The sequence below is a fragment of the Williamsia herbipolensis genome (assembly GCF_000964005.1).
GTDB classification, from domain to species: Bacteria; Actinomycetota; Actinomycetes; order Mycobacteriales; family Mycobacteriaceae; genus Williamsia_A; species Williamsia_A herbipolensis.
Genome location: NZ_JXYP01000021.1, coordinates 346,029 through 428,335 on the forward strand (window position 1 = coordinate 346,029; position 82,307 = coordinate 428,335).

Below are 82,307 nucleotides of genomic sequence, written 5' to 3' on the forward strand. Positions count from 1 at the left end.
TCGGTCACCGAGGCGGGGATCGAGCGTTCCGACTCCCGCACGGCGAGCGTATTGGTCGCGGCGACGTCCACCGTCACCAACGGCGCCGGCGCCGACAACGAACCCCGCGTATGGCGTCTGCGACTCACGCTCGCCCACGACGGCGACCGCATCCTCACATCGAAGGTGGATTTCGCGGTATGACCACACACGACGATCTCGACGCGCCGACCATCGACACGACCGACGAGCCCGACACCGACATGACCATCGACACCGACAGCGCTCCGGACGGAGCAGAGGAAGCGGTGGCCATCGAACGCCCCGAGGCAACCGAGAGAACTCCGCGGCGCACACGACGGCGTACGGTCGTCCTCACCGGTGGGGCCGGCGCGGTGGTGGTCGCACTGGGCGCCACCTCGCTGTACTTCCATCTCGAACACCGTGACTCGGCCGCGGTCGCCGCCTCCCGCGCCGACGTGATGACCGCGGCGACCGACGGCACCCGCGCAGTCCTGACCTACCGCGCGGGCAGCGTGGATGCCGATCTCGCGCGCGCGGCAACGTTTCTCACCGGTGATTTCCGCGACTACTACACCAAGCTGGGGACCGATGCCATTGCCCCGAACGCACGCTCACGCGGGTTGTCGTCGGAGGCCGCGGTCGCGGGTACCTCGACCATCCGCGTCGACCAGGGCTCGGCCGGGGCCCTCGTGTTCGTCAACCAGTCGGTGACCCCGGCATCGGGCGCGGCGTCGGTGACGTCGACCGCGATCCGGGTGCATCTCACCGAGGTCGACGGGCGGTGGCTGATCGATCGCTTCGAACCGATCTGACGCGGCCGCCACCGGCCACGTCAGGCCGGCGGGACCAACAGATCGCGGAGCGGGATCGGCCCGTGCGCGCTCACACCGGTCACCCGGGTCACGCGGGCGTCGTCGGCGACGAACTCGCCGCGGCGCGGATCGTATTGGCGCGCGGCGACAACCGGCCGGGGTGCCGACACCGGATCGGACGCAGGCCCCACGACGGGGGCCGTCGGCAGTCGTGGAGCACGCCCGCCCGCGAGTTGCCGACACAGTGTCACCGTCGCGGCCCGGTATCCGGGGTACTCGAGGCAGGGGAGGTTACGGGCACCGCGTAGCGACCGCGGATCGCTCGGGTCGACCTTGCAGTACAGGTTCTTGGGGGCCGGTGCCGGTGACAGGTCCGCCGGCGACCGTCGCTGGGACGGGTCGAGGAAGCCGGTGATGCAGGGCGGCGGGTCGTTGAGTCCGGCCGCGGCGAAGAACGTGTTCTGACCGGGATCGTCGGCGTTGACCAACCCGGTTCCCTGGGTGGCGGCGATCAGCGGCGGATAGAGGACGAGCACCTGCTCCAACGCCGGGTTGTAGACGGCGAGAACCTGTTCGACGGTGGTCAGGTTGGCCAGGAGGATGCCCACGGTGGGGGCGACGTCGTCGAAGAGTGCGGTGGCCTCCGACGCCGCTCCCGGCGCCCTGGCCAGCACACCGCGCAGTGCTGCGTCCGAACCGGCGAGCGACCCGGTCACCCGGGCCAGCGATGCCGCCCAGGCACCGATGGCGTCGGCGCTGTCGACCTGACTGTCGAGAACCGGACCCAACCGGTCGATCACCGTGGCGGTCGGGGTGATCGTGTCCGCCGCCTCGGCCATGATGTCGCTGACGGAATCGACCAACGACCGCAGAGCTGGCCCCTGTCCGTTCAGGGCCGTGAAACTCTCGTCGATGACGACACGGAGATTCGTCGCATCGACCGACGCGAGCAGCGACTGCACCTGCGCCACCGCGTCGGAGACCGGTGTCGGCAGGCGCACCCGGTCGGCGCCGATCACCGCACCGTCGGTCAGGTCGCGGTGCGGATCCGCCCCGCTGCGCGGATCGAGGGCCACGTACATCTCCCCCACCGCCGACATCGGCGCGATCGTCGCGTCGAGGTCGGCGGCGATGTGGGCGTCGGACGAGATCGACAGCCGAGCACGGGCACCGGTGTCGGTGGCCTCCACGGCGGTGACCCGTCCGACGACGCTGCCGCGGTAGGTGACGTTGGCGTTGGGATAGAGACCGCCCGCCGAGGTCATGTCGACGGTCACCGCGTAGCGGCCGATCCCCGCCTGCTGCGGCAGTTGCGCGTAGAGAACGCCGACGACCGCGACGGCGATCACCGAGATCACCGCGAAGACGACGAGCTTCCACCGGATCGTCCGGGTCAGGTTCACGGTGTGCCTCCCGGCGACGGACCGACCGCCGGTCGGGGTGTCAGCAGATCGGTCAGACCGGGCGCCGGGCGCGACGAGGAGGCCGGCGCCGCACGCCCGACGATGCCCTCGACCCCGGAGAGCATCCCCTGCAGCGGGGTACCGAGCAGCAGCGCGTTGTCGAGCGTCTTGAGTCGGAGATCGAGGGTGACCTCGCCGTTGGCATAGTCACCGCGGACGGCGTTGGCGTAGGTGTCGATGGGGAACGGATAGGTCAGCAGGTACCGCGTCGACTCGGTCAACGACTTCCCCGAGTCGGCGAGAGAACCGAGAATCGGTGGCAGCGCGGCGAGATCGGCACGCAACGCCGAACCCGACGCCGTGACGATCGACGTCGCCGTGCGGGAGAGGGCACCGAGCGAGTCCAGGGCACGGGTCAGATCGACGCGTCGCGTGGCCAGCACCGACAGCGCCGGTCGCAGCGACTCGATCGCGTCGGCGAGCGTCTCCCGCTGGGCGGCGACCCGGGTCGTCAGGTCGTCGAGACCCTCGATGGCCCGGGTGATCTGGGCGCGTTGTCCGTCGAGATCGCCGAGGAGGGTGTCGAGACGACCGATCACCGACCGCGCCGCCGATTCCCGCCCGCCGAGCGCGGCGTTCACCTCGCGGGTGATGTCCTGGATCTGGTCGATCCCGCCCCCGCCGAGCACCATCGACACCGTCGCGAGGGTCTGTTCGGTGGTCGGGTACGCACCCGCGTGGGCGAGGTCGATGGTGTCGCCGGCTCGCAACGACCCGTGCGCCGCCTGCCCGGACGGCACGCCGAGTTCGATGTGCGCCGACCCGAGCAGGGTGGTCTGTCCGATGGTCGCGGTCGCATTGGCCGGCACCCGGGTGTGCGCGTCGAGCGACACCGTCACCAGCGCGTGCGAACCCTGCACCTGGAGATCGGCGACGCGTCCGACCTCGACGTCGTCGACGAGGACCTGCGAGTTCCGTTGCAGCGTCACCACGTCGGGCATCTGGATCCGTACCTCCCAGGCGCCGTCACCGCGGCCGTGTGTGCCCGGTAGCGCGATCGAGTTGATCCCCTGCCATCCACACGCCGACGCGGTGCACGCCAGGACCAGCGCGAGGGCGGCGACGACGGGCGACCGACGCCGGAGTCCGCGGGCCGCCATCATCGACCACCCTGTGGCACCAGCATCGACGGCAGGTCGGGTGTGGACGGCGTGGCACCCTTTCTCGCCGAGGGGGTTCCGGGCCGCAGCGACGGTTCGCTGTAGACGAGTTGGTCGGGTAGCGCGCCGACGCCACGGGTGGGATTGAACGCGATCGGCGGGTAGTCCGCGGTGAGCAGCGACAGCAGTGGACCGAGATACCGGACGCACAGCGAGGCACCGCGTTCGGCGCTGCTCTGTTGGGCGGCCGCGATCGCCGAACACACGAACTGCACCGGGTTGGCGAAGTTGCTCAGCGCCAACGCCGAGGTGATCGAGTTGTGCGCGGGTTGGTAGATGTTGTTCAGGTTCGCCAGTGCGGTGGGCGTGACGTGCAGCACCTGGGCGAGATCGTCACGGTGTGAGGCCAGTTCGCCGGCCACCAGGTTCAGGTTCTTCAGCGCGTCGGACAGGCCGGGCCGGTTGTCCTTCACGAAGGAGCGCACCTCACCCAGTGACACGTCGAGATCGCCCAGTGCCGAACCGATGTCGTCACGGTTGCGGTCGAGGACCGCGGTGACCGACGCCATCCGTCGGTTGAAGGAGACGATCTGCTGGTCGCTGTCGGACAGTGCCTCGACGAACACCGCGAGGTTCCGGACGACACCGAACAGGTCGGTGCGGCCGTCGGAGATCGTGCGCAGCGCGGCGGAGAGGGATCCGAGGGTCGAGTTCAGCGCGCCGCCCTGTCCGCGCAGGTTGGCGGCGGCGGAGTCGACGAGTGCACCGACGGCACCCCTGGTCTCGCCGTTGCGGGGTGCCAGTGCTTTCGACACGCGTTCGAGTTGCGCGGTCACCTCGTTCCACTCGACCGGGACCGCGGTGCGTGCGATGGGGACGACCGCGCCGTCGGTCATCCGCGCCCCACTCGTCCATGCCGGGGTGAACTGGACGAACCGACCGGACACCAGCGACTGGTTGAGCACCACGGCGGTCGCCTCGGCGGGGACGGGTCGTGCGCGGTCGAGCCGCAGCACCACCTCGGCGTGGTCGACCCGCGGGTGCACCTCCGACACCTCACCGATCCGAACACCCACCACGCGGACGTCGTCGCCGACGTAGAGCCCGGTGGCCGAAGCGAGTTCGACTCGCACCGAGTAGGTCGTCAGTCGTGGGACCACGGCATAGGACACCACCGCCGCGAGCGCGACGATCGCGGCGAGAATCGCCCATGTGCGACGAGCTGTCATCGTCCGCCCTGTCGTCCGGGGGTCGGGAGACCCTGCCGTGCCATCGCATCGCGGATGAACGGCTCGATGATCTGGCCCGGGATCAGGTTGGTGATGTACGAGCTGAAGAACGGCCCGCTCGCCACCGCCTCACCGAGTTCGGTGACGTAGGGGCCGAGGTCGGCCAGCGCCTTGCCGATGTTGTCGCGGTTGTCCCGCAACACCCCCAGCACGGAATTGACCCGGGTCAGGGTCGGGGTGAGCTGGGCTCGGTTGTCCCGCACGAGATCGGTGAGGCTGCGCGCGAGCGCGGAGACGTTCGCGAACAGGGTCTCCACCGTCTGGCGCCGGCGATCGAGCTCGCCGAGTATCTCGTCGGCGGCCAGGACGAGTGTGTTGATCTGCTCGCTCCGCAGGGCCAGGACCCCGGTCACCCGCCGGGCCCGGTCGAGCAGGGACCGGAGATCGGCGTCGCGGGCGGCGACGGTCTGCGACAGGCGTCCGACACCGTCGACCGCCGAACGCAGGTCGTCCGGGGTCTGCGACAACGTGAGGTCCAGGGCGCGGAAGGAGTCGGCGAGCTGATCGGTGTCAGTCGCGGCGGTGCTGCGCGCGAGGTCACCGAGGATGGTCGACAGGTCGTACGGCGACGTCGTCCGCGCCAACGGGATCTCGCTCCCCGCCCGCAACGCGCCGCCACCCTCGCTGGTCAGCCGCAGGTTGCGGGTGCCCAGGACGGTCGCCGTCGCGATGGAGGCGCGGGTGGACTCACCCAGGCTCGGGTTGCCGGAGACGGTGAACGCGATCTCGACGTGGGCGCCGTCGAGATCGATCGACCGCACCCGTCCGCTGGCGACACCCGCGACCTCCACCTCGGCGCCCACCTGCAGGCCGCCCGCATCGGCGAACTGTGCGGTGTACTCGCGTTCCGACGACAGGAACGGCAGGGTGGCGACGTTGCCTGCGGCGACGGCGACCAGGACGGTGACGATCAGTCCGACCGCACCGGTGCGTACGGTGTCGACGCGGTCGTATCGGTTCATCATCGCGGCGCGCACCTCCCGTGGTCCTGGCCGATGAGCGGTGTCGTGAGGTCGTTGCCGTCGGGTCCGGTGAGCTTCAGTCGGATGCCGCACAGGTAGTAGTTGAAGAAGTTCCCGTAGGCGCCGAGTCGGGTGAGTGCGGTGTAGGTGTCGGGCAGTCGTCCCAGCACGCTGTTCACCGTGTCGCGTCCGGCGTCGAGTTGGGTTGCGGTGCGCCGTAGTTCGCCGATGGTGTCCCGGACGGGGTCGCGGGTGTCTCCCAGGAGGTCGGCGAGTGAGCCCGCAGCCGTGTCGATGCGGGTCAGTGCCGTCCCCACGGTCGCGGAGTCCGCGGCGAGGCCGGCGGCGAGCTGCGAGGCCGACGACAAGGCCTGCGAGAAGTCGTCACGGTGATCGTCGAGGGTCCCCAACACCGCGTTGAGGTTGGTGATGAGACCACCGATCACCTGATCGCGGTCGGCGAGGGACGAGGTGAGCGACGCGGTGCGCGCGAGCAGTGAGGCGACGGTGCCGCCCTGGCCCTGCAGGACCGCCAACACCTCCGAGGACAGTTGGTTGACCTGGTCGGGGGCGACCGCACGCAACAGCGGACGGAAGCTGCCGAGGAGCAGGTCGAGATCGAGGGCGGGCGTCGTCTGCCGCAGCGGGATCGTGCCGCCCGCCGGCAGGGGTGTGGGAGCACCCGGACCGTCGAGCAGCTCGAGATACCGGTCGCCGGTGAGATTGAGGTAGCGGACCATGGCGCGGGTCCCACGAGTCGGTCGGTAGGAGTCGTCGACCCCGAGATCGACACGCACACGGTTCTTCCCGGTGATCCGAACACCCGAGACCGAGCCGACCTCGACCCCGGCGACGGTGACCCGGTCGCCCGATCGCAGCCCGGACACGTCGGAGAACTCGGCGTGGATTCCGCGGGTGCTGGTGAACCGTACGTCACCGAACACCACGAACAGACCGCCGAGGACAAGGGTCGTGACCGTCACGAACACACCGAGCCGCAGCCACCGCCACCGCGTCATCATCGCCGACCCGCCCAGTCACTGCCCAGGAGCAGCTGCAGGATCGGACCGTTGACCAGGCGCGGGGACGTCGGCCGGTCGGCGTACGGGTTCGCGCCGGTGTCGGCCACGACGTACGGCGCCGGGATGTCGCCGGCACCGAGCCGCGGCAGGGCCCCGCAGCGTGGTCCTCCCCCGGCCGAGACCTTCGGCAGGTTGCCGGGGTAGGTGTACGGCGCGGCACCCAGGACGATGGTCGAGTTGAGCAACATGGTCGAACCGTTTCCGCCACTGACCTTCTCGGCGTTCTCCGAGGCGAGGTCGGCGCCCTTGAGGAAGCAGCTGAACTCCGGCGAGTATCGCGCCAGGAGTTCCGCGGTGGGTTGCAGCAACTGGATGGCCGAGACCAGCGCACCCGAGTTCGGTGAGAGCACGCGGTTGCCGCTGTCGCCGAGGCCGATCGCCGACATCAGCACCGCGTCGAGATCGCCGGATCGTTCGTCGAGGGTGCGGGCGGTCGGCGTGAGGTTGCGCAGCGACGCCATGAGGTCGTCGGCCGAGCCGGCGTAGATCTCCGCGGTCGTCGCCCCCGACCGCAGGTCCCGGTTCAGCGCGGGCAGTCGTGCGTTCACCGACCGGACCACCGCGTCGGTGTCGTCGATCGCGGCACCGAGCCGTGCGCCGTTGCCCCGCAACGCCCCGGCCAGCGCGCCGAGCACGGAGTTCAGCTTGGCGGGCTCCACGGCGCCGAGAACCCGCGTGAGCGACTCGAAGACGGTGTCGACCTCGACGCTCACGGAATCGGCGTCGATCGTCTGGCCACGGGTCAGTCCCCGGGCCCGGGTGACGGGAGGATCGGTCAGCGCAACGGCTTTCGCGCCGAAGACCGTCGGTGAGGAGATGTCGACCCCGGTGTCGACGGGGACCGAGCGCGCGGCGTCGGCGGCCACCGCGATCCTCACGACGGCGCCGTCACCGGTGTCGGCGACGGAGGTGACGCGACCGACGGCCACCCCGTGGCGCGTGACGAGCGAGCCGGGACTCATGGCGAGTCCCGCGCGAGGGGTGTGGACCGACACGGTGACGGTGTCGGCGAGATCGCCGCGGAACGAGGCGACGGTGACGTAGCCGACGGCGACGAGGAGACATGCCGCGGCGAGGGCGCATGCCCTAGTGATCAGGGTGTCGGAGACCCTGGTTCTCGAGGTCGTGGCGGTGGTCATGGCGTCATCAGGCGAGACGCAGTTGACGTGCACTGCCGTACAGGGCGAGCGCGATGACGAGGGTGACCGTGACGACCGCGAGCAGCGACAGCCGCACCGCACGCCCGGTGGCCATGCCGACCCCCTCGGGTCCGCCGGTGGCGTGGAACCCGTAGTAGGTGTGGATGATCATGACGATCGCGGCCATCACCAGTGCCTGCAGGAACGACCACATCACGTCGGTCGGGATGAGGAACGTCGCGAAGTAGTGGTCGTAGACGCCGGGCGACTGGCCCATCACGACGACGGTCACCACCCGGCTGGCGAGGAACGACGTGATGAGGCCCAATGCGTAGAGCGGGATGATCGTCACCATCCCGGCGACGATGCGGGTGCCCACGAGGTAGGGCACCGACGAGATGGCCATCACCTCCAGGGCGTCGATCTCTTCGCTGATCCGCATCGCACCGAGTTGGGCGGTGGTGCCGGCGCCGATGGTCGCGGCGAGACCCACGCCCGCGGTGACCGGGACGACGACACGGACGTTGACGTAGGCGGCGAGGAACCCGGTGAGCGCGTCGACGCCGACGTCGCCGAGTGTGCTGAACCCCTGTACGGCGACCGTCGCGCCGGCGAAGAGGGTGAGGAACCCGATGATGACGACGGTGCCGCCGATCATCGCGAGAACCCCTGTCCCGAGGCTCAGTTCGGAGATGATGCGCAGGGTCTCGACGCGGTGGCGGCGGACGGCGCGCCCGGTCGAGGCGACCGACACCACGGTGAACCGCGCGAGCGCGCCGAACCGGTCGATCGAATCCCCCACGCGTCGTAGCTGTGTGGTCATCATGCGTGCGGACGGCCGCTGTGCGAGCGTCACAGCACCGTCCCGCCGAGGGCGACGCCGATCGCGGTGAGGACGAGATTGAGGACGAACAGGGCGGCGAAGGCGAACACCACGGTCTCGTTGACCGCGTTGCCGACGCCCTTGGGGCCACCCGACACCGAGAGTCCGCGGTAGCAGGCGATGAGCGCCGCCACCAGACCGAACAGAGCGGCCTTCACCTCCGACAGCACCAGCTCGGGGAGCCCGACCAGCAGCGTGACCCCCGACGCATAAGCACCGGCCCCCACGTGTTGGACGTAGACGGAGAAGACGAACCCGCCGACGATGCCGATCGCGCAGACGGTTCCGTTGAGCAGCACCGCGACCACCGTCGAGGCGAGCACGCGAGGCACCACGAGGCGGGCGACGGGATCGATGCCGAGCACCTCCATCGCGTCGATCTCCTCGCAAATGGTCCGTGACCCGAGATCGGCGGTCATCGCGGTCGCCCCGGCACCGGCGACGACGAGAACGGTGACGAGCGGGCCGATCTGGGTGATCGCGCCGAACCCGGCTCCCGCACCGGCGAGGTCCTTCGCACCGATCTCGCCCAGCAGCGAGTTGAGGGTGAACACCACGAGGACTGTGAACGGGATGGACATGAGGATGGTGGGGATCAGCGACACCCGCACGAGGAACAGCGCCTGCGCACCGAACTCGTCGACCTGCACCGGTCGCCGGAAGATCGCCCTCGCGGTGTCGGCCGACAGGGCGTAGAACTCTCCGATCGCACCGAAGGCGCCCCGTGTCGCCGCCACGACCGACGTCGAGGATGCGGCCATCAGGCCCTCACGCGGTAGCGCAGCATCATGTCGTGGTCCTCGTGGTCGAGGATGTGGCAGTGCCACACGTAGCCCTGCAAGGTGGACGGGTGCATGTGCGGTCCGGAGGCGGGATGCATGCCGTCATGCATCGAGTGGTCGGATGGTGGGGTCACCGATGGTGCCGGCGCGGAGGGCATCTCGGCCGGCGTGGTGCCGGGAGCCATGGGGGCCGGCGGCGCGGACACGGGTGCCGCGGGCGAACGCCCGCCCGTGGTGTCGAGGGTGCCCGCGGGGGGGTCGGCGGCGAAGGTGGCGTCGGGGTCGAAGCCGAGTTCGTCGGCGGTCGGGAAGCGGACCACCACCTGGGTGACCGTCCCGCCGTCGGTGCGCACGGTGTCCTTCCAGCCGGCCTCCCACGGTGCGGGGCCCTGACTCGGCCCTGCGTGGAACCTGTCGGGGGCCGGCGCCCAACGGGTACCGATCGCCGGTTGTGGATGGGCGGCCTGGTATTCCACGGTGCGCAGGGGTCGCCGCCCGAGGATGCGGAAGGTGACGAGATGTATGTGGATGGGGTGCGGATCCGGGGTGACGTTGATGATGTTCCAGATCTCGGTGGCCCCTGTCTCGGCATCTCCATCTGCGGGTCCGAGTAGCGGAGATTGTTGAGCGACATGATCGCCGGCGGCAGTCGCAGCGCGTAGGGCTGGCTGACCGTCACGTTGCGCACCGACGTGGCGGTGGCGAGGGGCGGCAACACATCCGGCAGCCCGGGACGGCCACGGAGTCGGCTCGGCACCCGCCCACGGAAACCCGTGCGGGGCGACGCCACGAACCGTCCGAAGACCGGCATCCGGACCTCACCGAGCATCGCCGCCTGGAACGGCGGGTCCTCGCGGTTGCAGAGGTCGACGGTGGCGCCGGGGCGGAGACCGGAGAAGTCGACGAGGACGTCGTACCGCTCCCCCGGCGCGATGCGGAACGAGCGCACGCGGACCGGCGCGTCGAGCACCCCGCCCTCGTTGCCGATGACCCACATCGGCGTGGCGTCCGAGAGGTGCAGGGTCCACACGCTGTACGACCCGGCGTTGAGGATCCGGAACCGGTACAGCCCGCGGTCGACGGTGATCTTCGGCCACACGGTCCCGTTGATCATGCCGACGTCGCCGACGGCCCCGCCCTCCCAACGGCCCTGTGGCACCACCGGTGTCGAGCGCAGGCTCATGTGGCCGTCGGCGGTGAAGATCTTCTCCTGCAGGATCAGCGGGAGCTCGTACTCGCCGGACGGGAGCCCGAGCCGGTTCGAGGCGTCGCCGGTGTCGTGGTCGTCGCGCAGGAGGAAGTTGCCCGCGAGTCCGGCGTAGACGTTCGTGCGGGTGATGCCCATCGAATGGTCGTGATACCAGAGGTGTCCGGCCTCCTGCCGGTTCGGATAGTGGTGCACGGCGGTTCCGACCCGCGGCATCAGCAGCCGTTCGGGGTTGCCGTCGCTGTCGGGTGCGGTGACCGCGCCGTGCAGATGCAGGCTGTTCGGCGGGCGGTCCCGGTAGCTCTCGCTGACGCCGTGCAGCGTGGTGTCGATGTCGGCGGCGAACGGGTGGCGCAGGAGTTCGTTGCGGTACCTGAAGGTGGTCGGCTCGCCGACCCTGCCGTCGATGGTGGCGCCGAGATAGGGCATGTCGGAGTAGCCGAACGACGGCACCGACGGCAGGTCACGGTGCATGCGCGCCCTCCCGGATCGAGCGGTCACCGACAGGTCGCCGACCCCGGATCGCACCGGCGGCGGGACCATCTCGTCGACGAACTTCGCCAGCGGCGGTGAGTGGAAGATCGTGGGCAGCGGGAACGGGTACGCCGGCGGATAGTCGGGACGGGCAGCTGCTCGTGGCGCGAGTCCTCCGACGGCGGCGAGGCCACCGATGGCCGCGGTCGTCCGAAACAGCTTCCGCCGACTGATCTCCTGTGACACCGAACCCTCATCTCGTCGATCCGAACTCGATTGACAGTACCATTCGGTATGGTCTGGTTCGTGACGTATCGAGAACTCTTCCGTGACCTTCGACGATCCCGCCGACGTGCCCGCCGGTGGCTGGTGTTGCTCCCGATCGCGGTCGTCGTCGTCGTGTCGAGCCCGTCGGGGTACGGTCCGGCGGCCGCCCGCCCGTCGTCGTGCGACCGCCCGGTGGTCCTCGTCGGCGAGGTCGCCTCCGACACCGCATCCCTGGCGGGCCTGCGCCGTGATCTCGACCGAGCCGGTATGTGCGCGACCGTCCTCGACTACGGGAGAACGCCTCTCGCAACAGATCTCGCACGCGCCGGCGGGCTGCGGTTGAACGGCCTGACGTCACTGGAGGACTCGGGCCGCGAGCTGGTGGGCCTCCTGCGGTCGGCGAGTCCCGACCGACCACTGACCGTCGTCGCGCACGGCGGTGGCGCGCTCGCCGTGCAGTACGCGCTGACCCACGGCGTCCCCACCGGACGCGTGGCCCGGCTCATCACCCTCGGACCCCTCTGGAACGGCACCGGGGTCGCCGGGCTGGCCGACATCGAACAGATCAGTCGCCGCCTCGGAACCTACGACACCGTCCTGCGACTCGAACGACCCATCGTCGACCCGATCTGTGCGAGCTGCCGACAACTCGTCACCGGATCGGACTTCCTCGTCGCGATGCGACGCGCCGCGTTCCCCACCCCCGGCGTGTCCTACGTCGACATCGTCTCCCGCTCCGACGGTCTCGCCGGCGACCCCCGCACCTCCACCGCACCGGGGTCGCGGGTCGTCGTGCTGCAGTCGATCGACCCGCGGGCGAACGTCGATCATTTCCGTCTCCCGGCCGATACGCTGGTGCGATCGCTCGTCGTCGACAACACGCGCGGGTGAACCACCGACGTGACCGCGACCGAAAGCGAGAGACGTGACCACCGCTCCGTCGACAGGGCGCAAGAGCCCGCGGCTCAGCGCCGACGACTGGATCGCGGCCGCTTTCGACCTGCTGACCGAAGAAGGTGTCGCGGCGGTCAAGGTCGTCACCCTCTGTAAGCGGTTGCGGGTGACCAAGGGCAGCTTCTACTGGCATTTCGCCGACATCAACGGATTGTTCGAGGCCATGTCGGCGGCCTGGACCGCCGAGTCCGACGCCTATCTGCGCGGTCTCACCGAACTCGGCGCCGCACCGCCCGCCGAACGCATCGAACAGATGACGCGACGCCTCGTCGACCACCAGACCTGGGCGCGGGAATCGGCCGTACGCGAATGGGCCCGCACCCACCCGGTCGTCGCCGACGCGGTCGCGCAACTCGACAACCGGATCTTCGAGGTCGTGCAGCAGACCCTCACCGAACTCGGACTGACCCCCGAGGACGCCCGTATCCGCGCGGGACTCCTCGTCTACGCCGGCATCGGCTTCGTCGAGAGCAGGGGAAGTCTTCCCACCCCCACCCCCGAGGACATCCACAAGATGATCGAGGTCATCTTCACCTGACCCGCGCCACCCTCTCCCTACGTCAGACGGGTGATCTCCACTGTGACAACCCTTTCGGTGGCGATCACGCCCGTACCCCGGCCCCTACGCCAGACGGGTGATCTCCACCACGACATCGAGGTCGGTGGCACCTCCACCGGTGTAGATCCCCTTGAGCGGCGGCACATCCGAGTAGTCGCGACCGATTCCCACCGACACGTGCTGCTCGTTGATCGGGACGTCGTTGGTCGGGTCGTACCCCCACCACGCGCCGGTCCATGCCTCGATCCACGCGTGGCTCTGCCCCTCCACGACGTCGTCGATCTCCGCGTCACGGTTCGGGTGCAGGTACCCCGAGACGTAGCGGGCGGGGATGCCCAGGCTGCGCAACATCAGCAGCGTCAGGTGCGCGTAGTCCTGGCACACACCCTTGCGCTCACTCCAGGCGTCGACCGCGCTGGTGTGCACGCCGGTTGTGCCGGGTACGTACTGCATCTCGGCGTTCACCCAGCTGCAGATCGCGACCACCGCCGCCTCGGGATCGAGTCCCTTGGCGAGCTTGCGGGCCGTCGTGGCGAGCGGACGGTTGCGCGGGACGTAGTCGGTCTTGCCCAACACCTCGTCGAAGCGGTCGATCACGTACTCCGACTTGAGGTCGTCCCAGTCGGTCTGCTCGGACTCGTTCGGGCGCTGACCGGCCTCGGTCTCGACCACCGACGACCCCGACACCTCCAGCTCCTCGTGCGGCGCATGGAGATCGAACGCCGTCACCGCGGTACCCCAGTAGTCGGTGTAGCGGTAGGAACGGGTGGCCGGGACGGTCTCGACGCGGTTGACGATGACGTTCTGTCGGTTGTCGCTGCGCGGGGTCAACCGCGCCTCGTTGTACGACGACGTCACCGGCGCGTTGTAGGCGAATCCGGTGGAATGGACGACCCGCAGACGCCAGCTCACAGTTCACTCTCCTCGATGAAGTGCTCCTCGGCGGAGCTCGCGCGCACGTCGGCCCACGCCACATAGGGCGAGACGTGGAAATACTGCAGCGTGACAGCCTCGTTCAGGTCGCGGCACGCCTCCTGCAGGGCCAGCAGTCGATCCTGGAGGTCGTCGAGCAACAGGCCCGGCTGCATGAACTCCAGTGAGCTGCGGGCACGTCCGAGGACGCGCTGGGCCTCCGCGCGCGCACCCACACGACTGTTCGGCCGGTTGTCGAGTTCCATCAACGACTGCTCGGCGAGCGTGATCGCATGGAACACCGACCGCGGGAAAAGCCGGTCCAGCAACATGAACTCGACCACGCGACTCGCGTCGAGAGCGCCGCGATAGGTGCGCAGATACGTGTCGTGTGCCCCGGCGGACCGCAGGACCGTGACCCACGCCGGCGAACCCGACCGGTCCCCCGCTCGCGACAGCAGCATCCGGACGGTCATGTCGACCCGCTCCACGGAGCGACCGAGGAGCAGGTAGCGGTACCCGTCGTCGCGGCTGAGCGTCGCGTCCGCGAGCCCGGCGAACATCGCCGCACGGTTCTTCACGTACGAGAGGAACTCGTACGGACCGAGTTTGCGTGCCGAGCGCTCGGCCTCCGACAGCCCGTTGTAGGTGGTGTTGAGGCACTCCCACATCTCGCTGGAGGTGACCTCGCGTGCGCCGCGGGCGTTCTCGCGTCCGGCGGCGATGCAGTCGACGATCGAGCCGTGGCCCTTCTTGTCGTAGGCCACCCGCTCGGTCAGCGACCACACGTCGAGCTCGACGTCGTCGTCAGGAGCCTCCATGCCCAACACCTGCAGCACCAGCCGACAGGTGCGGTCGGGGTTGACCGTGGCGTCCTCGAGCAGCTGGTGCACGGCCACGTCGAGGATGCGCGCGGTGTCGTCGGCACGCTCCACGTATCGGCCGATCCAGTACAGCGACTCGGCATTGCGCGCCAACATCATTCGGTGACCCCCTGCGAACGGAAACGGGTCTGCGACCGGCCCTGTTGCTGTTGCTGTTGTTGCTGTTCCATCGGATTGGCCGTGGCCTCGGGACCCTGCTCGGTCTGCTGTGCGGGCGGGAGGTCCTTGCCGCTCACCAGTTCGTCGCCGCCGAGTTCACGTTCGGACTCCGACGCACGCGACGCGAGCACCCAGGTGTCCTTCGATCCACCACCCTGGCTCGAGTTCACCACCAGCGACCCCTCCGGCAGCGCGACACGCGTCAACCCGCCGGGCAGGACCCACACCGACTCACCGTCGTTGACCGCGAACGGCCGCAGGTCCACGTGGCGCGGCTGCAGCCGGTCACCGATCTTGGTCGGCACGGTCGACAACTGCACCACCGGCTGCGCGATCCAGCCGCGCGGATCGGCCCGCACCTTGCGGGCCAGCACGTCGAGTTCATCGCGGGTGGCGTCGGGTCCGAACACGATGCCGTAACCACCCGAACCCTCAACGGGTTTCACGACGAGTTCGTCGATGCGGTCGAGGACCTCCTCGCGCTCGTCGTCGAGCCAGCACCGCAGCGTGTCGACGTTGCCGAGGCTGGGCTTCTCGCCCAGGTAGTACTCGATGATCTCCGGGACGTAGGTGTAGACCAGCTTGTCGTCGCCGACGCCGTTGCCCACCGCGCTCGAGATCACCACGTTGCCCGCGCGTGCGGCGTTGAGCAGTCCCGCCACCCCCAGCATGGAGTCGGGCCGGAACTGCATGGGGTCGAGGAAATCGTCGTCGATGCGTCGGTAGATGACGTCGACGCGCTGCTCGCCCTGGGTCGTGCGCATGTAGACGACGTTGTCGCGGCAGAACAGGTCGCGACCCTCGACGAGTTCGACACCCATCTGCCGGGCGAGCAGCGAGTGTTCGAAATAGGCCGAGTTCGCGACACCGGGTGTCAGCACCACCACGTTGGGATCGGCCTCGTTGAACGCCGCCGAGGCACGCAGCGCCTTGAGCAACTGGCTCGAGTAGTCCGCGACGGCCCGCACCCGATGACTCGAGAACAGGTCGGGGAACACGCGTGCCATGGTGCGGCGGTTCTCCATCACATAGGAGACGCCCGACGGCGACCGCAGATTGTCCTCGAGCACACGGAAATCGCCCTGCTCGTCGCGGATCAGGTCGATCCCGGCGACGTGGATCCGGACACCGTTGGGGGGCTTGATGCCGACGGCCTGCCGGTGGAAGTGCTCACACGAGGTGACCAGGCGCTTGGGGACGACACCGTCGCGCAGGATCTCCTGCTCGCCGTAGATGTCGTCGAGGAACATCTCCAACGCCTTCACGCGCTGGGTGATACCCCGCTCCAGCTTCGCCCACTCGGCGGCCGAGATGACCCGTGGCACAACGTCCAACGGGAACGGCCGCTCCTGGCCCGAGAGCGAGAACGTGATGCCCTGATCGACGAACGCACGCCCGAGGGCGTCGACACGGTTGTTCAGGTCGGCGCGGTCCGACGGCGCGAGCGCCTTGTGGATCCCCTTGTAGGGCGTGCGCACTTCGCTGTTCGCGTCGAACATCTCGTCGAAGGCGTTCTCGTAGGGGCCCTTGGCGTAGCCCGAGAAGATGCCCGTCGCACCGCCTGCGGTCTTCGCACCCGACTTCTCGATGCGACCGTTCTTCGGGCCGACCGATCGACGCGCCGCCGGGGCGCTGCTCGGCTTGCGGTCGGGGGCGGCGATCTTGCCGGCCTTGGCGGGCGACGCCTTCCTCGCGCCGCCGGACGCCGATGCCTTGGTGGGACGCTGTCGTCCGTCCGAGGACCGTGTGTCGGTGTTCTCGGAGGAGGTTCCGGGGCTCATAACCAACCATGTTGCCCCACATGGGCCGACTCGGCAGGAGGTTGCCGTGCGCGCAGGGTCGCGTCGCAGGTGAACACGCTGTTCGCGGCGCCGTCACCGGGCGCGGCGGCGCAGCGCGAGGGCCGCGGCCCGTCGCCGACCACCGCGGACCACCGATCCCACGCGGGAGCGCATCCGACGCCGCTGCGCGGGCATCGGCATCGTCGCGAGGATCCGTGCCAGCGCTGCGGCCGCCACCTCGAGGGTCTCCTCCGGTGTCGGTTCACCCGTCGCGCCGGTGTCGGTGGTGGGGACGACCCGGAGATCGCCGGTGTCACCGACGATGTCGAATCCGGCATCGTCGACGGCCGCGATCATCGCCTCGGATCGTTCCGCCGCCCATCGCGACTGGTCGGCGGTGAGGGTCCGGCCGTGGCGGTCGACACTGTCGAACAGGATGTCGCCGATGAGGTGTCGTTTGACGGCCCACTCGTACCGGTCCCATGCGACGGTGTCGGGTTGCAGGTGGGCGTTGAGTCGGCGCAGCAGTTCCACCTGCGCCGGGGTGAGGGCGGCATTGCTCGGCGGCACCGGGACGTCGAGGTCCGCGCCGTCCACCCCGAGAACCGAGGTGAACCGGTCCCACAGCGACGGCGTCGGGCCGGACCCGGATCGCGGCACCGTGACGAGATGGACCCGTTCGGCCGGCAGTCCGTCACCCCATGTGCGCAGGATGCGCACGAAATCCTGGAACTCCCAGAACGGTTCCTGCTCGTCGATCGGGTCGTGGCGCAGCGATCCGATGAACTCGTCGAGAGTGCTGGTGTGCTGGTTCTTGACGTTCTCCTGCCACACCGACGGCAGCTGTCGGGCGAGATCACGCACGGTCGCGACGACGTGGACGTCGGCGAAGTCGAGATCGGCGAGAAGCCTCCGCACCTGCTCGGACGTGGCCGTCGAGAACAGCTCGTGCGATACCAGCGACGTCCCCGGCCAGGCCCGCATCTGGGCGACCATGCGGCCCCAGGCGTCGGCGTGCGCCGGGTCGACCCAGTCAAGGTAGCGCTCCGGCTGCAGGTGCACCGCGGCGTGGAAGTGATCGCTCATCTCCACCCCGGGGTAGAGCAGACCACCGACCCGCAGGGCGGTGTCGCGGTTGCGCCACAGTCGGTCCTGCAGATAGGTCGTGCCCGTCTTGGGCAGACCCACATGGATGACGACGGTGGGACGGCTCATCGGGGCGCGACCCACAGGGTCCGCACGGCGTGGTCACCCGACACGGCGAAAGCGGTCGAACCCCGGGAAAAGGACATTGCCCTCGACTGTATCGGACACTCCGGGCCCCTCCCGGGGGCTGCGCGGACGCCTCGCGGATTTGGGTGGTCACGCAGCGTGCGGTAAAGTCCATCGCTGGTGCTCACGACGTGTCCGGCTGGTCCGGAGAGGTCGGCGAGAGCAGGTGAGGGATCACCACATTCTTCGCAGTACGACACAGAGTTTTCCGTAACTGATGCGCATCCCGTGGGGCGCCGCATCGAAGATCAAGAGGTAGTGACGCGTGGCAAACATCAAGTCGCAGGTGAAGCGCAACAAGACCAACGAGGTCGCCCGTCGGCGTAACCAGTCGGTCCGGTCGGCGCTGCGTACCGCGCTCCGGAACTTCCGCGCGGCCGTCGACGCCGGCGAGAAGGACAAGGCGACCGAGCTGCTCGCCGCCACCGGCCGCCAGCTCGACAAGGCCGCCAGCAAGGGCGTCATCCACGCCAACCAGGCCGCCAACAAGAAGTCGGCCATGGCGCTCTCGCTCAACAAGCTCTGACGCGCCGCGGCGCACCCTCGTCGGGTGCGTCGTCGGTGGGTACGACCCCGGATGGTGCAGTCCGACCGTCCGGGGTTTTTCGTGTCCGGACGGCGGGGTGACACCTAGCGGCGGGCTCCCGACGGCTTGAGCTCGGCCACCTCGACGACCGCGCGCTGCAACGCATAGTCGGCGTTGGCGGCCTGACCCTTCACGTCGCCGTTGAGGGTCGCCACCACCGACATCGCCCTCGCGATCGACGGCGCGTCCCAGGCCTGGGCCTGCGACTGCACCTTCCGCACCCGCCACGGGGGCATGCCGAGCTCGGCTGCGGCGGAGTTCGCGTCGCGACCGCCCACGCTCTTCACCCGGGCGATGCCGTGCACGGCCTCCGCCAGTGCATCGGCGAGCAACACATGCGGGACACCGTGATGGCCGGCCCACGCCAACGCCTCCAGGGCGCCGGCACGATCGCCGGTGACCGCGCAGTCCGCGATCTCGAACCCCGTGACCTCCGGACGACCCGAGTAATAAGTGGCGACGGCGGCGGCGTCGACCTTGCCGCCGGTGTCGGACACCAGCTGACTGCAGGCGGCGGCGAGCTCACGGAGATCGGCGCGAACGGCCTCGACGACCTGAGTGACTACGTCGCCCGAGACCCGCACCCCGTGGGAGGCGAACTCCTTCTTCACGAAGTCGATGCGGTCGCCGACGCGGGTCGAGCCCACGCAGTCATGGGTGCGAGCTCCGGCCTTGCGCAGCGCCGCGACCATCGACTTCGCCCGGCCACCACCGGAGTGCACCACCACCAGGGTGATGCCGTCGGGGAGCTCTTCGGCCGCCGAGGTGACCGCCGCGGCGGGTTCCTTGCCGGCGTCGCCGGCCGCCTCGACCACCACCATCCGCTCATCGGCGAACAACGACGGGCTCAGCAGCTCGGCCAGTTCGTGTTCGCTGACGTCACCCGCGCGCACGCGGGTCACCGGGAGGTCGGCACCCCCGGCCGCGGCGATCGCCTCGGCGCGGACGGCGGCCGTCGCGCGTTCGACCAGGAAGTCGTCGTCGCCCAGCAGCAGGTGCAGTCGGTCGCTCACGCCGGTCATGCTGCCAGACCGCTGCGACACGAGACGAACAGCGGACAGGAGACCATCGACGCTCTCCCGGCGGCGACCCCCGTGCCGACCGCGAGACCGCGCGGGCGACGGACCGCACCGCCAGCACGACGACCAGGACGACCACGGCCGCCAGGGCGGCTCCCCCGACACCGTCGGGCACTGCGATCGTCGCACCGGGGACGTGCGCGGCGACGTCGGCGACCCGGACCATCCACCACAGCGACGGCTCGCACAGACGGATCAGTACCGCCGCGGCGACGGTCGACACCCCGGCCACCGCCGCGGCGAGGGACCCCAGGACGGTGATGAGCGGAACCGCCGGGGCGACAGCGATGTTGGCGAGCACGCCGACCGGCCCGATCGAGCCGGCGATCATCACCACCAGCGGGATGGTGACGATCTGCGCGGCCACGGCGACCGCGAGGGATTCGGCCACCACGCGGGGACATCCGCGGTCGCACAACCAGGTTCGTATCGGCGGTGCGAGCGCGATCAGGCCCGCGGTGGCCGCCACCGACAGCGCGAAGCCGGGATCGACGGCCATCGCGGGCCAGATGATCAGAACGCCCAGGACCGCCACGGCGAGGGCGGGCACCGCGGCGGTCCGTCGCTCGGCGACGAGCGCGATCAGGCCGACGAGCCCCATCAACGCCGCACGCACCACACTCGGCGACGGACGCACCACCACGACGAAGCATCCGAGCACCGCCATCGTGAGGAACGCCGCCGGAATCCGCGGCGTGCCGCACACTCGCAACACGAGCAACACCGCACCGGCGATGATCGCGAAGTTCGCACCCGACACGGCGAGAAGGTGAGTCAGGCCCGCGGTCCGGAACTCGTCGGCTACCTCGTCGGGCATGCCCTCGGTGTCCCCCACCGCGAGACCGGGCAGCAGTCCCGATTCGGCGGCGGGCAGCTGCCGTCGGGCGAGGCTCGCCAGTCGCGTGCGGACCCCGGTGGCCCAGATCTGATGTCGTGGAGGCGGGGCCACGGCCTTCGGTGGCGTCGTGGTGCGCAACGCAGCGGCGGTGAGGTCGGACCGGAACGGACGGTCGACCGCGACGACGGCAACCGCCCGCTGGCCCGGGACCAGATCGGCCCATCCGTCCTGCGGTGCGGTCAGCGTCGCGGCGACCGGGGCGTCGCCCGAACGCACCGGCGCCGCCCGCACCGCGATCCTCACCCGGGGTGGCCCCGGGCCACGCAGGGTGCGGGCATCGTCGACGACGGTCATCACGGCGGTCACTTTGTGGCCGAGGAGTTCTGGTGCGGCCAGGGGACTCGCCGCGACATACGCCGCGCGGATCGCGATCGCCGTCCCGAATCCGGCGGTGATGCCCGCGGTGGCGACGAGGACCAGCACCACCTCCGCCACCGCCGGTCGCAGACCGCCGCGGCGGACCGCCATCGCGCCCACCCCCGCGACGATCCCACAGACTGCGGCGACCGACCCGGTCACGACGGGTGCGGCGACGACGCCGATCACCGTGACGGCCCAGCACCCAACCGCCGGGGCGATCAACCGGAGGTCGGTGACCGAGGGTGCGGCCTCCGGCGACGACGAGCGGTCGGAGTCGGTCGTCACCCCGCGCCGACGGTGACACGGTCGCGCAGCTTGGCCAGACGCCCCGGCCCGATGCCGTCGACCTCGGCGAGCTGGTCGACGGAGGTGAATCGCCCGTTGCGCGTACGCCATTCGATGATCGCGGCCGCGGTGACCGGCCCGACGCCGGGCAGGGTGTCCAGGGCCGCCTCGTCGGCGGTGTTGAGGTCCACGGTTCCCGCCGACCCCGATGCGCCCGACCCGGCCGCGCCCACGGACGGCGCCGTTCCCGCCGTGGCCGTCGGCGGCCGATCACCGGGCGTCGCGGGTGACGACGCACCACCGCCCGACACCACCGCACTGCGCAGCCGCGTGCCGCCCGACGGGTCGGCGAACCCGACGAGGATCTGGTCTCCGTCGCGTACCGGTTGCGCCATGTTCAGGCTCAGGAGGTCGGCTCCCGGGCGACCACCACCGGCCGCGGCGATGGCGTCGGCGATCCGCGCGGTCGTCGACAGGTGGACCAGGCCCGGTGTCCGCACGAGACCGACGACACTCACCACCATGGCCGCACCCCCGCCGGCGGGTGCCTCCGACGACGGGGGTCCCGTTGCGCGCGAGGGGTTCGCAGCGGTGACTCCCGCGGTGGCGCGATCGGACGGTGCCGCCGCACCCGCACTCGACGGGAACGCGACGACCGTCGGGACGTCGTCCGACGACCCCGACACGACGGTGTAGACGGTGACCACGCACGCGAGCACGCCGACCACCACGAGCGCGACCGCCGCCGGCGGTGCCATCAGCAGCCCCCGGCGACGCCGACCTCGAGGACGGGATCGTGGTGTGGCAAGCGATGTGTCGGCGTCGGGGTCCGCGGCCGGGTCGAGCCACCGCGGCGTCGCCGGCTGATCCCAGCGGGGTGACGGCGCGCGATCGGGCGTGTCGAACTCGCCATCGGGCTGCCGCGTCAGGTCGTCGGGTCCGAGCGGCCAGTCGGTGACGCGATCGGGGTCGTCGAGGTCGAGATCGGGGCCCGACACCACGTCGTCACCCAACCTCGCCCACGGCGCGGCGGGAGACTGCAGGCGCGCGAGACCATCGCCGCCACGCGGAGACCGGGAGCTGAGTGCCATGGCACGACGCTAGGACCACCGCGTCGACCCGGAGCCGTTCATGACCCGACGCGACCGCCGCAGCTGTGGATGACCACGCAGCTGTGGACGGATCGGTCAGGCCGGGGTCTCGTACCCCTCGACCGGATCGAGCTCGGTGCTGATCACAACACCCACCGCGCCGCTGCCGACGTGGCTGCTGAGCACCGGCCCCATGTCGGAGGTGATGACCGAGACGGTGCGCACCCGCTCACTGATCCGGGCCACGATGTCGGCGGCGGCCTCGGGTGCCTCACAGTGCAGTACGCCGATCGTGGCGGGGCGACGGTGGGTCGCGGCGACGGCGGCGTCGACGAGTTTGGTGACCGCCTTGCTCAGGGTGCGTTGCCGTTCGGCGACCACGAGCGTGCCGTCGACCACACGCAGCACCGGCTTGATCGACAGCGCCGACCCGAAGAGCTTCGTCGCCGCGCCGATCCGACCGCTCGCGCGCAGGTTGTCGAGTTGCGCGACGCAGAGCAGGGTCTCGCTGGTGGAGCCGGCGCGGATGGCTGCCTCGTAGACGCGATCGAGGTCCGCGCCCGCCACGGCGGCCTGCGCCGCGGCGATGGCCGCGAACCCCACTGCGAGACCCACCGACCGCGAGTCGACCACACGAACCCGGCCCGGGAACTTCTCCGCGGCCACCCGCGCCGAACCCCACGTACCGCTCAGTCGTCTGCTCATCAGCACCGCCACGACACCGTCGTCACCGCTGTCGGCGACCGCCTGGTCGAACGCGGCGGCCAGATCGGCGGGCACGGCACCGGAGGTGGTGGTGGTCGGATCGTTGTAGATCTCGGGACCGATGTCGTCGACGTCCTCGGACAGATCGAGGTCGCCGTTCATCACGTGCAGCGGGACCTGACGGATGTCGTAGTGCTGACGGATCGGCGCGGGCAACCGCGCCGAGGAATCGGTCACCACCACCACGGTCACGCCGCCCAGCGTAGGGGGCGGGGATCAGCGAGGTGTCGGCGGTGCCGAGACGGTTCGATCGTCACCCGTCGCATCGCGCACGGCGTCGGTCATGAGGGCACCGATCGCGGTGTGGCACGCGAAGCCCCAGTGGATGCCGTCGGGGTTGTGGTCGGCGGCGATCATCGCCACCGGTCCGGCGGCGCGGTCCTCGGCGGCGAAATGCGCCGCCGTCACCGGATAGAAGTCGACCGTCGGCATCGCATGGTCGGCCGCCCACCGTCGCATCGCGCTGGTGTGACGGGCGCGGGCGCTGTGCACGAACCCGTAGTACGGGCTGCTGTGCGTCGAGGGCAGACACAGGATGACCGGCAGGTCGGGACGCACCATCGCCAACGCCGACCGGATCTTCTCGAGGTACTCCACGGTCACCGGCGCCGGCAACGCCACGGGCCAGCCGAGCGGCGACAACAGCGGCTGCAGCCGGCCGTACGCGGCACGTACCGCCTGTCGCAGCCACGACGGTCGCAGGTAGCGGATCTGCTCGCGCACCGCGGTCGGCAGCGGCGAGGGCAACGTGTCCATCCCGCCGATCGCGATCACCACCACACGAGCTGTCGGGATCGCCGCCCAGATCCGCGGATCCTGGGTGATCGCCCACCACACGTCACGGGTGGTCCACCCGATCCGACCGAAGAGTTCCGACCGCAGCCCGACACCCTCGGCGGCGATGGTCGGCCAGATGCGCGGATCATCGGCGGGCAATCCGCCCTCGGGTCCGTAGTAGGCGAGGGAGTCCGACAGCACCAGCATGCTGTCGCCGCCTCTGGCCTGTGCCGTCATCGCACGGCCGTCACTGCACGGCGGCGTCGGCGATCTCCGCCGAGGCGTTCCACACGTCCAGACGCCAGGTCGGTGCGTCACCGTGGCCGCTGAGCTGCACCCAGCTGGTGTTGGCGAGGCCACCGAAGACCGGCCACGACCGCTGCGGGAGGCCCAGGAGGCCGGCCGTCATGGCGGCGATGACCCCACCGTGTGCAACGAGCACCACAGGGTTGTCCGCGTCGGGACCACTGCCCCAGTCGGGGAGGTCCGCGACGAGTTCGGTCACCACCGGGATGGAGCGCTCGGCGACGTCGACCCGGCTCTCGCCCTGCGGCGGACGCCACGTCGAGTCGTCACGCCAGTCGCGTCGGGCGCCGGGCATCGCGTCGTCGACCTCGTGATGGGTCAGGCCCTGCCAGTCGCCCAGGTGCGTCTCCCGCAGCCGCTGGTCGGTGGTGATCGGGAGGCCGACGACGTCGGCCAGGGCTTTCGCGGTGTCGTGGGCGCGCCTCAGGTCCGAGGAGATGATCTGACGCGGGGATCGCTTGGCGAGCACCCGGGCCGCCGCACGCGCCTGGGCGACGCCCACCTCGGACAGGTCGGTGTCGAGCTGACCCTGCATCCGGCTCGCGGCGTTGTAGTCGGTCTGCCCGTGGCGCAACAGGATCAGGCGACGGACCACGGGGGTCATCCGCTCGACAGAACTGTCCCCGGTGTCGGGTCCGCTCACGCGAGGGTCTCGGGGTCGACCACCGGGCAGTCCTTCCACAGGCTGTCGAGGGCGTAGAACTCGCGCTCCTCGCTGTGCTGGATGTGGACGACGATCTCGGAGTAGTCGAGCAGCGTCCAACGGCCCTCGCGGGCACCCTCGCGACGCAGCGGCTTGTGTCCGACCTCGCGGAGCTTCTCCTCGACCGCGTCGACGATGGCGCCCACCTGACGTTCGTTGCCCGCCGAGGCGATCACGAACAGGTCGGTGATGACGAGCTGCTCGGAGACGTCGATGATCGTGACGTTCTCGGCGAGCTTGTCGGAGGCGGCGTCGGCGGCGACCTTCGCCATCGCGAGCGCCTCGGGTGTGGCTGTCACAGGTGTCCTCTCGAAGACGTTTGTTCGGTGGCGGGGAACGTGTCCCCGACCCGGGGTGCATCGGTGGGGTCGGCCGTCGCGGGGTGCACGGCCGAGGGGTGGACGGCACCGTCGGGATCGGCCGACGGGCCCGACACCCCGCGCGACTCGGGGCGCGGCACGCGGTAGAGACGCCGCTTGGTGATGTACTGCACGACACCGTCGGGTACGAGGTACCAGACGGGCCGCCCCTGCGCCGCGCGGTCGCGACAGTCGGTGGACGAGATCGCCAACGCCGGCACCTCGATGAGGTGCAGAGCGTCCGGCGACAACGTCTCGAGGTGCGTGCCCAGATGCGCGGCACCGAGTTCGTACCCCGGGCGGCTGACGCCGACGAATCGCGCCAGCGCGAAGAGTTCCTCCCAGTCGTGCCAGGTCAGGATCGAGCTGAGCGCGTCGGCGCCGGTGATGAAGTAGAGGTCGGAATCGGGGTGCAGTCGACTGAGGTCGCGCAGAGTGTCGACGGTGTAGGTGTCGCCCTGGCGTTCGATGTCGACCCGGCTCACCGAGAACCGCGGATTGGCCGCGGTCGCGATGACGGTCATCAGATAGCGATCCTCGGCCGGGCTGACCACGGGGACCACCGTGCTCTCGCCCTGGCGCACCGCCTGCTCGTCGGACAACTTCTGCCACGGACGTCCGGTGGGGACGAAGATGACCTCGTCGAGATCGAACCGGTCGGCGACCTCGTTCGCGGCGACGAGGTGCCCGTTGTGGATGGGGTCGAAGGTGCCGCCCATCACGCCGACCCGTCGTCGTCGGAGTGCGCCGACCGGTGCGGTCGACTCGACCGGTGCGGTCGGACGGATCTCGGGCATGTCTGCGGAGTCTACGTGCCCGCCAACCGGGGGAACCGACACGCTCAGACCGGCAGCAGGTCGGCGATGACCTGCGCCAACTGGCGCGCGTTGCGGCATTCGTGCATCTCGATGATGGTCGAGTAATCCTGGGCGACCGAATCACCGGTGTCCCACAGCGACTCGGACTCGGGGTTGAGCCAGTAGGCGTGGCGGGCACGGTCGACCAGCGTGCGCAACGCCTCGAACCGTGGGTCGTGATAGTTGTTGCGGCCGTCACCGAGGACGAGCAACGCGCCGCGGTGGGTGAGCGACTCGATGTGGTCGTCGACGAACCCGGCCAGGGCGTGGCCGTAGTCGGAGTGACCGTCGCGGGTGATCAGCCGGGCGTTGTGCAGCATCTCGGTGACGGCGGTGGAGATGTCGATGTCGTCGGGACGCCTGCTGAAGTAGTCGGTCACCTCGTCGACGGTGTCGACGAACGCGAACACGCGCACCGCGGAGAAATGCTGACGCAACGCGTGGACGAGCTGCAGCGTGAACTGCGAGAACCCCGACACCGAGCCCGACACGTCGCACAGGATGACCAGCTCGGGTCGGCCCGGACGGGGGCGGCGGTAGGTGAGGTCGATGGGGACACCGCCCGTCGACATCGAGGCCCGCAGGGTCTTGCGGATGTCGACGACTCCACGCCGTGCCCGGCGGCGCCGCACCTCGAGCTTCGCGGCGAGCAGCCGGGCGAGCGGGTCGACGGTGCGGCGCAGTTCGATCATCTCCGCGCGACCGGCCGAGAGGAACGCGATGTTCTCCGGCAGGGTCGGTACGGCGTACTCCCCCACCCGCTCCCGGCCCGACCGCTCGGTCATGCGGCGTCGGGTCTCCTCGGACACCAGGTCGCCGAAGCGCCCCACCCGGTCGGCCGCCGAACGCCGATAGCGTGGTCCGACACCGCCGTCGTCGTCGTCACCGGACGCCGCCGCCATGGCCGCCGCGATACGCGCGATGAGGGTCTGCGGCCGGATCGACGACATCGCCTGATAGGTCGAGAACGCGTCGCCCCGCGTGGATCGGTAGCCGCCGATCTGATCGACGATCAGCGAGATCAACTGCGCCAGACGACCATCGTTCTGCGCGTCGCCGTCGGCGAGCATCTCGGCGACCATCTCGCGCACCGCGTCGATGTCGACCGCGCCGGTGTCGTCGGTGGGGAGTTCGAGATCGGTGGTGCGGGTACCGGTCCCGAGGGGGAACCAGAGGTCGAACACCGCGTCGAAGACCGGCCGTTGGGTGTGATCGGTGACGAGCGTGCACGCCAGTCCCTCGCGGAACCCGGTGCGGTCGAGCAGGTCGAGCACCTCGGTGGCACACGCGGCGTCGATCAGCGACGCCGGACCCACCACGATCCCCCGGTCGCGCAGGTCGTCGACGAACCCGGTCAGGTGGTCGACGAGGTGGGCCCCCGCGTCACCGCGACGCGGTCCACCGCGGCGGCGACCGACGAGGGGGGACGTCATCGGTCGAGCTTCAACTCCGCCGCCGCGGCCTTGAGGTCGGGGCGGTGCTTGAGGACGACCCCCAGGGTGCGACTGAGGATCTCGTCGTCGAGCCGCCCGCGCGGCTTCTCCCCGATCCCCAACGCCAACAACGTGTTGCCCCAGTCGATGGTCTCTGCCACCGACGGCTTCTTGCGGAGATCGAGTGACCGCAGGACACCGATCACGCGGATCATCTCCCGCGCGATCGAGTCCGACAGGGCCGGCACCCGCGAGGCGAGGATCTCCCGCTCACGCGCGGGGTCCGGGAAGTCGATGTAGAGGTACAGACACCGACGCTTGAGCGCCTCGGAGAGTTCGCGGGTCGCGTTCGAGGTCAGCAGCACGATCGGACGGCGCACCGCGGCAACGGTTCCCATCTCGGGGATCGTCACCGCGAAGTCGCTGAGCACCTCGAGGAGCAGGCCCTCGACGTCGACGTCGGCCTTGTCGACCTCGTCGATCAACAGCACAGTGGGGTCGGTGCGGGAGATGGCACGCAACAACGGTCGCGGCAGCAGGAACTCCGCGGAGAAGATGTCGGCTTTGGTCTCGTCCCAGCCTCGTTGCCCCGTCGACTGGATGTGCAGGATCTGCTTGGCGTGGTTCCACTCGTAGAGCGCGCGCGCCTCGTCGATGCCCTCGTAGCACTGCAGCCGGACGAGCTCGGCCGCCGACGTCTGCGAGATCGCCCGCGCCAGTTCGGTCTTGCCGACGCCGGCCGGGCCCTCCACGAGCAACGGCTTGCCGAGACGGTCGGCGAGGAACACCGCGGTCGCCGTGGCGGTGCCGGCGAGATATCCCGTCGCGGCGAGTCGGGTGCGGACGTCGTCGGTGTCGGTGAAGACCGGCGAGACGGCCGGACCGCCGAGCCCGGGCGGGGTCGTGGGGGCTGATGTGTCGGTCACGGGCGCGTCTGTCCCTGGCCCCACACGATCCACTTGGTGGAGGTGAGTTCGGGCAGACCCATCGGGCCCCGTGCGTGCAGTTTCTGTGTGGAGATGCCGATCTCGGCGCCGAATCCGAACTGCTCGCCGTCGGTGAACGCCGTCGACGCGTTCACCATCACCGCCGCGGCGTCGACCCGCTCGGTGAACTCGGAGGCCACGGCGAGATCGGTGGTGACCACGGCCTCGGTGTGGCCGGTGCCGTAGCGATCGATGTGCGCGATCGCCTCGTCGATCCCGGCGACGACCTTGACGGCGATGTCGAGGGAAAGGTACTCGTCGGACCAGTCGGCGTCGCCGGCCGGTTCCATGCCCGGTTCGTCGCCGTGGATCACCACACCGTGCGCCTGCAGCGCCGAGACGAGCCGCGGCAGTGCGACATCGGCGACGGCGGCGTCGATCAGCACGGTCTCGGCCGTGTTGCAGACGCTGGGCCGCCGGGTCTTGGAGTTCACGACGATGCTCTCGGCGACGTCGAGATCGGCCGACGCCGCGACGTAGACGTGGCAGTTGCCGGTCCCGGTCTCGATGGTGGGGACGGTCGCGTCGCGGACGACGGCCTCGATGAGACCTGCTCCGCCACGGGGGATCACGACGTCGACGAGCCCGCGGGCCCGGATGAGGGCGGTCACGCTGGCGCGGTCGTCGGACGACAGGAGCGACACGACGTCGGCGGGAAGGCCTGCGCGGGTGAGCACCTCGCGCAGGATGCCCACCAGGGCGGCGTTGGACCGCGCGGCCGACGACGATCCGCGCAGCACCACGGCGTTCCCCGATTTCAGGGCGATGCCGAAGGCGTCGACGGTCACGTTCGGGCGCGCCTCGTAGACCATGCCGATGACCCCGAGCGGCACCCGGACCTGTCGCAGCATCAGCCCGTTCGGGAGCGTCTTGCCCGTCACGACGTCGCCGACGGGGTCGGGCAGTGTCGCGACCTGACGCAGACCGTCGGCGATGGCCCCCACCCGCGCCTCGGTCAGTCGGAGTCGGTCGAGCAGGCTGTCGGCGGTACCGCTCGCGCGGGCGCGGTCGATGTCCTCGGCGTTCGCGGCGAGGATCTCCGCGGTCCGCGCGAGCAGTTCGTCGGCCGCGGCGAGCAGCACGCCGTTCTTCGTGGTGGTGGTCTGGCGGGCGAGCACCCGCGCGGCCGCCTTCGCCGCCCCGGCCGCGGCGTGGACCGCGGCAATGATCGGATCCCCGGCCGCCGACGGGGTCGTCGCGGACGGACTCGTCGGGCGGGCGACCGCGGCGTCGGCGGTGGGTGCGCTCATCGGACCAGCCTAACGCGGGGCCATCACCCCCGGTCAGCAGCGGTCGAGTGACCGACGCAGCACCGGGACCGACCCCGCGTCGACCGACAGCCGGTAAGTCGCGAGGACGGTGACGAACTGCACCGCGTACTGGCAGGCGAACGACGTCCGCCGCGGCATCCACGCGGACGGCGGCGAGTCGCTCTTGTCCTGGTTCGAGTCCCCGTCGACCGCGACGAGGTTGGCGGGGTCGTTGGCGAACCGCAGGCGGGTCGACGCGTCCCAGCCTGCGGCGCCCATGTCCCAGGCGTAGGACAGCGGGACGATGTGGTCGATCTGGACGTCGGCACCGCTGCCGCGTCCGCGCCGGAAGTCGATCCACTCGCCGGTGTACGGGCTGCGCAGTTCACCGCTGCCGACCGCCCGGGGACACGACGCGACCTCGACGTAGGTCTTGTCGCGGAGATCGCGGTCGAGGATGTCGTTGCGGGTGTCGCAGCCGTTGCCGGCGTCCTGGGCATCGGATCCGTCGGCCCAGGCCGTCCCGAACGCGGCGCGGTCGTAGTGCTCCGGGCGGGCCCGGTGTGCGACCACCGGAACCGCGGCCAGGGCGGTCCGCACCGCGGCGACGTCGCGGTGCGGCATCGGTGGCCGCGTGGGCCACACCGCGATGACGGCGACGGTCACCGTGATGGCCACCCACGCGATCAGGGTCGTCCATGCCCGCACCGACAGCGCCATCGGGCCGATCACCGCATCGCCTGCGCACGCCGGGACCGGATGTGCCGGGAAGCGCCGTCAGGGTTTGGCGAGGAACGCCGCGCGTGACGGTCCGAGGACCGACTCGACGAGCAGGGCCAGCGGACGGTGGCGGGCCAACGTGATGTCGCCGGGCACGATCTCCGCGGCCAACACCCGCGCATCGGCGATGACGTCGACGTCGTCGATGAGCGAGAGGAACCGCAGCGAGGACGACTCTCCGGACTGCAGGGCACCGAGGACGTCTCCTTCCCTGCGTGCGATCAGATCGATCCGAGCGAGTTCGAATCCGTCATTGGACGCCTCGACGGCCCTCAACCGTTCCATCGCCGGCGAACCCGCTTTCGTGGCGGTCCGCAGGAAGCATCGACCTGGCAGCCCGCCGCGGCCCACGCGACCGCGGAGCTGGTGGAGCTGGCTCACCCCGAACCGCTCGGCGTCGACGATCACCATCGTGGTCGCGTTCGCCACGTCGACACCGACCTCGACGACCGTGGTCGAGACGAGGATGTCGATCTCGCCACGGGTGAACGCGTCCATCACCGCGGTCTTCTCGTCGGCGGGGAGTCGACCGTGCAGGAGTTCGACGCGGTGGCGGCCCAGGGGTCCGGAGGTGATCTCGGCGAACATCTCCACCGCCGAGCGGGTGGGCATCCCCTGTCCCCGCTGTTCGCGTTCCTCCGACTTCGCGCCCGCCGCGGTGCCGTCGTCGCCGATCCGCGAACAGACGACGTAGACCTGTCGGCCCGCGGTGACCTCCTCGTCGACGACCTCCCAGAGTCGGCTCTCGAACTTCGGCAGGTACTGCGGCACCACGTTGGTGGTGATCGCACGGCGCCCCGCCGGCAGTTCGCGCAGTGTCGAGGTGTCGAGATCGCCGTAGACCGTCATGGCGACCGTCCGGGGGATCGGGGTCGCGGTCATCACCAGCATGTGCGGGACGAGGTCGTCGCGGCGGCGCGAGCGCAGGGTGTCGCGCTGCTCCACGCCGAAGCGATGCTGCTCGTCGACGACGACGAGGCCGAGGTTGAAGAAGTCCACCCGGTCCTCGAGCAGTGCGTGGGTGCCGATGACGATGCCGGCGGTGCCCGTGACCGCCTCGAGCAACGCCGCGCGTTTGCCGGCGGTCTTCATCGAGCCGGTCAGCAGGGTCACACGCGTCGCGGGATCCTCGGCGTCGAGTTCGCCGGCCCGCGCGAGACCGCCCAGCATCGTCGTCAGCGTCCGATGATGTTGGGCGGCAAGGACTTCGGTCGGCGCCAGCAGCGCGCACTGGTAGCCGTTGTCGATCATGCGGAGCATGCAGAGCAGCGCGACCAGGGTCTTGCCCGACCCCACCTCGCCCTGCAGCAGCCGACTCATCGGCTCCCCCGACCCGAGTTGATCGCAGATCTCACCGATGACGGTCTGCTGGCCGTCGGTGAGGGTGAACGGCAGCCGCGCCCGCAGCGCGTCCTCGAGCCCGTGTTCGACGTGGTCGCAGGTGGGACCGGTACGTCCGGAGTCGGCGAAACGCCGCCGCGCCAACGCCACCTGTAGGGCCAGCGCCTCGTCGAACGTCAGACGTGTTCGCGCGGCGTCGATCTCGTCGGAGGTCTCGGGTAGGTGGATGGCCCGTAACGCCGCGTCGGCGGCGATGAGGCCGCGCGCGTCGCGTTCGGCGTCCGACAGCGGGTCCTCGACGGTGTCGACGGCGTCGAGCGCGGTGCGGACCGCCCGCCAGATATCCCACGTCTGCAGGGCTTTCGTGGCCGGATAGACCGGGATGAACGGGCGGTCGAACTCACCGAGGTCGGCGGGGTCGGTGGCGTCGGTCGGCGAGGACGTCGCGGCGTCGCCCGCCATCGACAGCATCATCGCCGATCCGACCGAGTCGATACCGCCGGCCTCGTCGGGCAGCACCATCCAGTTCGGGTGGGTCAGCTGCATGGTGTTGTTGAAGTAACCGACCGTGCCGGCCACCATCATCCGCACTCCGGGCGTCAGCGCGCGGGCGATCGCGTAGGGATTGAAGAAGGTGACGCTGAACGACTGTGATCCGTCGGTCGCCTTGACCACCAGCATCTTTCCCTTGCGGGACTTCATCGACCGCATGTCCGCCTTCTCCACGCGTGCCACCAAGGTGACCCATTCGCCCGCCTCGGGTCGCGACTGCGCGGAGAGCTGACCCTGTTTGACGTAGCGGTGCGGGATGTAGCGGATCAGCTCACCGACGGTGTGCACGCCGATCTCCTCGGCGAAGGTCGTGGCCTTCGCATCCCCGAGCAGGCCGCCCAGCGGATCGTCGGTACGCGCGCTCATTCGACCCCCACCTGCAGCACCTCACCGGCCTGTCCCGAGGCGTAGGAGACGAACTCGACACCCGGATGTGCGGTGGCGACATGGCGTTCGAGGCCGTCGAGCACATCGGTGCCGATGTCGGCGCCGGCCAGCACGGTGACGAGTTCACCACCGGTACCGAGCATGAGGTCGACCAGGGCGGTGGCGGCGGCGAGCTGGTCGGGCCCGATCACGAGCACGTCGACCCCGATGAGTCCCAACAGATCTCCGGGTTCACACGTTCCCGCGAGCGTCAGCGCCGATTCGGTGGCCGTGGTCACCGAGCCGCGTCGGGTCGAGGCCGCCGCCTCGGCCATCGCGTAGGCGTCGGCGTCGGCGTCGGCCGACAGGTCGTGCACGGCCAGCGCCGAGAGACACTGCACCATCGACAGCGTCGGCAGGAACACCACCGCCCGATGCGCCGATCGCGCGTCGGCGGCGACGGTCACGAGGTCCTGTGCCGGGATCGCGCCGTTGGCCATCACGACCACATGGGCGGCGTCGAGATCGACGATCGCGCGGGCGAGCGTCGCGGCGTCGAGGCCGTCGTCGGCGCGCACCACGCGCGCTCCCGCGTCGGCGAACAGTTCCGCGGCACCGTCGCCGGTGACCACCGCGACGACCCCGCGATGGCGGCTCGGCAGTCGGTCGTCGGGACCGGTGGCCGCCCGGTGGGCGTCGAGCACGAAGCAGCTGATCCGGATGTCGGCGACGTCACCGGCGTCGAGACCGGCCTCCACGGCGGCGCCGGGGTCGTCGGTGTGGACGTGCACCGAGAACCGTTCGCCGGTCGACTGTGAGCTGTCGCCGACGATGACGACCGCGTCGCCGAGCGTCTCCAACGTCGACCGCAGCACGGGGATTCGGTCGGCGGTGGCGCGGGCGAGGATGTACATGACCTCGTAGTCCATGTCGGACCCGACGGCGTCGCACCCGTCGCCCGCCGGCGCGTGGCCGATCGGATCGCCGCCGCCGGCGAGCACCCCCTGGTACCGCCGGCGCTGCGCCGAGACCCCCGTGAGCACCTTCACCATCGCGTCGAAGAGCACCAGCAGACCGCGGCCGCCCGCGTCGACGACACCGGCGCGGGCCAGCTCGGGCAGTTGTTCGGTGGTCCGTTCCAGGTCGTCGGCGCAGGTGTCGGCGACGGCGCGGGCCAGATCGGCGGGTGTCGAGTCGGCCACCGCGACCGCGGCCGCCGCGGCCGTCCGCAGCAGCGTCAGGACGGTGCCCTCGCGGGGTTCGCTCACCGCGCGGGTCGCGGCCAGCGCGGCGAGACCGAGCCCCGAGGTCCACAGCCGGTTGAAGGACACGTGACCGTCGACGGCGTCGATGCCGGCCGCGTCGGCGAGACCCAGCAGCACCTGCGACAGGATGATCCCGGAGTTGCCGCGGGCCTGCCCGACGGCGCCGTCGGCGGCCCGACGCAGGACCTCCGGCGCGTCGGCGTCGGCCGGGGCGTCCGCGCAGGCCGCCGCGGCCGCGGTCATGGTGTGCAGCATGTTGCTGCCGGTGTCGGAATCGGGGATCGGGAACACGTTGAGGTCGTTGATCTCACCGCGCACCGCGGTGAGGCCCCGCACGCATTCGTCGGTCCAGTCGCGCAGCAGCCGCGGGTCCATCGGGGTCGACCGGCCACCGGACGCGCCGGCCGCCGAGTCGGCGGGGGCGTCGGTCGGCGCCGCACCGCGCGGTGCGCGTGCCTCGGCGTCATTTGGCCCGATCGCGTTCATGCGGCTATCCTTGCAGGGTTGTCGTGAGGCCGTTTCGACGCATGTCGCCGCGCACCGACACCACCCTTTGTTCCCACACTTGAGGAGTTCGACGATGGCTGCCGTCTGTGACGTCTGCGCCAAGGGCCCCGGCTTCGGCAAGTCGGTCTCCCACTCGCACCGCCGTACCAACCGACGCTGGAATCCCAACATCCAGACCGTGCGCGCACAGGTCGCCCCGGGTAACCGGAAGCGTCTGAACGTGTGCACCTCGTGCCTGAAGGCCGGCAAGGTCGTGCGCGGCTGACCGAGGTCATCCCATGACCTCCCCGGACAGCGACCCCGTCGACCGCGACCTCGTGCGCGTCGTCGACGGGGTTCTGCATGTCCGGATCTCGACGGAACGCGGCGGCAACGCCCTCGACCCCGACGGACTCGACCAGGGCACCACCGCACTGCGGCAGGTGGCCGCCGGGTCGCTCGACGTCGGCGCCGTCCTCCTGTACGGACCGGGCGCCAACTTCTGTGCCGGCGGTGACGTGCGGTCGTTCGCCGCGGCACCCGACCGGTCCACGTTCATCGCGGCGCTCGCCGATCGATTCCACGGTCTCCTCCTCGCACTCGCCGACGCCGACACCCCGGTCGTCGCCGCCGTGCGCGGCTGGGCAGCCGGTGCGGGCATGAGCATCGTCTGCCACTCCGACATCGCCATCGGCGGTCCCGGGACCTCGCTGCGCGCGGCCTACCCCGGTATCGGTCTGTCGCCCGACGGCGGCATGACGTGGGCGCTGCCCCGCATCGTCGGCGCGGCCCGTGCGCGTCACCTGATCCTCACCGACGCCGTCATCACCGCGCCCGACGCGCTCGAGATGGGCCTCCTGTCGCAGGTCGTCGGCTCCGACGACGACGTCGTGCCGACCGCTGTCGAGGTCGCCACCCGCCTCGCCGCCGGTCCCCGATCGGCTCTGCGCGCCGCGCGACGACTGCTCGCCGACGGCGCCACCGCGCAGCTCGTCGATCAGCTCGCGGCCGAGGCCGCGTCGATCTCCGCCCTCGCCGGCGGTCGTGAGGGCATCGAAGGGGTGGACGCGTTCGTGCAGAAGCGCCGCCCCGATTTCACCGCACGCTGAGCGACACCGCACACCGTCTCAGGGCAGTCGCCAGTCCACCGGGTCGGCCCCCAGTTCGGCCAGCGCGGCGTTCGCCCGGGAGAACGGTTTCGACCCGAAGAACCCTCGGCTCGCCGACATCGGCGACGGGTGCGCCGATGTGATCGCGGGCACTCCGGGCATCCACTGCTGCAGCGATGCCGCGTCTTTGCCCCACAGGATCGCGACGAGCGGTGCATCCCGCTCGACCAGTGCGGTGATCGCGCGTTCGGTGACCGTCTCCCACCCCTTCCCACGATGCGAGGCCGGTGAGCCGGGCGCCACGGTGAGCACGCGGTTGAGCAGCAACACCCCGGAGCGACTCCAGGGCGACAGATCGCCGGAGGTGGGACGCGGGAACCCGAGGTCGTCGCAGTACTCGGTGAAGATGTTGTTCAACGAGCGCGGAACGGGTTTCGTCTCGGGCGACACCGAGAAGCTCAGTCCCACAGCATGTCCCGGGGTCGGGTACGGGTCCTGACCCACGATCAACACGCGGATGTCGTCCATCGGGGCGGTGAACGCGCGCAACACCTGATCGCCCGGCGGGAGATAGCGGCGTCCAGCGGCGAGCTCGTCGCGCAGGAACCGCCCCATGTCGGTGATGGTGTCGGCCACCGGCGCGAGTGCCTGCGCCCATCCGGGGTCGACGAGCTCAGCCAGGGGCCGACCCGACGACGACTCCGGCGCCATCAGTCGATCCGCCGAAGATGCTCGCGGAAGTGTTGCGCGTTGTGGTGATACATCTCCACGTTGAGATCGACGTGATTCTCGGCGACCTCGAATCCGGCGCGGATCTTCGCCGGGACACCGAGCGCCATCGCCCGCGACGGCACCGCGAAGTCGAACGGCACCACCGCACCGGCGCCGACGATCGCACCGTCGCCGACCGTGGCGCCGTTGAGGACCACCGATCCCGAGGCGATCAGGCAGTTGTCGCCCACCGTCGCGCCTTCGACGTGCGCGTTGTGCCCCACGACGCAGCGCTCGCCGATCACCGTCGGATGGATGGGTGTGCAGTGGATGACGGTGCCGTCCTGGATGTTCGTCATCGCGCCGATGGTGATGGTGCCGTAGTCGCCGCGCAACACCGCTCCCGGCCACACCGACACCCCGGGTCCGAGCGTCACCGCACCGATCACGGTCGCGTCGGGATGGACGTAGGCGTCGTCGGCGAGTTCGGGTACTCGGTCGTCGAGTGCGTAGATGGCCACCGGGCCAATCTATCCGGCCCGTCGCGGGGACCGGTCAGAAGCTCTGCCATCCGCGGACCCCTGAGGGTGCGCCGTCGACCCGGACACGGGGTCCGTCGCCGGGGGCGACCACCGCACCGATCGCCGTCCATCCGGCCGGGGGTGGGCCGTCGAAGGTGGCGAGCAGCTGATGGTCCTCTCCCCCGCCGAGCTGCCATCCGATCGGATCGGCCCCGACCGCATCGGCGGCGGCGCGCAGCAGCGGGTGCGAGGGGATGGTGGCCGTGTCGATCTCGACGGCGACACCGCTCGCCGCCGCCATCGTCTCCAGCTCGTCGACGAGGCCGTCGGACACATCGGTCATCGCCCGCGCACCGGCGTCCGCGGCGACCGGACCCTGCCGGAGGTCGACGACCGGTATACGGTGCGCGGCAACCAGTTCCGCGAAATCGGTGATGCCGGCGTCGAGGAGCGCCAGCCCTGCCGCCGACGATCCCAGGGGGCCGCTGACCGCGACGGTCTGCCCCACCGCGGCACCGGCGAGTCGCACGGGCGCACGTCCGTCGGTCGTACCGAAGACGGTGACGGTCACCACCATCTCCGCGGCGGCCACGAGGTCGCCGCCGACGACACGTGCGCCGAACTCCGCGGCGATGTCGTTCATCCCCTGATCGATACCGAGGACCACGGCGGCGGGGGTCGTCGGCGGACATGCGATGGACACGACGATGCCCACGCTGCGCGCACCCATGGCGGCGATGTCGGCGCAGCTCTGGACCGCCGCACGGGCCCCGATCTGCTCGGGCGTCGACCATTCGAGCCGAAAATGCCTGTCCTGCACCAGGCTGTCGGTACTGACGACCAGGGAGCCGGCGAGGTCGAGCACCGCCGCGTCGTCACCCGGCCCCACGACGACCACGTCACCGTGGCCGGGATGGGAGGGCACGGCCCGCCGGGCGACCGCGGTCAACCGGTCGATGAGTGCGCGTTCGCCGAGGTCGGCCACGGTCGGCCCGACACCGCCGTCGGCGCCGGCGACAGCCCGTTGCGCAGCGGTTTCACCCGATCCCACCACCGCGTGCCCTCCGGTCTGCGATTCGCGCACCGGCCGGGTTGTCGGTGACAATGGGCCAGTCTATTCAGCGCCCGCGAGGGTGGGTGACCCGCGACCGCGGTTCGATCCACCCCACGCGGGGTGGTCGATCGGCCGCCGAGCGGGCATCGACACCGACGAAGGGAAGGTCATGGTCGCGGCGTTCATCCTGATCCAGACCGAGGTGGGCCGGGCCGCCCAGGCCGCCAAGGCCATCGCCGAGATCGACGGTGTCGCATCCTCGGAGGAGGTGTCGGGTCCCTACGACGTGATCGTCCGCGTCGACACCGACGACGCCGCACACCTCGCGACCGCGGTGATCCCGCAGATCCAACAGGTCGACGGCATCACCCGCACCCTGACCTGCCCGGTGGTCACCGACGCGCGGCCCTCGTGAGCGACGCCACCGGTCGCCGTAGCCCCGCCCTCATCGCGACCCTCGTCACCATCCCGGTGATGGTGATCGTGCTGTTCATCGCCATCGCGGCATTCCGTACCGATTCCTCGGGCGATTCGCTGCCGTTGGCGTCGGCCGCCGCGCCGCAGTCCGCCGATGCGAACTGCACGAAGCTCATCGCCGCCCTGCCGGCGACCTTCGCCGGCTTCGACGACCGCTCCGAATCCGGCGGGCTCGTGCAGTGGCAGCCGACCGGCGACGCCGCCGGTCCCGTGCAGCTGCGGTGCGGGGTCGACCGCCCGGCCGATCTCGCGCCGACCTCGGCCCTGCAGGTCGTCGACCCGGTCCAGTGGTTCGCCACCGGCAGCGGCGACCCCGACGCGACGGGGACGCTGTGGGTGGCCGTCGACCACCGCCCGTATGTGGCGCTGTGGCTTCCCAGCAACTCCGGCAACGGCCCGATCGCCGACACGTCGCGGATCCTCGACCGGATCCTGCCCCGCGCGTCGATCGACCTCGGGTCCTGACCCGACTCGGGGGCGGACCCGCGTCGAGGACGGGCGGACGCCCGTCGACTATTCGGGCTTGGTCGATCGACTGAGCAGCGCGACGATCGCGTCGCGGACACCGAGACCGTCGTGGCACACGCGATGCACCGCATCGGTGAGCGGCATCTCCACGTCGTGGGCCGCGGCGAGCGCGCGCACCGACGAGCACGACTTCACGCCCTCGGCGACCTGACCGTTCGTCGCCTCCTGCGCTTCGACGAGGCTGCGACCCTCACCGAGTCGGGAACCGAACGATCGGTTGCGCGACAGCGGTGAGGAGCAGGTGGCGACGAGATCGCCGACACCGGCGAGACCGGCGAAGGTCTCGGCGCGTGCACCGAGCGCCTCACCGAGTCGGATGGTCTCGGCCAGCCCGCGCGTGATGATCGAGGCGAGGGTGTTCTCACCCAGTCCGGCTCCCGACGCCATCCCGCAGGCGAGGGCGATCACGTTCTTGACCGCGCCACCGATCTCGCAGCCGATGACGTCGGTGTTGGTGTACGGCCGGAAGTAGGCGGTGCTGCAGGCGTCCTGAACCCGCTGCGCCCGCTGCTCGTCGGTGCACGCGATCACCGTCGCGGCGGGTTGACGTTGGGCGACCTCGCGCGCCAGGTTCGGGCCGCTCAGCACCGCGACGCGATCGTCGCCGGCGCCGGTCACCTCGGCGATCACCTCGGTCATCCGCTTGAGCGTGTCGCTCTCCACGCCCTTGGCCAGCGACAGCAGGGTGGCGTCGGGGCCGATCTGGTCCCGCCACCCGGCCAGGTTGGCGCGCAACGACTGTGACGGGACGGCGCACACCACCAGATCGGCGCCGTCGAGCGCGTCGCCGGCCGAGCTGACCGCGGACAGCGATGCGGGTAGATCTATCCCGGGCAGGTAGTCGGGGTTGATGTGGTCGTCGGTGATCCTCGCGGCCAACTCGGGGCGGCGTGCCCACAGCACGGTCGGTGTGCCCGCGTCGCACAGCACCGCGGCCATCGCCGTGCCCCACGACCCCGAACCCATCACCGCTGCACGCACGTCGCGACCTCCTCGTCTGCCGACCCCGCGCCCGCGGTGCCGCGCCACTCGCGCACCACCCTAGTGCTCGCCGCACACGGCCGACGTCGCATCATGGGCGGATGCAGGATCGGCGCTCGGCCATACGGCCCGACCCGCTCGGCTCGTCAGCCGGTGCGGGCGCGGGCGGTCGCGGCCTGGCCGCGGTACTGGCGGTGAAGGACCTCACCGATGCGAAGTCGCGGTTGTCGCCGGTGCTGTCGGCGGGGGCGCGACGCGACCTCGTGCTCGCGATGATGGCCGACACCGTGGTCGCGGCGCGCGCGGCCGGTGTCGACGACGTCGTCGTGGTGACGCCGGATGTGGCCGTGGCCGCCGCCGCCGCCGAACTCGGGGCCCGCGCCGTCGCCGACGACGACGAGCACCCCTCGACACATGATTCGTGGGCGCGCGACGGGGGCCCGCTGAATCGTGCGTACGCCCGCGGTGTCGCCGCCGCATCGGACCGTTCGCCCGGCACTCGGGTCATCGTCCTGCAGGCCGACCTGCCGACGGCGCGCCACGATCATCTCCGTGAGGTGCTGACGATGTCGGCCGCACACTCCCGTTCGTTCGTCCCCGACCGGTCGGGGGCGGGCACCGCCATGCTGATCCTGTCCGACACCGCCGACGTGGCGACGCGATTCGGTCTCGACTCCGCGGCCGCCCACCGCGCCGGGGGTGCGGTCGACCTGACCGACGGCGACCCGGATCGGTGGCCGGACCTCCGCGCCGACGTCGACACCGTCGACGACCTCCGTGTGGCCCGCACCCTGGGCGTCGGGACGGCCACCGCACGAGTGCTCGACGACGGATCGCTGTCGTCCCTGGGCGCGACACCGACCCCGCATGCGTCATGATGGTCGCGTGAGTTCCCCGGAAAGCATGCACACCGCCAGCACGCACACCGACAGCACGCACACTGACGGGGCGCCGGGCGCCGACGTCTCGCCCCCACCCCCCGCACCGACCGACGAGGTCACCGAGGAGTCGATCGAGGCGTCGACACTTCCCGCGGCGCCGCCGGCGGCGACCCTGCTGCCCGACGAGGCGGCCGACCTCCCCGACGACCGCTACCTCAACCGCGAACTGAGTTGGCTCGACTTCAACTCGCGTGTCCTGGCCCTGGCCGAGGACACCTCGCTGCCCCTGCTCGACCGGGCGAAGTTCCTAGCGATCTTCGCCTCGAATCTCGACGAGTTCTTCATGGTGCGCGTCGCCGGGCTCAAACGACGTGACGAGACTGGACTGTCGGTCCGGTCGGCCGACGGGTTGTCGCCGCGCGAACAGCTGTCGAAGATCGCCCGGCGTACCCAGACCATCGCCGAGCGCCACGCGCGTGTGTTCCTCGATTCGGTACGTCCGGCGTTGGCGGACAACAACATCCACGTCATGTCGTGGGACGAGCTGACCGCCGACGAGCGGGCGCGGATGTCGGAGTACTTCCACGAGGAGGTGTTCCCGGTCCTGACCCCGCTCGCGGTCGACCCCGCGCACCCCTTCCCGTACATCAGCGGCCTGAGCCTGAACCTCGCCGTGACCGTCAAAGACGTCACCGAGGGCGGCGAACACTTCGCCCGTGTGAAGGTTCCCGACAACGTGAGTCGCTTCGTCGAGGTCGGCAAACTGATGCCGCCGCAGGACGACAACGGCACTCCGCGCACCATCCTGCTGCCGATGGAGACGCTCATCGCGGCGAACCTCGAGCACCTGTTCCCCGGGATGGAGATCGTCGAGCACCACGTCTTCCGCATCACCCGCAACGCTGATTTCGAGGTCGAGGAGGACCGCGACGAGGACCTGCTGCAGGCCCTCGAACGTGAACTGGCCCGGCGCCGCTTCGGGTCCCCGGTGCGTCTCGAGGTCGCCGACGACATGAGCGAGCACATGCTCGACCTGTTGCTGCGTGAGCTCGACGTCGACCCCGCCGACGTCATCGAGGTGCCCGGCCTGCTGGATCTGTCGTGTCTGTTCCAGGTGTTCGGCCTCGACCGTCCCGCGCTCAAGGACCGCCCGTTCGTCCCCGCGACGCACCCGGCCTTCGGCGAGCGCGAGACGCCCAAGAGCGTGTTCTCCACGCTGCGCGAGGGGGATGTCCTCGTGCACCACCCGTACGACTCGTTCTCGACCAGCGTGCAGCGGTTCATCGAGCAGGCGGCGTCGGATCCGCAGGTGCTGGCCATCAAGCAGACCCTCTACCGCACGTCGGGTGATTCCCCGATCGTCAATGCCCTCATCGACGCGGCCGAGGCGGGCAAGCAGGTCGTGGCGCTCGTGGAGATCAAGGCGCGCTTCGACGAACAGGCCAACATCAAGTGGGCCCGACAGCTCGAGCAGGCCGGTGTGCACGTCGTGTACGGACTCGTGGGTCTCAAGACCCACTGCAAGACATGCCTCGTGGTCCGGCGGGAGGGATCGACGATCCGCCGCTACTGCCACATCGGAACGGGCAACTACAACCCCAAGACCGCGCGGCTGTACGAGGACGTGGGCCTGTTCACCGCCGCCCCCGACATCGGCGCCGATCTCACCGACCTGTTCAACACGTTGACCGGCTACTCACGCAAGCACGAGTACCGCAACCTGTTGGTGGCCCCGCACGGCGTGCGGCGCGGCATCATCGCGCGCATCAACCTCGAGATCGAGCGTCATCTCGCGGGCGACGAGCGGGCGCGGATCCAGTTGAAGGCCAACGCCCTCGTCGACGAGCAGGTCATCGACGCGCTCTACCGGGCGTCGCAGGCGGGTGTGCCCGTCGATGTCGTGGTGCGCGGGATCTGCGCGCTGCGACCGGGAATGCCCGGTGTCAGCGAGACGATCACCGTGCGGTCGATCCTCGGGCAGTTCCTCGAACACTCCCGGATCCTGCATTTCGGGGCTCTCGAGGAGTACTGGATCGGCAGCGCCGACATGATGCACCGCAACCTCGACCGTCGCATCGAGGTGATGGCCCAGGTCCGCGATCAGCGCCTGACCCGCGAACTCGGCGAGATCTTCTCCTCCGCACTGGATCCGACCACCCGATGCTGGGTGCTGGAGTCCAACGGGCGGTGGACGGCCTCGCCGGCGGCCGGGGAGGACGTGCGCGATCATCAGCAGCAGCTGACGCGTCGTCACCACAATCGGGCCGACACCGCGTCCTAGCACCGTCGCCCACGCGAGCCACGAGCGGACAACCGAGACGATGACATCGCAGAAGAAGTTGGTCTACGCCGCCGGAGGGGTGGTGTGGCGACACACCGGATCCGGCAACGGGAAAACCGGGAACGACGCCGGACTCGAGGTGGCGGTCATCCACCGCCCCCGTTACGACGACTGGACCCTGCCCAAGGGCAAGCTCGAACCAGGTGAGACGTTCGTCGCCGCGGCGGTCCGCGAGATCGCCGAGGAGACCGGGTACACCGTCACCCTCGGGCGACGGTTGGCGAAGGTCGACTACGACCTCACGTCGTCGTCGGGACGCAAGCATGTCCACTACTGGTCGGCGAGATGCGTCGCAGGCGAATTCGCCGTCAACGACGAGGTCGACGCCGTCGAGTGGTTGTCGGTCCCGCGCGCCCGCGACCGGTGCAGTTTCCGGGCCGACCGAAAGGTGCTGTCGGAGTTCAGTCGCCTCCCCGCCGATCTGCACACCGTGCTCGTCGTGCGCCACGCGAAGGCCGGCCGCTCGGCCCGCTACCGGGGCGACGACCGGTTGCGCCCGCTCGAACCCGTGGGGCGCACGCAGGCGCAACGCCTCGTCGACCAGTTCCTGATGTTCGGCGCCGACGACATCCACGCCGCCGACCGCACCCGGTGCCTGCAGACGGTCGAGCCGTTGGCCCGTCGTCTCGACGCCCCGATCCGCCTGGAGCCGACGCTGTCGGAGGAGGCCTACCGCGACGACCCCGACGCGGCGCTGACGCGCCTTCGGGAGATCGCGACGGACCGTTCGACGGTGCCGGTGATCTGTAGCCAGGGCAAGGTGATTCCGCCTCTGCTCGCGGCATGGACCGACGGCCACGACGTCTCGCTCCCCCGCACACGCAACCGCAAGGCGAGCATGTGGGCCATCTCGATGTCGGGTGACGCCATCGTCGCGGTCGACCACGTGGACAGCCCTCTGCGCTGAACCGAACCCCCACACAGACGACACGACCCCCGACGGTGGGAAGTCCGTCGGGGGTCGTGTGCGTCGTGCGTCGCGCAGCGAGAGATCAGCGTGCGCGGGCCTTGCGGGCCGGAGCCTTCTTCGCGGCGGCCTTCTTGACCGGAGCGGTCTTCTTCGCGACGGCCTTCTTCACCGGAGCGGTCTTCTTCGCGACCGTCTTCTTCACCGGAGCGGTCTTCTTCGCGACGGCCTTCTTGACCGGAGCGGTCTTCTTCGCGACGGCCTTCTTCACCGGAGCGGTCTTCTTCGCGACCGTCTTCTTCGCGGGGGCAGCCTTCTTCGCGGGCGCGGCCTTCTTGGCCGGGGCCTTCTTCGCGGCGGTCTTGGTCGCGGTGGTGGTCGCACCACTGCCGCGCTTGACCGCGGGACCGGTCGCGCTCAGCTTCTGCTTGCCGGCGACGACGGCCTTGAACTGGGCTCCGGGACGGAACGCCGGCACCGAGGTGGGACGCACCTTCACGGTCTCTCCGGTGCGCGGGTTGCGGGCGACGCGAGCGGCGCGCTTGCGCTTCTCGAAGACACCGAAACCGGTGATCGTCACGCTCTCACCCTTGTTCACCGCACGAACGATGGTGTCGACCACGTGCTCGACGGCGTCGGTGGCCGTCTTCCGATCGGTGCCCAACTTGTCCGTCAGCACCTCGATGAGTTCTGCCTTGTTCATTGAATCAACCTCCGCAAGCTGGATGGCTCACGTTGAGCCAGCTACAGCACACGGTAAACGTCGAGAACGAAAAGTTCCACGTCCTGGCCACAATGAATTTCGGCGTGGCGAGGCGCAATGTCGTTAGACGACATACGATACGCGGTCCTGCGACCCTGTCAGAGGGTCGCAGGTTTCCAATGGGGCCTTACCTTTTCGTACTCGGAAATGGCCTCTACCTGGCGTAATGTCAATCCGATGTCGTCGAGACCCTCCATCAGACGCCACCGCGTGTAGTCGTCAATCCCGAAGCGCACCACCAGGTCACCAACGGCCACGGTTCGATCCTCAAGGCTGACCGTGATTTCCGTCCCGGGCGTTTCTTCGAGCCTTTTCCAGATCAATTCGACATCGGATTGCTCGACCTGGGCGGCGAGAAGACCCGCTTTTCCGGCGTTCCCCCGGAAGATGTCGGCGAATCGCGACGAGATGACGACTCGGAATCCGAAGTCCGAGAGTGCCCACACGGCATGCTCACGGGACGAGCCGGTACCGAAATCCGGACCCGCCACGAGGACCGAGCCGTGCGACCACGGCTCGTTGTTCAGGATGAAATCCGGATCGTTGCGCCAGGCGGCGAACAGGCCGTCCTCGAAACCTGTTCGGGTCACGCGCTTGAGGTAGACCGCCGGGATGATCTGGTCGGTGTCGACATTGCTGCGGCGCAGCGGCACACCGATTCCGGTGTGGGTGGTGAAGGCGTCCATCTGTTACCTCGCTTCTGGGGGCGTGCGCGGTGCGCAGCGCGGGAGTTGGTCAGGCGTTCAGATCGGCAGGGGCCGAGAGGCGCCCGCGGATCGCGGTCGCGGCGGCGACGGCCGGCGACACCAGGTGGGTGCGACCGCCCTTGCCCTGCCTGCCCTCGAAGTTGCGGTTGGAGGTCGATGCGCACCTCTCACCCGGGGCCAGCTGGTCGGGGTTCATGCCCAGACACATCGAGCAGCCGGCCTGCCGCCACTCGGCGCCGGCGGCGGTGAAGATGTCACCGAGGCCCTCGGATTCGGCCTGCGCCCGCACCTGCATCGAGCCCGGCACCACCAGCATCCGCATGCCCTCGGCGATGGTGTGACCCTCGAGGATCCCGGCGACCTCGCGGAGGTCCTCGATGCGGCCGTTCGTGCACGACCCCACGAAGACGGTGTCGATGGCGATGTCACGCAACGGTGTCCCGGGCGTGAGGTCCATGTAGGCCAGGGCCTTCTCCGCCGACGACGCCGCGGACTCGTCGGCGATCTCGGCCGGGTCGGGCACCGATGCCCCCAGGGGCAGACCCTGTCCGGGGTTGGTCCCCCAGGTGACGAAGGGGGTCAGCGTGGACGCATCGATGTGTACCTCGGCGTCGTACGTCGCGCCCGGATCGGTCCGCAGCGAATCCCAGTGCGCGACTGCGGCGTCCCAGTCGTCGCCCTGCGGGGCGTGCGGACGGCCCTTCAGGTACTCGTAGGTGGTCTCGTCGGGCGCGATCATCCCCGCCCGCGCACCGGCCTCGATCGACATGTTGCAGATGGTCATCCGCGCCTCCATCGACAGTTTCTCGATGGCGGGACCGCGGTACTCCAGGACGTGCCCCTGCCCGCCGCCGGTACCGATGGTCGCGATGATGGCGAGGATCAGGTCCTTGCTCGTCACCCCGACCGGCAGCTCACCGTCGACGGTGATGGCCATGGTCTTGAAGGGGCGCAACGACAGGGTCTGCGTGGCGAGCACGTGCTCGACCTCGGAGGTGCCGATGCCCATGGCCAGCGCGCCGAACGCGCCGTGGGTCGAGGTGTGGCTGTCACCGCACACCACGGTCATGCCCGGCTGGGTCAACCCGAGCTGCGGGCCGATGATGTGGACGATCCCCTGGGAGGCATCGCCCATGGGGTGCAGCCGGATACCGAACTCCTCGCAGTTGCTGCGCAGCGTGTCGACCTGGGTGCGCGAGACGAGATCGGCGATGGGCTTGTCGATGTCGAGGGTCGGGACGTTGTGGTCCTCGGTGGCGATGGTCAGGTCGGGACGACGCACCGGCCGGCCCGCGAGGCGCAGACCCTCGAACGCCTGGGGGCTCGTCACCTCGTGGACGAGATGGAGGTCGATGTAGATGAGGTCGGGGTCGCGCTGCCCGCTCTCGTCGGCCTCGCCGGCCTTCACCACGTGTTCGGCCCATACCTTCTCGGCCAGGGTGCGCGGTCCGCTCGTCTGCGTCTCGGTGCTCATCGGGTGATCTCCACGTTCTGTGCCGTACACATATTCGCCATACCAATATTCGGGAGTCTAGTATCGACCTGTGAGACATCCTAGCCCATCCGACGAGGCCGTAGAAGCGGGTCCCGCCATGGTCGTCAGCGGGGTCGGCGTACTCGACAAATCGGTCGCCGTGCTCCGCACCTGCGCCGAGAGTCCCTGCAACCTCAACGAGCTCTGTGCGCGCACCGCGCTCCCCCGGGCCACCGCGCACCGACTGGCGATGGGACTCGAGACCCATCGTCTGCTCGTCCGCGATCCCTCGGGACGGTGGTGTCCCGGGCCGGCGCTCGCCGAACTCGCCGCCGATGCCGGCGATGCGGTGCGCGAGGCCGCGCTGATGGTGCTGCCGCGGCTCCGCGAGATCACCGGCGAATCGGTGCAGCTCTACCGTCGGGAGGGCACGCAGAGGGTGTGCGTCGCCGCGATGGAGCCGCCCACCGGTCTGCGCGACACCGTCCCGGTCGGTGCCCACCTGCCCATGACCGCGGGGTCGGGGGCGAAGGTCTTGCTCGCGTGGGCGGATCCGGCCACCCAGCGGGCGCTCGTGCCCGACAGCGCCTTCAGCGAGCGGGGCCTGCTCGAGATCCGCCGACGCGGATGGGCGCAGAGTGCCGGCGAACGCGAGGCCGGGGTCGCGAGTGTCTCGGCACCGGTACGCGACGCGACCGGCGAGGTGGTCGCCGCGATCTCGGTGTCGGGACCCATCGACCGGATGGGGCGCCGCCCGGGATCGCGCTGGGCCGCCGACCTGCTCGCCGCCGCCGAGGCCATCCACAAACGCCTCACCCACGCCTGACCGAACAGTCGCTCGGCTTGACGGTTTAGGGTCGGGACACCGACCGCGACGGGCCACGAGGGCACGCCGACCGACGAGCAGGAGTCATCACGTGGGAAGCAATCAGCGCGGACAGATCGTGATGGGAGACGACGAGGTCGCCGACTTCCTGAGCCGTAGTCGTACCGCCACCCTGGCGACCCGCTCCGCGTCGGGATCGATCCATCTCGTCGCGATGTGGTACGCGTTGCTCGACGGTGAGATCTGGTTCGAGACCAAGGCCAAGTCGCAGAAGACGGTCAACATCCGGCGTGACCCCGCGGTGTCGGTGATGGTGGAGGCCGGCGACACCTACGACACCCTGCGGGGCGTGGCCATCGAGGGGCACGCCGAGATCGTCGACGATCCCGACACCCTGCTGCGCGTGGGGATCAGCGTGTGGGAGCGCTACACCGGTGAGTACACCGATGAGATGCGGCCGTTCGTCGATCAGATGATGAACAAGCGCGTCGCGGTCCGCGTCGTCGGCACCCGCACCCGCAGCTGGGATCACCGCAAACTCGGCATCCCCGAGATGCCGGTCGGCGGCAGCACCGCCCAGTTCCTCTGAGCCGCACGACCGACCGTCACGCCGCGTGCGCGACCCCGGGCATCACGCCGCGTGCGCGATGACCGTGAAGTTGTCGGCGGAGCAGTCCTGGGCCCCCATGTCCACAGGCCGGCCGCGTTCGTCGAACACCGCCTCCGGCACCAAACCGGCCTCGGCGAGGGTGTCGCGCAGATCGGGCACCGAGGTGAAGTGCACCACCGGGGCGAAGTCGTGTGCGGCGAGCGGTCCCACCGCCCACCGGCCGTGATCGATCGTGAGTCCACGGTGCGCGCGGAAGTTCCGTACCGACCGGACGGCGCTACGCGGGTCGATCAACCACCGCAGGGTGCGAACGGCCAACGCGCGCAGCGACACCGACTGCTGCGTCGGGCGGCGTAGCTGGAACGGCGTCTCCCCGAACGACGGACCGGATTTGTTGAGCGTGGAGAACACGATCACGCCGTCGGCCGCCACGACACGACGGAACTCTTCGAGCACCCCCACCCGATCCTCGTGGGCCAGTGCGTCGATGCCGTTGTTGCTGAACAGGATCAGGCCGTGCCGCCCGGCGTCGACATCGACGAGGTCGCGGGCGTCGGCCACCCGGCAGTCCAGACCCGGGTGGTGGCGGCGGAACGCCGCCACCATGCGCGGCGAGTAGTCGATCGCCTGATAGTCGTCACTGATCAGCTGGAGCAACGCCGTGGTGCGACCCGCCCCGACGCCGACATCGAGGACCGAGGTGCCTCGGCATCGCGGTGCGACGGTCACCAGCGCCCGCTGTTCCCCGGCATCGAGGAATCGCGTGGCACCGGCATTGAGCCGTTCGTAGCCCGCCGCGATGCGTTCGTCGTCGAACACGGCGTGATTGTGTCGGTATGTGTCCACCCCGGTACCCCAGCCTTGCTGCGAGTGCAGCTCGTCGAACTCCCCCACCCACTGTACAAATCTCGACGCCGACACGAACCCGTCGACCGCGATCACCAGCAGGTTCACAGGTCCGGCACAGACGGTGCCTACCATCGGCGGCAGTCATGACCGACACACTCTTCGCCGACGTCTCCTACTTCCAGGTCCCGGTCGACGACAGCTACCCGTATCCGATCCTGTCGATCCGATCGAACGACGGCACGTTCCGCGATCCCCATTTCGCACAGAACCACGCGTGGGTGCGCCGTTCCCTCGACAGCGGTCGTCTCCGGGTCGGCATCGTCTACTGCTACGTACGCCCGAACTGGCTCGAGACCGCGAACACCCTGCGCGACATGATCGATTCCTCCGGCGGGCTGCATCCGCGGGTGGTGTTGATGCTCGACGTCGAGTCGGGCGGCAACCCGCCCGGCGACGGATCCGACTGGATCAACCGGACATACGCCAATCTCGTCGAGTACGCCGGCGGCAACGCCCGCCGCGTCATCGGTTACGCCAATGCCGCCGACTTCTTCGGCCTGTGGCGGACCCGGCCGCCGGGGCTGCAGGTGATCGGCGCGGGGTATGGCCGCAATCCGAACCTGCCGGGCCAGATCGCCCATCAGTACACCGACGGCAGCGGATACGGCGGCGGGCTACCCGAGGGCGCTCCCCCGTTCGGCAACTGCGACATGAACTCCGCCGACGGTCTGTCGGCCGATCAGTTCGCGGCGCGGTGCGGCATAGCGCCGGCGGTCGTCAACGAGATCGACGCGGCGGCGCGGATCGCCGCGAACTGGCTCGGGCGGCGGATCACCGTCGGTGAACGCACCACCCCCGACGGTCGGGGCCGGTTCGCGGAATTCGAGCACGCGCACATCTACTGGTCGCCGACGATGCCGAGGTCTGCCGACGGCCGCATCCACGCGATCCCGATCCCGCACGGCGGACTCTTCGAGTCGTGGGCCGGTGACTACGACTTCGAACGCGGTCCGCTCGGGTATCCCGTGTGGCCGCACCTCGTGCTCCCCGGCGGCGGCGTGCAGGCGTTCGCCGGTGGCGTCCTGTTCCGCCGGAACGGGTCGCCGCACGGCTACTACGTCCACGGGCTCATCGGCGATCACTATGCGGCGGCCGGCTGGCAGGACAGCGCCCTGGGCTACCCGACGTCGAACGAGTACCCGCGGGCCGGCGGTCGCCGCCAGGACTTCGAACACGGGTCACTGCTGTGGACCGCCCCGACCGGCGTGACGCGCATCGACACCCCGACAACAAGATGACCCCCTCACCCGGATGCGGGTGAGGGGGTCATCTCTATGTAGCCCCGATGGGATTCGAACCCACGCTACCGCCGTGCGAGGGCGAACCACGCCCGACACCGCCAGCCACGCCGCGGTACGCCGCAACTCGTGCGGCGTGAACGTCCACCTCAGTACTTCCAGCAGACGGTCGAGCGCGATCACTCGGCGTGCTGCGATGCGCTCAACTGTCAGCTCCTCGCGTGCCCGCAGTACCGGGTTCTGAGGGAAGGACGCGGCGCTGCCGAGCATCAGCTCGTGGGCCAGCGTTGACCGCCGTTCATCCTGCAGCTGGTGGCGCTGGATCTCGATGTCGTCGCGGTCGATGCGGCTACGGACGCCAGGCGGTAGGTGGTCAACGAGCCTGATCGCGAGGTGTCCGCGATCACGCGCATCCCGCCACGAGTGGTAAGTCGTCATGCCCAGAACGTATGAGCAGGGTGTGACAGAATCGCGTTGACCAGGGATGACACCGTTGTGATTCAACACCCGCAGACACAGACGTAGCCCCAGCCGCTGAGGCTGGGGCTACGGTGTTGGTTTCGATTCGTGCCGAACATCAGACAGATGTCAGTAACCCATCGTTGCCATCCCTCTCGGTTTTCCGATCTCTGATCACACGAACTTACACTTTTCAGGATACAACGCCACATATTTCCGCAGTGAATCCAGCAGCGGCCAGGTGTGCCAGTCCTCGATCATCAGCTCGTTGCGAGCTACTAGATCGTTCGCGAGATCGATCGCAGCGTCATACTCGTCGAGCAGAACACGACGAGCCAGCTCGAACCGGCGCGGCAGTCGAGTCACATCCCACTCGGTAACTTCGTCACGGAAAACCTTCTTACCAGCACGTTTGAGCGCAACCCACCGGTTGACCATCATGACACGACGGTAGTCCTGGTCGCTGCACACGGCCTCGACGCAGCGCACGTACTCATCAACCGCGCTGTCATGCGATCGCTCGAGCAAGCGGTAGCTGTGGTTCGCGATCAAGCCGTCGACGTCCGCTGGCTCCTCCTGATTCCCCTCGTAGTACGTCACGAAGTGCGCGAAAGCTGCGTAACCCACGGCAAGGATTAGCTCACATGCCCCCTGCAGGTACTTCCTATTCACCCTTAATCGGTCATTCAACTTCGGCCGGTGCACGATGCCCTCCGGCAACCGTGTCAAGTAGGTCTCATTGACCAGACCACCAGCATGGACGATGTTGTTCCGCCGAAGGAACACCTCCTGGAACGTCAGCGGGTGATCGGTGACTTTGCTCAACGGGATGTCTACAGCTTTATTTAGCCACTCGAACCACTCAGTCACCCCCTCGTAGGCCTTGTCGCGCACGAACTTCTCTGCGTGACTGAGAATCAGATCGTCGAGTGATGCAAATTTCGCGATGTCGCAGAGCTTGTAGGGCTTCTTGGACTCGTACATTGCGGACGGCTTGACGCAAGCGGCGGCCAACATGATTTCAGACATAAGGACGTCAAATGCGCCAACGGCACTGGTCAGCAACGCTTCACGCATCTTGGCTTGACGCGATCGCTGCGTCAGCGCAGCAGTCACATCCCTGTAGTACAGGGTTCCATAGCCGGGAGCGTCCACCGACAACTCCTCAAGCTTGCTGCGCACCCGGTTGCGGACTTCCTGAAAGACATTGCCAGGCGCGCTCGCGGAAACTGCCTGGTCCGCAGCGTCGAAAATTGCGTCAATCGTTTCGTCCGAGTCGCTGGGGTTCCATTGCCGTACAACCTTTTTGAAGTAGTCCCGCCGAGAGTCGCGAGGAAGATTGTCGTGGTGGAAGCTCATCAGATCGAACACCGCATCCATGGCGCCTTCGAACTCAGTGATTGCCTGGATGACCGGCAATCGCACGTCCGACAGGGACCGTCGAGTCTCACTCACTGCTCTTATTCCCTCGTCTCATCCTGCGACTCTTCGCGGCGCCGGCGTGGCGATCGTACTCAATCTCACCGTGCGACTTGCCCTGCCCACGGCGGTTCGCCAGCTCGAAGTCGGTCTGCTTCAGCAGCTCCGGCCGCCGCGCCTGCACCCACTGCGCGGGGTAGCGAGCCGGGTCATTCTCGTGCGAGACCACCAGCTCGGTGTCGGTCATGCGGGCTTCCCTCCCACTCCAGCGAGACGATACCGACGAGGCCCGACAGCGTCAGTCGGGCGACTGGTCCATCGCGGACAACGCCTTCTTCATCAATGACTCCAGGTCCCACCCGATGGCCACCGTCCCCGACCCGAGCGTCAAGTCGACAGATTTGCCGTCGGTCAGAGCAATTCGCAGCGTTGTCGCTGGATCGCGATCATTGTCCAGGTAGTGAAAGATGCCCTCGAGTAGCCCTGCAGTGAACGTCTTTCGAGAGTGCGCCGCTGAGAACGCGCCGACGAGCATGCCGACGTGATCAAACTTCAACTCGTCGGCGTGGATGAGCGCGGGTTGGTTGTCTTCGGTCATGTCAGCGGTCCGATCCCGTGACCTCGATGACGTACGCCGTTACCTCGGGCACCGTCGTCGAGCCACCCATGGTGGTGTCGTAGGACTTCGAGCCGTCCACCTTTACATACAGCGTCACCAGATCGTCCTCGACAACGTCATCGAAGCCACCCGACATGCCCTCGTTTACTACGGTGTTGACGTTGTACTCGAAGCCATACTCCTGCGGCACACCCTCGGTGTCGGCCCGGAACGTCGTCGTGCCGGTCGCCGAATCGAACTGGGTCACCTTGCCGTAGATCCGCACCTTCTCGCCGATGTGGCCGTCCGGGTCCTTCGCGATCAACGCCCACCCGCGATCGCCGACCTCGGTGTAGCTCGCCGGATCACGCAACGCAGCCTGCTCACGCTCACGGGCCGCAGCTGCCGCAGCCGACGCCGACGCGGCGGCGGCCGACTCCGCGACCCGTGACGACTCCGCTGCCGCGACCGCGGCGGGGTCCACCGACGGCGTCACTGTCACGTAGGTCGTCGGTGTCGATTCCTTCGCCGCGGTGCTGGTGTCGCCGTCGTCGCCACCACTGACGGCGGCGCCGATGATGATGATCACCACGAGCGCCACGCCGGCGCCGATCCAGATCCCGCGGCGGTTCTTCTTCGGCGGCTGGGACGCAACGTAGGACGGCGGTCCGCCGGCGTTGCGTGTGTCGCTGGTCCACGTGTTGTTCTTGCCGTCCCACCAGCGTTCGCGGGACGAGTCTTCAGGGTCCGGGTGCCATCCGGTCGGCGTCGTCATGAATCGGACGATAAGTCACGAATCAGACAGCGCGCAGAGAGTTGTCGTACGTTCGGACGACCAGACGACACAGCCCGCTCATCTGATGTAGTCAAAATGTAGTCACGCGGCCGACTGGCCCAGAAACGAGAATGTCCCCCTCACCCAACCTTGCAGGTGAGAGGGACATTCTCTGTGTAGCCCCGATGGGATTCGAACCCACGCTACCGCCGTGAGAGGGCGGCGTCCTAGGCCGCTAAACGACGGGGCCAAGATCTTCATTTGTTGCACCGACATCTGCCGTTCCCGACAGCGTCGCCGCCATTTTACCGAAGCGACCGTCGAGAACCAAAATCGATTCTCGCCGATCTGCTCGACGCTGGGGTACCAGGACTCGAACCTAGAATGGCGGTACCAGAAACCGCTGTGTTGCCAATTACACCATACCCCAAGGTAGGGCCACTCGAAGCTGCCGCCGAACTCTGCGGTGGCCGCGAAAAGCGCCGAGAAGGAGGGTATCAAAGGCGGGCACCCGAACCACAAACCGGCTGCTCAGGCCCCACTGCAGAAGGTGTCACGGGCCGAACGCAGGCGCACGAGTGTGCTCTCGCGACCCAGCAGCTCGATCGACTCGAACAGCGGCGGGCTGATGTGCGATCCGGAGATCGCGACCCGCACCGGACCGAAGGCCTTGCGGGGCTTCAACTCCAGACCCTCCACCAGTGCCGCCTTGAGGGCCTCCTCGATGGCCGACGTCGACCACTCCGACACGCCCTCGACGGCGGCGATCGACGCGTCGAGAACCGGCGCGGCGTCGGGTCCGAGGTTCTTCGCCGCCGACCCCTCGTCGATGGTGAGGTCGGCGTCGGTGGTGAAGAGGAACGACATCAGCGGCCAGGCATCCCCCAGCACCTGGATGCGCGTCTGCACCAGCTCGGCGATGACGGGGAACGACGAGGTGTCGGCGGTGGCCGACAGCAACCCCCGGTCGACGAGGTAGCCGAGCAGCCGTGCGGCGAAGTCCTCGGGCGTGAGTCGACGGATGTGCTCGGCGTTGATCGCCTCGGCCTTCTTGAGATCGAAGCGGGCCGGGTTCGAGTTCACCTGTCGCACATCGAATGCGGCGATCATCTCGTCGAGGGAGAACAGGTCGTGGTCGTCGGCGATGCCCCAGCCGAGCAGCGCCAGATAGTTCAGCAGGCCTTCGGGGATGAACCCACGATCACGATGATGGAACAGGCTCGACTGCGGATCACGCTTGGAGAGCTTCTTGTTGCCGTCGCCCATCACGAACGGCAGGTGCCCGAACTGCGGAACCGCCTCCGCGACACCGATGCGGATGAGCGCCTCGTACAGCGCGATCTGCCGCGGCGTCGACGACAACAGGTCCTCGCCGCGCAGGACATGGGTGATCTTCATCGCGGCGTCGTCGACCGGGTTCACCAGGGTGTACAGCGGGTCACCCGAGGCGCGGGTGAGCGCGAAGTCCGGTACCGACCCGGCGCGAGCGGTGATGGTGCCGCGCACGAGGTCGTCGAACACGATGTCGTGGTCGGGCATCCGCAGCCGCACCACCGAGGGGCGTCCGTCGGCCCGGTACGCCTCGCGCTGCTCGTCGGTCAGATCGCGATCGTGGTTGTCGTACCCGAGCTTCGGGTCACGACCGGCGGCCCGGTGCCGCGCCTCGACCTCGTCGGCGGTGGAGAACGCCTCGTACGCCTCACCCGCGTCGAGCAGGCGCGCGACGACGTCGCGATGGAGGCCGGCGCGCAACGACTGCCGGTAGGGCTCGTAGGGTCCACCGACCTCCGGGCCCTCGTCCCAGTTCAGGCCGAGCCACCGCAGCGCGTCGAGCAGCGCCGCGTAGGACTCCTCGGAGTCGCGGGCGGCATCGGTGTCCTCGATGCGGAACACGAAGGCGCCGTCGGTGTGTCGGGCGTGGGCGTAGTTGAACAGAGCCGTGCGGATCAGTCCGACGTGCGGGGTCCCGGTGGGCGACGGACAGAAGCGGACGCGGACCGAACTCGGAGTCGACATGCTCGCTAGGCTAGCGCCCGCCCCAGGAAGTCGATCAGCAGCCGGTTCACCTCGTCGGGCTGCTCGAGATATCCGTAGTGGCCCGCCCGGGCGACCTCCCGGTACTCCGCCCCGTCGATCGCGTCGGCGACCTCGCGGGCGAGATGCGGCGGCAGGGTGCGATCGTCGGCGAACCCGATGACCAACACCGGACAACGGACAGCGCGGTAGGCCTCGAGACGGTCGGCCTCGCCGTCGTGGAGCTGCAGCTGCGCCCGCACCCCGGGACTGCGCGCCTGCCCGGAGAACTCGATGATGTCGAGCCAGTCGCGGGCCTGCGCGTCGTCGACGAGGGTGTGCGGCGAGAGGTTCAGATGCGCGGTGATCGCGGCGTGGTAGGCGTCGGGCAGGGTGATGTCGCGGTCGATCAGTTCGCGCTCACCGGCGGAGATCGCGGTCTGCATCGTCCCGCTGCGTCCGTAGGTCGCAATCATGGCCGCGCATCGCACGAGATCGGGCCGCGCGAGGGCGAGTTCCTGCACGATGCGCGCGCCCAGCGACGTGCCGATCACCGCGACGGGCCCGACGCCGAGGTAGTCGATGAGCGCGGCGGTGTCGGCGACCATGTCGTCGAGGGTGAATCCCTCGGCGCACTCACTCGAGGGCGCTATGCCGCGGTTGTCGAAGGTGATGACCCGATGGCCGGCCCGGATGAGCGCGGGTTGCTGGTGGGCCTTCCACACGCGCCCCGGGCTTCCGGTCCCCATCACCATCACGACCACGGGTCCGGTGCCGGCGTCCTCGTAGGAGATCGAGATCCCGTTCACGCGAGCGGTTCTCGGCGGTGTCGGTGGCACGCTCAGCCCCGATCGGTGACGGGGTTGGTGAGCGTCCCGATCCCCTCGACGCTGACCGAGACCTCCTGGCCGGCGACCATCGGACCGATGCCCTCCGGGGTGCCGGTGAGGATCACGTCGCCCGGCAGGAGCGTCATGATCGCCGAGATCCACTCCACGATGGCACCGATGTCGTGCACCATCAGGCTCGTACGGCTGCGCTGCACGACCTTCCCGTCGAGCTCGGTGCGGATCTCGAGGTCGGCGGGGTCGAGTTCGGTCTCGATCCAGGGTCCGAGCGGACAGAAGGTGTCGTATCCCTTGCCGCGGGTCCACTGCCCGTCGGCCTGCTGCTGATCGCGCGCGGTGACGTCGTTGGCCACGGTGTAGCCGAGGATGGCCCCCGCGGCGTCGCGGGCCGCCACGTCCCGACACGGGCGTCCGATGACGATCGCGAGCTCGCCCTCGTAGTCGACGCGCTGCGAGCTCGCCGGACGTGCGATCGCCACACGCGGACCGATGATGGAGGTGTTCGGTTTGATGAAGATCACCGGGTCCTCCGGCGCGGTCCCACCCATCTCGGCGGCGTGCGCGGCGTAGTTCTTGCCGATGCAGACCACCTTGCTGGCGAGGATCGGTGCGAGCAGACGCACATCGGACAGGGGCCACGATCGTCCGGTGAAGGTGGGGACACCGAACGGGTGTTCGGCGATCTCTCGGCACCGGGCGTCCCCGCCCTCGACGTCACCCTCCACGGAGACGAATGCCACACCATCGGGACTCGCGATTCGACCTAGACGCATGACGCCCAGGCTATCCCACCGCCCGCGTCCGACCGGCCCGCGGGCGACGCGTCGCCTGTATTAGAATGTGGGCAATACTTCCCAGAATATGAGAACCACGACGATTGCCGCAGGACAGGAGGCCGATCACGATGGACACCGAACCGTCGACCACCCGCAGGTGGGCCATGCTCGTCGCGTCGATCCTCGGCGCGATGGCCACGACCTGCACCGTGAGCGGTGTCGGATTCCTCATCCCGGAACTGCACACCGGCGAGGGGATGTCGATCGCCGCGGCGTCGACGCTGGCCACCGTGCCCACGATCGGTCTGATGCTCACGATCATCCCGTGGGGTGCGGCTCTCGATCGGTTCGGTGAACGCAGGATCCTGCTGATCTCGTTGGGCCTCACCGTCGTCGCGACCACCGGCGCGGCGGTGTCGTCGGCCACCGATCTCGGACGCGGGGTACTCGCGGCGTGGCTCCTGATCGGCGGCATGGCCTCGGCCGCGACGAACGGTGCGAGTGGTCGGATCGTCGTCGGCTGGTTCCCCCCGCGCGGCCGCGGTACGGCCATGGGGGTGCGTCAGACCGCGCAGCCACTCGGGATCGGACTGTGCGCGTTGACCATCCCGGTGCTCTCGGCGGCTCATGGCGTGACCGCAGGCCTGTGGGTCCCGGTGGGGATGTCACTGGCGGGGTTGGTCGCGGTGGCGGTCACGATCGTCGATCCGCCCCGGACCAGTACGGCGACCGACGTCGGTGCGGGCGTGAACCCGTATCGCGCCTCGTCGTTCCTGCCGCGCGTGCACGCGGTGAGCGTGCTGCTCGTGATCCCGCAATCGACACTGTGGACCTTCGTCCCCGCGTGGCTGATCGTCGCCCATCACTGGGCTCCCGGTACGGCGGGCGTGCTGGTGACCGTGAGCCAGGTGCTCGGCGCGGCCGGCCGGATCGCCGCGGGTCGGTGGTCGGATGTGTGGGGATCGCGGATGAAACCGATCCGCGTCATCGCCCTGGGCGCCGCGGTGTCGAGTGCCGTTCTGGCCCTCACCGACTGGGTGTCGAGTCCCGTCGCCGCCGCGGTCATGGTGGTGGCGACGGTGATCACCGTCGCCGACAACGGTCTCGCCTTCACCGGTATCGCCGAATACGCCGGACCGTCGTGGAGCGGTCGCGCGTTGGCGGTACAGAACACCGGTCAGTTCCTCGCGACCTCGGCCACCACACCGGTGTTCGGCGCTCTCATCGGTGCGGCGGGGTTCCCGCTCGCGTTCGCCGTGATGTCGCTCGCCCCGCTGGTCGCCCTGCCGCTGGTGCCGCGTGATCCCGCACCGCGACCGAAAGAGGCCGGCGTCACGGTCGTTTCGCGCTGACCTCGCCGGTGCGGGCCGAGATGATGTGGCCACCACCGGATCCGCCGAGCGGTTCTAGCCCGAGGATGCGGCGACGGATCGCCGGTCGGTCGAGATCGTCGATCACCGTGAACCCTGCGGTGCGCAACACCCTGTGGAGCTCGGCCGGGGCGACCGGGTCCGACAGCGGCTCACCCACACGCGCGGTGCGTGCGCGCAGATCGGACGCGGCGGCGAGCGCCGCGGCATCGGGATCGGTGATGGGCGCGCTGTAGTCGAAGACGATCTCGCAGTCGGCCATGGCACCGAACGCCCCGAGTGTCGTCGCAACCGCAGGGGGCGTGAGATAGGGCATGACACCGAGCCACATGACCACGGCCGCATCATCGGGTGCGAATCCACCCACGGTCATCGCCGCGATCAGGTCGTCGCGCTCGAAGTCCACCCCGATCGTGCGCACCGATGCCGGGATCGCGATCCCCGCCTGCCGCAGTCGTTCTCGCTTCCACTTCCCCGTCGCCGGGTGGTCGACCTCGAACACCGTGACCGCCGGGTCCGGTTGCCGGTAGGCGAACGTGTCGAGGCCGGCGCCCAGGACCGCGACCTGTCGGACGCCGCGGGTCGTCGCGATGCGCGCCCGATCCTCGGCGAATCGATGGCGCGCGGCGATGAACCATCGCAGGCCGTGTCGCGACCCAGCCCGTGCGGACTCGACGATCCGCGCACGGTCGTCGACACCCAGGATCGCCCACGCGAGCGGATCGCTGAACACGACACCGCCGTCGAGATCCTGGTGCACCGCGCGGTGTCGCGCGGCGCCGAAGGCCGTCGCGCTCGGTTGCCCGTCCCGCATCGCCCCGGCGCCTGGAGATGTCGAGAGTTCTTGCGCTAGAGGCGGGCACGGATGCGGGCGGCGGTCTCCGACGTCGACGACACGGCGTCCCCGCGGGTGGCGAGGTCCGCGGCGACCGCCTGCTCGACCCGGTCGGCGGCGGCGGTGTCGCCGAGGTGGCGCAACAGGAGCGCGACCGACAGGATGGCCGCGGTCGGATCGGCTTTGCCCTGCCCTGCGATGTCGGGCGCGCTGCCGTGCACCGGCTCGAACATCGACGGGTTGGAGCGCGTGGCGTCGATGTTGCCCGACGCCGCCAGACCGATTCCACCGCTGACCGCCGCGGCGATGTCGGTGATGATGTCGCCGAACAGGTTGTCGGTGACGATGACGTCGAATCGCGCCGGGTTGGTGACCATGTAGATGGTCGCGGCGTCGACGTGACAGTAATCGGTGGTCACATCGGGGTATTCGGCGCCGACCTCGTCGACGGTGCGCTGCCACATCGACCCGGCGAACGACAGCACGTTGGTCTTGTGGACCAGCGTCAGATGGTTGCGGCGGGTACGTGCGAGGTCGAACGCGTGGCGGACCACGCGTTCGATCCCGAAGCGGGTGTTGACGCTGACCTCGGTGGCCACCTCGTGCGGCGTTCCCACGCGGATGGCGCCACCGTTGCCGGTGTACGGGCCCTCGGTGCCCTCGCGCACCACCACGAAGTCGATGTCGGGATCGCCTGCGAGCGGCGAGGTGACACCGTCGTAGCGGTGACTCGGGCGCAGGTTGACGTGGTGGTCGAGTGCGAAACGCATCGTCAGCAGCAGCCCCCGCTCGAGGATGCCCGGCGGCACCGACGGATCGCCGATGGCACCCAACAGGATCGCGTCGTGGGAGCGGATCGAGGCGAGGTCGTCGTCGGTGAGCAGTTCACCGGTGCGGTGGTAGCGGCGGGCGCCGAGGTCGTACTCGGTCGTCGACACCCCGTCGACGACGGCCTCGAGGACGGTCAACGCCTCGCCGACGACCTCGGGGCCGATACCGTCGCCGGCGATGACGGCGAGCTTCACGACAGGTCCACCTGCTCGATGAGGGTGGCCGACACCGATTCACCGATGGCGGAGACGACATCGGACGGGATCTCACGGTCGACGCGCAGGAGCACGGTCGCGCCCTTGCCGTCGGCGTCCTGCGACAGGCCCGCGGCGGCGATGTCGATGCCGGCGTTGCCGAGCAGCGTGCCGATCTTGCCCAGCGAGCCGGGCTGGTCGCCGTAGCTCACGACGAGGTTGCGGCCTTCGGCACGCAGATCGAAGTTGCGTCCGTTGATGTTGACGATCTTCTCGACCTCGCTGGGCCCGCTGAGCGTGCCGGCGACGTTGACCGTGGAACCGTCACCGAACACGGCCTTGAGGTCGACGAGGCTGCGGTGGTTGGGGCTCTCGGTCGCGGTGGTGACCTCGCTGGTCACGCCGCGGTCGGCGGCGACACCGGGAGCGTTGACGAAGGTGATCGGGTCCTCGAGCACCGCCGAGAACAATCCGCGCAGCGCCGACAGGCCGAGGATGTCGACCGAGCTCGCGGCCAACTCACCGCGGACGTCGACGGTGATGGCCGTGGGCACCTGGCCCGAGATGGCGCCGACGAGCACGCCGAGCTTGCGGGAGAGCTCCAGCCACGGCGCGACGACCTCGTCGACGGCGCCGCCGGTGATGTTGACCGCGTCGGGGACGAAGTGACCCGCGAGCGCCAGACGCACGCTCTTGGCGACGTCGGTGCCGGCGCGATCCTGGGCCTCGGAGGTGGAGGCACCCAGGTGCGGGGTCACGACGACCTCGGGGAGCTCGAACAGCGGGCTGTCGGTGCACGGCTCGGTGGCGAACACGTCGAGCCCGGCGCCGCGTACGTGGCCGGACTTGATGGCCTCGGCCAGTGCGGCCTCGTCGATCAGACCGCCGCGGGCGGCGTTGACGACGATGACACCGGGCTTGGTGCGGGCCAGTTCGGCGGTGCCGATCATGCCCAGCGTCTCGGGCGTCTTGGGCAGGTGGACGGTGAACAGATCGGCTCGGGAGAGCAAATCGTCCAGCGACACCAATTCGATACCCAATTGTGCTGCGCGCGCGGGGGACACGTAGGGGTCGTAGGCGATGATCTCGGTCTCGAATGCCGCGAGTCGGGCGGCGACCAGCTGGCCGATACGGCCCAGGCCGACCACACCGATGGTCTTGCCGAAGATCTCGACGCCGTTGAAGCTCGACCGCTTCCACTGGTGCTCGCGCAGCGTCGCGTCGGCCGCGGGGATCTGACGGGCGACGGCGAACATGAGGCTGATCGCGTGCTCGGCGGCGGTGTGGATGTTGGAGGTGGGCGCGTTGACCACCATCACCCCGCGCTCCGTTGCCGCAGGTACATCGACGTTGTCGAGGCCGACACCGGCGCGGGCGATGATCTTCACCTTCGGGGCCGCGGCGAGCACCTCGGCGTCGATGGTGGTGGCCGAGCGCACCAGGATGGCGTCGGCGTCGGTCACCGCCTCGAGCAGCTTCGGACGGTCCGGGCCGTCGACCCACCGCACCTCCACGTCATCCCCGAGTGCCTCGACGGTGGACGGTGCGAGCTTGTCGGCGATCACGACGATCGGACGACCGGTTGTACTCACGCGAGATATCTCCTGTGTGGTCGGGAACGACTTCAGCGATCAGCTTAGAGGGCTCTGCAACCGGCAAAACACCGGAGTCCACGCCCTGTACGGGTGTCACGGAGTGGCGGTGTGACAGGCGTTACGGATACATTGCGCTTGGCTCGGGATTACTCGAGTGCATCGGTGGGTCTGGTCGGCGACGGCCACGGATCGGCGTCGGTCCGGCGGACCGGGCGAACTGAGGAACTGGAGTACCAATGGTGAAGAAACTGGCGGCCCTGCTCGCGGTCGCGGCAGCAGCGACGATGTTGATGGTCGCCGGTGCCGGCACCGCCTCGGCCAAGCCGGACATCTTCCTCGGCGGCGGCTCGGGCATCGTCATCCTCAAGGGCGGCAACGACGGTTCCGCGTGCACGCTGACCACCATCGGACGCGACTCCGCCGGACGCCTCGTCGGTCTCACCGCCGGCCACTGCGGCACCGTCGGACAGCCCGTCTACTCCGAGGCCTTCCCGAGTCGCGGACAGGCCGGCCGGATCATCGTCTCGAACACCCCGCTCGACTTCGACGTCATCCAGTTCGACGCCAACCGCGTCGTCCCCCTGCGCTCGGTCGGCGGTGTCACCATCCGGTCGATCTCGACCGCGGCCCCCCAGTTCCCGTCGGTGCTGTGCAAGACCGGTCGCACCACCGGCCGCACCTGCGGTGTGACGTTCTTCTCCGACAACCAGTCGCACTTCAGCGCCGTGTGCGTCGCCGAGGGTGACTCGGGCAGCCCCGTCGTCGTCGGTGACCGCCTCATCGGCATGGTCAACGCCTACTACTTCACCGCCTGCATCGGACCCGAGACCGGCTCGAACATCGGCCCCATCCTCAACGCCATGGCGCGGTCGGGCGTGAACAACTACCGACCGATCTGACCTGACCCGCCCCGCGAGGGGTACAGACCGACCGAGGCCTCCGACGGACATCCGTTGGGGGCCTTCGTCGTCTCCGCCGGTTGGGCACGTGAGGCCGCCAGTTGGGCACGTAAAGCCGCCAGTTGGGCACGCCCCGTCGGGCCCGAGCCGGACTGGTGCCCAACTGCGGTCGTTACGTGCCCAACTGCGGTCGTTACGTGCCCAACTGCGGTCGTTAGGTGCCCAACTGCGGTCGTTATGTGCCCAACTGCGGGAACGGCGAAGGCCCCCACTCCCGTTCGGGAATGGGGGCCTTCGTGGAGCAGGTGGATCAGGCGGTCTCGGTGATCGGCCGGTCGACCCAGCTCATGAGGTCGCGCAGCTTCTTGCCGGTGACCTCGATGGGGTGCTCGGCGTTGCGCTGGCGCAGGTTCTCGAGCTCCGAGTTGCCGTTCTCGACGTTGGCGACGAGGCGCTTGACGAACGTGCCGTCCTGGATGTCCTTGAGGATCCCGCGCATACGGTCCTTGGTGCCGTCGTCGATGACGCGCGGGCCCGAGAGGTACCCACCGAACTCCGCGGTGTCCGACACCGAGTAGTTCATGCGGGCGATGCCGCCCTCGTACATGAGGTCGACGATGAGCTTCAGCTCGTGGAGCACCTCGAAGTAGGCCATCTCGGGGGCGTATCCGGCCTCCACCATGACCTCGAAGCCGGTCTTGACGAGCTCCTCGGTGCCGCCGCAGAGCACGGCCTGCTCACCGAAGAGGTCGGTCTCGGTCTCCTCCTTGAAGGTGGTCTTGATGACGCCGGCGCGCGCGCCACCGATGGCCGCGGCGTAGCTCAGCGCCAGCGCCTCGCCCTCGCCCTTCGGGTCCTGGTCGACCGCGATGAGGCACGGCACGCCCTTGCCGTCGACGAACTGACGACGCACGAGGTGACCGGGGCCCTTCGGCGCCACCATCGCCACGGTGATCGAGGCATCCGGCTTGATCAGGTCGAAGTGGATGTTGAGTCCGTGCCCGAAGAACAGCGCGTTGCCGTCGACGAGGTTCGGGGCGATGTCGTCGGTGAAGATCTTCGCCTGCGAGGTGTCGGGCGCCAGCAGCATGATGACGTCGGCCCACTTGGCCGCCTCGGCCGCGGTCATCACCTTGAGACCCTGCTCGGAGGCCTTGTCGCGGGACTTGCTGTCCTCGCGGAGACCGATCGCCACGTCGACGCCCGAGTCACGCAGGCTCAGCGAGTGCGCGTGTCCCTGGCTGCCGTATCCGATCACAGCGACCTTGCGGCCCTGGATGATCGACAGGTCGGCGTCATCGTCGTAGAACATCTCGACTGCCACTGAAAACTTCCCTTCGGTTTCGATCGGCATCGCCTACCGATGCTCGTTCGGTTGTGCCGTGCGGTGTCACCGCACGGTCGAGAAACTCAGCGCGTGGCCGAGATGCTCTTGGGTCCTCGGCCGAGCGCGACCGCGCCCGACTGGGCGATCTCGCGGATACCGTACGGGTCGAGCATCCGCAGCAGCGCCTCGAGCTTGTCCGACGTGCCGGTGGCCTCGATGGTCACCGATTCGGTCGACACGTCGATCACCTTGGCGCGGAACAGGTCCACGACGCCGATGACGTCGGCACGGCTCGAGGAGTCGGCGCGCACCTTGATCATCATCAGCTCCCGCGACACCGACGTGTCGGGATCCTGCTCGACGATCTTGATGACGTTGATCAGCTTGTTGAGCTGCTTGGTCACCTGCTCGAGCGGGAAGTCCTCGACGGAGACCAGGATGGTCATCCGCGAGATCCCCTTGAGCTCGGTCGGTCCGACGGCGAGCGACTCGATGTTGAACCCGCGACGCGAGAACAGCGACGAGACGCGTGCGAGAACACCGGGACGGTCCTCGACGAGCACGCTCAGGGTGTGGGTGGTCCTCACAGCGACTCTCCTCCGGACTTCGTGCGGGCTCCCCCGGTGGTCGGGGTGGCCGGGTCGGCGACGGCGTTGACGTCGATCGACTCGGAGGCGGACTCGTCGTCGTCGAACAGCGGGCGAATTCCCTTGGCCGCCATGATCTCGTCGTTGCCGGTGCCGGCGGCGACCATCGGCCACACCTGCGCGTCGGCACCGACGATGAAGTCGATGACCACGGGACGGTCGTTGATGGCCCGCGCCTGGGCGATGATGTCGTCGACGTCGGCCTCGTTCTCGCACCGGAATGCCGCGCAGCCCAACGCCTCCGCCAACTTCACGAAGTCGGGGATGCGACGGGAGTGGGTGGCGAGGTCGGTGCTCGAGTAGCGCTGGTCGTAGAACAGGGTCTGCCACTGACGGACCATGCCCAGGTTGCCGTTGTTGATCAGCGCGACCTTGATGGGGATCCCCTCGATCGCGCAGGTCGCCAACTCCTGGTTGGTCATCTGGAAGCACCCGTCACCGTCGACCGCCCACACCTCTTTCTCCGGTGCGGCCATCTTGGCGCCCATCGCGGCGGGCACCGCGTAACCCATGGTGCCCAGCCCGCCGGAGTTGAGCCAGGTGCGCGGCTTCTCGTAGGAGATGAACTGCGCGGCCCACATCTGGTGCTGGCCGACGCCGGCGCAGTAGACCGCGTCGGGTCCGGCGGCCTTGCCGACCGAGGAGATGACGAACTCCGGCGACATCGATCCGTCGGCCGGCCGGTCGTAGCTCAGCGGATAGGTCCGACGGATGCCGTCGAGGTAGCTCCACCACTCGGTGAGGTCGGCGGCGCCGTTGCTGGTGACCTGCTCGTCGCGGATCGCCTCGATCAGTTCACTGATGACCGCGCGGCAGTCACCGACGATCGGCACGTCGGCGAACCGGTTCTTGCCGATCTCGGCGGGATCGATGTCGGCGTGGATGACCTTCGCGTCGGGCGCGAACGAGTCGAGCTGACCGGTGACGCGGTCGTCGAACCGCGCGCCGAGGGTGATCAACAGGTCGCTGCGCTGCAGACCGGCCACCGCCGCGACGGTGCCGTGCATGCCGGGCATGCCCAGGTGCAGGTTGTGGCTGTCGGGGAACGCGCCCCGGGCCATCAGCGTGGTGACGACCGGGATGCCCGTCATCTCCGCGAGCGTCAGGAGTTCCTCCGACGCGTCGGCCTTGATCACGCCACCGCCGACATAGAGGACCGGGTGCTTGGCCGCCGCGATCATGCGGGCGGCCTCACGGACCTGCTTGCCGTGCGGCTTGGTGACCGGCCGGTATCCGGGCAGGTCGATCTGCGGCGGCCACGAGAAGGTGGTCTGCGCCTGCAGGACGTCCTTGGGGATGTCGACGAGGACCGCACCGGGACGACCGCTCTCGGCGAGGTAGAACGCCTCGGCCATGGTCTTGGCGATGTCGGCGCCGGAGGTGACGAGGAAGTTGTGCTTGGTGACCGGCATCGTGATGCCGGTGATGTCGGCCTCCTGGAAGGCGTCGGTCCCGATCAGCGAGCGACCCACCTGACCGGTGATCGCGACGACGGGCACCGAGTCCATCTGGGCGTCGGCGAGCGGCGTGATGAGGTTGGTGGCACCGGGACCCGACGTCGCGATGCAGACGCCGGCACGGCCGGTGACCTGCGCGTATCCGGTCGCGGCGTGCCCGGCTCCCTGCTCGTGGCGGACGAGGACGTGGCGGACCTTCGTCGAGTCGAGCAGCGGGTCGTAGACGGGCAGGACAGCGCCACCGGGCAGGCCGAACACCACGTCGACGCCGAGTTCCTCGAGGGAACGCACCACGGCCTTGGCGCCGCTGACACGTTCGGGTGCGACGGTCGCGGCACCGACGGTGCGGGGCCGGGCCGACAAGGGGGTGGGAGCCACGCGAGTCCCGGGCCCGGTGTCCCCGGAGGGGGAGACGCCGTCCTGGGAACGTGCTGCTGGTGCGCTCACTGCACTTTCCTCTGCTTGGTCGAGATGGAGTCGGACAACAAAAAACCCCCGACAGCTCTCAGCTGGTCGAGGGTGGCGCGTCGATGCTTGGTTCGAGGTCTCGGGAGATCCCGGTCAGGCGTTGACGCGCCGGCCGAGTACGAGAATGTCGTTGTGCATCACGCCTGCAAAGGTAGGTCGCGACCTGCGCGGCAGTCAACTTGCCCTCGAGGCGGTCCCAGATAGTGGGATCGACATGCGCGGATGCCACAATGACGTGGTGCCCGAGAACGACCGGCCCGACCAGGGCGAGAGCGAGACCGTCACCGACCAACCGGTGACCGTCGCCGACGACGCCACCCCCAGCCGTCCCAGCGAGCGGGACACCGTGACGCTGCCGATGCAGTTCCGCATCGCGCCGATGGCCTACTTCGCGCCGGTGATGATGATGATCAGCGCGGTGGTGCTCGCGGGCACCTCCCTGGTCTACCTCGGGTGGACGCTCGTGGTCCCCGTCCTCGTCGCGGTGTGGATGTTCCGCCTGCGCACCGTGGTCACCGAGAGCGGACTGCGTGCGGTCGGCGCTCTGCGCGCACGGGAGATCACCTGGGATCAGCTCGACGGTCTGTCGTTCCCCCGGTGGGGATCGGTGCGTGCCGTGCTGACCGACTCCTCGCGAATGCGTCTGCCCGCGATCTCGTTCCGGGATCTGCCGCGGTTGTCGGCGGCCAGCTCGGGCCGGATCCCGGACCCGTACGCCGCACGCGACGGCGCGTAGGCTGTTCTGCGCGCGAGGCCCGCCCACGGGTCCGCCCGCACCCGCTCGCCCACGATCGAACCGAGGTCCCACCATGCCGCCGTTGAGATCACGCACCACCACTCACGGACGCAACGCCTCCGGCGCACGCTCCCTGTGGCGCGCCACCGGGATGACCGACGACGACTTCGGCAAGCCGATCGTCGCGATCGCCAACTCCTACACCCAGTTCGTGCCCGGACACGTGCATCTCAAGGACGTCGGCGAGATCGTTGCCGACGCGGTCCGCGCCGCGGGCGGCGTGCCGCGCGAATTCCACACCATCGCCGTCGACGACGGCATCGCGATGGGCCACGACGGCATGCTCTACTCGCTGCCCAGCCGCGAGATCATCTCCGACTCCGTCGAATACATGGTGAACGCGCACACCGCCGACGCACTGGTCTGTATCTCCAACTGCGACAAGATCACTCCCGGCATGCTCAACGCGGCCATGCGGCTGAACGTGCCGACGGTCTTCGTCTCCGGCGGGCCGATGGAGGCCGGCAAGGCGGTGTCGGTGGGGGGTGTCGTGCACCCGTCGTCGGATCTGATCACCACCATCTCGGCCTCGGCGAACGACGCCGTCGACGACGAGGCGCTCAAGGCCGTCGAAGAGGCCGCGTGCCCCACGTGCGGATCGTGCTCGGGCATGTTCACCGCCAACTCGATGAACTGCCTGACCGAAGCGCTCGGACTCGCGTTGCCGGGCAACGGTTCCACGCTGGCCACGCACGAGGCACGCCGCGCGCTGTTCAGCCGTGCCGGCACCGTGATCGTCGAGGCCGCGACGAAGTTCTACCGCGACGACGATTCCTCGGTGCTCCCCCGCAGCATCGCCACCACGGCGGCGTTCGGCAACGCCATGGCGCTCGACGTCGCCATGGGCGGATCGACGAACACGGTGCTCCACGTCCTCGCCGCCGCACAGGAAGGCGAGGTCGCCGATTTCGATCTGTCGGTGATCGACGACATCAGCCGCCGGGTCGCGTGCCTGGCCAAGGTCTCCCCCAACTCCGACTACCACATGGAGGACGTGCACCGGGCCGGCGGAATCCCCGCCATCCTGGGCGAACTGCGCCGTGCGGGGCTCCTCGACGACACCACGTCCACGGTGCATTCGCCGACGATGGCGTCCTTCCTCGACGACTGGGACATCCGCGGTGGCACCGCCACCGCCGAGGCGATCGAGTTGTTCCACGCGGCCCCGGGCGGCGTCCGCACCACCACACCGTTCTCCACCGACAACCGGTGGAGTTCGCTCGACACCGACGCCGCGGGCGGATGCATCCGCGATCTCGAGCACGCCTACACCGCCGAGGGCGGCCTGTGCGTGCTCACCGGCAACGTCGCCGCCGACGGCGCGGTGCTCAAGACCGCGGGCATCGACGAGGAGCTGTGGCATTTCGAGGGTCCCGCGCGCGTCGTGGAGAGCCAGGACGAGGCCGTGCAGGTGATCCTGAGCAAGACCATCCAGGCCGGCGAGGTCCTCGTCGTCCGCTACGAGGGGCCCGCGGGCGGTCCGGGGATGCAGGAGATGCTGCACCCCACGGCCTTCATGAAGGGCACCGGCATGGGCCGCAGGTGCGCGCTGGTCACCGACGGTCGGTTCTCCGGCGGTTCGTCGGGGCTGTCGGTGGGCCACGTCTCCCCCGAGGCCGCGGCCGGCGGCGTCATCGGACTGATCGAGGACGGCGACAGGATCCTCATCGACGTCGCCACCCGCCGCCTCGAGGTGCTCGTCGACGACGACGTCCTCGCCGAACGTCGCGCGAAGATGGAGGCGTCCGAGCGTCCGTGGCAGCCGAGGGCCGAGCGCGAACGCAAGGTCACCACCGCGCTGCGGGCGTACGCCGCCATGGCGACCTCGGCCGACAAAGGTGCTGTGCGACAGGTCCGCTGAGCCTCAGCGCACCACGGCGGGATACGTGCAGCTGTCGGGTAGGTCGACGAAGGAGCACAGCGCCGGTGCGCGCGTCGGCCGATATCCGGCGGGCACGCCGCGATCGGCGATGATCTGCCGGTAGGCGGCGACCGCCGGAGTCGGCCTGCGGGTCAGTGACGGGTCACCGGCGACGTCGACGGTGTACAGGCCGAAACGGGTTGTGTAGTCACCCCATTCGTAGTTGTCGGTGAGACTCCAGTAGTTGTAGCCGACGACGTCGACACCGTCGGCAACGGCCCGTTGGATCCAGTACACGGTGTCGCGCAGGTGATCGGCTCGGCGGTATCCGTCGGGGCGGCGCCCGGCGGCGTCGGTGGCCAGGCCGTTCTCCACCACGTACAGCGGCACCCCGGGGAACTCACGGGCGACATGCCGTAGGACGTAGTAGATCGCCTCGGGCGCCTGGCTGCTGCGTGCGAAGTCGCCGGTCGCGCTCGCGGCGGTGCTGTAGTCGAGCAGGGAGACCGAGTAGTAGGCGTCGATGCCGATCACGTCGAGCGTGCCCGCCATCCGGCTCGGGAACAGTCCTTCGAGGAAGGCCTGCACACCGGGGATCGGGAAGAAGGCGAGGTTCGAGGTGACCTGCGCATCGGGCTGCACGGCATGGATGTGGGCGTAGAGCGTGCGGTGTGCGCGCACGATGCCGTCGACCATCCGGTTCACGTTCTGCGGGCGGACGCCGCCGAAGGTGAGTTCGCGGCGGACGTACTCGGTCGGTTCGTTGAACGTCACCCACGACGGGCGGGCCCAGGCGTAGCGATCGATCACCTTTGTCGCGAACCCGATCAGGTCGTCGGCCATGCCCGGCCGGTTCCACCCGCCCCGGTCGACCTCCCATCCGGGGTGGACCCAGTGGTTCAGGGTGATCATCGGGGTCATCCCGGCCGCCACGATCCCGCCGATCACCCTGTCGTAGAACGCCCAGGCGGCCGGATCGTCGCGGCCGGGTGCGGGTTCCACCCTCGACCACTCCACCGACACGCGGTAGACGGAAACGCCCAGCGCCCGCGCGTGGGCGATGTCCTCGGGGTACCGATGGAAGAAGTCGACGGCGTTCCCGACCGGCTCGACGACCTGCCCGCGCGCTCCGTAGCGCGTCCAGTTCGAGTCGCGGTTGTGCCCCTCGGTCTGGAAACCCGACGATGCCACCCCGAATCGAAAGCCCGAACTCAGCTGCGCGACTGCAGATCCGGACGACGGCGCGGCGACGGCGGCGGGCGGAACGGCGAGGAACACCCCTGCGGACAACCCGCCCACCATCAGGACCGAGAGGAGACGACGCCACGTGCTCATGAGCGATCCCGTTCGTCGAACGACCCGGACGAATGTCGAGCGTTCCCGGACTCCGACACACCGGCCACTCCGGGACTTTATCGCTCCCACCGTCCGCGGATCGGTGATCGAGACGGTAGGGTGTCAAATGCTGTACGCCGAGTTGGCGGCAGCGGAGCGGTGAGATCCAGGTCGCACCGGCTCCGAACGGTTTCGCCCGGGGGGACTGAGGCGAACAGACATTCCTGTGGGGGGAATCGGTAATGGATCGCCGCTCGTTCATGAAGCTGTCCGCTGCGTCGATGGCGGCAGCGGGTATCCCGTCGCTCGCGACGTCACTCGCGGGTACCGCCTCGGCGGCACCCCGGCGGTACGGACGCTACGAGAAGCTGGTCCCCGAGATCTTCCGCCCGGTTCCCGCACCGCGGCAGCACTCCGAGGCCATCGTCATCGGGTCGGGTTTCGGCGGCGCGGTGAGTGCACTGCGTCTGGCGCAGGCCGGGATCCAGACCACCGTTCTCGAGCGTGGCAGCCGGTGGCCGCACGACCCGCGGCGTGAGATCTTCGGCGCCGACGGCCGTCAGTACTGGCACGCGCCGCAGTCACTCGCCGACGACTCCCTCGGCCCGAACGGTCCGTCGTCCCTCACCATCCCCGCCTACGGCCAGGCGATCGGCGCGATGACCGGGATCGACGACTTCGGTGGTCTCGCCGAGATCAGCTGGCACCACAACGCGGGCCTCATCTGCGCGGCCGCCGTCGGCGGTGGATCGAACATCTACATCGGCATCACCGTCGCCTCACGGCGCGAGGGCTTCGACGCGGTCTTCCGCGGTCTGGTCGACCACGACGAGATGAGCCGCCTCTGGTACCCGAAGGCGATGGCAGGTCTCGGGGCGACGGTCGTTCCCGACGACATCTACGCCGACCGCCACTTCGACAACGGGCGTGACTTCGAACGCGTCGCGAAGGCCGCCGGGTATTCGACCTACAAGGCCGAGGGCAACTGGAACTGGGACGTGGTGCGCGACGAGATCGCCGGTCGTGCCGCACCACAGACGATCACCGGCGCCGCCTACAACTCCAACCGATCGCTGAACTCGTTGGCGTTCAGTTACCTCCCGCGTGCCGAGGCGACCGGGAAGGCGACGATCCACCCGCGCCACGTGGTGCAGGGGATCCACGTGGAGCGGTCGGGACGCTACGTGCTCGAGGTCGACTACGTCAGCCCCTACGGCGACGTCCTGTCGCGCCGCACGCTGACCACCGACCGTCTGGTGCTCGCCGCCGGTTCACTGGGCACCAACCGCCTGCTGGTCAAGGCCCGCGACACCGGCACCCTGCCGAACCTGAACGAGTACATCGGTGCCGGTTGGGGCAACAACGGCAACGGCAACATCGACGTCGGCGTAGGCCGCAGCAAGAAGGGCCCCCAGTCGGCGGTCGGCACCGTCGCCTTCTATGACACCTCCGGTCCGCTCGCCCGCGTCGTCGTGAACGGCTCGAACGGCCTGGGCCCCCTCGATCCGGTTCTGGCGCAGGCGAACACGTCGGTGTTCAAGGCCGGGATCACCTCCATCGACCCGACCCGCGGGAAGTTCGAGTACCACGCGAAGAACGATCGCGTGATCCTCGACTGGCCGGGCAACGGCAACAGCCGCGTCGACGACAACTGCCTGCGCATCGGACACAAGCTCGCGGCGCACGCCGATTTCCCGGTCGAGGCCGTCGTCTACGAACCCGACGTCCTGTGGGGTCACATGTGCGGCGGGGCGACCCTGGGTCGCGCATCGGACTCCTTCGGCCGCGTGAAGGGGTACAAGAACCTCTACGCTCTCGACGGATCGATGCTCCCCGGATCAGCGGGCGCATCGAACCCGTCGCTCACCATCACCGCTCTCGCCGAGCGCAACATGGCCGAGATCGTCTCAGCCGGAGGCTGAATCGGGTGTTCACAGCCGGAGGCTGAATCGGGTGTTCACAGCCGGAGGTTGATCGGCTAGCGCGAGCCGACGAGTCCCACGTTGGTCTCGTGTGCGGGCACGGGCGCGAGATCGAGGTGCCCGCGCAGGGTGTCGGAGGTGTACTCGGTCCGGAACAGACCGCGGAGGCGCAGTTCCGGGACGACGTGATCGACGAAGTCGTCGAACGTGCCGGGCGACTGGGCCGCCGAGAGGATGTAGCCGTCGGCCTCTCCCCCGGTGAACCCCGCCTCGATCTGGTCGGCGACATCGCTTGCCGTGCCGACGAATTGCGGCAGCAACACGCCCTGGGCGTAGAGCTTGCCGATGTCGCGCAGCGAGAGGTTGTCGCGCTGCGACAGGCGTCGCGCCACATCGAACAGCCCCTGGGTGCCGCTGACCGCGATGTCCTCCACGGGCGCGTCGAGATCGTAGGTCGAGAAGTCGTGGTTGGTGTGCACCGACAGGGTGATCAGGCCCGAGATCGGATCGGCCAACTCGTTGTGGAACGCCTGCTTCTCCCGGGCGATCGACGCGGTCTCGGCGACGAACGGGATGAACGACGGCAGGATCTTCACGTCTTCCGGTCGCCGACCGACATTCACCGCACGCGACTTCACGTCGTCGTAGTAGGCGCGCCGCCCCTCGGGGGTCGGGTCGATCTCGAAGATCGCCTCGGCCCACCGCGCGGCGAAATCCTTTCCCCTGTCCGATGATCCGGCCTGGATCAGTACCGGCCGACCCTGCGGCGAACGCGGGACGTTGAGCGGGCCCTGCACGCGGAAGAAGTCGCCGTCGTGATGGATCGCGTGGACCTTGTCCGGATCGGCGAAGAACCCGTTGGCCTTGTCCTGCACCAGTGCGTCGGCGTCCCAGCTCGACCACAGCGCGAGCGTGGTCTCGAGGAACTCCTGGGCTCGGACGTAGCGCAGGTCGTGGTCGAGATGTTCGGTGGCACCGAAGTTCACCGCTTCGGCGCTCGACAACGACGTCACGATGTTCCAGGCCACGCGACCGCGGGAGAGATGGTCGAGGCTGGCGAAGATGCGCGCCACCTCGTATGGGTGGAAGTAGGTGGTCGACTTCGTGATCGCGATGCCGAGTCGGGACGTCACCGCCGCGATGCTGGCCGCGACCACCGAGGGGTCGAGGGTCGCGCTCGCCTGCGTGCCGCGGCTCAGCGACACGTCGATACCGCTGCCGAAGTTGGTCGGCGTGGCCAACAGGTCGGCGAAGAAGACGAAGTCGAAGGTGCCGCGCTCGAGCGTGCGTCCGATCCGGTGGTAGTACTCCGGGGTCAGGAAGCCCGGATCGGAACCGGGATGGCGCCATGCGGCGTGGGAGTGGGTGACGTGCGAGGCGATCTGGAATCCACCGAGGTGCAGTTGACGGGGCATGCCGATCGTTCTACGGACCGGGGGCGGGCGCGACAACGCTTGCGATCACCGCGGGCGCAACGACTCTCGACCCGCTCGCCGGCGGCGGCGCTACGGTGGACACATGAGCATCCCCACCACCACCCGGGCCGTCGCCGCGCGAGCCCCCGGTCCCGTCGACGCCTCCGACTCGTTCGTCGAGGTCGAGGTCCCGCTCGACCCGATGGGTGAACACGACCTCCTCGTGGAGGTGGCCGCGGTGTCGGTCAACCCCGTCGACCACAAGGTGCGCTCGTCCTTCGACGCCGACGACGCACCGCGCGTGCTGGGGTTCGATGCGGCCGGGACCGTTGTCGCGGTGGGTGACTCGGTGTCGCGCTTCGCCGTCGGCGACGAGGTCTTCTACGCCGGCGTCATCAACCGACCCGGCAGCAACGCGCAGTACCAGCTCGTCGACGAACACATCGTCGGCCGCAAACCGGCCTCGTTGTCGTTCGGTGACGCCGCCGCCCTGCCGCTGACGTCGATCACCGCCCACGAATCGCTGTTCGCCCGACTGGGACTGACCGCACAGAGTTCGGGGACCCTCCTCGTGGTCGCCGGTGCCGGCGGGGTCGGATCGATGATGATCCAGCTCGCGCGGGCCCTCACCGACGTCACCGTGATCGCCACCGCGAGTCGCGAGGAGTCGCAGCAGTGGGTGCGTGACCTCGGGGCCCACCACGTGGTGCACCCGCGCGAGCTGTCGACCGCCGTGCCGGCCATCGCCCCCGGCGGCGTCGACCACATCTTCTCCCCGTACTCCGAGGGCAACGTCGAGACCTACGCCGAGATCATGGCCGTCGGCGGCGCGGTCGTCGCCATCGACGAACCCGAGGGCCTCGACACCCTGCCGTTGAAGTCGCGGTCGCAGAGTTGGCACTGGGAGCTCATGTTCTCGGTGCCGCTCTACCGGCCCACCGACGACAGCCAGCACCGGATCCTCACCGAGATCGCCGACCTCGTCGACGCCGGCCGGATCCGGACCACGGCGACCACCACGCTCTCGCCCATCGACCCCGGCACCCTGCGCGACGCGCACACCCGGTCCGAATCGGGTTCGGTCATCGGCAAGGTCGTGCTCACCCGGGGATGACGACGGCGGGCGCGGCCTCGCTATGGTGCTCCCCATGACCGAATGGACAGCGTTCTCCGTCGACATCTCCGACCACGTCGCGCAGGTGACCCTGCTGGGACCGGGCAAGGGCAACGCGATGGGTCGCGCGTTCTGGACCGAGTTGCCGCAGGTCTTCGCCGAACTCGACGCCGATCCGGAGGTGCGGGCAGTGGTTCTCGCCGCATCGGGCAAGCACTTCTCGTTCGGACTCGACCTGGCCGAGATGGGTGGCGACTTCGCCCCGCTGCTCGCCGAGCGCGCCCTCGCCGGACCCCGCAGCCGCTTCCACACGCTCGTCAAGTCGATGCAGGCCTCGGTGACCGCGGTCGCCGACAGCCGTACGCCCGTGATCGCCGCGATCCAGGGATGGTGCATCGGTGGTGGCGTCGATCTGATAGCGGCGGCAGACATCCGCTACGCCAGCGCCGACGCGAAGTTCAGCGTGCGCGAGGCCAAGATCGGCATCGTCGCCGACATCGGGTCGCTGCAGCGTCTGCCCGCGATCATCGGTGAGGGCCACCTGCGGGAACTGGCCTACACCGGCAAGGACATCGATGCCTCACGCGCGGCGTCGATCGGTCTGGTGAACGACGTCCTCGACGACGCTGATGCCGCGCTGGCCGCCGCCCGCGCGACGGCCGCAGAGATCGCGGCGAACCCGCCGCTGGTGGTGCAGGGCGTCAAGGACGTCCTCGATCGTGAGCGCGCGGCGACGGTGACCGAGGGGCTGCGCTACGTCGCGGCCTGGAACGCGGCGTTCCTGCCGTCGGAGGATCTCACCGAGGGCATCACCGCGGTGTTCGAGAAGCGCCCGGCCACCTTCCGCGGTGAGTGACGTCCACGGCGGGTGATCGACCCGATCACGCCTCGAGTTCGCCGGAGACGGTGCGTTCGAGCTGGGAGTAGGTGACCGTCGGCAACGACACCAACCCGTCGAGTTCCTCACGCGCGCGCCGGTAGGCCGCCTGCCGCTCGGCCGGGGTCGACGCGGTGTCCATGGCCATCCGTAACAGGCCTTGTGCGCGCACGAGTCGACGCTGCTCGGATTCGGAGAAGTCGCCGCGACGTCTCCGTCGCGCCTCCGATTCCGCGGTGTCGAACGCGACCGCGTAGTCGTGCACGGCCACCCGGTAGGCCTCCTGCGCATCGGCCAGTCCGACGAGGTCCTCCGCGACGTCGGGACGCAGCGAGTCGGCGGTGCGCTTGGCGCGGTGGAACGCGGCGGTCAGCGGCTCGCGCATGTCGGTGATCATGGGGAACTCGAGCAGGTTCACCACGTCGGTCTCGTAGGCGAACCAGCGGGCGTCGGTGTCGTCGTGTTCGGACAACAACCTGGTGATCGCCCGGAGATCCTGCTCACGGTCGACACGCGCCACGCCCTGGGCCTGTGCCGCGGCGATCTTTGCCTGCTGTTTGATGCGGTAGCGCTCGAGTCGTCGTTGCGCGCGCCGTTCGTTGGCCGCGGCGACGGCCTTGACGCCACCGGCCACGGGTCCGCCCACCACGAACACGAGCCACCAGTAGTGGCCGATGATGTCCCCGACGGCGCCCATCGCTCCAAACTAGCCAGTCGACGGATTCCCCGGCGACTGGAACGGGTTGGTGCCGTTGAACAGGATCCAGATCGCGACCGGTGCGGCGATGCCGACCACCAACCATGCGACCGACCCCACGAAGGGACGCGTAGCCCACCCGCGTCCGAAGTCCAGGGAGATGCGACCCGGTCCGGCGAGGATGATCGACGCCGCCGCGATGCCGAGGAACAGCTCGTATTCGACGCCCGGTCCGGCTGATCCGGAGGCGAAGAACCAGACCCCGCCGGCCAGTGTCGCCTTGTACGTGGCGGCGATGATCATCACCCCGAGCACGGCCGAACCGGCGATCGGGGTCAGGAGCCCGAGCACGAGCATCAGCCCACCCAGCGATTCCGACAACGCGCCGACGATGGCGAGGGGTTTGGCGGCGTCGGCCGAGAACCCGATGTTGGTGTTCGGCGCGTTGAGCAGGAAGTCCTCGAATCCGCTCAGACGCGGTCCGTTCCACCAGCCGAACAGTTTCTGCGCACCGTGGGCCATCGCGATGAGCCCGACCGCCACGCGCAGCGCGAGCAACCCGAGGTCGGTCGTCCCGCGACGTCGCGCGGCCTGCGCGGCGGCGAGTTCGTCGTCGAGGGCGTCCCGGCCGAGCCGTTCCGGATCGGACCGGCGTCCCGATCGCGAGAAGCGTCGCGAGCGGCGATCCGACACCGGGTCGTCGAGTTCGTCGCGACCGGTGGTGTCGAGTGCCCGGGTCTGCGAGTCGTCGGCGTCGATGTCGTGGTCGTCGAGGTCGCGGTCGGCGACCCGGTCCGAGCGGTAGGTGGGGACCGCGTCGTCGTCGGCGTAGGCGGCGCGACGGTTGTGCTCGCGGTGGAAGGCATCGCGGTCGACCGGGATGGCCGTGGTCTTCGGTGCCGTGTCCTCGGCCGCGGTGCTGTCGTGCGCGGTGTCCGACGACGCGGCGGCGGCCGGGATCGCGGTCGTGGCGTCGTCGTGGCTCTCGGTGTCGCCACCGTCACGGCGGTACGGCTGGTAACCGTGCACGCCGGTCGAGGTCCCCTCGGGACCCGGCGGCGGAGTCTGGGGCATACGGAAGGTCTCGGTCGGCTCGTCGTACGGGCTCGAGCCCTGCGGACGCTGCTCACGATCTCGTTCACTCACCTGGTTCACCCTAGGTGGTCGAGCGGCGCTCGCCGGTGACGTGACACCGCCGCGTCGCGCCGATCACCTACCCTGGGGCGCATGTCCGACCGAGCACGCCGCACACGCATCGTCGTCGTGACGACGGCGTTGCTGGTCGTGGCCACGCTGCTGGGCGGCTGTGCGGATTTCGGTGATGAGGATCGTGCGCGGGCCGCCGGAGACTTCACCTCCGAGACCGTGACGCCGGTGGTCCCGACACCGACACCGCCGAGTCAGTCGCCTCAGGAGGGGCCGGCACCCACGGGTCCGTGCGTCGATCCCGATCCGGCGGTCATCGCGACCTGTCTCGGCGCGACGAGCGCGGTGATGCCCGGCGGCGACGCCCAGGGCGAGTCGACGGTCGTCGCCGAACGCACCACCGGCCAGATCATCGCCACGCGGCGCAACGGACCCAAGCGGGTCATCGCGTCGATCCCCGTCGACGCCGACGGCGACGGCGGTCTGATGGACTTCGCGCCGTCCCCCACCTACGACCAGGACCGCCTGATCTACGCCTACATCTCGACCGCCTCGGACAACCGGGTGGTCCGGATCGCCCCCGGTGACACACCGAAACCGATCCTCACGGGCATCCCGAAGGGCGCGACGGGCAACGTCGGTTCGCTGCACTTCCGTTCGCCCACCGAGCTGTTGGTGGCCACCGGCGACGCGGGGAACCCGGCCTCGGCAGGCGACCCCGGTTCGCTGGCGGGCAAGCTCCTCTCGGTCACCGCCTTGACCTCGGGCAGCACTGCCGCGCCGCGGGTCCTGGCGTCGGGGCTCGGGGCGAACGCGACGATCTGCGCGAACGCGAGCAGCGGTCAGCTGTACCTGACCGATCGCGCGCCGACCGAGGACCGCCTGCAGATCATCGACACCACCGGCACCCTGCGCCCGCTGTGGACGTGGCCCGACCGGCCGCAGATATCCGGTTGTGCCGCAGCCGGATCGAGCGTGCTCGTGTCGACCGCGCGCACCCAGCGGGTCGAACTGCTCGGCGAGCCGACGCGCGAGAAGCCGACGGTGTCGCCGCCGGTCGTCGTGTTCGAGAAGCGCTACGGCGCGTTGGGGCGGATGACGGCGCTGCCGTCGGGACTGTTCCAGGTGGGCACGATCAACAAGCAGGGCGGACGCCCGGTCGCCACCGACGACCGCGTCGTGCGGTTCCTCCCGCCGACCAGTTCCGAGAGCAACGTCTGATCCGGACGCGCCGTCGCGCCGAAGGGTCTCAGCGAGACAGGCGCTGCCCGATCAACATCGAGGTGACGAGATCTCGGCGACGCGCCAGATCGGCCATGGCGTCGTCGATCTCGGACAGTTCCTCGCGGATCAGCGACGCCACCTCCGGGCACATCTCGACCCGGTCACCGTTTACACAGGGCAGCACGTCGCGAATCGTCTCGAGGGTGAAACCCGCCTCGATGAGCCTCTTGATGCGGACGACCTGTTGCACCGTTCCGTCGGCGAACTCGCGGTAGCCGTTGCTGTGGCGGCTCGTCGCCAGCAGACCGTGGGCGTCGTAGTGGCGCAGCGATCGCGCGGAGACGCCCGTGAGTCGTTCCACCTCACCGATTCTCATGGGCGACCTCTCCTCACGACCGTGGACCCGGCCACACCTCCGCGTCGATGCGCGATGAACGCTTGACCTTCACACCGGTGTCAGAGTTTAGCGTCGGTCACCATGACACGTGCAGCAGGCATCGACCGACCCGATGTGATCGCCTCCGGTGCCGGCAGACCCCTTGTGCTCGCCCACGGCGCCGGTGGCGCGGTGGACCTCAACTTCGGTGACGTGATCGCGGCGTTGTCCGCGCGGCGTCGACTGGTCGGGGTGAACTATCCGGGATCGGGGTCCACGCCGCGGCAGTCGCGTCCGCTCGAGCTCGAGGCGCTCGCCGACGGACTGGTGGCCGCCGCGGTCGCCGACGGGCACGACCGCTTCCCGATACTGGGGCTGTCGTTGGGGTGTGCGGTGGCCGTCACCGCGGCGCAGCGCCATCCCGACCGGGTGTCCGGACTGTTCCTCACCGTCGGTTTCGCCCGAGCCGACGCGCAGATCCGCCTCGTGGTCGATGTGTGGCGACATCTCGCGGCCACCGATCCGACGACGCTCGCCCGGCTGCTCGTGGCGTTGTCGTCGCCCCATGTTCTGAGCACACTGGACCCCGCCGCCACCGAACGGGCGGTCGTCGACACCGCCGCATCGCTCCCCGACGGTGGACCCGATCAGGCCCTCCTCGCCGCGACGCTCGACATCACCACCGATGCCGCGGCGGTGTCCGTCCCGACGACGGTGGTCGTGGCAGGGCAGGATCGCATCGTGCTCCCGACCACCACGCGCGCGCTGGCGCGGACCATCCCCGGCGCCAGGGTTCTCGAGTACCCCGACGCCGGCCACATCTTCACCCCGTCGGAGGCCTCGACCTGGATCGACGACATCGGCGACTTCCTCGACACGCACGGCCTGTGAGCGCCGAGCGTCGCGGCCGATCCGGTGACGCGGGATGGAACCGCGCGTCGATCACCTTGACCGGCGCGTTGTTCGTCTACATGACCGCGGAGATGTTCCCCGTGGGCATCGTGCCCGAACTCGCCGCCGGACTGCGGTGTTCGCAGGCCGCCGCGGGCACCTTGCTCGCCGTCTACGCCATCGCCGCCGTCGTCGTGATCATCCCGGTGGTGGCGCTCACGCGTCATCTCGACCGACGCCGCCTCATCGTCCTGTCGCTGCTCGTCCTGGCGGTGTCGCAGGTCGCCTTCGCGCTCTCCGACAACCTGTGGTGGGCCTACGCCGCCCGGGCGGTCGCGGCCGTCCCGCACGGATTGCTGTGGTCGGTGGTGCCGACGGTGGCGGCGTCGATGAGCCCGGGTGCGCCGGGTCGGGCTACGGCGCGCGTGTTCGTGGGCGGAGCACTCGGACTCGTCGTGGGTGCTCCCCTGGTGACCGCGACGACCGGTCTCGTCGGGTGGCGACCAACGGCGATGGCGGTGGGTGTGGTGGCCGTCGTCCTCGCGGTCGCGGCGCGTGCGACCCTCCCGGCGGCGCAGACCCGGCCGCGGGTCGGGTCCTCTGGTTCCCGTGGCCGCCGCGCGCGTCGACTCCCGACCATTCCCGCGCAGGTGTTCGGCCTCAGTACGGCGACGGTGGCGGTGGTGGCGGCGTGCTACATCCCATACACCTACCTGTCGCTGCTCGCCGACGACGTCGGTATCCGATCGACGTCGCTGTCGGCCCTGCAGATCGGTTACGGCGCTGCAGGTCTGGTGACGGTGTCGCTCGTGGGGCGATTCCTCGACCACCGCTTGCGCGCCGTCCTCAGCGCGATCCTCGGCGGGATGGCCGTCGCCATGGTGATGATCACGACCGGCGGCGCGGCACTGTTCATCCTGGCCGTGCTCCTCTGGGGCGCAGCGTTCGCCTGCGCTGCACCGGCACTGCAGAGCGCGGTGCTGCGAGCGTCGCACGCCGACCCCCTGGTCGACCGCCTCGCGGCGTCGGCGGTGTACGTGCTGGCGTTCCAGGTCGGGATCGCCGGCGGCTCGTGGGCCGGGAGCGGCACCCTCTCCACGATCGGCGAGGCGTGGTTGGCACCAGCCGGTCTGATCGCGGTCGCAGCGTCGGCGATGGTGGTCCTCGCCCTGCGTTCGCCGACGACCGTGACCGACACCGCCTAGCCTCAGTCTTTCACCAGCGTTGCGCTGATTACTGATTCTGTTGTGTGGCTGCTGGTTTGGTGATGTGGGCATGCGGAGGTTGCCGGCTGGCTGTGTCGGTGGGCGGGTCTTCGGGTCCTTGGGTCGGTGGCGGTCGGGGTGTTTGTGCTGGTCAGGGTGGTGTGAGCGTGGTGACGTCGGTCCACGCGGAGATGATGTCGGCGGTCCAGGGCCAGGTGTCGGGGAGGCGCATGAGGCGTTTTCTCGCGGTGTGGACGAGGTGGGCTGGGGTGTGTAGTAGCCGGTATCGCAGGGCTTTGGGGGCGCACGAGCGGAGTTGGGGTAGCTGGTGCAGGGCGAGGAGCCGGAGCCAGGCGACGAGGTCGGCGGCGAGTTGCACGCAGGTCAGCCA

The 82,307-nt window shown here is 69.3% G+C and carries 77 protein-coding genes, 2 tRNA genes and 3 pseudogenes (1 of these 82 only partly in view); 26 read left to right on the forward strand and 56 right to left on the reverse strand.

Features of this window, described 5'->3' with window-relative positions; all coding sequences use genetic code 11:
* Together TU34_RS12830 and TU34_RS12835 are read left to right on the forward strand one after the other, a co-directional pair.
* Positions 1 to 183 carry the 3' portion of a hypothetical protein gene (locus tag TU34_RS12830; protein ID WP_052688900.1) on the forward strand. It extends 423 nt beyond the left edge of the window, so only the last 183 of its 606 coding nucleotides appear in the window; the start codon falls outside the window, past its left edge; the stop codon is at positions 181 to 183.
* Positions 180 to 815 (forward strand): hypothetical protein, encoded by a 636-nt coding sequence (locus TU34_RS12835; RefSeq protein WP_052688901.1) that lies wholly within the window; start codon positions 180 to 182, stop codon positions 813 to 815. Before TU34_RS12830 ends, TU34_RS12835 begins: the two co-directional genes overlap by 4 nt.
* 20 nt (positions 816 to 835) lie before the next feature.
* Here the strand turns inward: TU34_RS12835 and TU34_RS12840 are convergent, their stop codons facing one another.
* From TU34_RS12840 to TU34_RS24630, 9 genes and pseudogenes are all read right to left on the reverse strand, one after another.
* Positions 836 to 2,218, reverse strand: a complete 1,383-nt coding sequence (locus TU34_RS12840; RefSeq protein WP_045823193.1) for an MCE family protein — start codon at positions 2,216 to 2,218, stop codon at positions 836 to 838.
* Complete coding sequence (locus tag TU34_RS12845) at positions 2,215 to 3,381, reverse strand: MCE family protein (protein ID WP_238981278.1); 1,167 nt, start codon at positions 3,379 to 3,381, stop codon at positions 2,215 to 2,217. Before TU34_RS12845 ends, TU34_RS12840 begins: the two co-directional genes overlap by 4 nt.
* On the reverse strand, positions 3,378 to 4,607 hold the full coding sequence (locus TU34_RS12850) for an MCE family protein (RefSeq protein ID WP_045823195.1): 1,230 nt from the start codon (positions 4,605 to 4,607) through the stop codon (positions 3,378 to 3,380). Before TU34_RS12850 ends, TU34_RS12845 begins: the two co-directional genes overlap by 4 nt.
* Positions 4,604 to 5,632, reverse strand: coding sequence for an MCE family protein (locus TU34_RS12855; protein WP_052688914.1), 1,029 nt, complete (start codon positions 5,630 to 5,632; stop codon positions 4,604 to 4,606). The genes TU34_RS12850 and TU34_RS12855 overlap by 4 nt, the downstream gene beginning before the upstream one ends.
* A complete protein-coding gene (locus TU34_RS12860; RefSeq protein WP_045823196.1) occupies positions 5,629 to 6,651 on the reverse strand; it encodes an MCE family protein in 1,023 nt (340 codons plus the stop codon). The genes TU34_RS12855 and TU34_RS12860 overlap by 4 nt, the downstream gene beginning before the upstream one ends.
* Positions 6,648 to 7,850 carry an MCE family protein gene (locus TU34_RS12865; protein WP_052688915.1) on the reverse strand — a complete coding sequence of 401 codons (1,203 nt, stop codon included), beginning with the start codon at positions 7,848 to 7,850 and terminating at the stop codon, positions 6,648 to 6,650. The genes TU34_RS12860 and TU34_RS12865 overlap by 4 nt, the downstream gene beginning before the upstream one ends.
* Before the next feature lie 7 nt (positions 7,851 to 7,857).
* Positions 7,858 to 8,676, reverse strand: coding sequence for an MlaE family ABC transporter permease (locus TU34_RS12870; RefSeq protein WP_045823355.1), 819 nt, complete (start codon positions 8,674 to 8,676; stop codon positions 7,858 to 7,860).
* Positions 8,677 to 8,702: 26 nt separating this feature from the next.
* A complete protein-coding gene (locus TU34_RS12875) occupies positions 8,703 to 9,494 on the reverse strand; it encodes an MlaE family ABC transporter permease (RefSeq protein ID WP_045823197.1) in 792 nt (263 codons plus the stop codon).
* A pseudogene (locus TU34_RS24630) lies at positions 9,494 to 11,442 on the reverse strand (multicopper oxidase family protein). Before TU34_RS24630 ends, TU34_RS12875 begins: the two are co-directional and overlap by 1 nt.
* Positions 11,443 to 11,502: 60 nt before the next feature.
* Between TU34_RS24630 and TU34_RS22360 the strand changes: the two are divergent.
* Together TU34_RS22360 and TU34_RS12890 are read left to right on the forward strand one after the other, a co-directional pair.
* Positions 11,503 to 12,354, forward strand: coding sequence for an esterase/lipase family protein (locus TU34_RS22360; RefSeq protein WP_150116513.1), 852 nt, complete (start codon positions 11,503 to 11,505; stop codon positions 12,352 to 12,354).
* Between the two features lie 34 nt (positions 12,355 to 12,388).
* The gene (locus TU34_RS12890; protein WP_045823198.1) at positions 12,389 to 12,955 is read left to right on the forward strand and encodes a TetR/AcrR family transcriptional regulator; all 567 of its coding nucleotides are present in this window, start codon (positions 12,389 to 12,391) and stop codon (positions 12,953 to 12,955) included.
* Positions 12,956 to 13,039: 84 nt separating this feature from the next.
* Here the strand turns inward: TU34_RS12890 and TU34_RS12895 are convergent, their stop codons facing one another.
* The 4 genes from TU34_RS12895 to TU34_RS12910 form a co-directional block, all read right to left on the reverse strand.
* Positions 13,040 to 13,888 carry a transglutaminase family protein gene (locus TU34_RS12895; protein ID WP_045823199.1) on the reverse strand — a complete coding sequence of 283 codons (849 nt, stop codon included), beginning with the start codon at positions 13,886 to 13,888 and terminating at the stop codon, positions 13,040 to 13,042.
* Positions 13,885 to 14,871: an alpha-E domain-containing protein gene (locus TU34_RS12900; protein WP_045823200.1), complete on the reverse strand. Its 987-nt coding sequence runs from the start codon at positions 14,869 to 14,871 to the stop codon at positions 13,885 to 13,887. Before TU34_RS12900 ends, TU34_RS12895 begins: the two co-directional genes overlap by 4 nt.
* Positions 14,868 to 16,712: a circularly permuted type 2 ATP-grasp protein gene (locus tag TU34_RS12905; protein ID WP_045823201.1), complete on the reverse strand. Its 1,845-nt coding sequence runs from the start codon at positions 16,710 to 16,712 to the stop codon at positions 14,868 to 14,870. The genes TU34_RS12900 and TU34_RS12905 overlap by 4 nt, the downstream gene beginning before the upstream one ends.
* A gap of 93 nt (positions 16,713 to 16,805) precedes the next feature.
* A complete protein-coding gene (locus TU34_RS12910) occupies positions 16,806 to 17,927 on the reverse strand; it encodes a hypothetical protein (RefSeq protein WP_045823357.1) in 1,122 nt (373 codons plus the stop codon).
* A 322-nt stretch (positions 17,928 to 18,249) separates the two neighbouring features.
* Here TU34_RS12910 and rpsT point away from each other — a divergent pair, with 322 nt between their 5' ends.
* The gene (gene rpsT / locus TU34_RS12915; RefSeq protein WP_045823202.1) at positions 18,250 to 18,510 is read left to right on the forward strand and encodes a 30S ribosomal protein S20; all 261 of its coding nucleotides are present in this window, start codon (positions 18,250 to 18,252) and stop codon (positions 18,508 to 18,510) included.
* A 104-nt stretch (positions 18,511 to 18,614) separates the two neighbouring features.
* On the opposite strand, the gene holA is transcribed toward rpsT, so the two are convergent.
* The 14 genes from holA to TU34_RS12985 form a co-directional block, all read right to left on the reverse strand.
* A complete protein-coding gene (gene holA, locus TU34_RS12920) occupies positions 18,615 to 19,565 on the reverse strand; it encodes a DNA polymerase III subunit delta (protein WP_238981297.1) in 951 nt (316 codons plus the stop codon).
* Positions 19,450 to 21,192 carry a ComEC/Rec2 family competence protein gene (locus TU34_RS24330; RefSeq protein WP_082080225.1) on the reverse strand — a complete coding sequence of 581 codons (1,743 nt, stop codon included), beginning with the start codon at positions 21,190 to 21,192 and terminating at the stop codon, positions 19,450 to 19,452. Before TU34_RS24330 ends, holA begins: the two co-directional genes overlap by 116 nt.
* Positions 21,189 to 22,283, reverse strand: a complete 1,095-nt coding sequence (locus TU34_RS12930) for a ComEA family DNA-binding protein (RefSeq protein WP_082080227.1) — start codon at positions 22,281 to 22,283, stop codon at positions 21,189 to 21,191. The genes TU34_RS24330 and TU34_RS12930 overlap by 4 nt, the downstream gene beginning before the upstream one ends.
* 96 nt (positions 22,284 to 22,379) lie before the next feature.
* Positions 22,380 to 23,240 (reverse strand): DegV family protein, encoded by an 861-nt coding sequence (locus TU34_RS12935; RefSeq protein ID WP_045823204.1) that lies wholly within the window; start codon positions 23,238 to 23,240, stop codon positions 22,380 to 22,382.
* Between the two features lie 24 nt (positions 23,241 to 23,264).
* Positions 23,265 to 24,062, reverse strand: a complete 798-nt coding sequence (octT, locus tag TU34_RS12940) for a diglucosylglycerate octanoyltransferase (RefSeq protein ID WP_045823205.1) — start codon at positions 24,060 to 24,062, stop codon at positions 23,265 to 23,267.
* A gap of 10 nt (positions 24,063 to 24,072) precedes the next feature.
* Positions 24,073 to 24,735 carry a histidine phosphatase family protein gene (locus tag TU34_RS12945; RefSeq protein WP_045823360.1) on the reverse strand — a complete coding sequence of 221 codons (663 nt, stop codon included), beginning with the start codon at positions 24,733 to 24,735 and terminating at the stop codon, positions 24,073 to 24,075.
* A 35-nt stretch (positions 24,736 to 24,770) separates the two neighbouring features.
* A complete protein-coding gene (gene rsfS, locus TU34_RS12950) occupies positions 24,771 to 25,133 on the reverse strand; it encodes a ribosome silencing factor (RefSeq protein WP_045823206.1) in 363 nt (120 codons plus the stop codon).
* On the reverse strand, positions 25,130 to 25,990 hold the full coding sequence (gene nadD / locus TU34_RS12955) for a nicotinate-nucleotide adenylyltransferase (protein WP_045823207.1): 861 nt from the start codon (positions 25,988 to 25,990) through the stop codon (positions 25,130 to 25,132). Before nadD ends, rsfS begins: the two co-directional genes overlap by 4 nt.
* Positions 25,991 to 26,034: 44 nt before the next feature.
* Complete coding sequence (locus TU34_RS12960; protein ID WP_045823208.1) at positions 26,035 to 27,483, reverse strand: vWA domain-containing protein; 1,449 nt, start codon at positions 27,481 to 27,483, stop codon at positions 26,035 to 26,037.
* On the reverse strand, positions 27,480 to 28,409 hold the full coding sequence (locus tag TU34_RS12965) for an AAA family ATPase (RefSeq protein WP_045823209.1): 930 nt from the start codon (positions 28,407 to 28,409) through the stop codon (positions 27,480 to 27,482). The genes TU34_RS12960 and TU34_RS12965 overlap by 4 nt, the downstream gene beginning before the upstream one ends.
* Positions 28,406 to 29,719: a glutamate-5-semialdehyde dehydrogenase gene (locus TU34_RS12970; protein WP_045823210.1), complete on the reverse strand. Its 1,314-nt coding sequence runs from the start codon at positions 29,717 to 29,719 to the stop codon at positions 28,406 to 28,408. Before TU34_RS12970 ends, TU34_RS12965 begins: the two co-directional genes overlap by 4 nt.
* A 33-nt stretch (positions 29,720 to 29,752) precedes the next feature.
* Positions 29,753 to 30,451: an HNH endonuclease family protein gene (locus TU34_RS12975; protein WP_238981279.1), complete on the reverse strand. Its 699-nt coding sequence runs from the start codon at positions 30,449 to 30,451 to the stop codon at positions 29,753 to 29,755.
* Between the two features lie 45 nt (positions 30,452 to 30,496).
* Positions 30,497 to 32,758, reverse strand: a complete 2,262-nt coding sequence (recG, locus tag TU34_RS12980; RefSeq protein ID WP_052688903.1) for an ATP-dependent DNA helicase RecG — start codon at positions 32,756 to 32,758, stop codon at positions 30,497 to 30,499.
* The gene (locus TU34_RS12985; RefSeq protein ID WP_045823362.1) at positions 32,755 to 34,398 is read right to left on the reverse strand and encodes a DAK2 domain-containing protein; all 1,644 of its coding nucleotides are present in this window, start codon (positions 34,396 to 34,398) and stop codon (positions 32,755 to 32,757) included. Before TU34_RS12985 ends, recG begins: the two co-directional genes overlap by 4 nt.
* Before the next feature lie 205 nt (positions 34,399 to 34,603).
* On the opposite strand from TU34_RS12985, the gene rpmB reads away from it, so the two are divergent.
* Together rpmB and TU34_RS12995 are read left to right on the forward strand one after the other, a co-directional pair.
* Positions 34,604 to 34,795 carry a 50S ribosomal protein L28 gene (rpmB, locus tag TU34_RS12990; RefSeq protein ID WP_045823212.1) on the forward strand — a complete coding sequence of 64 codons (192 nt, stop codon included), beginning with the start codon at positions 34,604 to 34,606 and terminating at the stop codon, positions 34,793 to 34,795.
* A 13-nt stretch (positions 34,796 to 34,808) separates the two neighbouring features.
* Positions 34,809 to 35,618 carry an enoyl-CoA hydratase/isomerase family protein gene (locus TU34_RS12995; protein WP_045823213.1) on the forward strand — a complete coding sequence of 270 codons (810 nt, stop codon included), beginning with the start codon at positions 34,809 to 34,811 and terminating at the stop codon, positions 35,616 to 35,618.
* 18 nt (positions 35,619 to 35,636) lie between these two features.
* Here TU34_RS12995 and TU34_RS13000 read toward each other — a convergent pair whose 3' ends face one another.
* The 3 genes from TU34_RS13000 to TU34_RS13010 are packed head-to-tail and all read right to left on the reverse strand — an operon-like array spanning position 35,637 to position 37,934.
* Positions 35,637 to 36,329: a uracil-DNA glycosylase gene (locus TU34_RS13000; protein ID WP_045823214.1), complete on the reverse strand. Its 693-nt coding sequence runs from the start codon at positions 36,327 to 36,329 to the stop codon at positions 35,637 to 35,639.
* Positions 36,329 to 36,850: a gamma carbonic anhydrase family protein gene (locus TU34_RS13005; protein WP_045823215.1), complete on the reverse strand. Its 522-nt coding sequence runs from the start codon at positions 36,848 to 36,850 to the stop codon at positions 36,329 to 36,331. Before TU34_RS13005 ends, TU34_RS13000 begins: the two co-directional genes overlap by 1 nt.
* A 34-nt stretch (positions 36,851 to 36,884) precedes the next feature.
* Positions 36,885 to 37,934, reverse strand: coding sequence for a thiamine-phosphate kinase (locus tag TU34_RS13010; RefSeq protein WP_238981280.1), 1,050 nt, complete (start codon positions 37,932 to 37,934; stop codon positions 36,885 to 36,887).
* 139 nt (positions 37,935 to 38,073) lie between these two features.
* Here TU34_RS13010 and TU34_RS13015 point away from each other — a divergent pair, with 139 nt between their 5' ends.
* Both TU34_RS13015 and TU34_RS13020 read left to right on the forward strand, forming a co-directional pair.
* The gene (locus TU34_RS13015; RefSeq protein ID WP_045823364.1) at positions 38,074 to 38,319 is read left to right on the forward strand and encodes an Lrp/AsnC ligand binding domain-containing protein; all 246 of its coding nucleotides are present in this window, start codon (positions 38,074 to 38,076) and stop codon (positions 38,317 to 38,319) included.
* The gene (locus tag TU34_RS13020; protein ID WP_238981281.1) at positions 38,316 to 38,846 is read left to right on the forward strand and encodes a DUF3515 domain-containing protein; all 531 of its coding nucleotides are present in this window, start codon (positions 38,316 to 38,318) and stop codon (positions 38,844 to 38,846) included. The genes TU34_RS13015 and TU34_RS13020 overlap by 4 nt, the downstream gene beginning before the upstream one ends.
* 48 nt (positions 38,847 to 38,894) lie before the next feature.
* Here the strand turns inward: TU34_RS13020 and TU34_RS13025 are convergent, their stop codons facing one another.
* On the reverse strand, positions 38,895 to 39,890 hold the full coding sequence (locus tag TU34_RS13025) for an NAD(P)H-dependent glycerol-3-phosphate dehydrogenase (protein WP_045823216.1): 996 nt from the start codon (positions 39,888 to 39,890) through the stop codon (positions 38,895 to 38,897).
* 101 nt (positions 39,891 to 39,991) lie between these two features.
* Between TU34_RS13025 and cofC the strand changes: the two genes are divergently transcribed.
* From cofC to TU34_RS13040, 3 genes are read left to right on the forward strand one after another with little or no spacing between them, the layout of a single operon-like run.
* Positions 39,992 to 40,768: a 2-phospho-L-lactate guanylyltransferase gene (gene cofC, locus TU34_RS13030; protein ID WP_052688904.1), complete on the forward strand. Its 777-nt coding sequence runs from the start codon at positions 39,992 to 39,994 to the stop codon at positions 40,766 to 40,768.
* A 25-nt stretch (positions 40,769 to 40,793) separates the two neighbouring features.
* On the forward strand, positions 40,794 to 43,052 hold the full coding sequence (locus TU34_RS13035; RefSeq protein ID WP_082080231.1) for an RNA degradosome polyphosphate kinase: 2,259 nt from the start codon (positions 40,794 to 40,796) through the stop codon (positions 43,050 to 43,052).
* A 40-nt stretch (positions 43,053 to 43,092) separates the two neighbouring features.
* On the forward strand, positions 43,093 to 44,019 hold the full coding sequence (locus TU34_RS13040; RefSeq protein ID WP_045823217.1) for an NUDIX hydrolase: 927 nt from the start codon (positions 43,093 to 43,095) through the stop codon (positions 44,017 to 44,019).
* 85 nt (positions 44,020 to 44,104) lie between these two features.
* Here the strand turns inward: TU34_RS13040 and TU34_RS13045 are convergent, their stop codons facing one another.
* From TU34_RS13045 to leuC, 3 genes are all read right to left on the reverse strand, one after another.
* Complete coding sequence (locus TU34_RS13045; RefSeq protein ID WP_045823218.1) at positions 44,105 to 44,722, reverse strand: HU family DNA-binding protein; 618 nt, start codon at positions 44,720 to 44,722, stop codon at positions 44,105 to 44,107.
* 158 nt (positions 44,723 to 44,880) lie between these two features.
* Complete coding sequence (gene leuD, locus TU34_RS13050; RefSeq protein ID WP_045823219.1) at positions 44,881 to 45,468, reverse strand: 3-isopropylmalate dehydratase small subunit; 588 nt, start codon at positions 45,466 to 45,468, stop codon at positions 44,881 to 44,883.
* Between the two features lie 49 nt (positions 45,469 to 45,517).
* A complete protein-coding gene (gene leuC, locus TU34_RS13055) occupies positions 45,518 to 46,963 on the reverse strand; it encodes a 3-isopropylmalate dehydratase large subunit (RefSeq protein WP_045823368.1) in 1,446 nt (481 codons plus the stop codon).
* A 118-nt stretch (positions 46,964 to 47,081) separates the two neighbouring features.
* On the opposite strand from leuC, the gene TU34_RS13060 reads away from it, so the two are divergent.
* Positions 47,082 to 47,789: an IclR family transcriptional regulator gene (locus TU34_RS13060; RefSeq protein ID WP_045823220.1), complete on the forward strand. Its 708-nt coding sequence runs from the start codon at positions 47,082 to 47,084 to the stop codon at positions 47,787 to 47,789.
* 91 nt (positions 47,790 to 47,880) lie between these two features.
* Positions 47,881 to 48,378: a pyridoxamine 5'-phosphate oxidase family protein gene (locus tag TU34_RS13065; protein WP_045823221.1), complete on the forward strand. Its 498-nt coding sequence runs from the start codon at positions 47,881 to 47,883 to the stop codon at positions 48,376 to 48,378.
* A gap of 42 nt (positions 48,379 to 48,420) precedes the next feature.
* Here the strand turns inward: TU34_RS13065 and TU34_RS13070 are convergent, their stop codons facing one another.
* Positions 48,421 to 49,380, reverse strand: coding sequence for a class I SAM-dependent methyltransferase (locus TU34_RS13070; RefSeq protein WP_082080233.1), 960 nt, complete (start codon positions 49,378 to 49,380; stop codon positions 48,421 to 48,423).
* A gap of 11 nt (positions 49,381 to 49,391) precedes the next feature.
* Between TU34_RS13070 and TU34_RS24635 the strand changes: the two are divergent.
* A pseudogene (locus tag TU34_RS24635) lies at positions 49,392 to 50,012 on the forward strand (hypothetical protein); the annotation flags it as partial.
* A 66-nt stretch (positions 50,013 to 50,078) separates the two neighbouring features.
* Complete coding sequence (locus tag TU34_RS24640) at positions 50,079 to 50,546, forward strand: LGFP repeat-containing protein (protein WP_420835183.1); 468 nt, start codon at positions 50,079 to 50,081, stop codon at positions 50,544 to 50,546.
* A gap of 633 nt (positions 50,547 to 51,179) precedes the next feature.
* Here TU34_RS24640 and TU34_RS13085 read toward each other — a convergent pair.
* The 9 genes from TU34_RS13085 to TU34_RS13125 form a co-directional block, all read right to left on the reverse strand.
* Positions 51,180 to 52,430, reverse strand: coding sequence for a hypothetical protein (locus tag TU34_RS13085; protein WP_045823223.1), 1,251 nt, complete (start codon positions 52,428 to 52,430; stop codon positions 51,180 to 51,182).
* 22 nt (positions 52,431 to 52,452) lie between these two features.
* On the reverse strand, positions 52,453 to 52,671 hold the full coding sequence (locus TU34_RS13090) for a hypothetical protein (protein ID WP_045823224.1): 219 nt from the start codon (positions 52,669 to 52,671) through the stop codon (positions 52,453 to 52,455).
* 51 nt (positions 52,672 to 52,722) lie between these two features.
* On the reverse strand, positions 52,723 to 53,022 hold the full coding sequence (locus tag TU34_RS13095) for a hypothetical protein (protein ID WP_045823225.1): 300 nt from the start codon (positions 53,020 to 53,022) through the stop codon (positions 52,723 to 52,725).
* Position 53,023: 1 nt separating this feature from the next.
* Entirely contained in the window at positions 53,024 to 53,797 is a 774-nt protein-coding gene (locus tag TU34_RS24095; RefSeq protein ID WP_045823226.1) for a DUF2510 domain-containing protein, read from the reverse strand.
* A gap of 177 nt (positions 53,798 to 53,974) precedes the next feature.
* A tRNA-Glu gene (locus TU34_RS13105) sits at positions 53,975 to 54,047 on the reverse strand.
* A 108-nt stretch (positions 54,048 to 54,155) separates the two neighbouring features.
* Positions 54,156 to 54,227 (reverse strand) — tRNA-Gln (locus tag TU34_RS13110).
* A gap of 101 nt (positions 54,228 to 54,328) precedes the next feature.
* On the reverse strand, positions 54,329 to 55,813 hold the full coding sequence (gene gltX, locus TU34_RS13115) for a glutamate--tRNA ligase (RefSeq protein WP_045823227.1): 1,485 nt from the start codon (positions 55,811 to 55,813) through the stop codon (positions 54,329 to 54,331).
* A gap of 5 nt (positions 55,814 to 55,818) precedes the next feature.
* Positions 55,819 to 56,619, reverse strand: a complete 801-nt coding sequence (locus tag TU34_RS13120; RefSeq protein ID WP_238981283.1) for an alpha/beta fold hydrolase — start codon at positions 56,617 to 56,619, stop codon at positions 55,819 to 55,821.
* Positions 56,620 to 56,651: 32 nt separating this feature from the next.
* Positions 56,652 to 57,431, reverse strand: coding sequence for a fumarylacetoacetate hydrolase family protein (locus tag TU34_RS13125; protein WP_045823228.1), 780 nt, complete (start codon positions 57,429 to 57,431; stop codon positions 56,652 to 56,654).
* 131 nt (positions 57,432 to 57,562) lie between these two features.
* Between TU34_RS13125 and TU34_RS13130 the strand changes: the two genes are divergently transcribed.
* Positions 57,563 to 58,786: an MFS transporter gene (locus tag TU34_RS13130; protein WP_203225454.1), complete on the forward strand. Its 1,224-nt coding sequence runs from the start codon at positions 57,563 to 57,565 to the stop codon at positions 58,784 to 58,786.
* Here the strand turns inward: TU34_RS13130 and TU34_RS13135 are convergent.
* The 3 genes from TU34_RS13135 to serA are packed head-to-tail and all read right to left on the reverse strand — an operon-like array spanning position 58,767 to position 62,256.
* Positions 58,767 to 59,618: a class I SAM-dependent methyltransferase gene (locus tag TU34_RS13135; RefSeq protein WP_045823229.1), complete on the reverse strand. Its 852-nt coding sequence runs from the start codon at positions 59,616 to 59,618 to the stop codon at positions 58,767 to 58,769. The genes TU34_RS13130 and TU34_RS13135 overlap by 20 nt on opposite strands.
* Positions 59,619 to 59,653: 35 nt before the next feature.
* The gene (locus tag TU34_RS13140) at positions 59,654 to 60,664 is read right to left on the reverse strand and encodes a 3-isopropylmalate dehydrogenase (protein WP_045823230.1); all 1,011 of its coding nucleotides are present in this window, start codon (positions 60,662 to 60,664) and stop codon (positions 59,654 to 59,656) included.
* Positions 60,661 to 62,256 (reverse strand): phosphoglycerate dehydrogenase, encoded by a 1,596-nt coding sequence (gene serA / locus TU34_RS13145; protein ID WP_045823231.1) that lies wholly within the window; start codon positions 62,254 to 62,256, stop codon positions 60,661 to 60,663. Before serA ends, TU34_RS13140 begins: the two co-directional genes overlap by 4 nt.
* Positions 62,257 to 62,495: 239 nt before the next feature.
* Between serA and TU34_RS13150 the strand changes: the two genes are divergently transcribed.
* A complete protein-coding gene (locus TU34_RS13150; protein ID WP_045823232.1) occupies positions 62,496 to 63,158 on the forward strand; it encodes a chymotrypsin family serine protease in 663 nt (220 codons plus the stop codon).
* A 310-nt stretch (positions 63,159 to 63,468) separates the two neighbouring features.
* On the opposite strand, the gene ilvC is transcribed toward TU34_RS13150, so the two are convergent.
* The 3 genes from ilvC to TU34_RS13165 form a co-directional block, all read right to left on the reverse strand.
* Positions 63,469 to 64,470, reverse strand: a complete 1,002-nt coding sequence (ilvC, locus tag TU34_RS13155; protein WP_200932790.1) for a ketol-acid reductoisomerase — start codon at positions 64,468 to 64,470, stop codon at positions 63,469 to 63,471.
* A gap of 98 nt (positions 64,471 to 64,568) precedes the next feature.
* A complete protein-coding gene (ilvN, locus tag TU34_RS13160; RefSeq protein WP_045823234.1) occupies positions 64,569 to 65,072 on the reverse strand; it encodes an acetolactate synthase small subunit in 504 nt (167 codons plus the stop codon).
* Positions 65,069 to 66,967 carry an acetolactate synthase large subunit gene (locus TU34_RS13165; RefSeq protein ID WP_408068752.1) on the reverse strand — a complete coding sequence of 633 codons (1,899 nt, stop codon included), beginning with the start codon at positions 66,965 to 66,967 and terminating at the stop codon, positions 65,069 to 65,071. The genes ilvN and TU34_RS13165 overlap by 4 nt, the downstream gene beginning before the upstream one ends.
* 328 nt (positions 66,968 to 67,295) lie before the next feature.
* Here TU34_RS13165 and TU34_RS13170 point away from each other — a divergent pair, with 328 nt between their 5' ends.
* Positions 67,296 to 67,793 carry a PH domain-containing protein gene (locus tag TU34_RS13170; protein ID WP_238981284.1) on the forward strand — a complete coding sequence of 166 codons (498 nt, stop codon included), beginning with the start codon at positions 67,296 to 67,298 and terminating at the stop codon, positions 67,791 to 67,793.
* Positions 67,794 to 67,866: 73 nt separating this feature from the next.
* Positions 67,867 to 69,714 carry a dihydroxy-acid dehydratase gene (gene ilvD, locus TU34_RS13175; protein WP_045823236.1) on the forward strand — a complete coding sequence of 616 codons (1,848 nt, stop codon included), beginning with the start codon at positions 67,867 to 67,869 and terminating at the stop codon, positions 69,712 to 69,714.
* A 3-nt stretch (positions 69,715 to 69,717) separates the two neighbouring features.
* On the opposite strand, the gene TU34_RS13180 is transcribed toward ilvD, so the two are convergent.
* On the reverse strand, positions 69,718 to 71,049 hold the full coding sequence (locus TU34_RS13180) for a family 1 glycosylhydrolase (RefSeq protein ID WP_052688905.1): 1,332 nt from the start codon (positions 71,047 to 71,049) through the stop codon (positions 69,718 to 69,720).
* Between the two features lie 260 nt (positions 71,050 to 71,309).
* On the opposite strand from TU34_RS13180, the gene TU34_RS13185 reads away from it, so the two are divergent.
* Positions 71,310 to 72,971 (forward strand): GMC oxidoreductase, encoded by a 1,662-nt coding sequence (locus TU34_RS13185; RefSeq protein ID WP_082080269.1) that lies wholly within the window; start codon positions 71,310 to 71,312, stop codon positions 72,969 to 72,971.
* 56 nt (positions 72,972 to 73,027) lie between these two features.
* On the opposite strand, the gene TU34_RS13190 is transcribed toward TU34_RS13185, so the two are convergent.
* Positions 73,028 to 74,386, reverse strand: a complete 1,359-nt coding sequence (locus TU34_RS13190) for an LLM class flavin-dependent oxidoreductase (RefSeq protein ID WP_045823238.1) — start codon at positions 74,384 to 74,386, stop codon at positions 73,028 to 73,030.
* 103 nt (positions 74,387 to 74,489) lie between these two features.
* Between TU34_RS13190 and TU34_RS13195 the strand changes: the two genes are divergently transcribed.
* Positions 74,490 to 75,500 (forward strand): zinc-binding alcohol dehydrogenase family protein, encoded by a 1,011-nt coding sequence (locus tag TU34_RS13195; protein ID WP_045823239.1) that lies wholly within the window; start codon positions 74,490 to 74,492, stop codon positions 75,498 to 75,500.
* Between the two features lie 34 nt (positions 75,501 to 75,534).
* The gene (locus tag TU34_RS13200; protein ID WP_045823375.1) at positions 75,535 to 76,356 is read left to right on the forward strand and encodes a crotonase/enoyl-CoA hydratase family protein; all 822 of its coding nucleotides are present in this window, start codon (positions 75,535 to 75,537) and stop codon (positions 76,354 to 76,356) included.
* Between the two features lie 25 nt (positions 76,357 to 76,381).
* Here TU34_RS13200 and TU34_RS13205 read toward each other — a convergent pair whose 3' ends face one another.
* Together TU34_RS13205 and TU34_RS13210 are read right to left on the reverse strand one after the other, a co-directional pair.
* Complete coding sequence (locus TU34_RS13205) at positions 76,382 to 77,074, reverse strand: hypothetical protein (RefSeq protein ID WP_045823240.1); 693 nt, start codon at positions 77,072 to 77,074, stop codon at positions 76,382 to 76,384.
* 9 nt (positions 77,075 to 77,083) lie between these two features.
* Positions 77,084 to 78,220: a DoxX family protein gene (locus TU34_RS13210; protein ID WP_045823376.1), complete on the reverse strand. Its 1,137-nt coding sequence runs from the start codon at positions 78,218 to 78,220 to the stop codon at positions 77,084 to 77,086.
* A gap of 81 nt (positions 78,221 to 78,301) precedes the next feature.
* Between TU34_RS13210 and TU34_RS13215 the strand changes: the two genes are divergently transcribed.
* Positions 78,302 to 79,441 carry a PQQ-dependent sugar dehydrogenase gene (locus TU34_RS13215; RefSeq protein ID WP_045823241.1) on the forward strand — a complete coding sequence of 380 codons (1,140 nt, stop codon included), beginning with the start codon at positions 78,302 to 78,304 and terminating at the stop codon, positions 79,439 to 79,441.
* Between the two features lie 28 nt (positions 79,442 to 79,469).
* Here the strand turns inward: TU34_RS13215 and TU34_RS13220 are convergent, their stop codons facing one another.
* Positions 79,470 to 79,820, reverse strand: coding sequence for a MerR family transcriptional regulator (locus TU34_RS13220; protein ID WP_045823242.1), 351 nt, complete (start codon positions 79,818 to 79,820; stop codon positions 79,470 to 79,472).
* A 102-nt stretch (positions 79,821 to 79,922) separates the two neighbouring features.
* Between TU34_RS13220 and TU34_RS13225 the strand changes: the two genes are divergently transcribed.
* Both TU34_RS13225 and TU34_RS13230 read left to right on the forward strand, forming a co-directional pair.
* Complete coding sequence (locus tag TU34_RS13225; RefSeq protein ID WP_045823243.1) at positions 79,923 to 80,711, forward strand: alpha/beta fold hydrolase; 789 nt, start codon at positions 79,923 to 79,925, stop codon at positions 80,709 to 80,711.
* The gene (locus tag TU34_RS13230; protein WP_045823244.1) at positions 80,708 to 81,916 is read left to right on the forward strand and encodes an MFS transporter; all 1,209 of its coding nucleotides are present in this window, start codon (positions 80,708 to 80,710) and stop codon (positions 81,914 to 81,916) included. The genes TU34_RS13225 and TU34_RS13230 overlap by 4 nt, the downstream gene beginning before the upstream one ends.
* 151 nt (positions 81,917 to 82,067) lie before the next feature.
* Here the strand turns inward: TU34_RS13230 and TU34_RS23580 are convergent.
* A pseudogene (locus TU34_RS23580) lies at positions 82,068 to 82,307 on the reverse strand (IS1380 family transposase); the annotation flags it as partial.

What these genes read in the sequence shown, in the direction of transcription:
- TU34_RS12835 (WP_052688901.1), top strand. Translation starts at nt 180, where the DNA reads ATGACCACACACGACGATCTCGACGCGCCGACCATCGACACGACCGAC.
- TU34_RS12845 (WP_238981278.1), bottom strand. Translation starts at nt 3,381, where the DNA reads ATGATGGCGGCCCGCGGACTCCGGCGTCGGTCGCCCGTCGTCGCCGCC.
- TU34_RS12850 (WP_045823195.1), bottom strand. Translation starts at nt 4,607, where the DNA reads ATGACAGCTCGTCGCACATGGGCGATTCTCGCCGCGATCGTCGCGCTC.
- TU34_RS12855 (WP_052688914.1), bottom strand. Translation starts at nt 5,632, where the DNA reads ATGATGAACCGATACGACCGCGTCGACACCGTACGCACCGGTGCGGTC.
- TU34_RS12860 (WP_045823196.1), bottom strand. Translation starts at nt 6,651, where the DNA reads ATGATGACGCGGTGGCGGTGGCTGCGGCTCGGTGTGTTCGTGACGGTC.
- TU34_RS12865 (WP_052688915.1), bottom strand. Translation starts at nt 7,850, where the DNA reads ATGACCACCGCCACGACCTCGAGAACCAGGGTCTCCGACACCCTGATC.
- TU34_RS12870 (WP_045823355.1), bottom strand. Translation starts at nt 8,676, where the DNA reads ATGATGACCACACAGCTACGACGCGTGGGGGATTCGATCGACCGGTTC.
- TU34_RS12875 (WP_045823197.1), bottom strand. Translation starts at nt 9,494, where the DNA reads ATGGCCGCATCCTCGACGTCGGTCGTGGCGGCGACACGGGGCGCCTTC.
- TU34_RS12900 (WP_045823200.1), bottom strand. Translation starts at nt 14,871, where the DNA reads ATGATGTTGGCGCGCAATGCCGAGTCGCTGTACTGGATCGGCCGATAC.
- TU34_RS12905 (WP_045823201.1), bottom strand. Translation starts at nt 16,712, where the DNA reads ATGAGCCCCGGAACCTCCTCCGAGAACACCGACACACGGTCCTCGGAC.
- TU34_RS12910 (WP_045823357.1), bottom strand. Translation starts at nt 17,927, where the DNA reads ATGAGCCGTCCCACCGTCGTCATCCATGTGGGTCTGCCCAAGACGGGC.
- TU34_RS12930 (WP_082080227.1), bottom strand. Translation starts at nt 22,283, where the DNA reads ATGGCACTCAGCTCCCGGTCTCCGCGTGGCGGCGATGGTCTCGCGCGC.
- octT (WP_045823205.1), bottom strand. Translation starts at nt 24,062, where the DNA reads ATGACGGCACAGGCCAGAGGCGGCGACAGCATGCTGGTGCTGTCGGAC.
- TU34_RS12945 (WP_045823360.1), bottom strand. Translation starts at nt 24,735, where the DNA reads ATGACCCCCGTGGTCCGTCGCCTGATCCTGTTGCGCCACGGGCAGACC.
- nadD (WP_045823207.1), bottom strand. Translation starts at nt 25,990, where the DNA reads ATGCCCGAGATCCGTCCGACCGCACCGGTCGAGTCGACCGCACCGGTC.
- TU34_RS12960 (WP_045823208.1), bottom strand. Translation starts at nt 27,483, where the DNA reads ATGACGTCCCCCCTCGTCGGTCGCCGCCGCGGTGGACCGCGTCGCGGT.
- TU34_RS12970 (WP_045823210.1), bottom strand. Translation starts at nt 29,719, where the DNA reads ATGAGCGCACCCACCGCCGACGCCGCGGTCGCCCGCCCGACGAGTCCG.
- recG (WP_052688903.1), bottom strand. Translation starts at nt 32,758, where the DNA reads ATGAGCGCGCGTACCGACGATCCGCTGGGCGGCCTGCTCGGGGATGCG.
- TU34_RS12985 (WP_045823362.1), bottom strand. Translation starts at nt 34,398, where the DNA reads ATGGACCCGCGGCTGCTGCGCGACTGGACCGACGAATGCGTGCGGGGC.
- rpmB (WP_045823212.1), top strand. Translation starts at nt 34,604, where the DNA reads ATGGCTGCCGTCTGTGACGTCTGCGCCAAGGGCCCCGGCTTCGGCAAG.
- TU34_RS12995 (WP_045823213.1), top strand. Translation starts at nt 34,809, where the DNA reads ATGACCTCCCCGGACAGCGACCCCGTCGACCGCGACCTCGTGCGCGTC.
- TU34_RS13000 (WP_045823214.1), bottom strand. Translation starts at nt 36,329, where the DNA reads ATGGCGCCGGAGTCGTCGTCGGGTCGGCCCCTGGCTGAGCTCGTCGAC.
- TU34_RS13015 (WP_045823364.1), top strand. Translation starts at nt 38,074, where the DNA reads ATGGTCGCGGCGTTCATCCTGATCCAGACCGAGGTGGGCCGGGCCGCC.
- cofC (WP_052688904.1), top strand. Translation starts at nt 39,992, where the DNA reads ATGCAGGATCGGCGCTCGGCCATACGGCCCGACCCGCTCGGCTCGTCA.
- TU34_RS13035 (WP_082080231.1), top strand. Translation starts at nt 40,794, where the DNA reads ATGCACACCGCCAGCACGCACACCGACAGCACGCACACTGACGGGGCG.
- TU34_RS13040 (WP_045823217.1), top strand. Translation starts at nt 43,093, where the DNA reads ATGACATCGCAGAAGAAGTTGGTCTACGCCGCCGGAGGGGTGGTGTGG.
- TU34_RS13045 (WP_045823218.1), bottom strand. Translation starts at nt 44,722, where the DNA reads ATGAACAAGGCAGAACTCATCGAGGTGCTGACGGACAAGTTGGGCACC.
- leuD (WP_045823219.1), bottom strand. Translation starts at nt 45,468, where the DNA reads ATGGACGCCTTCACCACCCACACCGGAATCGGTGTGCCGCTGCGCCGC.
- leuC (WP_045823368.1), bottom strand. Translation starts at nt 46,963, where the DNA reads ATGAGCACCGAGACGCAGACGAGCGGACCGCGCACCCTGGCCGAGAAG.
- TU34_RS13060 (WP_045823220.1), top strand. Translation starts at nt 47,082, where the DNA reads ATGGTCGTCAGCGGGGTCGGCGTACTCGACAAATCGGTCGCCGTGCTC.
- TU34_RS13070 (WP_082080233.1), bottom strand. Translation starts at nt 49,380, where the DNA reads ATGGTAGGCACCGTCTGTGCCGGACCTGTGAACCTGCTGGTGATCGCG.
- TU34_RS13090 (WP_045823224.1), bottom strand. Translation starts at nt 52,671, where the DNA reads ATGACCGACACCGAGCTGGTGGTCTCGCACGAGAATGACCCGGCTCGC.
- TU34_RS13095 (WP_045823225.1), bottom strand. Translation starts at nt 53,022, where the DNA reads ATGACCGAAGACAACCAACCCGCGCTCATCCACGCCGACGAGTTGAAG.
- TU34_RS24095 (WP_045823226.1), bottom strand. Translation starts at nt 53,797, where the DNA reads ATGACGACGCCGACCGGATGGCACCCGGACCCTGAAGACTCGTCCCGC.
- gltX (WP_045823227.1), bottom strand. Translation starts at nt 55,813, where the DNA reads ATGTCGACTCCGAGTTCGGTCCGCGTCCGCTTCTGTCCGTCGCCCACC.
- TU34_RS13125 (WP_045823228.1), bottom strand. Translation starts at nt 57,431, where the DNA reads ATGCGTCTAGGTCGAATCGCGAGTCCCGATGGTGTGGCATTCGTCTCC.
- TU34_RS13130 (WP_203225454.1), top strand. Translation starts at nt 57,563, where the DNA reads ATGGACACCGAACCGTCGACCACCCGCAGGTGGGCCATGCTCGTCGCG.
- TU34_RS13135 (WP_045823229.1), bottom strand. Translation starts at nt 59,618, where the DNA reads ATGCGGGACGGGCAACCGAGCGCGACGGCCTTCGGCGCCGCGCGACAC.
- TU34_RS13150 (WP_045823232.1), top strand. Translation starts at nt 62,496, where the DNA reads ATGGTGAAGAAACTGGCGGCCCTGCTCGCGGTCGCGGCAGCAGCGACG.
- ilvC (WP_200932790.1), bottom strand. Translation starts at nt 64,470, where the DNA reads ATGTTCTACGACGATGACGCCGACCTGTCGATCATCCAGGGCCGCAAG.
- ilvD (WP_045823236.1), top strand. Translation starts at nt 67,867, where the DNA reads ATGCCGCCGTTGAGATCACGCACCACCACTCACGGACGCAACGCCTCC.
- TU34_RS13180 (WP_052688905.1), bottom strand. Translation starts at nt 71,049, where the DNA reads ATGAGCACGTGGCGTCGTCTCCTCTCGGTCCTGATGGTGGGCGGGTTG.
- TU34_RS13185 (WP_082080269.1), top strand. Translation starts at nt 71,310, where the DNA reads ATGAAGCTGTCCGCTGCGTCGATGGCGGCAGCGGGTATCCCGTCGCTC.
- TU34_RS13190 (WP_045823238.1), bottom strand. Translation starts at nt 74,386, where the DNA reads ATGCCCCGTCAACTGCACCTCGGTGGATTCCAGATCGCCTCGCACGTC.
- TU34_RS13195 (WP_045823239.1), top strand. Translation starts at nt 74,490, where the DNA reads ATGAGCATCCCCACCACCACCCGGGCCGTCGCCGCGCGAGCCCCCGGT.
- TU34_RS13200 (WP_045823375.1), top strand. Translation starts at nt 75,535, where the DNA reads ATGACCGAATGGACAGCGTTCTCCGTCGACATCTCCGACCACGTCGCG.
- TU34_RS13205 (WP_045823240.1), bottom strand. Translation starts at nt 77,074, where the DNA reads ATGGGCGCCGTCGGGGACATCATCGGCCACTACTGGTGGCTCGTGTTC.
- TU34_RS13215 (WP_045823241.1), top strand. Translation starts at nt 78,302, where the DNA reads ATGTCCGACCGAGCACGCCGCACACGCATCGTCGTCGTGACGACGGCG.
- TU34_RS13220 (WP_045823242.1), bottom strand. Translation starts at nt 79,820, where the DNA reads ATGAGAATCGGTGAGGTGGAACGACTCACGGGCGTCTCCGCGCGATCG.
- TU34_RS13225 (WP_045823243.1), top strand. Translation starts at nt 79,923, where the DNA reads ATGACACGTGCAGCAGGCATCGACCGACCCGATGTGATCGCCTCCGGT.